105 protein-coding genes and 2 pseudogenes (2 of these 107 running past the window's edge) are annotated in these 112071 nt (G+C 69.0%); 60 read left to right on the forward strand and 47 right to left on the reverse strand.

The features are described 5' to 3' along the window. Positions 1-79, reverse strand: partial view of a hypothetical protein gene (locus FHP25_RS00800; protein WP_147844974.1) — the beginning only. Its footprint begins 191 nt before the window's first position; only the first 79 of its 270 coding nucleotides appear in the window; the start codon lies at positions 77-79; its stop codon lies beyond the left edge, outside the window. A 186-nt stretch (positions 80-265) separates the two neighbouring features. After that, positions 266-535, reverse strand: a complete 270-nt coding sequence (locus FHP25_RS00805) for a hypothetical protein (protein WP_147844975.1) — start codon at positions 533-535, stop codon at positions 266-268. A 179-nt stretch (positions 536-714) separates the two neighbouring features. Here FHP25_RS00805 and FHP25_RS00810 point away from each other — a divergent pair, with 179 nt between their 5' ends. The 3 genes from FHP25_RS00810 to FHP25_RS00820 all read left to right on the forward strand — a co-directional run bounded on the left by FHP25_RS00810 (position 715) and on the right by FHP25_RS00820 (position 3219). Further along, positions 715-1749, forward strand: coding sequence for a cyclase family protein (locus FHP25_RS00810; protein WP_147844976.1), 1035 nt, complete (start codon positions 715-717; stop codon positions 1747-1749). A gap of 162 nt (positions 1750-1911) precedes the next feature. Beyond that, positions 1912-2247: a hypothetical protein gene (locus tag FHP25_RS00815; protein ID WP_147844977.1), complete on the forward strand. Its 336-nt coding sequence runs from the start codon at positions 1912-1914 to the stop codon at positions 2245-2247. 75 nt (positions 2248-2322) lie between these two features. Further along, entirely contained in the window at positions 2323-3219 is an 897-nt protein-coding gene (locus FHP25_RS00820; protein WP_218578111.1) for a TerC family protein, read from the forward strand. Positions 3220-4093: 874 nt separating this feature from the next. Here the strand turns inward: FHP25_RS00820 and FHP25_RS00825 are convergent. Both FHP25_RS00825 and FHP25_RS00830 read right to left on the reverse strand, forming a co-directional pair. After that, positions 4094-4543, reverse strand: a complete 450-nt coding sequence (locus FHP25_RS00825; RefSeq protein ID WP_147844978.1) for a DNA polymerase III subunit chi — start codon at positions 4541-4543, stop codon at positions 4094-4096. Beyond that, entirely contained in the window at positions 4540-6033 is a 1494-nt protein-coding gene (locus FHP25_RS00830) for a leucyl aminopeptidase (protein WP_147844979.1), read from the reverse strand. Before FHP25_RS00830 ends, FHP25_RS00825 begins: the two co-directional genes overlap by 4 nt. A gap of 216 nt (positions 6034-6249) precedes the next feature. On the opposite strand from FHP25_RS00830, the gene FHP25_RS00835 reads away from it, so the two are divergent. The 4 genes from FHP25_RS00835 to FHP25_RS00850 all read left to right on the forward strand — a co-directional run bounded on the left by FHP25_RS00835 (position 6250) and on the right by FHP25_RS00850 (position 10464). Then, positions 6250-7515 (forward strand): peptidylprolyl isomerase, encoded by a 1266-nt coding sequence (locus tag FHP25_RS00835; protein ID WP_147844980.1) that lies wholly within the window; start codon positions 6250-6252, stop codon positions 7513-7515. Then, positions 7512-8600, forward strand: a complete 1089-nt coding sequence (gene pdxA, locus FHP25_RS00840; RefSeq protein ID WP_147844981.1) for a 4-hydroxythreonine-4-phosphate dehydrogenase PdxA — start codon at positions 7512-7514, stop codon at positions 8598-8600. The genes FHP25_RS00835 and pdxA overlap by 4 nt, the downstream gene beginning before the upstream one ends. A 69-nt stretch (positions 8601-8669) precedes the next feature. After that, on the forward strand, positions 8670-9527 hold the full coding sequence (gene rsmA / locus FHP25_RS00845) for a 16S rRNA (adenine(1518)-N(6)/adenine(1519)-N(6))-dimethyltransferase RsmA (protein WP_147844982.1): 858 nt from the start codon (positions 8670-8672) through the stop codon (positions 9525-9527). 121 nt (positions 9528-9648) lie between these two features. Then, entirely contained in the window at positions 9649-10464 is an 816-nt protein-coding gene (locus FHP25_RS00850; RefSeq protein ID WP_147844983.1) for a lysophospholipid acyltransferase family protein, read from the forward strand. A 103-nt stretch (positions 10465-10567) separates the two neighbouring features. Here FHP25_RS00850 and leuD read toward each other — a convergent pair whose 3' ends face one another. The 3 genes from leuD to FHP25_RS00865 form a co-directional block, all read right to left on the reverse strand. Then, on the reverse strand, positions 10568-11179 hold the full coding sequence (leuD, locus tag FHP25_RS00855; RefSeq protein WP_147844984.1) for a 3-isopropylmalate dehydratase small subunit: 612 nt from the start codon (positions 11177-11179) through the stop codon (positions 10568-10570). A 1-nt stretch (position 11180) separates the two neighbouring features. Further along, positions 11181-12587: a 3-isopropylmalate dehydratase large subunit gene (gene leuC / locus FHP25_RS00860; RefSeq protein WP_147844985.1), complete on the reverse strand. Its 1407-nt coding sequence runs from the start codon at positions 12585-12587 to the stop codon at positions 11181-11183. A gap of 127 nt (positions 12588-12714) precedes the next feature. Beyond that, positions 12715-13617 carry an isocitrate lyase/PEP mutase family protein gene (locus FHP25_RS00865; RefSeq protein ID WP_147844986.1) on the reverse strand — a complete coding sequence of 301 codons (903 nt, stop codon included), beginning with the start codon at positions 13615-13617 and terminating at the stop codon, positions 12715-12717. Positions 13618-13711: 94 nt separating this feature from the next. Between FHP25_RS00865 and FHP25_RS00870 the strand changes: the two genes are divergently transcribed. From FHP25_RS00870 to FHP25_RS00895, 6 genes are all read left to right on the forward strand, one after another. Then, positions 13712-14707 (forward strand): ABC transporter substrate-binding protein, encoded by a 996-nt coding sequence (locus FHP25_RS00870; protein ID WP_178133190.1) that lies wholly within the window; start codon positions 13712-13714, stop codon positions 14705-14707. Positions 14708-14721: 14 nt separating this feature from the next. Beyond that, on the forward strand, positions 14722-15567 hold the full coding sequence (locus FHP25_RS00875; RefSeq protein ID WP_231712165.1) for an ABC transporter ATP-binding protein: 846 nt from the start codon (positions 14722-14724) through the stop codon (positions 15565-15567). A gap of 181 nt (positions 15568-15748) precedes the next feature. Continuing rightward, on the forward strand, positions 15749-16501 hold the full coding sequence (locus FHP25_RS00880) for an ABC transporter permease (protein WP_147844989.1): 753 nt from the start codon (positions 15749-15751) through the stop codon (positions 16499-16501). A 10-nt stretch (positions 16502-16511) separates the two neighbouring features. Then, positions 16512-17255, forward strand: a complete 744-nt coding sequence (locus tag FHP25_RS00885; RefSeq protein WP_147844990.1) for an ABC transporter permease — start codon at positions 16512-16514, stop codon at positions 17253-17255. After that, entirely contained in the window at positions 17242-18045 is an 804-nt protein-coding gene (locus FHP25_RS00890; RefSeq protein ID WP_147844991.1) for a GntR family transcriptional regulator, read from the forward strand. The genes FHP25_RS00885 and FHP25_RS00890 overlap by 14 nt, the downstream gene beginning before the upstream one ends. 230 nt (positions 18046-18275) lie before the next feature. Further along, the gene (locus tag FHP25_RS00895; protein ID WP_331461646.1) at positions 18276-19475 is read left to right on the forward strand and encodes a cyclopropane-fatty-acyl-phospholipid synthase family protein; all 1200 of its coding nucleotides are present in this window, start codon (positions 18276-18278) and stop codon (positions 19473-19475) included. Between the two features lie 94 nt (positions 19476-19569). Here FHP25_RS00895 and FHP25_RS00900 read toward each other — a convergent pair whose 3' ends face one another. Next, the gene (locus tag FHP25_RS00900) at positions 19570-20343 is read right to left on the reverse strand and encodes a methyltransferase domain-containing protein (protein ID WP_147844993.1); all 774 of its coding nucleotides are present in this window, start codon (positions 20341-20343) and stop codon (positions 19570-19572) included. A 147-nt stretch (positions 20344-20490) separates the two neighbouring features. Here FHP25_RS00900 and FHP25_RS00905 point away from each other — a divergent pair, with 147 nt between their 5' ends. Beyond that, positions 20491-23037, forward strand: a complete 2547-nt coding sequence (locus FHP25_RS00905) for a PepSY domain-containing protein (RefSeq protein WP_147844994.1) — start codon at positions 20491-20493, stop codon at positions 23035-23037. A 12-nt stretch (positions 23038-23049) separates the two neighbouring features. Here FHP25_RS00905 and FHP25_RS00910 read toward each other — a convergent pair whose 3' ends face one another. Together FHP25_RS00910 and FHP25_RS00915 are read right to left on the reverse strand one after the other, a co-directional pair. Beyond that, complete coding sequence (locus FHP25_RS00910) at positions 23050-24087, reverse strand: zinc-dependent alcohol dehydrogenase (protein WP_147844995.1); 1038 nt, start codon at positions 24085-24087, stop codon at positions 23050-23052. Position 24088: 1 nt separating this feature from the next. Beyond that, positions 24089-24895: an acyl-CoA thioesterase domain-containing protein gene (locus FHP25_RS00915; protein WP_218578112.1), complete on the reverse strand. Its 807-nt coding sequence runs from the start codon at positions 24893-24895 to the stop codon at positions 24089-24091. A gap of 111 nt (positions 24896-25006) precedes the next feature. Between FHP25_RS00915 and FHP25_RS00920 the strand changes: the two genes are divergently transcribed. Next, entirely contained in the window at positions 25007-25945 is a 939-nt protein-coding gene (locus FHP25_RS00920) for a LysR substrate-binding domain-containing protein (RefSeq protein ID WP_147844996.1), read from the forward strand. A 32-nt stretch (positions 25946-25977) separates the two neighbouring features. Here FHP25_RS00920 and FHP25_RS00925 read toward each other — a convergent pair whose 3' ends face one another. Continuing rightward, the gene (locus tag FHP25_RS00925) at positions 25978-27195 is read right to left on the reverse strand and encodes an MFS transporter (protein WP_218578113.1); all 1218 of its coding nucleotides are present in this window, start codon (positions 27193-27195) and stop codon (positions 25978-25980) included. A gap of 80 nt (positions 27196-27275) precedes the next feature. Here FHP25_RS00925 and FHP25_RS00930 point away from each other — a divergent pair, with 80 nt between their 5' ends. Further along, on the forward strand, positions 27276-28166 hold the full coding sequence (locus FHP25_RS00930) for a LysR substrate-binding domain-containing protein (protein ID WP_147844997.1): 891 nt from the start codon (positions 27276-27278) through the stop codon (positions 28164-28166). Here FHP25_RS00930 and FHP25_RS00935 read toward each other — a convergent pair. The 3 genes from FHP25_RS00935 to FHP25_RS00945 form a co-directional block, all read right to left on the reverse strand. Next, entirely contained in the window at positions 28163-28384 is a 222-nt protein-coding gene (locus FHP25_RS00935; RefSeq protein WP_147844998.1) for a hypothetical protein, read from the reverse strand. The genes FHP25_RS00930 and FHP25_RS00935 overlap by 4 nt on opposite strands. An 86-nt stretch (positions 28385-28470) precedes the next feature. Beyond that, positions 28471-28665, reverse strand: coding sequence for a hypothetical protein (locus tag FHP25_RS00940; RefSeq protein ID WP_147844999.1), 195 nt, complete (start codon positions 28663-28665; stop codon positions 28471-28473). A gap of 63 nt (positions 28666-28728) precedes the next feature. Next, positions 28729-28968 (reverse strand): hypothetical protein, encoded by a 240-nt coding sequence (locus FHP25_RS00945; protein WP_147845000.1) that lies wholly within the window; start codon positions 28966-28968, stop codon positions 28729-28731. A gap of 740 nt (positions 28969-29708) precedes the next feature. On the opposite strand from FHP25_RS00945, the gene FHP25_RS00950 reads away from it, so the two are divergent. Together FHP25_RS00950 and FHP25_RS00955 are read left to right on the forward strand one after the other, a co-directional pair. Then, positions 29709-29945 (forward strand): hypothetical protein, encoded by a 237-nt coding sequence (locus FHP25_RS00950; RefSeq protein WP_147845001.1) that lies wholly within the window; start codon positions 29709-29711, stop codon positions 29943-29945. Positions 29946-30233: 288 nt separating this feature from the next. After that, positions 30234-31754 (forward strand): replicative DNA helicase, encoded by a 1521-nt coding sequence (locus FHP25_RS00955; RefSeq protein ID WP_147845002.1) that lies wholly within the window; start codon positions 30234-30236, stop codon positions 31752-31754. Positions 31755-31901: 147 nt separating this feature from the next. Here FHP25_RS00955 and tsaA read toward each other — a convergent pair whose 3' ends face one another. After that, positions 31902-32378, reverse strand: coding sequence for a tRNA (N6-threonylcarbamoyladenosine(37)-N6)-methyltransferase TrmO (gene tsaA, locus FHP25_RS00960; RefSeq protein WP_147845003.1), 477 nt, complete (start codon positions 32376-32378; stop codon positions 31902-31904). Positions 32379-32543: 165 nt separating this feature from the next. Between tsaA and FHP25_RS00965 the strand changes: the two genes are divergently transcribed. After that, the gene (locus FHP25_RS00965) at positions 32544-32924 is read left to right on the forward strand and encodes an SPW repeat domain-containing protein (RefSeq protein ID WP_147845004.1); all 381 of its coding nucleotides are present in this window, start codon (positions 32544-32546) and stop codon (positions 32922-32924) included. A 94-nt stretch (positions 32925-33018) separates the two neighbouring features. On the opposite strand, the gene FHP25_RS00970 is transcribed toward FHP25_RS00965, so the two are convergent. After that, positions 33019-33594, reverse strand: a complete 576-nt coding sequence (locus tag FHP25_RS00970) for an NADPH-dependent FMN reductase (RefSeq protein WP_147845005.1) — start codon at positions 33592-33594, stop codon at positions 33019-33021. A 766-nt stretch (positions 33595-34360) separates the two neighbouring features. On the opposite strand from FHP25_RS00970, the gene alr reads away from it, so the two are divergent. The 7 genes from alr (at position 34361) to FHP25_RS01005 (ending at position 41686) form a co-directional block, all read left to right on the forward strand. Next, a complete protein-coding gene (gene alr, locus FHP25_RS00975) occupies positions 34361-35488 on the forward strand; it encodes an alanine racemase (RefSeq protein WP_147845006.1) in 1128 nt (375 codons plus the stop codon). Further along, on the forward strand, positions 35485-36264 hold the full coding sequence (locus FHP25_RS00980) for an MlaE family ABC transporter permease (RefSeq protein ID WP_231712166.1): 780 nt from the start codon (positions 35485-35487) through the stop codon (positions 36262-36264). Before alr ends, FHP25_RS00980 begins: the two co-directional genes overlap by 4 nt. A gap of 15 nt (positions 36265-36279) precedes the next feature. Beyond that, positions 36280-37059 (forward strand): ABC transporter ATP-binding protein, encoded by a 780-nt coding sequence (locus tag FHP25_RS00985; protein ID WP_147845007.1) that lies wholly within the window; start codon positions 36280-36282, stop codon positions 37057-37059. A gap of 158 nt (positions 37060-37217) precedes the next feature. Then, on the forward strand, positions 37218-38690 hold the full coding sequence (gene radA / locus FHP25_RS00990; protein WP_147845008.1) for a DNA repair protein RadA: 1473 nt from the start codon (positions 37218-37220) through the stop codon (positions 38688-38690). A gap of 6 nt (positions 38691-38696) precedes the next feature. After that, on the forward strand, positions 38697-39317 hold the full coding sequence (locus FHP25_RS00995; protein WP_147845009.1) for a CvpA family protein: 621 nt from the start codon (positions 38697-38699) through the stop codon (positions 39315-39317). Between the two features lie 121 nt (positions 39318-39438). Next, entirely contained in the window at positions 39439-40917 is a 1479-nt protein-coding gene (gene purF, locus FHP25_RS01000) for an amidophosphoribosyltransferase (RefSeq protein ID WP_231712167.1), read from the forward strand. 4 nt (positions 40918-40921) lie between these two features. Next, positions 40922-41686, forward strand: coding sequence for an SDR family NAD(P)-dependent oxidoreductase (locus tag FHP25_RS01005; protein WP_147845010.1), 765 nt, complete (start codon positions 40922-40924; stop codon positions 41684-41686). Positions 41687-41832: 146 nt separating this feature from the next. On the opposite strand, the gene der is transcribed toward FHP25_RS01005, so the two are convergent. The 3 genes from der to FHP25_RS01020 all read right to left on the reverse strand — a co-directional run bounded on the left by der (position 41833) and on the right by FHP25_RS01020 (position 45474). After that, positions 41833-43263 carry a ribosome biogenesis GTPase Der gene (gene der / locus FHP25_RS01010; protein WP_147845011.1) on the reverse strand — a complete coding sequence of 477 codons (1431 nt, stop codon included), beginning with the start codon at positions 43261-43263 and terminating at the stop codon, positions 41833-41835. A 192-nt stretch (positions 43264-43455) separates the two neighbouring features. Then, entirely contained in the window at positions 43456-44787 is a 1332-nt protein-coding gene (locus tag FHP25_RS01015) for an outer membrane protein assembly factor BamB family protein (RefSeq protein WP_147845012.1), read from the reverse strand. A 30-nt stretch (positions 44788-44817) separates the two neighbouring features. Continuing rightward, the gene (locus tag FHP25_RS01020; protein ID WP_147845013.1) at positions 44818-45474 is read right to left on the reverse strand and encodes a tetratricopeptide repeat protein; all 657 of its coding nucleotides are present in this window, start codon (positions 45472-45474) and stop codon (positions 44818-44820) included. A gap of 33 nt (positions 45475-45507) precedes the next feature. Between FHP25_RS01020 and FHP25_RS01025 the strand changes: the two genes are divergently transcribed. The 9 genes from FHP25_RS01025 (at position 45508) to FHP25_RS01060 (ending at position 54189) form a co-directional block, all read left to right on the forward strand. Further along, positions 45508-45978 carry a DUF2794 domain-containing protein gene (locus FHP25_RS01025; RefSeq protein ID WP_218578114.1) on the forward strand — a complete coding sequence of 157 codons (471 nt, stop codon included), beginning with the start codon at positions 45508-45510 and terminating at the stop codon, positions 45976-45978. Positions 45979-46072: 94 nt separating this feature from the next. Next, a complete protein-coding gene (locus FHP25_RS01030) occupies positions 46073-46693 on the forward strand; it encodes a TetR/AcrR family transcriptional regulator (protein WP_178133191.1) in 621 nt (206 codons plus the stop codon). Further along, complete coding sequence (locus FHP25_RS01035) at positions 46690-47811, forward strand: efflux RND transporter periplasmic adaptor subunit (protein WP_178133192.1); 1122 nt, start codon at positions 46690-46692, stop codon at positions 47809-47811. Before FHP25_RS01030 ends, FHP25_RS01035 begins: the two co-directional genes overlap by 4 nt. Before the next feature lie 60 nt (positions 47812-47871). Then, positions 47872-51000, forward strand: coding sequence for an efflux RND transporter permease subunit (locus FHP25_RS01040; RefSeq protein WP_147845016.1), 3129 nt, complete (start codon positions 47872-47874; stop codon positions 50998-51000). Between the two features lie 115 nt (positions 51001-51115). Next, the gene (gene rpmG, locus FHP25_RS01045) at positions 51116-51283 is read left to right on the forward strand and encodes a 50S ribosomal protein L33 (RefSeq protein WP_147845017.1); all 168 of its coding nucleotides are present in this window, start codon (positions 51116-51118) and stop codon (positions 51281-51283) included. 190 nt (positions 51284-51473) lie between these two features. Further along, positions 51474-51617 carry a hypothetical protein gene (locus tag FHP25_RS40590; RefSeq protein WP_178133193.1) on the forward strand — a complete coding sequence of 48 codons (144 nt, stop codon included), beginning with the start codon at positions 51474-51476 and terminating at the stop codon, positions 51615-51617. A 161-nt stretch (positions 51618-51778) separates the two neighbouring features. Next, positions 51779-52609, forward strand: a complete 831-nt coding sequence (locus tag FHP25_RS01050; protein WP_147845018.1) for a CmcJ/NvfI family oxidoreductase — start codon at positions 51779-51781, stop codon at positions 52607-52609. 221 nt (positions 52610-52830) lie between these two features. Beyond that, the gene (locus FHP25_RS01055) at positions 52831-53172 is read left to right on the forward strand and encodes a hypothetical protein (protein WP_147845019.1); all 342 of its coding nucleotides are present in this window, start codon (positions 52831-52833) and stop codon (positions 53170-53172) included. 108 nt (positions 53173-53280) lie between these two features. Then, complete coding sequence (locus FHP25_RS01060; RefSeq protein WP_147845020.1) at positions 53281-54189, forward strand: ROK family protein; 909 nt, start codon at positions 53281-53283, stop codon at positions 54187-54189. A 136-nt stretch (positions 54190-54325) separates the two neighbouring features. Here the strand turns inward: FHP25_RS01060 and FHP25_RS01065 are convergent, their stop codons facing one another. Both FHP25_RS01065 and FHP25_RS01070 read right to left on the reverse strand, forming a co-directional pair. Beyond that, on the reverse strand, positions 54326-55147 hold the full coding sequence (locus tag FHP25_RS01065) for an EipB family protein (protein ID WP_178133194.1): 822 nt from the start codon (positions 55145-55147) through the stop codon (positions 54326-54328). After that, positions 55147-55917, reverse strand: coding sequence for an EipB family protein (locus FHP25_RS01070; protein ID WP_147845022.1), 771 nt, complete (start codon positions 55915-55917; stop codon positions 55147-55149). The genes FHP25_RS01065 and FHP25_RS01070 overlap by 1 nt, the downstream gene beginning before the upstream one ends. Before the next feature lie 153 nt (positions 55918-56070). On the opposite strand from FHP25_RS01070, the gene FHP25_RS01075 reads away from it, so the two are divergent. Then, a complete protein-coding gene (locus FHP25_RS01075; protein ID WP_147845023.1) occupies positions 56071-57042 on the forward strand; it encodes a 2-hydroxyacid dehydrogenase in 972 nt (323 codons plus the stop codon). A gap of 41 nt (positions 57043-57083) precedes the next feature. Here the strand turns inward: FHP25_RS01075 and FHP25_RS01080 are convergent, their stop codons facing one another. The 4 genes from FHP25_RS01080 to FHP25_RS01095 all read right to left on the reverse strand — a co-directional run bounded on the left by FHP25_RS01080 (position 57084) and on the right by FHP25_RS01095 (position 62436). After that, a complete protein-coding gene (locus tag FHP25_RS01080; RefSeq protein WP_178133195.1) occupies positions 57084-57635 on the reverse strand; it encodes a hypothetical protein in 552 nt (183 codons plus the stop codon). A 100-nt stretch (positions 57636-57735) separates the two neighbouring features. Next, complete coding sequence (aspS, locus tag FHP25_RS01085) at positions 57736-59541, reverse strand: aspartate--tRNA ligase (protein WP_147845025.1); 1806 nt, start codon at positions 59539-59541, stop codon at positions 57736-57738. A 244-nt stretch (positions 59542-59785) separates the two neighbouring features. Continuing rightward, positions 59786-61963 carry a xanthine dehydrogenase family protein molybdopterin-binding subunit gene (locus FHP25_RS01090; protein WP_147845026.1) on the reverse strand — a complete coding sequence of 726 codons (2178 nt, stop codon included), beginning with the start codon at positions 61961-61963 and terminating at the stop codon, positions 59786-59788. Positions 61964-61974: 11 nt separating this feature from the next. After that, positions 61975-62436, reverse strand: a complete 462-nt coding sequence (locus tag FHP25_RS01095) for a (2Fe-2S)-binding protein (RefSeq protein ID WP_147845027.1) — start codon at positions 62434-62436, stop codon at positions 61975-61977. A gap of 200 nt (positions 62437-62636) precedes the next feature. Here FHP25_RS01095 and rnd point away from each other — a divergent pair, with 200 nt between their 5' ends. After that, complete coding sequence (gene rnd / locus FHP25_RS01100; protein WP_147845028.1) at positions 62637-63788, forward strand: ribonuclease D; 1152 nt, start codon at positions 62637-62639, stop codon at positions 63786-63788. A gap of 142 nt (positions 63789-63930) precedes the next feature. Here rnd and FHP25_RS01105 read toward each other — a convergent pair whose 3' ends face one another. Together FHP25_RS01105 and FHP25_RS01110 are read right to left on the reverse strand one after the other, a co-directional pair. Continuing rightward, positions 63931-65388: a Ppx/GppA family phosphatase gene (locus FHP25_RS01105; RefSeq protein WP_147845029.1), complete on the reverse strand. Its 1458-nt coding sequence runs from the start codon at positions 65386-65388 to the stop codon at positions 63931-63933. Positions 65389-65553: 165 nt separating this feature from the next. Further along, a complete protein-coding gene (locus FHP25_RS01110; RefSeq protein ID WP_147845030.1) occupies positions 65554-66645 on the reverse strand; it encodes a citrate synthase/methylcitrate synthase in 1092 nt (363 codons plus the stop codon). A gap of 89 nt (positions 66646-66734) precedes the next feature. Between FHP25_RS01110 and FHP25_RS01115 the strand changes: the two genes are divergently transcribed. Continuing rightward, positions 66735-67994, forward strand: a complete 1260-nt coding sequence (locus tag FHP25_RS01115) for a citrate synthase family protein (protein WP_147845031.1) — start codon at positions 66735-66737, stop codon at positions 67992-67994. 27 nt (positions 67995-68021) lie between these two features. On the opposite strand, the gene FHP25_RS01120 is transcribed toward FHP25_RS01115, so the two are convergent. Beyond that, entirely contained in the window at positions 68022-70265 is a 2244-nt protein-coding gene (locus tag FHP25_RS01120; RefSeq protein ID WP_147845032.1) for an RNA degradosome polyphosphate kinase, read from the reverse strand. A gap of 144 nt (positions 70266-70409) precedes the next feature. Between FHP25_RS01120 and FHP25_RS01125 the strand changes: the two genes are divergently transcribed. Continuing rightward, positions 70410-70937, forward strand: a complete 528-nt coding sequence (locus tag FHP25_RS01125) for a SixA phosphatase family protein (RefSeq protein ID WP_147845033.1) — start codon at positions 70410-70412, stop codon at positions 70935-70937. Further along, positions 70934-71680: an SDR family NAD(P)-dependent oxidoreductase gene (locus FHP25_RS01130; protein ID WP_147845034.1), complete on the forward strand. Its 747-nt coding sequence runs from the start codon at positions 70934-70936 to the stop codon at positions 71678-71680. The genes FHP25_RS01125 and FHP25_RS01130 overlap by 4 nt, the downstream gene beginning before the upstream one ends. A 23-nt stretch (positions 71681-71703) precedes the next feature. Here the strand turns inward: FHP25_RS01130 and FHP25_RS01135 are convergent, their stop codons facing one another. From FHP25_RS01135 to FHP25_RS01150, 4 genes are read right to left on the reverse strand one after another with little or no spacing between them, the layout of a single operon-like run. Beyond that, positions 71704-72309 carry a CDP-alcohol phosphatidyltransferase family protein gene (locus tag FHP25_RS01135; RefSeq protein WP_147845035.1) on the reverse strand — a complete coding sequence of 202 codons (606 nt, stop codon included), beginning with the start codon at positions 72307-72309 and terminating at the stop codon, positions 71704-71706. Positions 72310-72355: 46 nt separating this feature from the next. Next, on the reverse strand, positions 72356-73261 hold the full coding sequence (gene pssA / locus FHP25_RS01140; protein WP_147845036.1) for a CDP-diacylglycerol--serine O-phosphatidyltransferase: 906 nt from the start codon (positions 73259-73261) through the stop codon (positions 72356-72358). 16 nt (positions 73262-73277) lie between these two features. After that, positions 73278-73967, reverse strand: a complete 690-nt coding sequence (locus FHP25_RS01145) for a phosphatidylserine decarboxylase (RefSeq protein ID WP_147845037.1) — start codon at positions 73965-73967, stop codon at positions 73278-73280. 53 nt (positions 73968-74020) lie between these two features. Then, complete coding sequence (locus FHP25_RS01150; RefSeq protein ID WP_147845038.1) at positions 74021-75712, reverse strand: LysM peptidoglycan-binding domain-containing protein; 1692 nt, start codon at positions 75710-75712, stop codon at positions 74021-74023. A 149-nt stretch (positions 75713-75861) separates the two neighbouring features. On the opposite strand from FHP25_RS01150, the gene FHP25_RS01155 reads away from it, so the two are divergent. From FHP25_RS01155 to FHP25_RS01165, 3 genes are all read left to right on the forward strand, one after another. After that, a complete protein-coding gene (locus FHP25_RS01155; protein ID WP_147845039.1) occupies positions 75862-76461 on the forward strand; it encodes an LOG family protein in 600 nt (199 codons plus the stop codon). 196 nt (positions 76462-76657) lie between these two features. After that, a complete protein-coding gene (locus FHP25_RS01160; RefSeq protein ID WP_147845040.1) occupies positions 76658-77875 on the forward strand; it encodes an NADP-dependent isocitrate dehydrogenase in 1218 nt (405 codons plus the stop codon). 271 nt (positions 77876-78146) lie between these two features. Further along, positions 78147-79664 (forward strand): pyruvate kinase, encoded by a 1518-nt coding sequence (locus FHP25_RS01165; protein ID WP_178133196.1) that lies wholly within the window; start codon positions 78147-78149, stop codon positions 79662-79664. 35 nt (positions 79665-79699) lie between these two features. Here FHP25_RS01165 and queC read toward each other — a convergent pair whose 3' ends face one another. Both queC and FHP25_RS01175 read right to left on the reverse strand, forming a co-directional pair. Next, entirely contained in the window at positions 79700-80407 is a 708-nt protein-coding gene (queC, locus tag FHP25_RS01170) for a 7-cyano-7-deazaguanine synthase QueC (RefSeq protein ID WP_147845041.1), read from the reverse strand. Positions 80408-80611: 204 nt separating this feature from the next. Continuing rightward, the gene (locus FHP25_RS01175; protein ID WP_178133197.1) at positions 80612-81775 is read right to left on the reverse strand and encodes a YncE family protein; all 1164 of its coding nucleotides are present in this window, start codon (positions 81773-81775) and stop codon (positions 80612-80614) included. A 256-nt stretch (positions 81776-82031) separates the two neighbouring features. Here FHP25_RS01175 and FHP25_RS01180 point away from each other — a divergent pair, with 256 nt between their 5' ends. The 6 genes from FHP25_RS01180 to FHP25_RS01205 are packed head-to-tail and all read left to right on the forward strand — an operon-like array spanning position 82032 to position 89185. Continuing rightward, positions 82032-83639: an ABC transporter substrate-binding protein gene (locus FHP25_RS01180; RefSeq protein ID WP_147845043.1), complete on the forward strand. Its 1608-nt coding sequence runs from the start codon at positions 82032-82034 to the stop codon at positions 83637-83639. Between the two features lie 34 nt (positions 83640-83673). Beyond that, entirely contained in the window at positions 83674-85269 is a 1596-nt protein-coding gene (locus tag FHP25_RS01185; protein WP_147845044.1) for an ABC transporter substrate-binding protein, read from the forward strand. A 31-nt stretch (positions 85270-85300) separates the two neighbouring features. Continuing rightward, positions 85301-86248, forward strand: a complete 948-nt coding sequence (locus FHP25_RS01190) for an ABC transporter permease (protein ID WP_147845045.1) — start codon at positions 85301-85303, stop codon at positions 86246-86248. 2 nt (positions 86249-86250) lie between these two features. Next, positions 86251-87165: an ABC transporter permease gene (locus tag FHP25_RS01195; RefSeq protein ID WP_147845046.1), complete on the forward strand. Its 915-nt coding sequence runs from the start codon at positions 86251-86253 to the stop codon at positions 87163-87165. Positions 87166-87171: 6 nt separating this feature from the next. Continuing rightward, positions 87172-88215 carry an ABC transporter ATP-binding protein gene (locus FHP25_RS01200; protein ID WP_147845047.1) on the forward strand — a complete coding sequence of 348 codons (1044 nt, stop codon included), beginning with the start codon at positions 87172-87174 and terminating at the stop codon, positions 88213-88215. Further along, positions 88208-89185 (forward strand): ABC transporter ATP-binding protein, encoded by a 978-nt coding sequence (locus tag FHP25_RS01205; RefSeq protein ID WP_147845048.1) that lies wholly within the window; start codon positions 88208-88210, stop codon positions 89183-89185. The genes FHP25_RS01200 and FHP25_RS01205 overlap by 8 nt, the downstream gene beginning before the upstream one ends. Positions 89186-89188: 3 nt before the next feature. On the opposite strand, the gene FHP25_RS01210 is transcribed toward FHP25_RS01205, so the two are convergent. Beyond that, positions 89189-89578, reverse strand: coding sequence for a type VI secretion system tube protein Hcp (locus FHP25_RS01210; RefSeq protein ID WP_147845049.1), 390 nt, complete (start codon positions 89576-89578; stop codon positions 89189-89191). 168 nt (positions 89579-89746) lie between these two features. Here FHP25_RS01210 and FHP25_RS01215 point away from each other — a divergent pair, with 168 nt between their 5' ends. The 4 genes and pseudogenes from FHP25_RS01215 to FHP25_RS41255 all read left to right on the forward strand — a co-directional run bounded on the left by FHP25_RS01215 (position 89747) and on the right by FHP25_RS41255 (position 92785). Beyond that, on the forward strand, positions 89747-90658 hold the full coding sequence (locus tag FHP25_RS01215; RefSeq protein WP_147845050.1) for a LysR family transcriptional regulator: 912 nt from the start codon (positions 89747-89749) through the stop codon (positions 90656-90658). Between the two features lie 87 nt (positions 90659-90745). Next, positions 90746-92176: an amidase gene (locus tag FHP25_RS01220; RefSeq protein WP_147845051.1), complete on the forward strand. Its 1431-nt coding sequence runs from the start codon at positions 90746-90748 to the stop codon at positions 92174-92176. A 37-nt stretch (positions 92177-92213) separates the two neighbouring features. After that, positions 92214-92630 (forward strand): annotated as a pseudogene (locus FHP25_RS42550) (amidohydrolase family protein); the annotation flags it as partial. Then, positions 92582-92785: a hypothetical protein gene (locus tag FHP25_RS41255; protein ID WP_218578130.1), complete on the forward strand. Its 204-nt coding sequence runs from the start codon at positions 92582-92584 to the stop codon at positions 92783-92785. The pseudogene FHP25_RS42550 and the gene FHP25_RS41255, both read left to right, overlap by 49 nt. Positions 92786-92799: 14 nt before the next feature. Here the strand turns inward: FHP25_RS41255 and FHP25_RS01230 are convergent, their stop codons facing one another. Further along, on the reverse strand, positions 92800-93714 hold the full coding sequence (locus tag FHP25_RS01230; RefSeq protein ID WP_178133198.1) for a hypothetical protein: 915 nt from the start codon (positions 93712-93714) through the stop codon (positions 92800-92802). Between the two features lie 111 nt (positions 93715-93825). On the opposite strand from FHP25_RS01230, the gene FHP25_RS01235 reads away from it, so the two are divergent. Beyond that, complete coding sequence (locus FHP25_RS01235; RefSeq protein ID WP_147845164.1) at positions 93826-94098, forward strand: DUF3303 domain-containing protein; 273 nt, start codon at positions 93826-93828, stop codon at positions 94096-94098. Here FHP25_RS01235 and FHP25_RS01240 read toward each other — a convergent pair whose 3' ends face one another. From FHP25_RS01240 to alaS, 4 genes are read right to left on the reverse strand one after another with little or no spacing between them, the layout of a single operon-like run. Then, entirely contained in the window at positions 94099-94398 is a 300-nt protein-coding gene (locus FHP25_RS01240) for a hypothetical protein (RefSeq protein ID WP_147845053.1), read from the reverse strand. A 15-nt stretch (positions 94399-94413) separates the two neighbouring features. After that, on the reverse strand, positions 94414-94614 hold the full coding sequence (locus FHP25_RS01245; RefSeq protein ID WP_147845054.1) for a hypothetical protein: 201 nt from the start codon (positions 94612-94614) through the stop codon (positions 94414-94416). Positions 94615-94671: 57 nt separating this feature from the next. Beyond that, positions 94672-95010: a hypothetical protein gene (locus FHP25_RS01250; protein WP_147845055.1), complete on the reverse strand. Its 339-nt coding sequence runs from the start codon at positions 95008-95010 to the stop codon at positions 94672-94674. Continuing rightward, entirely contained in the window at positions 95010-97670 is a 2661-nt protein-coding gene (alaS, locus tag FHP25_RS01255; RefSeq protein ID WP_147845056.1) for an alanine--tRNA ligase, read from the reverse strand. Before alaS ends, FHP25_RS01250 begins: the two co-directional genes overlap by 1 nt. Positions 97671-97904: 234 nt before the next feature. On the opposite strand from alaS, the gene FHP25_RS01260 reads away from it, so the two are divergent. The 5 genes from FHP25_RS01260 (at position 97905) to FHP25_RS01280 (ending at position 104347) form a co-directional block, all read left to right on the forward strand. Continuing rightward, positions 97905-98672 (forward strand): YkgJ family cysteine cluster protein, encoded by a 768-nt coding sequence (locus tag FHP25_RS01260; protein WP_147845057.1) that lies wholly within the window; start codon positions 97905-97907, stop codon positions 98670-98672. Next, complete coding sequence (locus tag FHP25_RS01265) at positions 98669-101014, forward strand: YkgJ family cysteine cluster protein (protein WP_178133199.1); 2346 nt, start codon at positions 98669-98671, stop codon at positions 101012-101014. The genes FHP25_RS01260 and FHP25_RS01265 overlap by 4 nt, the downstream gene beginning before the upstream one ends. 467 nt (positions 101015-101481) lie before the next feature. Then, entirely contained in the window at positions 101482-102696 is a 1215-nt protein-coding gene (locus tag FHP25_RS01270) for an acetylornithine transaminase (protein ID WP_147845059.1), read from the forward strand. A 66-nt stretch (positions 102697-102762) separates the two neighbouring features. Further along, a complete protein-coding gene (locus FHP25_RS01275) occupies positions 102763-103524 on the forward strand; it encodes a YkgJ family cysteine cluster protein (RefSeq protein WP_147845060.1) in 762 nt (253 codons plus the stop codon). Positions 103525-103729: 205 nt separating this feature from the next. Beyond that, on the forward strand, positions 103730-104347 hold the full coding sequence (locus FHP25_RS01280) for an alpha/beta fold hydrolase (RefSeq protein WP_147845061.1): 618 nt from the start codon (positions 103730-103732) through the stop codon (positions 104345-104347). Positions 104348-104941: 594 nt separating this feature from the next. Here the strand turns inward: FHP25_RS01280 and recA are convergent. From recA to FHP25_RS01300, 4 genes are all read right to left on the reverse strand, one after another. Beyond that, positions 104942-106015: a recombinase RecA gene (gene recA / locus FHP25_RS01285; RefSeq protein ID WP_147845062.1), complete on the reverse strand. Its 1074-nt coding sequence runs from the start codon at positions 106013-106015 to the stop codon at positions 104942-104944. A gap of 312 nt (positions 106016-106327) precedes the next feature. Further along, complete coding sequence (locus FHP25_RS01290; protein WP_147845063.1) at positions 106328-107008, reverse strand: cupin domain-containing protein; 681 nt, start codon at positions 107006-107008, stop codon at positions 106328-106330. Further along, the gene (locus FHP25_RS01295; RefSeq protein WP_147845064.1) at positions 106995-108035 is read right to left on the reverse strand and encodes an alcohol dehydrogenase; all 1041 of its coding nucleotides are present in this window, start codon (positions 108033-108035) and stop codon (positions 106995-106997) included. Before FHP25_RS01295 ends, FHP25_RS01290 begins: the two co-directional genes overlap by 14 nt. A 16-nt stretch (positions 108036-108051) precedes the next feature. Then, on the reverse strand, positions 108052-109170 hold the full coding sequence (locus tag FHP25_RS01300) for a flavin monoamine oxidase family protein (RefSeq protein ID WP_147845165.1): 1119 nt from the start codon (positions 109168-109170) through the stop codon (positions 108052-108054). 437 nt (positions 109171-109607) lie between these two features. Between FHP25_RS01300 and FHP25_RS01305 the strand changes: the two are divergent. Then, a pseudogene (locus FHP25_RS01305) lies at positions 109608-109793 on the forward strand (ISAzo13-like element transposase-related protein); the annotation flags it as partial. Between the two features lie 316 nt (positions 109794-110109). Here the strand turns inward: FHP25_RS01305 and ggt are convergent. The 3 genes in view from ggt to FHP25_RS01320 are tightly spaced (at most 47 nt apart) and all read right to left on the reverse strand, a layout consistent with a single transcriptional unit that may run on beyond the window. Continuing rightward, entirely contained in the window at positions 110110-111771 is a 1662-nt protein-coding gene (gene ggt / locus FHP25_RS01310) for a gamma-glutamyltransferase (protein ID WP_147845066.1), read from the reverse strand. 47 nt (positions 111772-111818) lie between these two features. Next, entirely contained in the window at positions 111819-112019 is a 201-nt protein-coding gene (locus FHP25_RS01315; protein ID WP_147845067.1) for a hypothetical protein, read from the reverse strand. 14 nt (positions 112020-112033) lie between these two features. Then, a protein-coding gene (locus tag FHP25_RS01320; protein WP_147845068.1) for an L-lactate permease crosses the window boundary here: on the reverse strand, positions 112034-112071 show its 3' portion. The gene runs 1594 nt beyond the window's last position; 38 of the gene's 1632 nt are visible here — the last part of the coding sequence; its start codon lies off the right edge, out of view; the stop codon is at positions 112034-112036.

Genomic DNA, 112071 nt, shown 5'->3' on the forward strand with positions numbered 1-112071 from the left:
CCTCGGCGGGCGTCTGCGCAATGGCCGGCATGCCGACCATCAACACCATGGCGGCAAGAACGATCGTGGCTGGCTTCATGGGTGGTGCTCTGGGATCCTCGGGTCCCTGCTCATATAGGCGCGCCGGCCGGGATGACAACTTGCGCGTGCGGCACGAACATGGTCGCAAGCTGTCATCCCGAGCGCAGCGAGGGATCTCCTGCGAGCGACGCGCGGTGCTCGATTCGCGGGAGATCCCTCGCTGCGCTCGGGATGACGGCGCGCCCTACGCCGGCGGCACGTTGAAGCCGGTCTTGCGGATCGCCTCTTCCAGCAGGCCGACGCCGCGCACGAAATCACCCTTGCGGCATGCGTCGTATCCCAGCTCGCGCTCGATGCGCCCGACCGGCATGCGGCCTTCGCTGACGCGGCTGCCGCCGTAGCGGTCGAAATAGGCGGCGAGCTGATCGCAGCGTTTCATGTCCTGCGCCTGGGCGATCGCCGGACCGAACGCGATCGCCGCCGCCAGCACCGCCCAAGCCCGATCGCGCGCCATGTCTTCCTCCGGTGCCCCCAACGGCCATGTCCGCCTTAATGGGCGCGGCGCCGCATATCCAATCGCTTTCCTTCAACTCTGCGTCACGCGCTGCGCGGCCCTCGTCGCGCGCAAAGCGCTGGACCTTGCGCGCAGCGTCCGACCATCATGATGCCGCAACCTGCGACGGAGGGAATGGGATGAAGCGCTGGACACGGCGGCCGGAAGGTTCGACCTGGGGCGATTGGGGCGAGGACGATCAGCTGGGGCGGCTCAACCTGCTGACACCGCAGAAGATCCTGCAAGGCATCGCCGAGGTGAAGGAAGGGCGCACCTTCTGCCTGAGCCTGCCGCTGGACCTGCCCGGCGGCAACGTGCTCAACCCGCGCCGCCTGCCGCCGGTGCTGTCCCCGACCGGGGATCCGAACGGCTGGCGCTTCAACTTCCTCACCGGCAAGCTCGACCCGCGCCATCTCGACGTCGTGTCCGACGACCGCGTGATGCTGACGCTGCAGTACTCGACGCAGTGGGACACTCTGGCGCATGTCGGCAGCCTGTTCGACGTCGACGGCAGCGGCACGCCGGTGCCGGTCTACTACAACGGCTATCGCGCCGGCACCGACATCGTCGGCCCGCAGCCCGATGCCGGCGCCGATGGCTGCGGCCATCTCTGCTATGCCCACAAGCTCGGCGTCGAGAACATGGCCGAGAAGCCGATCCAGGGCCGCGCCGTGCTGGTCGACCTCGAGAAGCATCTCGGCCGCGGCCACACCTTCGTCGACTACGACCAGCTCATGCGCATCATGGCGGCCGACGATGTCGTCGTCGAACCGGGCGACATGCTGCTGTTGCATACCGGCTTCGCCACCATGCTGGTCGAGATGGGCGGCAAGCCCGACCCGCAGAAAGTGCATGCGATGTGCGCCGTCCTCGACGGCCGCGACCAGCGCCTGCTGCAATGGATCACCGACAGCCAGATCGCGTCGCTGATCGCCGACAACTACGGCGTCGAGGCGGTGCCGGCCCGGGATGCCGGCACCGGCGAGCAGCCGATGCTGCCGATCCACCACCACTGCCTGTTCAAGCTCGGCATCAATCTGGGCGAGATGTGGTATTTGCACGAGCTGGCACTTTGGCTGCGCGCCAACAAGCGCTCGCGCTTCCTGCTGACGGCGCCGCCGCTGCGCCTGCCGGGCGCGGTCGGCTCCCCCGCCAACGCCATCGCCACGGTGTGAGCGTTCTTTTGGACCGCGGGCGTCTGCGCCCGCATTCGCTCGTAGCGGAGCGAAGAGCGAAGGACAGCCGGCGCTGACGCGCCGATGCACGCGTGGACGCGCGGTCCGAAAGGGCGAAATACCCTTGCAAGGCAGCGCGACACCCCTCATCTTGGGCTTGTCATGCTGCTAGCGCACCACGCTTTGGCCCGTAACAAGGCCGCCCACCGGGCTTCGCCCAGCGGGCAGCTGTTCGTCGCCTGCGTGGTGGTGCTGATGCTGGTGAGCATCTTCAGCGAGACCTGGGAGATCGCCTCGCTCGAGGCCGACGTGCTGGCCAGCGACATCGCGCTCGAGTTCCTGGGCTCGCTCGGCCTGCGGCACTGGAACCTGATCGAGCTGATCCTGGCCGGTGGCGTGCTGGCGCTGGCGCTCTCGACCCTGGCCACCATCGGCGTGCTGATCGTCAAGGCCATGACCCCGGCCGACCGCCGCCGCGCCGACAAGGTGCCCATCTAGCTCCTGCGAACCGTTCCGTCTGCTGCGCCGCCGCTGCAACGCGCGCGGCCCGTCTCGTTCGCAAGGGGCTATCCCATGGAAATGGATATTCTGTCCGGCACATTCCTGTCGGCTCTGCTCGTCATCGTCCTCATCGACCTGGTCCTCGCCGGCGACAACGCGCTGGTGATCGGGCTCGTCGCCCGCCACCTGCCCAAGGACAGGCAGCGCAAGGTGATCTTCTGGGGCACCTTCGCCGCCATCGCGGTGCGGGCCGCCATGGCCATCGGCGTCGTCTGGCTGCTGAAGATCCCGGGCTTCCTCGTCATCGGCGGCCTGGCGCTGGTGTGGATCGCACGCAAGCTGCTCGATCCGCAGGAAGGCGGTGGCGGCCACGACGTCGCGGCTGCCCAGACCATGGCCGGCGCCATCCGCACGGTGGTGATCGCCGACGCCGTGATGGGTATCGACAACGTGCTGGCGATCGGTGGCGCGGCGCATGGCAGCATGCTGCTGATCGTGCTTGGCCTGCTGATCAGCGTGCCGATCATCGTCTGGGGCAGCCAGCTGGTGATCAAGCTGGTCGAGCGCTGGCCGGCCGTCGTGCTGCTGGGCGGCGCCGTGCTGGCGTGGACCGCCTACGGCATGATCGCGCAGGAGAAGCTGCTGCAGCCTTGGTTCGCCGCGCACGGCACCGCCAAGCCGATCCTGGCGACGCTGATCTTCGCCGTGGCGCTGGCGCCCTGGTACGCCACCCATCTGCGGCCCAAGCACCGGCCGCTGACCGTGCTGCTGCCCGGCCTGCTGCTGTGGCTGCTGGCCTTCGAGGTGGCCGAGGAAGTCTGGCATTTCGAGGTCGACTACCTCGAGGCCAGCAGCCTGCGCGACTACGCCATCCAGGCGCTGCGCTGGTTCGGCTGGCTGCCGCTGGCCCTGGCCTACCTGGCATGGCGCGGACGCGGGACCGCGGCCACCGCGGCTGCGCAGCGCTGATCTCCTCACCTCTCCCGCAGGCGGGAGAGGTCGACGGGCGCGCAAGCGGCCGGCAGGTGAGGGCCTCAGCACGAGGCGCCTCGTCCTGGGCCCCTCACCTTCCCATCGCTGCGCGATGGGCCCCTTCCTCTCCCGCCAAGCGGGAGAGGAGCAAGGGTCTTCACCTCTCCCGCGGGCGGGAGAGGTCGACGGGCGCGCAAGCGGCCGGCGGGTGAGGGCCTCAGCACGGGGCGCCTCGTCCTGGGCCCCTCACCTTCCCATCGCTGCGCGATGGGCCCCTTCCTCTCCCGCCAAGCGGGAGAGGAGCAGGGTCTTTACCTCTCCCGCGGGCGGGAGAGGTCGACGGGCGCGCAAGCGGCCGGCGGGTGAGGGCTTCAGCACGAGGCGCCTCGTCCTGGGACCCTCACCTTCCCATCGCGTAGCGATGGGCCCCTTCCTCTCCCGCCAAGCGGGAGAGGAGCAGGGTCTTCACCTCTCCCGCAGGCGGGAGAGGTCGACGGGCGCGCAAGCGGCCGGCGGGTGAGGGCTTCAGCACGAGGCGCCTCGTCCTGGGACCCTCACCTTCCCATCGCTGCGCGATGGCCCCCTTCCCCTCCCGCCAAGCGGGAGAGGAGCAAGGGTCTTCACCTCTCCCGCGGGCGGGAGAGGTCGACGGGCGCGCAAGCGGCCGGCGGGTGAGGGCCTCAGCACGAGGCGCCTCGTCCTGGGCCCCTCACCTTCCCATCGCGTAGCGATGGGCCCCTTCCTCTCCCGCCAAGCGGGAGAGGAGATCATGCGTTCGTCTGGTCGGGCCGCGGCACTCCAGCGCCGCTCATGATCTTGAGCCAGCGCTGCGCGCCGGGGCGCCGCTGGAGCGGCGCGGCCCGACCCAAGATCATGCCTTCTTCTCCCAGCCGCCGCGCTCGCCCTGCTGCCAGTATTCGATGGCATGGCCGGCGGCCTTGTAGGCGGTCCAGCGTGCGCGCGCGTCGGCGACGGCCGCCTCGTCGCGGCCGTCGAAGATCTCCGACACGCGCTCGTAGTCGGCGACGCGCTCGCTCCGCGCACCGTCGGCGACGAACAGGTAGCTCGAGGCGTTGGGGTTCTCGTCCACATGCGTCAGCCAGATCGGATGGCGCGCGGCGTGGCCGTCGCGGGCGCTGCCATGCGGCAGGAAGCTGCCCGGATCGTAGGTCCACAGATGCGCGTTCAACGCCTCGACGCGCTCGGCCGAGCCCAGCAGCACCACGGCCCGCTTGCCGCGCTCCAGGGTCAGGTCGAGCATGCGCGGCAGCACGTCCTCGAGGCTGCCGCGCATGAGATGATAGAAGCGGACCTCGCTCACCGCTCGTAGTGATCGGCCACGAACTGGTCGATCAGCCGCACGCCGTAGGCGGTGGCACCCTTGGGCGTGGTGGCGTCGCCCTTGCTGCTCCAGGCCATGCCGGCGATGTCGATATGCGCCCACGGCCGGTTGCCCTGCACGAAGCGCTTGAGGAACTGGGCCGCGGCGATCGAGCTGCCCTCGCGGCCGGCGCTGTTCACCATGTCGGCGACATCCGACTTGATGCTCTGGTCGTAGCCGTCGCCCAGCGGCATGCGCCACAGCTTCTCGCCGACCTTGGCGCCGGCATCGCGCAGCTGCGTCGCCAGCCGCGTGTCGTTGCTGAACAGCCCGGCGCGCTCATGGCCCAGGGCCACGACAATGGCGCCGGTCAGGGTCGAGAACTCGACCATCAGGCGGGGATCGAACTTCTGCTGCGCGTACCACATCACGTCGCACAGCACGAGGCGGCCCTCGGCATCGGTGTTGGTGATCTCGATGGTCTGGCCCGACATCGAGGTCACGATGTCGCCGGGACGCTGCGCGTTGCCGTCAGGCATGTTCTCGACCAGCCCGACCAGGCCGACGGCGTTGACGCGCGCCTTGCGTGCCGCCAGCAGACGCATGATGCCGATGACGGCGCCGGAGCCGGCCATGTCCCACTTCATGTCGCCCATGCCGGCGGCCGGCTTGAGCGAGATGCCGCCAGTGTCGAAGCACACGCCCTTGCCGATGAACGACAGCGGCTTCTCGCCGCGGCGCCCGCCGTCCCAGCGCATCACCACCATCTGCGATTCGCGCCGGCTGCCCTGGCCGACACCCAGCAGCGCGTTCATGCCCTGGCGGCGCATCTGCGCCTCGCCCAGCACCTCGACCTTCAGGCCGAGCTTGGCCAGCTCTTTGGCGCGCTTGGCCAGGCTTTCGGGATGGATGACGTTGGGGGGCTCGCTCACCAGGTCGCGGGTCATGAACACCGCGTCGGCGACCGGCTCCAGCGCGGCGTAAAGCTTGCGCGCCGCCGCCGCGCCCGGCACGTGGAAGGTCACCGAGGCCACGGTCGGCTTTTGTTCCGGTTTCTCCTTGGTGCGGTACTTGTCGAAGCGGTAGGACCGCAGCTGCATGCCCAGCGCCACCCGCGCCGCCAGCTCGGCCGCCGGCAGCGGGCTGCCCGTGGGCGCATCGACCAGGACCGACAGCGCCTTCTGGCCGGCGCCGTTGGCATCCGCCAGCAGGACGCCGCCGATGCCTTCGGCGCTGCGGCGGGTGATCTCCTTGGCCGCGCCCAGGCCGGCGACGACGAGGCGGTCCGCGCTCAGGCCGTTGGGCGCCATCACCGCCAGGATCTGCCCCTTCTTGCCGGTGAAGCGGCTGGCGGCCATGGCCCGCTTGAGCGCGCCCTGCGTCGCCTTGTCCAGCGCCGCGCCGTACCCCAGCAAGGTCCGTTCCGGGGTTGCGAAGACCGCAACGCAGCCGGCCGGCGTCTTGGCGGGTTCGGCGAACACAATCCTCATGACATTCCTCGCCTCAGAAACCTCTCGAAACCGAGCCACCTTGGCATGCGCATTTGTTGAAGAAAAGTGGCCGGCGGCGGCGAGTATCGCGATTTGGCCATGATTTCCAGATATTTGCGCCAATGCGCGGGCGACCGCTATAATGAATAATCCTTTACCTGTCCCATCCTGAAACAAGACCGGAACCAGATCGTGCGTCGATTCTCCCTGCCCCGCATGCTCGCCGTTATCCTTGCCGTCGCCGGCGCCACGTCCGCCGTCGTGCCGCCGGCAGCGGCGCAGGGCAATTGCGTCGCCGCCATGGTCAACGACCTGCCAATCACCGCCTTCGAGCTCAGCCAGCGGGTGCGCTTCACGCTGATGGTGAGCCGTGTCGCCGACAATGCCGACAACCGCGACAAGATGGGGCGCCAGGTGCTGCGCCAGATGATCGACGAGCGCCTGCAGCTGGGTGACGCCAGGCGCAACGGCGTCACCGTGAGCGACGAGGAGATAAACGAGCGCATCCAGCGGCTGGAGCAGGACAACAACATGCCGGCCGGCGGCGTGAAGGCATCACTGAGCCAGGCCGGCATTCCGCTCACCGTGCTGACCGACACGTTCCGCGCCCAGATCGCCTGGAGCAAGCTGGTGCTGCGCAAGCTGCGCGCCGGCATCGTCGTCAGCGAGGCCGAGGTCGAGGAGGCCATGCGCCAGCTGCGCGCCAATGTCGGCAAGTCCGAAAGCCGCGTGGCCGAGATCTTCCTGCCGGTCGACCGGGCCGACCAGTCCGACGAGGTGCTGCGCACGGCCAAGCGTATCGTCGAGCAGCTGCGCGGCGGCGCCTCGTTCCCGGGGCTGGTGCAGCAGTTCTCCAGCGGCGCCTCGGCCGCGGCCGGCGGCGACCTCGGCTGGGTGCTGCCGGGCACCCTCGACCCGTCGCTCGATGCCGCCATCGCCCGCATGTCGGTGAACCAGGTCTCGGAGCCGATCCGCACCCAGGCCGGCTGGCACGTGCTGAAGCTGCTGGGACAACGCGGCTTCGGGCGCCCGGGCAACACCAACGAGGCCCGGCTCAACATGATCCAGCTGCTGCTGCCGCTGCCGCCCAATTCCTCGCCGGACGAGGTCGAGCGCCAGAAAGGCATCGCGCAGGGCATCATCAGCCAGTCCAAGTCGTGCGCCGACCTGCGGCGCGCCTGTGCTCGCGCCAAGGGCTGCACGACCGGCGACTCCGACGGCGTCGCCGCCAGCTCCCTGCCGCAGGCGATCGGCGAGGCCGCCCGCAATGCCCCGATCGGCCAGGGCCTGGGCCCGTTCTACGCCGGCAACGTCATGCAGGTGGTGGCGGTGTGCTCGCGCGACGGCGACGGCAGCCTGCCGGCCCGCGAGAGTGTCGAGCGCGGCCTGCAGATGAGCAAGCTGGAGGCGGCATCGCGGCGCTACATGCGCGACATCCGCCGCACGGCCATCATCAACATCCGCAGCAACTGCCGCATATGAGCACCGCGGCGACCCTTGCGCCGGTCGCCGTCACCATGGGCGAGCCGGCCGGCATCGGCGGCGAGCTGACGCTCAAGGCCTGGCTGGCGCGGCGCGGCGCCCGTGACGCGTTCTTCGCCATCGATGATCCCGACCGGCTGCGGCGCCTGGCGCGCCGCCTGGCGCTGGACGTGCCGGTGGCCGAGATCGACGCGCCCGCCGCGGCCGCCGCAGCCTTCGGCAATGCCCTGCCGGTGCTGCCGCAGAAGCTGGCGACGCCGGAACGCCCCGGCCAGCTCGATGTGCGCAACGCCCCGGCCGTCATCGCCAGCATCGAGCGCGCCGCGCGCTTCGCCGGCGACGGCAGCGCCGGCGCCATCGTCACCAACCCGATCCAGAAGAAGACGCTGCAGGAAGCCGGCTTCCCACATCCGGGCCACACCGAGTTCCTGGCGGCGCTGGGCGGCACGGCCGGCCGGCCGGCCGAGGTGGTGATGATGCTCGCCTGCCCCGGGCTGCGCGTCGTGCCGGTGACGATCCATGTCGCGCTGCGCCGGGCGCTGGACCTGCTGAGCACGGACCTGATCGTGCGCGCCGGCCGCATCGCGGCCGATGCGCTGCGGCGCGATGTCGGCCTCGCGTCGCCGCGGCTGGCCGTCGCCGGCCTCAACCCGCATGCCGGCGAAGGCGGCACCATGGGCGAGGAGGACGCGCGCATCGTGGCGCCGGCGGTGGCGGCGCTGCGCGCCGCCGGCATCGACGCCACCGGGCCGCTGCCACCGGACACGATGTTCCATGAAGCGGCGCGGGCCCGCTACGACCTGGCGCTGTGCATGTACCACGACCAGGCCTTGATTCCGCTGAAGACCATCGATTTCGCCGGCGGCGTCAACGTCACGCTCGGCCTGCCCTTCATCCGCACGTCGCCCGACCACGGCACGGCGCTGGACATCGCCGGCACCGGCACCGCCGACCCGGCGAGCTTCCTGGCGGCGCTGGACATGGCAGCCGACATGGCCCGCCGGCGTGCCAGTTCATCCCTCCCCCATGCACAGCATGGGGGAGGTGGCCGAAGGCCGGAGGGGGAGCCGACGTGGTCTTCGTAACCAAGACCACGTCGGCTCCCCTCCGCCCCTTCGGGGCACCTCCCCAGCAAAGCTGGGGAGGAATGTTTCATGCCGTCCGCTGACCCCCTCCCGCCGCTGCGCGAGGTGATCGCGCGTCATGGACTGGCGGCGCGCAAGTCGCTGGGCCAGCATTTCCTGCTCGATCTCAATCTCACCGACCGCATCGCGCGCGCCGCCGGCGACCTGTCGGACGGCACCACCATCGAGGTCGGGCCTGGTCCCGGCGGCCTCACGCGATCGCTGATCCGCCAGGGCGCCGCGCGCCTGGTGTGCATCGAGCGCGATGCGCGCGCCGTGGCCGCGATCGGCGAGCTGGCGGCCGCCTTCCCCGGCCGCATCGAGGTGATCGCGGCCGACGCGCTCACCATCGACATGGCGGCGCTCGGCCCGGCGCCACGCCGCATCGTCGCCAACCTGCCCTACAACATCTCGACCGCGCTGCTGACGCGCTGGCTGCATGCCGCGCCGGCGCTCGAATCGATGACCCTGATGTTCCAGAAGGAGGTCGTCGACCGCCTGATCGCGCCGCCGCGCACCAAGGACTACGGCCGGCTGTCGGTGCTGACCCAGGTCGTGTGCGCCGTCACGCGGCTGTTCGACATCGCGCCGAGCGCGTTCGTGCCACCGCCGCGGGTCGTGTCGACCGTGGCGCGCCTGGTGCCGCATGCGCCGGCAGCCGCCCCTGCTGTGGACCTTCACGCGCTGGAAGCCGTGACGGCGGCCGCCTTCGGCCAGCGCCGCAAGATGCTGCGCACCAGCCTGCGCGCCGCCTTCCTCGCCCCCGAAGCCGCGCTCACAGCCTGCGGCATCCCGCCAACGGCCCGGGCGGAAGACCTCGAGCCGTCGCAATTCGTTGCGCTGGCGAGCCACAAGAGGCTGCAATCAAACGTTCTTCCTGAAAAATGACGATACCGTCATTTTCATCTTGAGTTATGAGTAATCACTCATTAACTGAAGGCATGTAGGCTCGACGCGGCAAGCGGTCCCCCGCACAGTGCGTCCGGGCATCTCCAGCCGAAGGACCGCCATGGCCCGCCTCCGCTCACTGGCCTTCAACCTGTTCTACTGGACCAGCACGGCGCTGGTGGTTCTGGGGGCGCTGCTGGTCGTGCCGATCCCCTCGCCGCGGCCGCTGCGCTGGCTGCTGCACAACTGGGCGCGGCTCACGGTGTGGGCGATGCGGGCGATCGGCGGCATGAGCGTCGAGGTGCGCGGCCGCGAGCATATGCCCGTGGAGGGGCCGGCGCTGATCGCCAGCAAGCACCAGAGCGAGTGCGACGGCACGGTCATGGCGTCGCTGATCCCGGGCATCGCCTTCGTGGCCATGAAGGAGCTGTTCTCCTGGCCCCTGATCGGCACCATCCTCTACCGCCTCGACATGATCCGTGTCGACACCTGCGGCGGCGAGCGCGAGCGGCGCAATCTCGCGGCCTTCGCGCGCCGCGCCGTCGAGGCCAGGCGCGTGCTCACGATCTACCCCGAGGGGCATCTCATGCCGATCGGCGAGAAGGAGCGCTATCGCACCGGCATCTACTACATGTCACGCGATCTTGCGCTGCCGGTGACGCCGGTCGCCACCTGCGTCGGCAGGCTGTGGGAACGATGGCAGTTCTGGAAGACGCCGGGCAAGGCCGCCGTCGAGTTCCTGCCGCCGATCCCGCCGTCGGACGACAAGGACGCCTTCATGCGCACGCTGGAGGATCGCATCGAGGAGGCCACCGCACGCTTGGTGGCCGAGTTCAGCGGCCAGCCCTGCAGCCTCGCCCGCTACGCGCCGCGCTCCGAGCCCAACACCGACCGCACCGCCGCCCTGGCGCCCAGCGCCGCCGACCCGGCGGGGTGATCAGTCCCTCCCCCACGTAGTCCGTCATCCCGAGCGCCCCTTCGACAGGCTCAGGAGATCCCTGTCGAAGGGGCGCTCGGGATGACGGACTACGTGGGGAGGATCACGAATAGATCCATGGCCGAAGCGCGCGGTCGCGGGCCTGGAAGGCGGCGATCTCGGGCTCGCGCTGCAGCGTGACGCCGATCTCGTCGAGGCCCTCGAGCAGCGCCTCGCGGCGTCCGGGGTCGACCTCGAAGCCGATGGCGCGATTGGCGAGCCGCAGCTGCTGGCGCTCGAGATCGACGGTCAGCGGCTGGGCCTGCGGATCCTGGCGCACGGTGTCGGCCAGCGACTCGATCGTGGCGGCGTCCAGCACGATCGGCAGCACGCCGTTCTGGAAGCAGTTGTTGAAGAAGATATCGCCGAAGCTGGGCGCGATCACGCAGCGTATGCCGACGCACATCAGCGCCCAGACCGCGCCCTCGCGCGAGCTGCCGCAGCCGAAATTGCGGCCCGCCAGCAGGATGCGCGCGCCCTTGCTCGCCGGGTCGTTGAGGAAGAAGGCCGGATCGTCGCTGCCGTCCTCGCGGTAGCGCAGCGCCTCGAAGCAGTACGGCGCCAGCTCCTTGCGGCCCAGCGTGATCAGCCGCTCGATGCGCACGATGATGTCGGTGTCGATGTTCTGGCGCAGCAGGACGGCCGCCGGCGCCGTGAGCGTGGTGAACTTTTCCATGTCAGGCCCCCAGCTTGCGCACGTCGGCGATGGCGCCGGTGACGGCGGCCGCGACCGCCATCGCCGGGCTGGCGAGATGGGTGCGCGCCAGCGGCCCCTGGCGGCCCACGAAATTGCGGTTGGAGGTCGAGACCGACCGCGCCTTGGGCGGCACCTGCTCGCCGTTGGCGGCGACGCACATCGAGCAGCCGGGCTGGCGCCATTCGAAGCCGGCATCGCGGAACACCGTGTGCAGCCCTTCCCGCTCGGCCTCGCGGCGCACGATCTCCGATCCTGGCACCACCCAGGCGTTCACGCCGGCCGCGACCTTGCGCCCCCTGGCGACGGCGGCGGCGGCGCGCAGGTCCGACAGGCGCGAGTTGGTGCACGAGCCGATGAACACCCAGTCGACCTTGGTGCCCTCGATCGCCTCGCCCGGCTGCAGGCCCATGTAGTCCAGCGCCGCCGCCATCGCCTTGCGGCGGTCGGGATCGGCGGCCTTGTCGGGGTCGGGGATCCGGTCGCCGATCGCGATCACGTCCTGCGGGCTGGTGCCCCAGGTGATCTGCGGCGCCACCGCGGCGACATCGATCTCGTGCTCGACGTCGAAGGTCGCGTCGGCATCGCCGGGCAGGGTGCGCCAGAAGGCGACGGCGCGGTCCCACTGCGCATCGCGCGGCGCGAACGGCCGGCCCTGCAGATAGGCGTAGGTCGTGTCGTCGGGCGCGATCAGCCCCATCTTGGCGCCCAGCTCGATCGACAGGTTGCAGATGGTGAGGCGGCCCTCCAGCGGCAGCGCCCGGATCGCCGAGCCGGCATATTCCACCGCGAAGCCGGTGCCGGCGGCGGCGCCGATGCAGCCGATCAGGAACAGGATCAGGTCCTTGGGCGTGACGCCGGGCTGCGGCGCGCCCTCGAAGCGCACGCGCATGCGCCTGGGCTTGCGCTGCACCAGGGTCTGCGTCGCCAGCACGTGCGTGAGCTCCGAGGAGCCGATGCCGAACGCCAGCGCCCCCAGGCCGCCATGCGTGCAGGTGTGGGAGTCGCCGCACACGATCGTCGCGCCCGGCAGGCTGATGCCCATCTCCGGCCCCACGACATGCACGATGCCCTGGCCTTCCTGGCCGAGGTCGAACAGCCGGATGCCGGTGCGCGCCGCCTGCTGGCGCAGCTCGCGCAGGAACTTGCCGCCGATGGGATTGGTGTCCTCGGTGCGGTCGGGCGCGCTCGACACGGCATGATCGGGCGTGGCGAACACCAGCTCGGGGTTGCGCACGCGGTAGCCCTTGGCCTCGATATCGGCCAGCCCGCGCGGCCCGCCGAGGTCATGCATGATGTGCCGATCGATATGCAGCAGCGCCGTGCCGTTGCCCAGGTCGGCCACGACATGCTGCGCCCAGATCTTGTCGAACAGCGTTTGCCCGCCCATCGCTTCCTCGTTCAATGTCGTCGCGCCGGGAGCGCGCCACTCCAGTGGCGCCCCGGCGCGCAGCGCCGGATCGTGGGTTGGCCCTTCGGGCCAATGCGCCACTGGAGTGGCGCGCTCCCGGCAGTCCCTACTCCGCCGCCTTCGCGGCCGGCAGCTGCCACTGCTTCTCGAACGACCAGATGTCGGGGAAGCCCATCAGCTCGTGCAGGTTCTGGCCCGACACCCTGGTCTCGTACAGCGGCACCTCGATGCCGATGCTGGAGCCGGCCTCCTTGAGGTGCAGGAAGGTCCGCCGCGCCGCCTCGGCCACCGCGCCCAGCGCCAGGCCGGGATAGATCGCGATCGAGAAGCCCATGGCCTTCAGCTTGTCGGCCGGCACGACCGGCGTGCGGCCGAACTGCACCATGTTGGCCAGCAGCGGCTTGTCGATCGCCTTGCCGATGCGCGCCAGCTCGTCCTCGCTTTCCGGCGACTCCACGAAGATCACGTCGGCGCCGGCGGCGGCATAGGCCTCGGCGCGACGCAGCGCCTCGTCCAGGCCCAGCGTGGTGCGCGCATCGGTGCGGGCGATGATCAGCGTGTCGTCGCTGTCGCGGCTGTCGATCGCGACCTTGATCTTCAGCACCATCTCCTCGGCCGCGATCACGCGCCGGCCGGGCGTGTGGCCGCATTTCTTGGGCATCTCCTGATCCTCGATCTGGATGCCCTGGGCGCCGGCGCGCTCGTAGCCGCGCACGGTGTGGCGCACGTTCACCAGGCCGCCATAGCCGGTGTCGGCATCGGCGATCAGCGGCGTGCTGGTGCCCTCGCAGATCGTGCGCACGCGGCCGACCATGTCGGTGTAGGTCGCGAGCCCGGCATCGGGCAGGCCCAGATGCGAGGCCGTGACGCCGTAGCCGGTCATGTACAGGGCGGGAAAGCCCATCGCGTCGGCGATCCGCGCCGTGATCATGTCGAAGATGCCCGGCGCCAGCACGAACTGGCCTGACGACAGAGTGCTGCGCAGCGAGGCGAGTTTGGGTTTCGCCATGACAATTATCCTCGTCGACCAGCAATTGTTGTACAGGTCATCATAAGATGATAACAATATGACTTGTCAATGACGGAGATTGGGAGGAATGGGCATGTCGAAGCTCGGCCGGTTCTTGCGCGCGGCCATCCTTGCCGGCGCAGCCACGGTGCTGGCCTCGGCGCCGACGCGCGCCAGCTCGGAGATCGTGGTCACCCACTGGTCGGCGCTGCTGTACGGCGTGCCCTACGCGGTGGCCCAGGCGAAGGGCTACTTCAAGGAAGAGGGTGTCGACATAACGGGCATCCTGTCGTCCAAGGGCGGCGGCACCAGCGTGCGCAACCTGATGGCGGGCGAGACGCTCTACGCCGAGGTGGCGCTGCCGGCGGCCCTGGCGGCGATCAAGGAAGGCTTCCCGATCAGGATCGTCAACGCCGGCACCGACGGCTCGAGCGGCATCTACATCACGCGCGAGGGCGAGAAGATCGACAAGCCCGAGGACCTCAAGGGCAAGCGCTTCGCCTACAGCCGGCCCAAGTCGGTCTCGGAGAGCGGCGTGCTGGCGGCGCTGACCTCGCATGGGCTGAAGGCGTCGGACGCCAAGCTGATCGCGGCCGGCGACATCGGCGCCGGCATCACGGCGCTGGAGCACAACAAGGTCGACATCGCCATCATCCCCGAGCCGATCTTCTCGACCAAGATGAAGGACGGCGCCAAGTACAAGCCCCTGCCCTGGCTGGGCAGGGACGTGCCGCGCTACACGCAGACCGTGGGCGTCGCCACCATCGAGACCATCGAGAAGCGCGGCAAGGAGCTTGCGGCCCTGATCAAGGCGCGCCGCCGCGGCGTCGAGTTCCTCTACGCCAACCCGCAGGAGACGGCGCAGATACTGGCCAAGGCCTACAACATGCCGCTCGATATCGCGACCAAGGCCATGACCAACATCAGGGCCCAGACCCCGAACTGGTGGAACCCGGGGCGCCTCGACTACGAGGGCATGAGCAACATGGCCGAAGCCCTGGCTTCGGTCGGCGCGCTCGAGCTGCCGATCGACTGGAAGAAGGCCGTCGATGACCGCTTCGTGCCTCCCGACCTCAAGGCGATGCGGTAGCGGAGCCGATGGCGATGAGCAGCGATGGCGCCAGCGTGCATGCCGCGCTGGTCGGCGTGACGCGGGTCTACCCGGCGCGCGCCGGCCAGCCGCCGGTGCACGCGCTCGGACCGCTCGACCTGGAGCTGCAGCGCGGCGAGTTCTTCAGCGTCGTGGGCCCGTCCGGCTGCGGCAAGTCCACGCTGGTGGACGTGCTGGGCGGCCTCGCGCCGCCGTCGCAGGGCGAGGCCCTCTTCGAAGGCAAGGTCCTGGGCAGCACGGTGCCCGACGGCGTCGGCGTGGTGTTCCAGGAGGACGCCTCCTTCCCCTGGCTCACCGTATGGGAGAACGTCGCGTTCGGCCTGCGCCGGCGCGGCACCGACGCCGCCGAGATCCGCCGCCGCGTCGACTATGCGCTGGGCTTCATGGGCCTGCAGGGCTTCGCCAAGGCCTACCCGGCCCAGCTGTCCGGCGGCATGCGCCAGCGCGTGTGCATCGCGCGCACGCTGGTGATGCAGCCGCGGCTGATCCTGCTCGACGAGCCGTTCGGCGCGCTCGACCAGCAGACGCGGCTGCTGATGGGCGACGAGCTGCTGCGGCTGTGGCGCGAGACCGGCGCCACCGTGGTGCTGATCACGCATGCGCTGGACGAGGCCAACCTGCTGTCGGACCGCATCGGCGTCCTGAGCGCGCGGCCCGGCTGCTTCATCGCCATCGTCGAGACCGGCTGGAGCCGCGACCGCGACTCGACCCTGGCCGAGGATCCGCGCTTCGGCGCCGTGACCGCGCGGCTATGGGCCTATCTGCGCCCCGAATCGCTGCGCGCCCTCGGCCAGCAGGCGCCGGCGGTGCCAGACACCTTGCGGAGCGCCGCGGAATGAGGCGCATGGCCTTATCGCATAGGGCGCCCTACCCGTCGTCCCGACCAAGGCCCGAAGGGCCGCGTGGAGGGACCTTACCTCCACAACAACAGCCTATGTCATGGAGAGAAGGTCCCTCGACTGCGCCGCACTGCGTGCGGCTCCGCTCGGGACGACGGAGAACGTCGCAGGAAGGCGCGCCATGAGCGCCGCCGGCTGGATCCGCCTGCTGGTGGTGGCGCTGATGGTGGGCGGCCTCGAGATCGCCTGCCGCGCCGGCGCCCTGCCGGCCACGGCCATCATCGCGCCCAGCGAGATGGTGCGGGCGATGATCGAGGTGCTGGCCTCGGGCGAGATCGCGACCGACATCCAGCTGACCTTCACCGCCGTGGCCATCGCCGCGGCGCTGGCGATCAGCGGCGGCTTCGTGCTGGGCTTCCTGATCCATCTCTCGCCGCGTGTCCGGGCGGCGCTCGACCCGCTGCTGGCCGCCTACTACGCCATCCCGCATGTGGCCTTCTATCCGCTGCTGATCGTGGTCTTCGGCCTGGGCATCGGACCGCTGATCGTGCTCGCCACCGCCTTCGGCATCGTGGCCATGATCATCGCCACGCTCACCGGGCTGGACCGCGTGCCGCGCGTGCTGACGCGCACCGCGCGCGTGCATCGCCTCTCGCCGCTGCAGGAGATGACGCTGGTGCGCCTGCCGGCGGCGATGCCGCACCTGCTGTCGGGCCTGAAGCTGGCCCTGTCCTACGCCTTCATCGGCGTCATCGCCGGCGAGTTCATCCTGTCGACCGCCGGCGTCGGCCACGCCATCGCCTACGCCTACGACAATTTCGACAACCGCCGCATGTACGGGCTGATCGTGTTCGTGATCGGCTTCATGGTGGTGGTCAACATGCTGGTGCTGGTCTGGGAGCGGCGCATGGCGCAGCGGCGCGGCGCGCGATGAGGAGCCAGCGATGAGCCTTGCAGCAAGATGGCGCGACAGCGCCCTGGTCGTGGCCGCGATCCTGGCCCTCTGGCAGGCGATCAACCTGGTAGGCGGCGACAACCTGATGACGTCGCCGCTGGCGACCGTGCAGCATGCCGCCGACATGGTGGGCCAGGCCCGCTTCTGGCCGCATCTGCGCGAGACCGTCACCGCCTATCTCGCGGCGCTGGCCATCGCGGTCTTCGGCGGCATCGGCTTCGGCGTGCTGCTGGGCGCGCATCGCCTGACCGGCGAGGTGGCCGAACCGATCTTCGTGGCGCTGTACTCGATCCCCAAGGTGACGCTCTATCCCGTGATCCTGCTGGCGTTCGGCCTCGGCATCCAGGCCAAGATCGCGTTCGGCGCGCTGCACGGCATCATCCCCATCGTCATCTTCTCGCTGAACGCGGTGCGCCAGGTGAACCGCACCTGGCTGCGCACGGCGCGCACGATGTCGCTGACCCCGATGCAGACCGTGCGCCATGTCATCATCCCCGCCACGGTCCCGGAAATCTTCTCCGGCCTGCGCGTCGGCGCGGCGCTGACCTTGCTCGGGACCATGCTGGGCGAGCTTTTCGCCTCCCAGCGCGGGCTCGGCTTCCTGCTCATGACGGCGATCGACCTGCACGACGTGAAGACGATCATGGCGATCGCGCTGCTGATCACGCTGTTCTCGGTCGCGATGAACGCGGCCATGCTGGCGCTGGACCGCCGCCTGCATGCCCGCTTCTGATGCGCCCGCAGCTCCCCTGTCCCTGGCGCGTGCCCAGGGCTCGCCGCTGCACCACCAGGTCTACCTGATCCTGCGCGACGCGCTGCGGTCGGGGCGCTACCGTCCCGGCGAGCTGATGCCGACCGAGGACGCGCTGTCGGCGCAGTTCGGCGTGTCGCGCATCACCATCCGCCATGCGCTCGACACGCTGGAGCGGGCGAACCTGATCGAGCGGCGCCAGGGCAAGGGGACTTACATCCGCCGCGAGGCGCCCTCCTCGCCCATCCACGTGCCGATCTACAGCATCGTCGAGCAGATCGCCCGCGTCGGCGCCACGACCGACGTGCGCGTGATCGAGTTCGGCTACGAGTTGCCGCCGCCTGATGTGCGCGAGGCCTTCGGCCTGGACGAGACCCGGACGCTGCAGCGGGCCGTGCGCGTGCGCCTGCAGAACGGCGAGCCCTTCGTGCATCTCACCACCTTCGTCGCCGACCGGGTGAGCGCCACCTTCGGCCGCGACGATATGGAGCGGGCGTCCCTGTTCGAGCTGATCCAGCGCGCCGGCGTGCAGCTGCATTCCGGCCACCAGACGGTCAGCGCCACCTTGGCCACGCCGCTGGTCAGCCAGCGCCTGAACGTCAAGATCGGTGCGCCGCTGCTGCGCACCATCCGCGTGCTGAACGACAAGGACGGCAATGCCGTCGAGCACCTGGAGGTGCTGGCCTCGCCGGAAGTGTTTCAATTGCGTTTCGCGCTGGAGCCCTCCGACCTGGCGGCGGTCCAGGCGCGCCGGCCGGGCCATCCTGAGTGAGCAGTCGTTGCGGTTGCACTACCTGCCGGAGCCAGAGTGCGTCTTGGTCATAGGTGCGTTGAAGGATACGGCGAAGGGCTTTACAGACTCGCCAATGCGTTCCTACATTCACACTGTGATCTATCAACTGGTACGCGTCGTCGGGTGATGCTTTCCCTGCCCTGGCGGCGATACGGGGACTGGGAATGCTGCTGGCGAAAATCTTGCGAGGCTTGCTGCGAACCGGAACGTTGACGATCGTCGACGCAACAGGCCAGCAGCATCGCATCGGGGGCATCGCGCCAGGTCCGGATGTGACGATCCGCCTGCATGACCACAAGACACCGTGGCGCCTGGCGCTGAGCCCACGGCTGGCGATCGGCGAAGCCTACATGGACGGCAGGCTGACGGTCGAAGACGGCCGGCTCACCGATTTCCTCGATCTGCTCGGCAGCAACATGGCGGCGATGGAGCGCTCATGGTGGCTGACGTGGTCGTTCCGCGTGCAGCTTGTGACGCGCTGGCTGCAGCAGCGCAATCCGATCGGCCGCGCCCAGCGCAACGTGGCGCACCACTACGACCTCAACGGCGCGCTCTACGACCTTTTCCTCGACCGCGACCGCCAATATTCCTGTGCCTACTTCACCAGCCCCGACGCCTCGCTGGAGGTGGCGCAGGCCGCCAAGAAGCGGCACATCCTCGCCAAGCTGCAGGTCGCGCCGGACCACAAGGTGCTCGACATCGGCTCGGGCTGGGGTGGGCTGGGCCTCTACATCGCGCGCGAGAGCGGTGCCGATGTCACGGGCGTGACGCTATCGAGCGAGCAGCACACCGTGTCGACGCGCCGCGCCGAGACCGAGGCGCCGGGCGCGCGCGTGCGCTTCAAGCTGCAGGACTATCGGCTGGAGACCGAGCGCTACGACCGCATCGTGTCGGTCGGCATGTTCGAGCACGTCGGCGCAGCGCACTACGATGAATATTTCACCAAGGTGCGCGAGCTGCTGGCCGATGACGGCGTCATGGTGCTGCACGCCATCGGCCGCATGGAGCCGCCGGGCGGCACCAACCCGTGGATCCGCAAGTACATCTTCCCGGGCGGCTACACGCCGGCCCTGTCGGAGGTGCTGGCGTCGATCGAGCGCGTCGGGCTGTGGGTGACCGACATCGAGATCCTGCGCCTGCACTATGCCCAGACGCTGCGGCACTGGCTCGACCGCTTCCGCCGCAACCGCGACGAGGTCAAGCGGCTGGCGGGGCTGGACGAACGCTTCTGCCGCATGTGGGAGTTCTATCTGGCGGCTTGCGAGATGAGCTTCCGGCACATGAACCAGATGGTCTTCCAGATCCAGATCGCCAAGTGCCTGAACGCCGTGCCGCTGACCCGCGACTACATGTACGAAGGCGAGCGCGCCCGCGCCCTGCCCCTGCCCCTGCCGTTGGCGGCGGAGTAGCCTTTTCTTCTTCGGACCGCGCGCGTCCACGCGCGCCTCATGAGGTCGGTGCTTCGCACCGATGCGCGCGTGAACGCGCGCGGTCCAAAAGGCCCTATCCCTGACGCCGGGCCAGGATGAACATGCGGCGGAAAGGAAAGAGCGTGCTGCCGTCGGCCTCGGGCGGATAGGCGGCGCGCACGCGGGCGCGGTAGTCGGCCTCGAAGGCGCTGCGCTCGGGCTCCTCGAGCCGGTCGAGGAACTGCTTCAGCCAGGAGCCCTTGACGAACTCGGCCACCGGGTTCTCGCCCTTCAGCACCTGCAGGTATTCAGTCTCCCAGATCTCGAGCGCGGCCGCGTGGCCCTGCAGCAGCCGCCAGTAGTCCTGCGGCGGCGCCACCGGCCGGCGGCGCAGCAACGGCTCCAATCGCGCCCGCCACGGGCCCTGCTCGATCGTCTCGGTGACGCAGATATGCGATGGCGCCGCGAAGTTGCGCGGCATCTGGACCGCGAACCAGCCGCCCGGCGCCACCGCCGACATCAGCGCCGGGAACAGCGCCTCATGGCCGTCCAGCCAGTGCAGCGCGGCATTGCTGTACAGCACGTCGACCGGCTGCGGCGGCCGCCAGGTCGCGAAGTCGGCCTGCACGAAGCTCGCCTGCGGATGATCGGCGCGCGCCTTGGCCAGCATCTGCGGCGAGGAATCGACGCCGACCAGCGCCGCCTGCGGCCAGCGCTGCAGCAGCAGCGGCGCCAGGTTGCCGGCGCCGCAGCCCAGGTCGACCACGGTGCGCGGCGCGGCCGCCGGAATGCGCGCCAGCAGGTCGAGCGCCGGCCGCAACCGCTCGCCGGCGAACTTCAGGTATTGGGTCGGATCCCAGGTGCCCATGATCGGTCCCTCTGCGTCGCCGGCGAGCCTGCCCCGGGGGCGCGCCGCCGACAAGCGTGCCATCCCGCCGCGCTGCCATCCGGGATCAGGACTATCGCGCTGCCGATGTCGATCGTATGCTATTGATATGCATTCGCAACAAATTCCATGCTGAGAAACCTCTGGTTCCAGCTGCACTGGCTGCTGGGCATCGCCGCCAGCGTGGTGCTCGCCATCGTCGGGGTCACCGGCGCGCTGCTGTCGTTCGAGGACGACATCCTGCGCGCGCTCAACCCCGGCATCATCACCGTGCCGGTTCCGGCCGCCGCCGCGCCGCTCGAGCCGGCGTCGCTGGCCGCCCGCATCCAGGCGTCCGCACCCGGTCGTCGCATCACGGCGCTCACCGTGTCGAGGGCGCCGGCCGACGCCGCGCGCGTCACCTTCGCTCCCAATGCCGGCGCCCCCGGCCGCGGCGAGACGCGCTATGTCGATCCCTACGCCGGCGCGATCCTCGATCCGCCGCGCGGGCTGGAGAGCTTCCGCTTCATCATGCGCCTGCACCGCTGGCTGGCGCTGGACGATCCCGGCAGGCACATCGTCGGGGCCGCCACGATGGCGCTGGTGGTGCTGGCGCTGAGCGGTCTGTACCTGCGCTGGCCGCGGCGGCCGCTCGACTGGCGCGCCTGGCTGCGGGTCGACTTCAAGCGCCGTGGCCGCAACCTGCTCTGGGACCTGCATGCCGTGGCCGGCACGGTGGCGGTCGTGCCGTATCTCGTCATGGGCCTGACCGGCCTCTACTGGTCGTATGACTGGTACCGCGGCGCGCTCTTCGATCTCGCGGGCATGCCGCGGCCCGGCGGCGATCGCCCGGGCGGGCCGCTCAATGCCGCGCGGCGCGGCGACGAGCGGCCGGCGCCGCTGGGCGCCGACGCCATCTGGAAGGTGTTCCGCCGCGAGGTCCCCGCCTATGGCGTTGCCACGCTGCGGTGGCCGGCCCGGCCTGGGCAGCCCTACCAGGTGGGTTATCGCCTGCCCGACGCGCCGCACGACCGCGCCAACAACACGCTAGTGCTCGACCCGGCCACCGGCGCCGTGCGCGAGCATCGCCTCTATGCCGTGCTGCCATTGGGGCAGAAGCTGCTCACCAGCATCTTCGCGCTGCACAGCGGCGGCTTCTTCGGCCTCGCCGGCGTGGTGCTCTTCATGCTGGCCAGCCTGGCGATGCCGCTGTTCGCCGTCACCGGCTGGATGCTCTATCTCGACCGCCGCGCCCGCAAACGCGCCGTGCGCGCCGCCACCCGGCCGCTGCCCGCCGAGCCGGCCGCGCCATCGCCGATCCTGATCGGCTTTGCCGGCCAAAGCGGCACGGCCGAGCGCCTGGCATGGCAAAGCGCCGCGACCCTGAGCGGCGCCGGCCTGGCCGTCGCCGTCACGCCGCTATGGCGCCTCGACCCATCGCGCCTGGGCGCCACGACACGCGCCCTGTTCATCGTCAGCACATTCGGCGACGGCCAGCCGCCGGACCGCATGCGCGGCTTCGCGCGCGGCATCATGCGGCAATCCCTGCCGATGTCCGGGATGAGCTTCGGCCTGCTGGCGCTGGGCGACAGGAGCTACCAGCGCTTCTGCGGCTTCGGCCGCGACTTCGAGAGCTGGCTGCGCCGCCAGGGCGCGCGGCCGCTGTTCGACCGGGTCGACGTCGACAACAGCGACGCCGGTGCGCTGCGCCACTGGCAGGGCCATCTCGGCCGGCTCGCCGACAGGGCCGACCTCCCGGACTGGGAGGCGCCGCGGTACCAGGACTGGCGGCTGGCCGAACGGCGCCTCGGCAACGACGGCAGCGTCGGCTGGCCCTGCTTCCATATCGAGCTGGCGCCGCCGGATCCGGGCCGGGTCGACTGGCAGGCCGGCGACATCGCCGAAATAGGGCCCGCGCATGGCGCCGCACGGGTCGCGTCATTCCTTGCCGAAGCCGGCATGGACGGCACCGTGACGGTCACCTGGGACGGCCTGACATGCACGCTGGCCGACGCCGTCGCGCGCTCCATCCTGCCGCCGGCCGCACGGCGGCAGGCCGGCACGGCGCAGGCCCTGGCGGATTGCCTGCAGCCCCTGCCCCATCGCGAGTACTCGATCGCCTCGCTGCCGCAGGACGGACGCATCCACCTGCTGGTGCGCCAGATGCACGATGCCCAGGGCCGATCGGGCATCGGCTCCGGCTGGCTGACCCGGGAGGCGCCGGTCGGGGCCGGCATCGCGGTGCGCGTGCGCCGCAACGCCGGCTTCCACGCCCCCGGCGACGACCGGCCGCTGCTGCTGATCGGCAACGGCACCGGCATCGCCGGCCTGCGCGCCCACCTCAAGGACCGGGTGCTGAAGGGCCGGCCGCGCAACTGGCTGATCTTCGGCGAGCGCAACCGGGCGCATGATTTCCACTACGCCGATGATATCGCGGCCTGGCGCGCCGCCAGCATGATCGAGCGCCTCGACCTCGCATTCTCGCGCGACCAGAAGGCGCGCATCCACGTGCAGGACCGGCTGCGCGACGCGGCCGCGGCGCTGCGCGCCTGGGTCGAGGACGGCGCCGCGATCTATGTCTGCGGCAGCCTCGAGGGCATGGCGCCGGCGGTCGATGCGACGCTGGCCGACCTGCTCGGCGCCGCGGTCCTGGAACGCATGGCCGCCGAAGGCCTGTATCGGCGCGACGTGTATTAGGCGCCGCCGCGATCACGCCGCGTCGTTCATGAACACGATCTTCACCGTGGGCTCCAGGATGGCCTCGGCCGCATCGGTGAACGGCACCGTGCGGCTGATCACCGCCTCGGGCTGCAGCGCGCCTCCGCGGACGTGGTCGATCACGGCCGGCATCACGGCACGGGCATGCATACGGCTGAGATGCAGGCTGAGCCCGATGCCGTACATGTCGCGCAGCGGCACTTCGGTCGCAGGCCGCACGTCGCCGTAGGTGCGATGGCAGATGCCGCCATGCTCGGTCGAGCGGATCGCCACCGCAAGGCCGTCAGGCGTGCCGCTGGCATCGACGGTGATCGGAAACGGCGCCCCCGGCGCGACACTGCTGTCGGCCCGCCGCTCGATGACATGGATGTCGAGCGTGCGCGCCAATGCCAGCCGCGCCGGATCGTCATCAAGATAGACGACCTCGGCGGCGCCCAGGATCCTGGCGGCCTGGGCGGCATACAGGCCGACGCCTTGCGTGCGGCCGCCGACGACCAGCACCCGCGCGCCTGGCTTCGCGGCCAGGTGCGTGGCGGCGGCGCGGAAGCCGTCCGACACGTTGTCAGCGATGCCGGCGGCGGCCGCCGGCGTGATCTCGGGCGGCCGCAGCATCAGCATGTGGTCGGCGAACGGCACGCGCACGAGGTCCGACAACGCGCCGCCATGCTCGACTCCCGACAGCGGTGCCATGCCATAGGACGATCGGAACGGCACACTGGCGCAAATACCCGTCAGGCCACGGCGGCAGGGATCGCATTCGCCGCAGCTGATCTGGAACGGCACGATGACCTGATCGCCGGGGCGGAAGCATCGCACGCCGTCACCGACATCGGTGACCACGCCGGCCATCTCGTGTCCCAGCGCGAACGGTCCCGGCCAGCCGGTGGCGCCGTTGACGATCGCGTGGTCCAGGTCGCAGCGCGTCACCGCGACGGGGCGCACCAGCGCTTCGCCCTCGCCCTGCAGCGTCGGGGCCGGCACGTCGTGCCATTGCACGTCGCCTGGCGCAACGTAGGTGAGCTGCCGCATCCTACGCCTCCACCGGCGCCGGCCGGGGCAACGGCATCAGCGCCACGGCCATGGACACGCAACCGATCTCGCCCTCGACGTCCATCAGGGTGCCGCTGCCCATGCCCAGGCCGCGTGACGGCACCCACCGCGCCTGCGGCCGCACGCCGATCCAGTCGCCGCGCGGCGGTCGGAAAAGATGCACCGTGAGGTTGGGGTTGGGGTCGGCAAGGACGTTCGACAGCGGCCGCGCGATGCCATGGGCCCAGTCGGCCGGCCCCAGCACCCGCGCCAGCGGCCCGGCGCCGTCGACCACTTCGGCGGTCAGGCGGAACCAGGCGACGCCGTCACCCTGACGCACCTCCATCGCATCCATGAACCAGGGGCCGCCATGCGGCGGCGCCGTCCGGCGCAGCGGCCAACGCGCCGGATCGACGGCGACCGGCCCGGCGCCGTCGAACACCGGCCCGTCGAACGCCAGTACATCGATCGCCGGCACGTCGATCGCCCGCTCGCGCGCCAGCGTCACGCGCACGGTGACGCATGGATCGGCCTCGCCGTCGGGCCACAGCGTGTTGTCGACCACCGCGACGCGGCCGCCGGCACGCACGATGGTGAGCCGCGTGCGCAGCCGTGCCCTGGGCGCCGGCCGGAAGAACCAGGCGGCGGCGCTCACCGCGCTGCCCCAGCCCTGCTGCCCCGCCTGCGCCTCGATTTCGGCCGTCAGCAATCCCGCCACGGCACCGCCCTGCAGGCCGGCGAACGGACCGCTGGCCAGCGGCGACGGCATGTAGGTCCCGCTTTGCGGGTCGCGCTCGAATACGCCCAACGAAGCCTCCTCGTGTCCCCCGACCGCCGCTGCGAGCGATGAGCCAGCTTGATCGATCAGGCAATCTGGCCAAATCTGGATGGCGCAGCAAAAGGCCGATCCTCACTCAAGATGAAATCTGCTCATCTCTCGTCCGACCACCTGTCGGCGGCGCATGCGATCCCGCCATTGTCGGCGTTGCTGGCCTTCGAACGGGCCGCGACGCATCTCAGCTTCCGGCGCGCCGCGCAGGAGCTGGCAATCACGCCCTCGGCCGTAAGCCACCAGATCCGCGGCCTGGAGGAACGTTTCGGTGTGCGCCTGTTCGCGCGCGCCGGACGGTCGGTGCGGCTGACGCCGGACGGCGAGCGCTACCTGCGTGCCGCGGCCGCTGGCCTGTCGCTGCTCGACGAAGCCGGCCGCGACCTGCACCGGCGCGGCCGCGGCGGCCCGCGCGAGCTGCGGGTGAGCTCGCTGCCGTTCTTCACCAGCGCCGTGCTGATCCCGGCGCTGGCCACGTTCGCGCGCCGCCATCCCGACCTGACCCTGCACATCGAGGCGACCCATCAATATGCCGACTTCGACAGCGCCGGCGTCGACGTCGCCATCCGCTACGGCCGCGAGCGTGCGGCGGGCCTGCGTCTGGAGCCGCTGGCCAACGTCTACAGCCAGCCGGTATGCGCGCCCCGCCTGGCGCGGGCCGGCCTCAAGACGCCGGCCGACCTGTCGCGCCACGTGCTGATCCATGTCGCGCAGCAGCCACAGAGCTGGCCGGCATGGCTGAAGGAAATGAACCTGCCGTCGCTCGAGCCGCGCGGCCATCTGTGGTTCGACGCCGTCCCCGCCGCGCTGGACGCCGCCGAGCAGGGCCTCGGCGTCGCGCTGGCCATGCATCCGCTGATCCGTGGCCGCAGCGGGTTCGGCACCCGGCTGGTGATGCCGTTCGAGGGCCGCGGACAGCGCACCAGCACGCTCTACTTCGTCTGCCGCCCCGAGCAGGCCGCGGACCGCCGCATCAGCGCCTTCCGCCGCTGGCTGATCGAGGCCGTGCGTCAGGCCAGCGGCGGCTAGGGCCGGGCGGCACAGATGCGGCTCGGCGACCTTCAGCCGGCCGCGCCCGCCTGCAGCGCGCAGGGCCGCGCCTGCTCGCGCAAACCGGCATGGCAGAGCGCGGCCGTGAGGCTCAGCCCAATGGCCACCAGCCAGACCGGCATGAAGCTGCCGGTGCGGTCAAAGACAAAGCCGCCGGTCCAGGCGCCGGCGAAGGCGCCGAGCTGGTGGCCCACCATCGCCAGGCCGAAGAGCAGCCCCATGTCGCGACGGCCCCACAGATCGGCGACCAGCCCCGACGTCAGCGGCACCGTGGCGGTCCACAACAACCCGAACAAGGCGGCGAAGACCAGCGCCGAGGCGCTGGACAACGGCAGCGCCAGAAAGCCCGCCATCGCCGCGCCGCGCGCCAGGTACAGCACGGCCAGCAGCCGGGTCTTGCGGCAGCGGCCCCCCGCCGCCCCGGCCAGGTACGTCCCCGGGATGTTGAAGGCCCCGATGCAGGCCAGCACGCCGGCGGCCAGGGCGGTGGACAAGGCGCCGTCGGTCAGCATCGTGGGCAGGTAGGTGGCGACGAACGCCAGCTGGAAGCCGCAGCTCGCGAACCCCAGGTTCAGCAGCCAGTAGTCCCGGTCGGCCAGCGCCACCGCGACGGCGCCGCGGCCGGTGCCGGTATCGGCGGCTTGCGGCTCCCGTGCCTCATCCAGCCCCAGCGCCAGCAGCGCCATCATCGCCACCAGCCCCACCAGGATCAGCATGGCGCTGCGCCAGCCGACAAGGTCCAGCAGGATGCTCGTCGCCGGCACCATCACGAACATGCCGACCGAGCCGGCCGCCGATCCCACGCCCAGCCAACGGCTGCGCTGCGCCGGCGGCGTCAGGCGGCCGATGACGGCGAGGATCACGGCGAAGGTCGTGCCGCTCTGGCCCAGTCCTGCCAGCACGCCCAGCCCGATCACGAACAGCACGCTGTCCGGCGCCACGGCGGCCAGGCCCAGCCCCAGCGCGTAGCAGACGCCGGCCCCGACCACGACCCAGCGCGCCCCCAGGCGATCGGCCAGGAGGCCCGCGACCGGCTGCGTCAACCCCCAAACCAAATTTTGAAGACCGACTGCTAATCCAAAGATTTCACGTGAAAAATTGAGATCGTCAGTAACGGGCCGCAGGAACAGCCCGGAGACCTGCCGCACGCCCATGGAAAGGGTGATGACCAGCGAACCGCAGATCAGGGCGGTCATCCAGGACGGCGGTGTCGGGCGAGCGGCAGGCATGTCGGGATGGTCGTCCAGCCCGATACTTCAAGCAAATGAATAGATTTGAATAGATACTTCAAATCGATTTATACTTGACCATGAGCGAGCGCTTCAACCTCGACCTCCTGCGCCTGCTGGTCGCCGTGGCCGATGGCGGCAATTTCAGCCGGGCGGCGTCCGGCCTGGGGCGCACCCAGTCGGCGGTCAGCATGCAGGCGCGGCGCCTCGAGGAGATCGCCGGCCGGATGCTGTTCGTGCGCGCGGCACGGCGTGTGCGCCTGACGCCGGCGGGCGAGAGCCTGGCGCGCTATGCCCGGCGCATCCTGGCGCTGGAGAGCGAGGCGCGTGCCGGGCTGGCCCGGAACGAGCCGCCGGGTATCGTGCGCCTGGGCACCCCGGACGACTATGTCCATTTCCTGCCTGCCCTGCTGCGGCGCTTCGCCGAGCGCCATCCCCGGGTCGCGGTGGAGCTGACCTGCGCCGAGAGCGCCGGGCTGTTTCCGGCGCTGGCGGACAACGCGATCGACCTCGCGATCGTGACGCGCGGGCCCGGCCAGGACGCCGACGTGCTGCGCCGCGAGCCATTGGTGTGGATCGCCTCGCCATCAGCGTGGCCCGAGCAGAACGACCCTTTGCCGCTGGCGCTGTACCAGCCCGGCTGCGTCGGCCGTGACCATGCGCTGCGCGCCCTTACCCGCAGCGACCGCGCGATCCGCCTGGCCTACGAAAGCCCGAGCATGGCCGGCCTGCTGGCCGCCGCGCGGGCCGGGCTGGCGGTGGCCGTCCTGGCCCGCACGAGCGTGCCGCCCGACCTGCGGATCATATCAGATGCCGGCCTGCCCGCCTTGCCGGCCCTCGAGGTCAGCCTGGCGCGCAACCGCGCGGCAGCATCGCCCCCAATCGACGCGCTGGCCGCCCTGATCGTCGAGGAGATCGGCGAGCCGCTGGCGATTTCCGCAGCTGAACTGATGCAGCGTGTGGTGTCCTAGCGGCCTGTCGATCGCGTGATCGACTTGATCGCACCCCGCGGGCGGCCTGAAAGCTCTGCGATCTTACGGTCCTGCGCTTCGATGATCGCCTTTGCCACTGCGTGGCCGTTCGGTCCGGCCACCTCCGAGCTGGCGACCTTCCGGTTCGAGCTGCGCGAGCCGTCCTCGTAGACGACATCGAATGCCGTGAACTCGCTGTTGATCTTCTGACGGGCCATCAAAATTTCCAGAGGCTCTGACCGCCCGTGGCGGACTTCGGTGCAACTGAACAATCATACCATGCCGGCGCGCGTCGCGCGCTGCCTCAGTCCTTGCCAGGCTCACCGCGCCGCTCGGCGGGAGCATGAGCCTTGCCGTCGGGCTCCGGCGTGGCGGCCGCCGCGGCAGCCTTGCGCTCGTCGGACCGCTCCTGCCGTTGCCTCAGCTTTTCTTCACGCTTGGCTTCGCGGGCGCGGGCGCGATCGGCGCGCTGAAGGCCGTAGTTGGGCTTGAAGGCCATCGAGCACCTTCGACGTTGATGAGGGCCGCACTCGGCAGCGGATGGACGCTACATGCGGCGGCTTTACTCCCGCCGCCGCGGGACATCGGCATCTTGGACCGCCGGCGTCGATTCGGCCGCTTCCTTGGCCAAGCGAAGCGCACGTAGCCGAGCGGTCCTGGCAGCATCCGCGTCACGCAGCCGTGCAGTTTCCCGTTGGCGCTCTTCGGCCAGCTCCTTCAATAGCGCGTCTTTCCTCTGTGCGCTCGAGCGGACCAGGCCACGATGACGGCGCTCCGCCTCTCGCTCCTCGGTCGTGGTCATGACAGCACTCCTCATGGGTATGTGGGCAGGCACGGCATCAGAAAGACGCCCGCGACGCGAGAGCCGACGCTGTCGCCGGGTTTGTAGCACCCCTTTCAGGCTCACGGAACGCACATAAATCGGCATGCGCAACATTTGCATCCGATGGTGCCGAGGCCCCTTGGCCTGCCTCCTTCTGGCGACCGTATATTCAAGCCGAGGCAGGCGCTTCGACGGCGATTTATTTCGTTTGTGCGCTTCATCTGAAACGCGTACCAGTACCGTGGCTGCTTCCAATATGAAAAAAGCGAGCACTTAACCTTAGGTGTATTGGGAGAGTCAGCCCGAAGATGCGGTGAAGATCGGGTTCACCGCTACGGCCGGTGCCGGCCCCAGCACGGCCCCTTTGTGGTCGCGGAGCGAGATCGAGGAGCTCGTCACTTGGGCGAGCCACGATGCCCTTTCGCTCGCAGCGCTGCCTCATGCGTGAGACGGACGGGCGTGGAACGCTTCAGGACAGCGACGTGACGGGTGGCCGAGCCTGCCAGAACAAGAACGACCCGGATGGACAGACACAGATGCGACTTCCTCTCGGCATTAGCCCGATCCGCCCAGCCTGTGACCGCTGTGGCGCGAGCACGATGTTTGCGGGACGACAACCTCATCCCACACGAGGGCTGCCATGGGAGCTCCAGCTCTTCGTATGCACGAAATGCTCGGCCGTGACGTCACGGCAACCGGGTTCCGAAACGGCAGCAGGCATGCCGCAGGTATCGAGCCCGGCACCTTCATGGGTCAGCGAATACGGCACCCACACGGCAGTGCTGGGCGGCCGGACCTATCGGATCGTCGCCTATCCGCAGGGCTCTCCGCTGGCCGGCAAGTATGGCTGCTATCGCGGCGGGAAATACACAGGGCTGACCCGCGACCTTGCCGCTGCCAAGACATGGTGCAGCGACCTGGCACGACAGTCGCGGGATAGCAGCTCGCTGCCCTGATGGGCAGGCAGCGGCAGCGAATTATGACCAGGGTGCCATTCGCCTCGTCCAGCGGCGGTCCGGGCGTCGGTCGATACGGGCGCTGGTGAGGCCTCACGATCCGGCTCCTGTGGCATGCGACCTTGCGCGGGACCAAAGGATGAGGCGAGCGGCGCTTCGCGTCGATTTACTCACAGGTAATCGCGCCCCCGGGTCGCGCATCCCCGATAAACACAGCCCGCTGCGCATTGGACGACACAGGCCCCTCTTACGCATTGCGCGCCGCGCGGCGGCGGCTAGGTTGCGCGCATGGATTCCGTGTACCCCTCCGGCCAGCCCGCCCCGGACAATGATCCGCACCTGCGCGAGCCGCCGCACAACTTCCAGGTCGAGCAGGCGCTGCTGGGCGCGATCCTGGTCAACAACCTGGCCTACAACCGCATCTCGGACTTCCTGAAGCCGGAGCATTTCGCCGACCCGCTGCATGGGCGCATCTTCGACACCGCCGCGCGCATGATCGAGCGCAACCAGGTCGTCGACTACAAGACGCTGCGCACCTTCTTCGAGACCGACGAGACCCTGGTCGCGGCCGGCCGCCAGAACTACCTCGCCGACCTCGCCGCCGCCGCCATCAGCATCATCGACGCCGGCGACTATGGCCGGCAGATCCATGACCTGTTCCTGCGCCGCCAGCTGATCGATGTCGGCGAGACGATGGTCAACGACGCCTTCGCGCGCGACATCGAGACGCCGGCGACGATGCAGATCGAGATGACCGAGAAGAAGCTCTACGAGCTCGCCTCGGCCGGCCAGATCGAAGGCGGCTTCCGTCCGTTCAAGATGGCGATCACCGAGGCGGTGGAGCAGGCCGAGAGCGCCTACAAGCGCGTCAGCGGCCTCACCGGCGTGGCCACCGGCCTGCATGCGCTCGACCACCTGATGGGCGGCCTGCACCGAAGCGACCTGATCATCCTCGCCGGACGACCCAGCATGGGCAAGACCGCGTTGGCTACGAACATGGCATTCCACGCCGCGCGCAGCTACCGTGAGGAGTTCGACGAGAGCCAGCAGGCCAAGGTGGCCGACGGCGCGGTGGTCGGCTTCTTCTCGCTGGAAATGTCGGCCGAGCAGCTCGCCACCCGCATCCTGGCCGAGCGCGCCGAGGTGTCGTCGGAGAAGATCCGCCGCGGCGAGATGAACGCGCGCGACTTCGACCAGGTGCTGGCCTGCAGCCGCGAGCTCGAGATGATGCCGCTGTTCATCGACGACACGCCGGGCCTCACGGTGCAGGCGCTGCGCACGCGGGCGCGGCGGCTGAAGCGCCAGCATGGGCTCGGCCTGCTGGTGATCGACTACCTGCAGCTGCTGCAGGGCGCCTCGCGCGGCCGCGAGGCCAACCGGGTGCAGGAGATCTCCGAGATCACGCGCGGGCTGAAGATGCTGGCCAAGGAGCTGGACGTGCCGGTGATCGCCCTGTCGCAGCTCAGCCGCGCCGTCGAGCAGCGCGAGGACAAGCGGCCGCAGCTGGCCGACCTGCGCGAATCAGGCTCGATCGAGCAGGACGCCGACGTCGTGATGTTCGTCTATCGCGAGGAGTACTACCTGACGCGGGCCGAGCCGGCGCGCCGCCCCGACGAAAGCGACGAGCGCTTCAACGAGCGCCACGACCAGTGGAAGCAGCGCTGCGAGCAGGCCTACGGCAAGGCCGAGGCGATCGTCGCCAAGCAGCGCCACGGTCCCACCGGCATCGTGCGCCTGCGCTTCGAGGGCGCCATCACCAAGTTCGACAACCTGCCCGCCGACGACAGCTACGTCCAGGACCAGTATTGAGTCTTCCTTCTCCCGCAAGCGGGAGAAGGTGGCCGTCGCGCAGCGGCGGTCGGATGAGGGCTTCACGCACCACACCTCGTCCGCAGGCCCTCACCCTCCCACGCTTCGCGTGGGCCCCTCCCTCTCCCGTAAAACGGGAGAGGGATTTCACCGCGTCCGGTGCCTGTTCAGCCAGCCCATGTCGGCCTCGGGCACGCTGTCGGTGCTGGGCAGATAGGGCTTGATGTCCAATAGCGGCGTGCCGTCGACGCAGTCGAGGTAACGCACCTTGAGCGTGTCGGGCGCGGCGAAGCCGTCGAAGGCGACGACCGCCATCCCGATCGGGTTGGGCCGCCGCGGCGCGCGCGTGGCGAACACGCCGCGCGACGTGCCGTCGAACGGCGGCGTGAAGGTGAGCTCGGCGGCACGCACCTCATGCAGCGCATAGAGCAGGATCAGGTGCGAGAAGGTCTCGAGGCTGGCGAGGCCGGGCAGGTAGGCGCCGAACACCGTGACGTGGCAGACCGGCGCCGGCTCGATCTGGCGACCGTTGCGCGGGCAGTCGGCCACGGTCCTGAACGGTGTCGCGATGCGGCCGATCGGCCGCAGCACCGGGAGGGGATCGGGAGTGATCGGGTCGTTCATGGCGCAACCTTACCTGACCGGCATCTTGCCGGCCGGCTGAATCGTACCCATGTCCTGACGGTCGGGTGTACGAACGACCGCCATGGGGTTCGTACCGGCGATATCGACGCAGACGGACTCCGGGGCGGGCGGCGCATGCCTTGACGCTCGTCCAAGGAGGGGTCCATGGTCACCATGCGAATGTTGGGTACGCATAGGGCGTGGGAAGACTGGGCCATGGTGGCGTTCGGCGCGCTCATCGTGGTGTCGCCCTGGTTGATGCCGGGCGAGACCGGCCACGTCCAGAGCGTGGTCCTGAATGCGGTCATCGTCGGCCTGATCGTGTGCGCCCTGGCGGCGCTGGAGATGCTGGCGCTGGAGCGCTGGGAGGAAGCGACCGGCTTTGTCTGCGGCATCTGGATGATCGCCTCACCCTTTGTGTTCGACTATGCCGATGCCGGCATGCTGCGCTACTGGCATTTCGCGCTGGGCGCCCTGGTGGCGATCTTCGCCGCCATGGAGTTCTGGCAGGACACGACCCGCGCCGAGACCGCGGCGAAGTCGTAGGCGCGGTCTTTAGGACCGCGCGTGTCCACACACGCATCGGCGCGGCAGCGCCGGACCACGAGCGCGCGTGGACGCGCGCGGTCCTAAAAAGCGATCACCCCGCCGCGGCGGCGGCGCGGTGGCGATGGATTTCGCGCACCAGGGCGGCGCCCAGGTCGGTGATCAGCTTCACCGCCATCTCGTCCTTCAGCGTGCCGTCGGGCCCGAACTTGGTGTGCGCAGCGCCGATCATCACCTCGGGCTTGTTGATCGGCCGGCCGTCGAGGAACACCATGATCTGACGAATGTGGTATTGCGCCCGCGCCGTGCCCAGCATGCCCATGGACGCGCCCAGCAGCGCCAGCGGCTTGGCCGCGAAGGGCTGCGGCGTGGTGCGCGACAGCCAGTCGATGGCGTTCTTCAGCACGCCGGAGGTCGAGTAGTTATACTCCGGCGTGGCGATCACCACGGCATCGGCGGCCAGGATCGTGTCGCGCGCCTGGGCCACGGCCGCCGGCACACCGGCCTCCATGATCTCCTGGTTGTAGAGCGGGAAGGCGCCGATCTCGACCGGTGCCACCGTCACCCCCTGCGGCAGGTTCTGCGTGAAGACGGCGAGCGCCATGCGGTTGAACGACGCCTTGCGCAGGCTGCCGCAGAGGCCGGCAACAGTGATCGGACCTTGGCTCATCAGGGTCTCCCTCCGGATAACTGGCCGGCGCACCCTGCCCAGGGCGCCGCGCACTTTCAACCGCGACAAGGCCGGCCCGGCGTATCGGGCACAGCAGCAGGAAAATTATTGATCTTCTGTAGAGAATAATATATAGATATCGTTGGTGCTCGCGTTCCCGTCGCCGGGGATCATGGGTGTGTCGTGGGTCCCGTCGCCAGGCAGGGTATTCGCATATGCCCCTACCGCCATCCCGAGCGTAGCGAGGGATCTCCCGCGAATGGCGCACCGTGCGCCTTGCCGCAGGAGATCCCTCTCCTGAGCCTGTCGAAGGGGGCGCTCGAGATGACAGCGAGGTCATATGCGAATGCCCTGCGTCGCCAGGGGGCAAGACCGCCGCCGGGTCGGTATCTCGGGCGCTGTCGTCTGCTCCACGCCACGGAGCCCGCCGCCGGACACACAGGACGGGCGTTTGCGCTGGCTGCAGCCACCAGGCAGCATCGTTTTCCACCGTTATCGGGTCGGACAGATGACAGCCACCATGATTGCGCCGTGCCCCGAGAGTCACGCACCGAATGACCCGGGAGGTTTCCGGTAATTTCCGGTAGTTTTCGAGGATCGTCCAAGCCTCTGCAAACATTGGCGAATCGCGTTTCCGGTATATCCGGCGCCGTAAATTTTCACCCGGCGGCCAGGATCGACCGGGATGACCGAGACCAAGGATGACAGCGCTACCTTCGCACCACATCGTATTGATGCACCAAACCTTTTGCCCCATACACGGCCGATGCCGCCCTTTCCTCCTGCCCATCTCGCGGACGCGGTCCTGACCGTCGACCTCGACGCCGTCGCCGCCAACTGGCGCTACCTGCGCGACCTCGGCCGCGTCGCCGGGCGCCCGGTGGACTGCGCCGCCGTGCTCAAGGCCGATGGCTACGGCCTGGGCGCGCAGCCGATCGCGCAGCGCCTGTTCGCCGAAGGCTGCCGGCACTTCTTCGTCGCCCATGCCGACGAGGGCGTCGCCCTGCGCGAGGCCGTGCCGGAAGCCTGGATCTGCGTGCTCAACGGCCTGCCGCCGGGCGCCGACGCCGATTTCGTGGCGCTGGGGCTGGTGCCGGCGCTGAACGACCTGGGCCAGGTCTCGGCCTGGCGCTCGGCGGCGCAGCGTTACGCCCAGCCGCTGGACGCCGTGGTGCATCTCGACACCGGCATGAACCGGCTGGGGCTCGCCGCCGAGGAAGCGGCGCTGCTGGTCAACGACCGCATGCGGCTGCGCGGCCTGCGCCTGGCGCTGCTGATGAGCCACCTGGTGTCGGCCGAGAAGCCGGCCGATCCGATCAACCGCCAGCAGCTCGAGCGCTTCCGCACCTTCGTCTCGCGCATGCCGGGCGCCCCGGCATCGCTGGCCAACTCGTCGGGCGTGTTCCTGGGCGCCGACTTCCACTTCGACCTGATGCGGCCCGGCGCGGCGCTCTACGGCATCAACCCGACGCCGGGCGCCGCCAATCCCATGCGCCAGGCCGCAACGCTGTCGGCCCGGATCCTGCAGGTCCGGCAAATTGATGCCATGAGCGGGGTTGGCTATAACCACGACTGGCGTTCGGCGCGGCCCAGCCGGATCGCGGTGGTCGCGGCGGGCTATGCCGACGGCTACATGCGTGTCCTGGGAAACCGTGGCGAGGTCGTCATCGACAACCATCTGGCACGAGTCGTCGGCCGCGTATCCATGGACCTCCTCACCGTTGACGTCACCGATCTGCCGGAGGCTTCCGTCCGCCCCGGCGCCTTCGCCGAGCTGATCGGCCCCCACCAGACCCCCGACCAGATCGCCGAGAAGGCGCATACCAACGGCTACGAGGTCCTGACCTCGCTGGGCAACCGCTACCATCGGGCCTATGTCGGGGCCGCGCCGTGACCCTGGCGCCCCTGACGCTGCTGGGCCGCATGACGCTGGCGTTCATGACGCTGGTGGGCTCGGTCACGATGTTCGCCACCCAGGCCGTCGTGCAGGGCTTCCGGCCGCCCTACTACCGCCAGCAGATCGTGCGGCAGATGCTGGAGATCGGCTACTACTCGCTGCCGGTGGTGGGACTGACCGCGATCTTCACCGGCATGGTGCTGGCGCTGCAGAGCTACACCGGCTTCGCACGCTTCTCGGCCGAGGCCGCCATCCCGCAGGTGGTGGTGGTATCCCTGACCCGTGAGCTGGGACCGGTGCTGGCCGGCCTGATGGTTGCCGGCCGCGTCGGCGCCGCCATGGCGGCGGAGATCGGCACCATGCGGGTCACCGAGCAGATCGATGCCCTGACCACCCTGTCGACCGACCCGTTCCGCTACCTCGTGGCGCCGCGGCTGATCGCCGCCGTCCTCACCCTGCCGCTGCTGGTGCTGGTGGCCGACCTCATCGGCGTGCTGGGCGGCTACCTCGTGGCGGTCTACAAGCTCGACTTCAACGACCTCACATACCTGAAGAACACCATTGACTACCTGCAGTTCGACGACGTGTTCTCGGGCGTGGTGAAGGCGGCCGTGTTCGGCTTCCTGATCGCGCTGATGGGCTGCTACCAGGGCTACAACTCCAAGGGTGGCGCCCAGGGCGTCGGCGCCGCCACGACGGCGGCCGTGGTCTCGGCCTCGATCCTGATCCTCACCTTCAACTACTTCCTCACGGAAGCGTTCTTCGCGCGCTAGGCCTCATCGAGCACCATGAACGCTGCCCTGACCAAGATCAGCCTGAAAGGCGTGCGCAAGTCTTTCGGGCCCAAGAAAGTGCTCGACGGCATCGACGTCGAGGTCGACGCCGGCCAGTCGCTGGTCATCATCGGCGGCTCGGGCTCGGGCAAGTCGGTGCTGCTGAAATGCATCCTGGGCCTGCTGCGTCCGGAGGCCGGATCGGTGCGGATCGACGGCGAGGAGACGGTCGGCATCAACGGCACCGACCGCGCCCGCGTGATGAAGAAGTTCGGCATGCTGTTCCAGGGCGGCGCGCTGTTCGATTCGCTGCGGGTCTGGCAGAACGTCGCCTTCGGGCCGATCCAGGCCGATGGCGTGCCGGCGCCCAAGGCCAAGGAGATCGCGCTCGCCAAGCTCGGCGCCGTGGGCCTGCCGCCCGAGGTCGGCGAGCTGTACCCCGCCGAGCTGTCGGGCGGCATGCAGAAGCGCGTGTCGCTGGCGCGCGCGATCGCACGCGAGCCGGAGATCATCTTCTTCGACGAGCCGACCACCGGGCTCGACCCGATCATGGCCGACGTCATCAACGACCTGATCGTGAAGTGCGTGCGCGACCTGGGCGCCACCGCGATCTCGATCACCCACGACATGGCCAGCGCCCGCAAGATCAGCGACCGCGTCGCCATGATCTATGAAGGCAAGCTGATCTGGCAGGGCGCGACGGCCGAGATCGACCAGTCGAACGACCCCTATGTCGACCAGTTCATCCACGGCCGCGCCGAGGGCCCGATCAAGATGCAGGTGCGCAAGCTGTGAGGACGGTTCGGATCCAATCTTCCTCCCCACGCAGTGGGGAGGTGCCCCGAAGGGGCGGAGGGGCCCCCCTCGTGGTCTCCGTACCAAGGACCACGTCGGCTCCCCATCCGGCCTTCGGCCACCTTCCCCACTTGCGTGGGGAAGGGAAGAACTGAGCCATGGCCCGGCCGCAGCGCATGTTCGTCTGCCAGTCCTGCGGCGCGGTGTACGCCAAGTGGGCCGGCAAGTGCGAGGCGTGCGGCGGCTGGAATTGCATCGTCGAGGAGAGCGCCGGCACCGCCGCCGCCGGTGCGCCGCCGGGCCGGCTGGCCGGCAAGGGACGGCGCATCGAGTTCGCGGCGCTCTCCGGCACCACCGAGCAGCCACCGCGGCTGGTCACGTCCATCGCCGAGTTCGACCGCGTCTGCGGCAGCGGCCTGGTGCCGGGCTCGGCGCTGCTGATCGGCGGCGACCCCGGCATCGGCAAGTCGACATTGCTGCTGCAGGTCGCAGCGGCGCTGGCGCGCAGCGGCGTGGGCTGCGCCTATATCTCGGGCGAGGAGGCGCTCGACCAGGTGCGGCTGCGCGCCAGGCGGCTGGGCCTGGAGCAGACCGCCGTGCAGCTCGCCGCCGCCACCTCCATCCGCGACATCGTGGCAACGCTGGAAGCGCGCGACGGGCCGGCGGTGGCGGTGATCGATTCGATCCAGACCATGTGGCTGGACAGCGTCGACAGCGTGCCCGGCACGGTGACGCAGGTGCGCGCCAGCGCCCAGGCGCTGATCGAGCTGGCCAAGCGGCGCGGCGTCACGGTGCTGCTGGTGGGACACGTCACCAAGGAAGGCGCTATCGCCGGGCCGCGCGTGCTGGAGCACATGGTCGACACGGTGCTCTATTTCGAGGGCGAGCGCGGGCACCAGTTCCGCATCCTGCGGGCGGTGAAGAACCGCTTCGGGCCCACCGACGAGATCGGCGTGTTCGAGATGTCCGACCGCGGGCTGACCGACGTCGCCAACCCCTCGGCCCTGTTCCTGGCCGAACGGCGCGGCGCGGTATCGGGCGCCTGCGTCTTCGCCGGCGTCGAAGGCACGCGGCCCCTGCTGGTCGAGATCCAGGCCCTGGTCGCGCCCTCCTCCTTCGCGACGCCGCGCCATGCCGTGGTCGGCTGGGACTCGGGCCGGCTGGCGATGGTGATCGCGGTGCTCGAGGCGCGCTGCGGCGTTGCGGTGGGGCCCAACGACGTCTACCTGAATGTCGCCGGCGGCCTGCGGATCGCCGAGCCGGCGGCCGACCTGGCTGTCGCCGCGGCGCTGCTCTCGTCGCTGGCCGACACGCCGGTGCCGTCCGATATGGTCGTGTTCGGCGAGATCGGCCTGGGCGGCGAGGTGCGGGCCGTGAGCCAGCGCGAGGCGCGGCTGAAGGAAGCCGCCAAGCTTGGTTTTCGCACCGCCCTCGCACCGTCGATCGTGGCCGGCGCCGGCCAGCCGGCACCGCGGCCGGTCGGCGGCATCAATGTTGACGAGATCGGGCATCTGTCCGACCTTGTGGCCCGGTTGCGGCCGCCGGGGCGTGCGCTTGGGCGGACGCCTGACATGGATGAGCGGCGCCGCCCCTTCTCCCCCGGCGGTCGCCGGCCGGGACCATCCGATTGAGGAATCATGGAAGCGCTCGGCCTCACCCCGCTCGATTTCGTCGCGCTCGCCGTCCTGGTCTTCACGGCCATCATGGGGCTGTCCAGCGGGCTGGTGCATTCGCTGCTGTTCATCGGCGCGTGGCTGGGCGCCGGCGTCACCGCCTGGCACCTGCGGCCGGTGCTGCAGCCGGAGCTCGAGAAGTTCGTGTCGTCGGAGCAGGTCGCCTATTTCGCCACCTTGCTGGGCATCTTCATCATCGCGCTGATGATCTTCAGCATGCTGGCCAGCGCCCTGGGCAAGATGGTGCAGTCCAGTCCCTTCCGCATCCCCGACAAGATCCTCGGGCTGGGCTTCGGCGCCGTGTGCGGCGCGATGCTGCTGTCGACCGCCTACCTGCTCTACACCTACATCGCCAAGCCCAGCGACCCGCCGCCGGCCATCATCAGCAACGCCCGGGCCTATCCGATGGTGAAGGCCGGCGCCGACATGATCGAGCCCTACCTGCCCGAAAGCTTCAAGACACGCGCCCGGGCAGCCGGAAGATCGTCGCCGCCGCCATCCGATCCAGCCGGCGGCGGCTCGCCGCCAGCCCCCGCCGCGCCGCCCCCGTCACCGCCGTCCGAGCAGCCGGCGCCCAAGCAATAGCCCGGCCGGGGCCGTCATCCGGAGGCTAGCGGGCCAACTGCGGGTGCGACGCCAAATGTGGTGGCGTCCGGCCGAGATCGGAGTATAAGAGCCGCGCTTCCGGCAGGACCGGCGGCGACGTATGAGGCGGAGCAAGATGGTGACGCCGTTTCCCGGCACGAACCCCCTCGACGACGACCACCTGCACGAAGAGTGCGCGCTTTTCGGCATCTACGGCACCAGCGACGCTGCCGCCCATACGGCGCTCGGCCTGCACGCCCTGCAGCATCGCGGCCAGGAGGCGTCGGGTATCGTCTCGTTCGACGGCGAGACCTTCCACAGCCACCGTGACCTGGGCCTGGTCGGCGACATCTTCGGCGACGCCAACGTCATCCAGAAGCTGAAGGGCCACGTCGCCGTCGGCCACAACCGCTACGCCACCACCGGCGACACGGTGCTGCGCAACGTGCAGCCGATCTACGCCGATTTCGAGTTCGGCGGGCTGGCGGTGGCGCACAACGGCAACATCACCAACGCGCATATCCTGCGCCGCGAGCTGGTCAGGCGCGGCTGCCTGTTCCAGTCGACCATGGACACCGAGGTCATCAACCACCTGATCTCGCGCTCGACCTATCACACGGTCGTCGACCGCGTGATCGATGCGCTGCAGCAGGTGAAGGGCGCCTACTCGCTGGTCATGCTCACGGCCGACGGGCTGATGGGCGTGCGCGATCCCTACGGCGTGCGGCCGCTGGTGCTGGGCCGCCTCGACGAGGCCTGGATCCTGGCGTCGGAGACCGTGGCGCTCGACATCCTCGGCGCCACCTTCATCCGCGAGGTCGAGCCCGGCGAGCTGGTGCTGATCGGCGAGCATGGCCTGAAGTCGATCAAGCCGTTCAACAAGGCGCCGCGCCGGCTGTGCATCTTCGAGCACATCTATTTCGCGCGCCCCGACTCGATCATGGATGGGCTGGGCATCTACGAGGTGCGCAAGCGCATCGGCGTGGAGCTGGCCAAGGAGAGCCACGTGCCGGCCGACGTCATCGTGCCGGTGCCCGATTCGGGCGTACCGGCGGCGATGGGCTATGCCAAGGAATCGGGCCTGCCTTTCGAGCTCGGCATCATCCGCAACCACTATGTCGGCCGCACCTTCATCGAGCCGGCCGACCATATCCGCCATCTCGGCGTGAAGCTGAAGCACAACGCCAACCGTGCCACCCTGCAGGGCAAGCGCGTCATCCTGGTCGACGACTCGATCGTGCGCGGCACCACGTCGGTGAAGATCGTGGCCATGGTGCGCGCCGCCGGCGCGCGCGAGGTCCATATGCGCATCGCCGCGCCGCCGACCACGCATTCCTGCTACTACGGCGTCGACACGCCCGAGCGCGACAAGCTGCTGGCGGCGCGCATGAACGTGGCCGACATGGCGCGCTTCATCGGCGTCGATTCGCTGGCCTTCGTGACCATGGACGGGCTCTACCGCGCCGTCGGTGAGCCCGGGCGCGACGCCATCGACCCGAGGTTCTGCGACGCCTGCTTCACCGGCGACTATCCGATCTCGCTCGATGACCTCGACGATCCGGAGCACCGCCAGCTCTCGCTGCTGCGCGAATCGGCCTGACCTCATGACCAACCCGTCTCCACCAGCGGCCAGCGGCCGGCTGGCCGGCAGGATTGCCCTCGTCACCGGCGCATCGCGCGGCATCGGCGAAGCGGTGGCGCGCCGCTTCGCGGCCGAAGGCGCGCACGTGATCGCCGTGGCGCGCACCATCGGCGGCCTCGAGGCGCTCGACGACGCGATCCAGGCAGCCGGCGGCACGGCGACGCTGGTGCCGCTCGACCTCGTCGAGTTCGATGCCATCGACCGCATGGGCCTGGCGCTGTTCGAGCGCTTCGGCAAGCTCGACATCCTGGTCGGCAATGCCGGCCTGCTGGGCACCCTGTCGCCGGTCGGCCACATCGAGCCCAAGGTCTTCGAGCGCGTGCTGGCGGTGAACGTGACCGCGAACTGGCGCCTGCTGCGCTCGCTCGATCCGCTGCTGCGCCGCTCGGACGCGGGACGCGCGATCTTCGTCACATCAGGCATCACGCGGCGCACGGCACCCTATTGGGGCGCCTACGCGCCCACCAAGGCAGCGCTGGAGACGCTGGTGCGCATCTACGCCGCCGAGGTGGCGCACACCGCGGTGAAGGCCAACCTGATCAATCCCGGCCCGACCCGCACGCGCATGCGCGCCGATGCCTATCCGGGCGAGAATCCCGCCACCCTGCCGACGCCCGACACGATCGCCGCCGCCTTCGTGCCGCTGGCTGAGCCGTCCTGCACCTTGCACGGCGCCTGGGTCGCGGCGGACGAGTGGCTGGCCGGCCAGGGCGCTGTCCTGCAATAGCGCTGGCAGCAGCGCCGTTCAGGCCGGCGCGCGGCGATCGGACTTGCGCAGCAACGAGAGCGCCGGCGTGAGGCCGTCGAACAGCGGCAGGCGGCTGGGCGCCACGGTGCTGGACGACCGGCAGAGGAGCGGATGCCTTGACGCTTTCAATCCTCGGCGCCGGCGTAGGGGTTCTTCGGCTTGCGCATCACGACACGGATGGGCACGCCGGGGAGGTCGAAATCGTCGCGCAGGCCGTTGACCAGATAGCGCGTGTAGCTCTCGGGCAGCGCCGCCGGCTTGCTCACGAACAGCGCGAAGGTCGGCGGCCGGGTCTTGACCTGGGCGCCGTAGCGGATGCGGATGCGGCGGCCGTCGACCAGCGGCGGCGGGTTGCGCTCGACCATCGCCGCGAGCCAGCGGTTGAACGCCGCCGTCGGGATGCGGCGGTTCCACAGCGCATGGATCTTCATCACCGCCGGCATCAGCTTGTCGACGCCGCGGCCGGATTGCGCCGACAGGCCGACGATCGGCACGCCCTTGACCTGCGCCAGCGACGCCTGCAGGCGGTCGCGCAGCTTGCGCCAGGAAGCGGCCTGGGCCTTGGCATCGCCGCGCGACAGCGCGTCGATCTTGTTGACGGCGATGACCAGCGCGCGGCCTTCGTCGACCACCATGCGCGCGATGGCGAGGTCCTGCTTCTCCAGCATCTGGCCGGCGTCGATGGCCAGCACCACGACCTCGGCGAAGCGCACCGCCTCCAGCGTGTCGCGCGCCGACAGCGTCTCGAGCCGCTCGAAGACGTTGGCGCGCCGCCGCAAGCCGGCGGTGTCGATCAGCCGGATGCGACGACCATCGAAACGCCAGTCGACCGCGATCGCATCGCGCGTGATGCCTGCCTCCGGCCCTGTCAGCACGCGGTCCTCGCCCAGCAGCCGGTTGAGCAAGGTCGACTTGCCGACATTGGGCCGGCCGACGATCGCGAGCTGCAGCGGCCGGTCGGGCGGCTCCTCGGGGCCGCCCTCCCAGTCGGCATCCTCGCCCTCGGGCACCTCGACCGGCGCCGCGTGCGGATCCGGCTCATCGGCATCGCCGGCCGCGGCAACGCCGATGATCAAAGGCGCCAGCGCATCGCGCAGGTCGGCCAGGCCCAGGCCGTGCTCGGCCGACAGCGGCACCGGCTCGCCCAGCCCGAGGCCGAACGCCTCGGCGACACCGGCCACGCCGTCGCGGCCCTCGCACTTGTTGGCCACCGTCACGGTCTTGCGCGCATGCGCGCGCAGCCATTGCGCAAAGCTCTTGTCCAGCGGCGTGACGCCGGCGCGCGCGTCGATCAGGAACAGCACGGCGTCGGCGTCCTTGACGGCCTGCTCGGTCTGGCGCCGCATGCGCGCCTCGAGCGCAGCGCCCTTGGCCTCCTCCCAGCCAGCGGTATCGACCACAGTGAACTCGAGGTCGGCCAGCCGGCCGGCGCCCTCGCGACGGTCGCGCGTCGTGCCGGGATCATCGGCGACGATCGCCGACCGCCGGCCGACCAGCCGGTTGAACAGGGTCGATTTGCCGACATTGGGCCGGCCTACCAGGGCGAGCTTGCGCATATCTAGTACCGGCTATCGATGAAAGGTGAGTCGCTGCCGTCATCCCGAGCACAGCGAGGGATCTCCCGCGAATGGCGCACCGTGCGTCCCGCGCAGGAGATCCCTCGCTGCGCTCGGGATGACGGATGTATCAGCGACCGGTGATTCCAGGCACTCGAATCTCTTCTCCTCGCCTGCGCGGGGAGAAGCGAATTAACGCAATGCGATCAGCCGGCCGTGGTCGGTGAGCACGTAGACAGTGCGATCGGCGACCACCGGGGCGATCATGATCGGGCTGTGCAGGTCGATCTTGCCCAGCGCCCGGCCATCATAGGGCGAGAGCGACAGCAGCTCGCCGGTCGAGCTGCCGAGCAGCAGCCGGTCGCCGGCCAGAACCGGCCCCGCCCACAGGACCGGCTCGCGCTTCTTCTCGTCCTTGAAGGCGGTCAGCGGCGTGACCCAGGCCACCTTGCCGTCGTTGCGGTTGAGGCAGATGACCTCGGCGCTGCCGCTCACGACGAAGACCTGCGAGCCCGCCACCCACGGCGTCTGCGCGCCGGAGACCTGCTTCTCCCAGATCCGCGCGCCGGTGCGCAGATCGATGGCCGCGATCTGCCCGGCGCTGCCCATCGCGATCGCCCGGTCGCGGTCGATCACCGGCCGGCCGCGGATGTCGACCATCGCCGCCACCGGGCCGCTGGCGCCGCGGCGCTGGCCGATCAGCGACTCGTTCCAGACCTGCTTGCCGGTGTCGATGCGCAGCGCCACCAGCTCGCCGGAGCTGAACGGCGCCACCACGAGATCGCCCGATGCCGACGGGCTGGTGCCGGCCATGAACGCCGCCGTCTCCGACAGGGCCGCATAGTCCCACTGCTCGGAGCCGTCGCCGGCCGCCAGCGCATGCAGGCGGCTGTCGATGGTGATGGCCAGCACGCGATCCTGGAACACCGTCGGCGCGCCGCGCACCGGCGCCGAGACCGGCGCCCGCCAGACCTCCTCGCCCGTGTTGGGATCGAGCGAGAAGACATAGGCGAAGCCCGTGGTCACGAACAGGCGGCCGGAATAATACGCCAGGCCGCCGCCGAACTCGTCGTTGTCGCGGGTCTTGTCGTTGGTCAGCGTCTTGCGCCACAGCAGCTTGCCGGTCGCCGCCTCGAAGGCCGACACCGTGCTCTCGGCGTCCTTCACGAACACCTTGCCATCGGCGATGACTGGCGGCGCCAGCAGCTGCCGTTCGGAGCCGGAGCCGACGCCGACATCGGCCGACCAGGCGACCTGCGGGTTCTCGCCCAGCTCCAGGTGGTGCATCGCGAAATTGGCGAAGCCACCGGACTGCGGCCAGGAATCGTTGACCACCGGGCGCGGCAGACGCACGTCGGCGACACCGTCGGGCTTGACCTCGGTCTGCTGCCCCAGGACGCTGGTGCGCGTGCCCGGCAGCGGCGGGCCCTTGGAGTCACCGAAGATATCGCAACCGCCCAACGCCACGGCACCCGCCGCGAGCAGCGGCACGACGGCCATACGAAGGCTTGCTGGTTGTTTCATGGCCGTCCACCTGTCCCCATGAACCGTTTGTCAGTTCTTCTTCTCGCCGCCATCGCCACCGAGGATGGCAACCATCTCGCGCGCGCGCTCGCGCAGCCCCGGCGGGGTGTTGGCATCGTCGCGCAGCTCCGTGTACAGGCCGCGCGCCGCGGCGGTGTCGTTGCGCTTCATCGCCACCGCGGCCATCATCTCCAGCGCCGACGCCCGCCACGGACGCCCCTGCGCCGTCAGCGGCTGCAGCCGCGCCTGCAGCTCGTCGGGGCTGGCGGTGTTGAACGCCTGCATGACGCTCAGCAGGACGGACAGATCCTTCAGATCGGGCGAGTCGACCGTCTGGCCGGCGGCGGCGAAGGCGCTGGCCGCCGCGGCGTGATCGCCCGCCTCGGCCTTGAGCTGCGCGATCTTCAGGCGCGCCAGCGACGCATAGGGCTCGACGCCCGTGGTCAGCTTCTCGAGGGCGGTGATGCTCGCCGTCCTGTCCTTGCCGGCGTTCTGCACGGCTTCGGTGAACACCAGACCGGCGTGGCCCCGCTCCTTGGTCTTGTACCAGCTCCAGCCGTTCCAGCCGGCAATCGCCAGCACGACGATGACGGCGGCGCCGACCGCCTTGCCGCCATGCCGTAGCCACCATTCCTTTGCCCTGTCCTGACGCAGGGCTTCATCGACTTCCTGGAATATGTCGGCCACGCGCTATGTCCGGCTGTCTTGAGGGGAATTTTCTTGCGCGGCGTTTCTATCGCGGCGAACGGCGTTTGGCAAATTTCGCGCCGCCGCCAGGACGGCTTTACCGCACCTGCAGATTCTGCAACAGTTTCAAGAGATTTGGACGTCAGTGAGGCGATCGGCGGCAGCGCGATGACGATGCTCTATCAACTGGCCGAGGCGCGGGCGCGCCGCAAGGTGGTCACCTTCGACCGCCGTGAGCTGATGGACCTGCTGAACCTCTACAGCCGCCGCGTGGCGAGCGGCGAATGGCGCGACTACGCGATCGACTTCAAGCCCGGCATCGCGCTGTTCTCGATCTTCCGCCACAGCTGCGAGCAGCCGCTGTTTGCCATCGCCAAGGTGGCGGGGCATCAGCGCCACGATCGTTACCAGGTCTTCACCGGGCCACGCCGGCTGTCGCAGGGCGAAACCCTGGCTGACGCGCTGCGGGTGTTCGACCGCAAGCCCCGCCTGCTGCAGACATAGATTTCGGCCACCTCCCCCCTGGCGCGGCGCGGGGAAAGCGACTATATCCCGCGCCATGAGTACTGACCGGTCAGTCACAGACCACGCGGACGCCGTGGTGGCGCTGGCTGGCCGCAGCCGGCGGCCCGAGGATCGCGAGCGCGATATCGTGCGCGCGGCGCTGGCGCTGTTCGTCGAGCGCGGTTTCGCCGCCACCAAGCTCGACGACGTCGCGCGCGCCGCCAGCGTCAGCAAGGGCCTGCCCTACCTCTACTTCCGCAGCAAGGAAGAGCTGTTCAAGGCCGTGATCGGCGAGGCCATCCTGGGCCCCTTCCATTCCGGCGAGGATCTGGTCGCGACCTTCGAGGGGACCACCGAAGCGCTGCTGCGCGAGATCGTTGCCCGGACCCGCGACTTCACGGACACGCCCGCCGGCGGGGTCGTGAAGCTGATCATGGCTGAGGCCGGCAACTTCCCCGATGTCGCCCGCTACTTCATCGACGAGGTCGACCGTCACGGCCTCAAGGTGTTCATCGACGTGTTGCAGCGCGGCATCGCGCGCGGCGAGATCCGGCCGCTGGACGACATCGAGAGCGTGGCCGTCATGCTGCGCATGCCGCTGGGCATGTATTCGATCTGGAAATGGTCGCTGGCCCCGCACACCGAACCGGCACCGGCACCCGACTCGTTCTTCGACGCGTATATCGACATCTTTCTCAGAGGTCTGAGGCCATGAGGCTCCGTCGTCTGCTGGTTGCCGGCGTCGCCCTGGTCCTTGCGGTCGGCGGTGTCGGCATTCTGATCGGCGCCGAACGCCGGCCGGCGCCCCCGACACCGACCGCCCCGAAACCGGCCGAGCGGCCGCTCGAGCTGCTCGACATCGAGGTCCACACGATCGCGCCGCGCACGCTGAAGGAGAAAGTGCGCTTCACCGGCTCGACGCAGCCGGTCGACCAGACCGTGGTGAAGTCGCGGGTGGCCGCACGCCTGGCTGAGGTCCTGGTGCGCGAGGGCGATCGCGTCACGCAGGGCCAGGTGCTGGCCCGGTTCGAGATCACCGAGCTGCAGGCGCGCCTCAACGAGAAGGTGTCCAGCCTCGAGGCGGCCCGCGCCGAGTCGCGCTGGGCCGAGAAGGACCACGCCGACAAGGCGGCGCTCTACGAGCAGCGTGCCGGCTCACGGGCCGCGTTCGAGCAGGCGCGCTCGGTCGCCGAGGCCAAGAAATCGATGGTGGCCGTCGCCGAGGCGCAGGTCGCAGTGGCGAAGGAGAACCTCAACAACGCCGCCGTGGTGGCGCCGTTCGCCGGCATCATCGGCGAACGATTCGCCAATCAGGGTGAGTCGATCCCCGTCGACGGCAAGCTCCTGAGCCTGCTCGACACCAGCCGGGTCGAGGTCGCCGCCCAGGTGCCGGCCGCCGACGTGGTGCCGCTGCGCGTCGGCCAGCCGGCGCTGGTCGTGGTCGAGGGTTTCGGCGAGCGCCTGTTCGCGGCCAAGGTCACGCGCATCAGCCCGACCACGCAGCCGGGCTCGCGCTCGGTTCCGGTCTTCGTCGAGATCGGCGAACGCGATGAGGCGATGCGCGGCGGCCTGTTCGGCACCGGCGAGGTCACCGTGGCCGAGGCCCGCGGCGTGATCGCCATCCCGGCCGGCGGCGCGCGGCATGACGACAGCGGCGACCACGTGCTGGCGATCCGCGACCAACGCCTGGTGCGCGTGCCGATCACCCAGGGCCGGCGCTGGTCGCGTGGCGATTTCATCGAGGTGAGCGGCATCGGCGCCGGTGAGCGCATCATCAGCGCGCCCCTGCCCGGCCTCAAGGCCGGCCAGGCGGTCACGGTGGCACCGCCGTGATGTGGACAGGAAGCGGATCGATGACGTCCCTCTCTTCGGGGCAAGCTCAAGGCTAGCGCCATGACCCTGACCCGCGTCGCCGTCGACAACCCGGTGTTCGCCACCATGATGATGGTGGCGTTCATCGTGCTGGGCACTTTTTCCTACCGCCAGCTCGGCGTCGACCAGTACCCCAATGTCGACTTCCCGGTGGTGGTGGTCAGCACGATGTACCCCGGGGCCTCGCCCGAGACGGTCGAGACCGAGATCTCGCGCAAGATCGAGGAGCAGGTCAATTCGATCGCCGGCCTGAAGAATCTGACCTCGCGCTCCTACGAGGGCCAGTCGGTGGTGATCGCCGAGTTCGAGCTGTCGGTGCCCTCGCCGCAGGCGCTGCAGGACGTGCGCGAGAAGGTGCAGCAGGTCCGCGCCACGTTCCGCGACGAGGTCAAGGAACCGCTGATCCAGCGCTTCAATCCCGACGATATCCCGATCATCTCGGTCGCCATCCGGTCCGACGTACGCTCGCCGCGCGACCTGACGACGATCGCCGACCGCATCGTCGTCAAGCGGCTGGAGACGGTGCGCGGCGTCGGCAAGGTCACCATCGTCGGCGGCGTCAAGCGCCAGATCAACGTCCAGCTCAACCCCGAACGCCTGCAGGCGTTGCGCATCGGCCTCAACGAGGTGCTGGACGCGATCCGCAGCGAGAACCAGAACTTCCCGGCCGGCAACGTCACCCGGCGCAACGACGACAAGGTGATCGAGATCGACGGCCGCGTCGTCGATCCCAAGCGCTTCGCCGACCTGATCGTGGCGCGCCGAGGCAATGCCCCGGTCGAGCTCGGCCAGGTCGCCGAGATCGTCGATGGCGAGCAGGAGCTGGACAGCGTGGCGCTGCTGAACGGCACGCCGGCGATCGCCATCGACGTCGTGAAGTCGCAAGGCACCAACACCATCGAGATCGCCGACGGCGTGCGCCGCACCGTGGCCGAGCTGATGAAGGGCGGCGTGCCGTCCGACGTGCGCCTGGACATCGTGCGCGACACGTCGCGCGGCATCCGCAACTCGGTCGACAACGTGCAACGCACCCTGATCGAGGGCGGCCTGCTGACCATCGCCATCGTCTTCCTGTTCCTGCACTCCTGGCGCAGCACCATCATCACCGGGCTGGCCCTGCCGGTGTCGGTGCTGGGCGCCTTCATCGTGCTGGCGCTGTTCGGCTTCACGCTGAACATCATGACCCTGATGGCGCTCAGCCTGGTCATCGGCATCCTGATCGACGACGCCATCGTCGTGCGCGAGAACATCACGCGCCACCTGGCGATGGGCAAGACGCACCGCCAGGCGGCGCTGGATGGCACCAACGAGATCGGCCTGGCCGTGCTGGCCACCACCTTCACCATCGTCGCGGTGTTCCTGCCGGTCGCCTTCATGGGCGGCATCATCGGCCGGTTCTTCTTCCAGTTCGGCGTCATGGTCGCGGCCGCGGTGCTGATCTCGCTGTTCGTCTCCTTCACGCTCGATCCCATGCTGTCCAGCGTCTGGTACGACCCCCAGGCCCATGGCGGCGGCGGGCGTTTCGCGCGCCTGCTGGAAGCGGCGCAGCAGAAGCTCGCCGGCGGCTACCGGCGCCTGCTGGGCTGGGCGCTGGCCTGGCGCAAGACGACCCTGACCGTGGCGTTGGCCGCCTTCTTCGGCAGCTTCGGCCTGGTGCCGCTGATCGGTGTGGAATTCGTGCCGGAAGCCGACCTGGGCGAGCAGGTTATCTCGATCGAGACGCCGACCGGCTCGTCGCTGGAGTACACCTCCGCCAAGCTGCGCCAGGTCGAGGCGGCGGTGCGGGAATTCCCCGAGATCGCCTACACCTACGGCTCGGTGAACACCGGCTACGTGCTGGGCAAGAACCAGGCCAGCCTCTACCTGCGCTACAAGGAAGTATCGCAGCGCAAGCGCGCGCCGGCCGACCTGGCGCAGCCGATCCGCGACCGGCTGTCGGCGATCCCGGGCATCATCTATTCCGTGACCGCCGCCAGCGGGCCCGGCGGCGTGCAGAAGCTGATCCAGCTGTCGCTGCAGGGCCCCGACATGATGACGCTGGACCGCCTGTCGCGGCAGGTCATGGACCTGATGGCGGCGATCCCCGGCACGGTCGACATCGACCGCAACCTCAAGGCGGCGCGCCCGATCCTGAGCGTCAAGGTCAAGCGTGACGTGGCGTCCGACCTCGGCGTCGGCTCGGCGCTGGTCGCCGCCACCCTGCGGCCGCTGTTCGCCGGCGACGAGACCAGCCTGTGGAAGGCGCCCGACGGCGAGAACTACACCGTCATGGTGCGCCTGCCCCTGGCCGACCGCGCCGGCCGCGAGGACCTGGACCGAATCTGGCTGGCGACCACCGCCGACGCCAACGGCGCGCCGCGCATGGTGCAGCTCAGCCAGATCGCCTCGATCACCACGTCGGTGGGGGCCTCGCAGATCAACCGCCGCGACCTGCAACGCGAGGTCCAGATCACCGCCAACGTCGCCGGGCGCGCCAGCGGCGAGGTCAGCCGCGACCTGCAGCTGGCCGTCGCCAGGATGGAGCTGCCGCCGGGCTACCGCTTCGTGTTCACCGGATCGACCCGCGACATGCAGGAAAGCGCCGCCTATGCCGGTCAGGCGCTGCTGATGGCCGTGATCCTGATCTACCTGATCCTGGCCTCGCAGTTCGGCAGCTTCCTGCAGCCGATGGCGATCATGCTGTCGCTGCCGCTGTCGCTGATCGGGGTATTCCTGGGCCTGCTGATCGCCGGCACGACGCTGAACCTGTTCAGCGCCATCGGCTTCATCATGCTGATGGGCCTGGTGACCAAGAACGCGATCCTGCTGGTCGACTTCGCCAACCAGGCGCGCGCCCGCGGCGCCGCGATCCAGGAGGCCCTGCTCGAGGCCGGCACCATCCGCCTGCGGCCGATCCTGATGACGACGCTGGCTATGATCTTCGGCATGGTGCCCCTGGCGCTGGGACTGGGCGAAGGCGGCAAGCAGCGCGCGCCGATGGCCCATGCGGTGATCGGCGGGCTGATCAGCTCGACCTTGCTCACCCTGGTGGTGGTGCCGGTGGCGCTGATCTACATCGATCGCCTCGCCGCCTGGGGCAAGCGGCGCTTCAGCCGCTCGGCCGATGCCGAGGCAGACGCCGGCCGCACGCGCACCGAGCCGGCGGAGTAGCAGCCGGGTGCGTCGCTGCGGAATGCGCACGGCGCTTGACAAGCGGTCGCACCTGACTATTTTCGCCAAACTTTGATGAATTCGCCCCGCCGGGGCCCAGGAACGGACCTGCACCATGGCCAAGCCGACCTCGATCCTCGTGAAGATGGTGTCCACCGCCGACACCGGCTTCTTCTATGTCGCGAAGAAGAACCCGCGCACCAAGACCGAGAAGATGGAGCTGAAGAAGTACGACCCGCGCGCGCGCAAGCACGTGCTGTTCAAGGAATCGAAGATCAAGTAGCCGTCGCGGCTGCTTCAGGCATTGCAGGCCGCCTTCGGGCGGCCTTTTTGCTTTTGCCGACCGCGCACGCGCAACGCGCCGCCGCAGACGTCATTCGCCGCCGGCATCCAAGCGACGTTCCGCCGCGTGGGTAGGCCCGGCGTTGCAGTGTACAAGGACTGCAGTGACGTTTGGCGTGAGTGGACATGCCGTGTCCTTGCACAAGATCTTCAGTGATCGCGAGCAGCGATCGTCGTCACAGAGCCGCACGCCGATGGGTCTGCTGTTCCATGTCGTCGCCGGCGCTGTGCTGGTCGTGGTGATGGTGTCCGTCGCCGTCTACTTCATTTTCTGACCGCCGCCGCCCGTCCCTGCAGCACAAGTTTTGAACATGACGCCACGAGAAATGGTTTTTTGACGGCGCCATCCGTCGCAACCATTTTCCGTCACAGCCGCGACGCGGACACAGGCCACCGAGCAACGGTGCCGACATCCGCCCGGTGACGGAGAGTGACCATGGACAGCACGACCCAGATCAGCCTGTCTGAGATCGGCCAGATCAACGCGCCGCTGAACTACCTCGTCTGGACCGGCGAGCGGCCGGTCAGCTACCAGTACGAACCGCCGCCGGGCGTGCCCGCCCGCAGCGGCCAGTACAGCCTCTATACCGTCCCGGTGCGCGATGGCCGCGTGCTGGCCGACAGCCTGTCGCTGGACCAGCAGGGCTTTGCGCTGCGCACGCACACCAGCGCGGTCAGCGACTTCACGGACGATCGCGTCATTCGCGCCGCGTACTACCCCGAGGTCGAGCAGCTGGTGAAGGACGTCACCGGCGCTGCGCGCGTGGTGATGTTCGACCACAACGTGCGCCTGGGCGCCGCTGACCGGCCGACCGGCATCCGCGAGCCGGTGAAGCGGGTGCACAACGACTACACGGACAAATCAGGCCCGCAGCGCGTGCGCGACCTGATGGGCGACGAGGCCGAGGCGCTGCTGCGCCGCCGCTACGTGTTCATCAATGTCTGGAGGCCGATCCGCGAGCCGGTGCTGTCCTCGCCGCTGGCGGTCTGCGACGCACAGAGCATGGACCCCGCCGACCTTGTCCCCAGCGATCTGAGATACCGCGACCGCACCGGCGAGACCTATGCCGTCGCCTACAACCCGCGCCACCGCTGGTTCTATTTCCCGCGCATGCGGCGCAACGAGGTGCTGCTCCTGAAGTGCTTCGACTCGGCGACCGATGGACGCGCCCGCCTGACGGCGCATACCGCCTTCGACGACCCGACGATCCCCGCGGATGCGCCGCCGCGCGAAAGCATCGAGGCGCGCACCATCGCGTTCTTCTGAGGGGTCGGCACCGGGCAGCCGGCGCGACCGACATCGCGTGAAGGGCCTGGCGACGCGCAGGCCCTTTTGCTGCCGTGTGTGCCGACCACCGAATTAACACAGCCCGCCTTAGTCTTTCCTTAATGGTGACTCCGCACTGACCATATCGGTCATCAGGTTCAGGTCAGCGGACGACGGGGTGAGCGACAGCGCTTTCCTTATCCGCTGAAGCGAGGAGACCCATGACCCGCAAGCTTATTGCCGCCCTCATCGCCGCCGCCATCGGCATGGGCATCAGCGCCCAGGCATCGGCCGGCGACTGGAACCACCGGCACGGCTGGCATGACCGCCGTCACGATGGCCGAGGCGACTGGCGCGACAAGCGCCACCACGGCTGGGACCAGGGCCAGCACAGGGGTTGGCGGGATCGCAATCATGACGGCCGCGTCGACTGGCGCGACCATGGCCGCTGGCGTGACCGCCACCATGACCGCCGTGTCGACTGGCGCGACCGGCGCTGGCATGACCGCAACCACGACGGCCGCGTCGACTGGCGCGACAAGCGCGATTGGCGTTGGTGGTAAAGTTGCACGCGTGAACGGGAGCGCCACGTCCGTGGCGCTCCCGCCGCAGCCCAGGCACGCCGCACAAACGGGTTGCGCGACGACAGCGATGCAGGCCTGATCCAGGCCATGCGCATCGGAATAGATCTCGGCGGCACCAAGATCGAAGGCATTGTGCTCAGCGACGACGGCAGCGAGGTTGCGCGCCGGCGCATCGCCACGCCGCCCGGCACCTACGACGACATCCTGCTTGGTATCCGTGATCTGGTCGCCGGACTGGAGCATGCGGCCGGCGCGTCCTGCACCGTGGGCGTCGGCACGCCGGGCGCCATCTCGCCGGCCACCGGCCTGATCAAGAACGCCAACTCCACCCGCCTGATCGGCCACCAGCTGGACAAGGATCTGGAGCGGCTGCTGCAACGGCCGGTCCGCCTCGCCAACGACGCCAACTGCTTTGCCGTGTCGGAGGCGACGGACGGCGCGGCAGCCGGGGCCGGCATCGTGTTCGGCGTGATCATCGGCACCGGAGTCGGCGGCGGGCTGGTGCTGGACGGCCGGCCGGTGACCGGCGCGCACGCCATAGCGGGCGAATGGGGACACAATCCCCTGCCCCTGGCCTATGACGACGAACGGCCTGGCCCGGCCTGCTATTGCGGCCGGCACGGCTGCATCGAGACTTGGCTGTCCGGCCCGGCGCTGTCGCGCCAGCACGAGGCCCTCACCGGACGCCGGCTCGACGCCCGCGCCATTGCCCTCGCCGCCGATGCCGGCACGGACACGGCCTGCGCCGCGCTGATCGAGCGCTATTGTCATCGTCTGGCGCGCGGCCTGGCGACAGTCATCAACCTGCTCGACCCTGACGCGATCGTGCTGGGCGGCGGCCTGTCGGGAATCGCGGCCCTCTATCGCCGCGTGCCGGCCCTGTGGACCCGCTTCATCTTCAGCGAGCCGGCCCATGTCCGCACCCGCCTCGTGCCGCCACGGCACGGCGACAGCAGCGGCGTGCGCGGCGCAGCGTGGCTATGGCCGAAGGCCTGATCGCTGTTGCAGCAGCCGCGCCCGCTATCCCGAGCGTCATCCCGAGCGAAGCGAGGGATCTCCCGCGAACGGCGCACCGTGCGTCCGTCGCAGGAGATCCCTCGCTTCGCTCGGGATGACGCTAACTATACCGTCGTCAGCAATCCGGCTTGGGCAGGGCCTCGATGCGGATCAGGCGGTATTCCAGGCGCAGCTCGCCCATCTCCTGGGTGCCCCAGACCTCGACGCCGTTGTCGAGCGTGACGCTGCTAAGCTCGTGCCGCGGCTCGCCGGTGGACTTGGCTTCCTCGTCATAGAACGAGGCCCGGAAATAGAAGCGCTCGCGCCCATCGACCAGGCTGCGATCGCCTTGCGGCGGCGGCAGCTCGATCACCCGCCGAGGTGGCTTGCCCAGCAGCACTGATACCGCCTGTGGCTGCTCGGGCTTGTCGCCGAGGAAGAACGGAGCTTCGAAGCCGGTCTCGCCGTCCTTGGCCGCCTTGACCGTGCGGCGCATGATGGACAGCGGAAACAGCGTGCCTGCCGGCAATGTCACGACCCGCCCAGGTGGCTGGCTGAAGCGAGCCTGCGCATCGCCGCGCTCCGGGGAAGCGACCTCGCCGCGCACCTCGGGCTCTGTCTTGCCGTCGACCGCGCTGCGATGGGTGAAACGGTAGCGCTTGCCGTCGGTCGACTCCCAGCCGGTCGATGTCTGGTCGACCTCGGTGGACCCGCCCGATCCTTTCGCCTCGAACCGCAGGCGCTGCTCGAACTTCATGCCGCCGCCGCACTCGTTCTGGAGGCGGAACACGTAGGTGCCGCGCACCTCCGGCGGCGACACGCCCGCGGGGGCGCGGCCGGTGGTGATCTCGTAGACCGCCAGATGCGGCACCATATCCTGGGCGCTGGCCGGGGCAGCAGCCCCGATCAGGCACGCCGCAGCGACCGCAGGCGCCGTCAGGCGCGAATGGCGGCGCATCAGCATTTCGGCTTAGGCAGCGCCTCGAGGCGCTGCAGCTTGGCATCGAGCGCGAAGTCGCCATAGTCCAGCACCATCGAGCGCGCGATTCCGTTGCCCAGCAGGTCCATCGACACCTCGTACTCCGGCTGACCGGCCTGGTCGTCGGCCGGGAAGAAAGCCAGCCTCACCATCCATGCCGGCTGATTGCGCATCAGCCCGACATCCCCCTTGGGCGCCGCGCCCGGCGGCGGCCGTTGTGCCTTGCCGATCACGGCGTTGACCTTGAAGGCGCCATCGAGCCGAGCGCCATCGAAGACATTGTAGGCAACGACCTTCTCGCCCAGCTTGGCGTGCTCGATGAGCTGCGACAAATGCGCCATGGGAAACACCGTGCCGGCCGGCAGGTCGAAGCTGCGCGGCTCGGGCAAGGTGAAGTTGGCACGGCCGGCGCCCGGGCCGACCTCGGCCTGACCGCGCAGCTCCTCCTCGACCTCGCCGTTCTGCGTGTTGCGCACGCTGAACTGCATGCTGGAGCCGTCCTTGGTCTCGAAGCTGGTGAACGCGGAGTCGGTGACGAACTCCTCCGTGTCCGGACGCAGGAAGGTCAGCCGGATGCGCTGCTTGGTTTCCCAGGCATCGCAGACATCAACCGATTCCATCACCATCAGCCCGCGTACGTCGATTACGCCCATGGCGCGCCGGCCCGGATTGAGGCGCATCTCGTAGGTCGCGCGATGCGACACGAGATCCGCCGCCGCCGCTGCATCCGCGAAGGCAAGCAAAAGCACCCCCGCGGCTGCGAAATCGCGAAGGGAACGACAATTTGTAGAGAGAATCGACAATCCTTACGCCGCATGTTGAGGTGGGCGCCTTCCCTGCTAAGGTAGACATTGGCCACCAAAAGTCGAGTCGTAACGCATCGCGGACCCCACAGGAGCGCTATGTCAGATCGTAAGCCGCGAGTCCTCGCCACGCGCCTTTTTCCACCCGCCGTCCAGGCGCGTCTGCAAGCCAACTTCGATGCCGTGCTCAATCCGGATGACGTCGTCTATGATGCCGATCGGCTGGCCCAGGCGATCGCCGGCTGCGAGGGCTTGATGTGTGCCGCCGGCGACCCTGTCAACGCAGCCGCCATCGCCAGGTTCCCCGACTCGCTGCGCATCATCGCCACGTTCTCGGTGGGCTACGAGCATGTCGACGTCGCTGCCGCCACCAAGCGCGGCATCGTCGTCACCAACACGCCCGACGTGCTGACCGACGCCACGGCCGACGTCGCGCTGCTCTGCCTGCTCGGCGCCGCGCGGCGCGCGCAGGAAGGCATCGACATGCTGCGCGGCCGTCGCTGGATCGGCTGGGCGCCGACCCAGCTCATGGGCACCCACGTCACCGGCAAGCGCCTGGGCATCCTGGGCATGGGCCGCATCGGCCAAGCGGTCGCCGACCGCGCCCGTGCCTTCGGTATGACGATCCACTACAGCAACCGCAAGCGCCTGTCGCCCGAGGAGGAGAAAGGCGCGATCTTCCACGCCGATCCCGAGGCGATGCTGCCGCATTGCGACTTCCTGTCGCTCAACTGCCCGCTGACGGCCGAGACGCGCAAATGGCTGAACCAGGCGCGCATCGCCCGGCTGCCCGATGGCGCCGTCGTCGTAAACACGGCGCGCGGCCCGGTGGTCGACGACGACGCCCTGATCGCGGCCGTGCGCAGCGGCAAGCTGGCCTCCGTCGGCCTCGATGTCTTCGACGGCGAGCCCAAGCTGCATCCCGGCTATCTCGATCTGCCCAACGCCTTCCTGCTGCCCCACATGGGCTCGGCGACGCTCGAGACCCGCAACGCCATGGGCTTCCGCGCCCTCGACAATCTCGAGGCCTTGTTGCTGCGCGGCGAGACGCCGCCGCATCGCGTGGCGTAGACAGCCGCTCGTCCGGGCGATGGTTGCAGATCGCTGCGCGGTCAGGGCCGGCGGCGTGCCGCGGAGGCTGAGCCGCCGGGCTTGACGGTCCGGCCAGCCGCCTTGCGTGCTTTCGGCCGCGGGCCGGCCGACGCAGCGGTACTCGCCGCCGCCGGCTGCGAGGCGACGGCAGCCGGCGGTGTGCTGGCGGCAGCGGCGGGCACGTCAGCAAGGGTCGCCACGGGCGGCGTGCCTTTCAGCGCGTCGCCGGCGTCTTCTCCGGTCAGCATGCGGCCGCCCTGGTGCGATGCGGTATAGACCGTGACCATGCCGCCCTCGCCGACCTCGCGGAACGGCGCGTCACGGTCGACGCGGTAGGGGTTCTCCTCGCCCGGCTTGTAGTCGACGCACATCGTGCGGCCTTCAGCGACGCGCCACATGGCGCAGTCCTGCCCGGTGCTCAGCGACATCAGGTGGTCGCTGCCGGTCTTGTCGGTGGTCAGCAGCAGCATGCCGTCGGCCGCGTAGCTTGCGGCCGAGACGGCGATCGGAATGCCGCACCCGCCCGCCAGCAGGGGGATCGCTCCCAGGACAAGGACCGTGAGAAGGCGCACGGTCATCTCTCCGTAGTTCTCTCAGAACATGAAGATATGCCGTTATTATCCTGATAGTAAATACTATTTTATGCGATCTTCAGATTCTGATTGAGCCAGCCTATTCCGCCTTCTTGGCCGGCAGCTGCACCCGTATGTGGATGTCGCGCAGGCGCTCGGGTGGCACCTCGGTCGGCGCGTTCATCATCAGGTCCATGGCCTGCTGGTTCATCGGGAAGGTGATGACCTCGCGGATGTTGGGCTCATCGGCCAGCAGCATGACGATGCGGTCGACGCCCGGCGCGGCGCCGCCATGCGGCGGCGCGCCGTAGCGGAAGGCGTTGAGCATGCCGCCGAAGCGCAGCTCGACCTCCTCCCGGCTATAGCCGGCGATGCCAAAGGCCTTGAACATGATCTCGGGCTTGTGGTTGCGGATCGCGCCCGAGCACAGCTCGATGCCGTTGCAGACGATGTCGTACTGCCACGCCTTGATGGTGAGCGGATCCTCCTTCTCCAGGGCCTCCATCCCACCCTGCGGCATCGAGAACGGATTGTGGCTGAAGTCGATCTTGTTGCCGTTCTTCTCGTCGAGCTCGAACATCGGGAAGTCGACGATCCAGCAGAAGCGGAAGGCGCCCTTCTCGATCAGGTCCATCTCCTGGCCAACCCGGGTGCGCACCTGGCCGGCGAACTTCCATGCCGCGTCCTTCTTGTCGGCGACGAAGAACACCGCATCGCCGTCCTGGGCGCCGGTCAGCGCCCTGAGCTTATCCAGCCGCGGCGCGTCGACGAACTTGGCGATCGGCCCCTTGCCGCCGCCAGCCTCGAGCACGATGTAGCCCAGCCCCGGCTTGCCCTCGCCCTGGGCCCAGGAGTTGAGCTTGTCGAAGAAGCTGCGCGGCTGCGCCGACGCGTTGGGCGCCCGGATGGCGCGCACCACGCCGCCGGCCGCGACGATCGAGGCGAACACCTTGAAGGTCGAGCCGGCGAACACCTCGCTGACATCGCTGACCAGCAGCGGGTTGCGCAGATCCGGCTTGTCGCTGCCGTACTTCAGCAGCGCCTCCTCGTAGGGGATGCGCGGGAACGGCATCGCCGAGACGGTCCAGGGCTGCTCCTTGCTGAAGCCGGCGAACTCCTCGAACACGCCGTGCAGCACCGGCTCGATGGCCGCGAACACGTCGTCCTGGGTGACGTAGCTCATCTCGAAATCGAGCTGGTAGAACTCGCCCGGGGCGCGGTCGGCGCGCGCGTCCTCGTCGCGGAAGCAGGGCGCGATCTGGAAGTAGCGGTCGAAGCCCGACACCATCAGCAGCTGCTTGAACATCTGCGGCGCCTGCGGCAGGGCGTAGAACTTGCCGGGATGCAGGCGGCTGGGCACCAGGTAGGAGCGCGCGCCCTCGGGGCTGTCGGCGGTCAGGATCGGGGTCTGGAACTCGGTGAAGCCCTGCTCGATCATGCGCCGGCGCAGGCTGGCGATGACCTGGCTGCGCAGCATGATATTGCGATGCAGCTTGTCCTTGCGCAGGTCGAGGAAGCGGTACTTCAGCCGCAATTCCTCGGGCGTGGTGTCGTTCTCGACGTAGACCGGGATCGGCAGCGGCTCGGCCGCGGACTGCACCTCGATCTCGGCGGCGTGGACCTCGATCTCGCCCGTGGGCAGCCGGGGATTGATGGTCGACGGCTCGCGCTTGACCACCTTGCCCGTGACGGTGATCACGCTTTCGCTGCGCAAGCCTTCAGCCTGCTTGAAGGACGGCGCCGAGACGTCGAACACGATCTGCGTCACGCCGTAATGGTCGCGCAGGTCGACGAACAGCAGGCCGCCATGATCGCGCTTGCGCTGCACCCAGCCCGAGACGCGCACGGTCTGGCCGACATGCTCGGCGCGGAGCTGGCCGCAGGTGTGGGTGCGGTAGGCGTGCATGAACATCGTCCCTGTGAGCCCGGGACGATGTGCGGGCGCGACGCGCGCTGGCCTCACCCCCGGCCGTGAAATCGGAAGCGGGAAAAGGCACAGATTCGCAGGCGAAGTCAACTTCCCTTCCCCGCTTGCGGGGAAGGTGCCCGAAGGGCGGATGGGGAGCCGACGGAGTGCTCCTTGTTGAGACACCACGTCGGGTCCCCTCCGGCCCTTCGGGCCACCTCCCCACTTCGTGGGGAGGACCTGACTACGACACCTGCACGCCCTGGCTCACCAGCGGCAGGGTGCGGATGCGCTTGCCGGTCGCGGCGAAGATGGCGTTCGCCACCGCCGGCCCGATCGGCGGCACGCCAGGCTCGCCGACACCGGTCGGCGGCTGGGTCGAGGGCAGGATGTGGACCTCGACACGCGGCATCTGCTCGATGCGCAGCGGGGTATAGTCGTGGAAGTTCGACTGCTCGACGGCGCCACCCTTCAAGGTGATGGCCTCGGCGAAGATCGAGGACAGGCCGAAGCCGATGCCACCCTCCATCTGGGCCCTCACCACATCTGGATTGACGGCGATGCCGCAATCGACGGCGCACACCACGCGATCGACCGTCACCTTGCCCTTGTCGTCGACCGTCACCTCGGCGACCTGTGCCACGTAGGAGTGGAACGACTCGTGCACGGCGATGCCCCTGCCCTTGCCCTTGGCCAGCGGCTTGCCCCAGCCGGCCTTCTCGGCCGCGAGGTTCAGCACGGCGAGGTGACGCGGGTGCCTGGCCAGCAGGCCACGGCGCAGCGCGACCGGGTCCTTGTTGGCGGCATGCGCCAGCTCGTCCATGAAGACCTCGGTCGAATAGGCGGTGTGTGTGCTGCCGACCGAGCGCCACCATAGCACCGGCACGCCCACCTGGGTGGTGTGCAGGTCGACATGCAGGTTGGGGATGCCGTAGGGCAAGGTCGATGCGCCCTCGACCGAGGTGGCGTCGACGCCGTTCTTCACCAGGCCGCCCTCGAACGGCGTGCCCGCGACGATCGACTGGCCGACGATGCGGTGCTGCCAGCCGACGATATTGCCCTGGGCGTCCAGCCCGGCACGCAGCCGATGGAAATACATCGGCCGGTAGCGACCGCCGCGGATGTCGTCCTCGCGGGTCCAGACCAGCCGGATCGGCTTGCCCGCCGCCTTGGCGATGGTCACGCCCTCGACGATGTAGTCGGAGGCGGCATTGGCCCGCCGGCCGAAGCTGCCGCCGGCGAACAGCGTGTTGATCACCACGCGGTCGGGCGGCAGGCCCGCCGCCTTGGCGGCGTTGATCTGGTCGATGGTCTGGAACTGGTCACCGGCCCAGATCTCGCACGAGTCGGCCGACAGCCGCACGACGCAGGTCAGGGGCTCCATGGGCGCATGCGCCAGGTAGGGGAACTCGAAGTCGGCCTCGATCGTCCTGGCCGAGCGCATGATCGCGGCCGCGGCGTCGCCGGCCGTCTTGGCGACTGTGCCCGGCTTGGCTGCGAGCTCCCTATAGGAGGCCATGAGCGCGGCGCTGTCGCGCTTTTCGGCGGCGCTGTCATCCCATGTCACCGCCAGCGCCTCGCGGCCCTTGATCGCCGCCCAGGTGTTGGCTGCCACGACCGCCACGCCGGCCGGTACCTGCACCACGTCGACGACACCGGGGACTTGCCTGGCCTTGGCGGCGTCGAACGATGCGACCTTGGCGCCGAACAACGGCGGCCGCTGCACGACGGCCACCAGCGCGTCGGGGATGCGCTGGTCGATGGCGAACACGGCAGTGCCGGTGCTTTTCGCCTGCATGTCCAGCCGCGGCGTCTGCTTGCCGATCAGGCGGAAGATCGTGGGGTCCTTCAGCGGCGGGTCGGTCGGCGGCACCTCCTTGGCCGCCAGCTCGACAAGCTCGCCGAACGTGGCGTGCTTGCCCGATCGCAGGCTCACGACGCTGCGCTCGACCTTGACCTGGCCGACCGGCACGTTCCAGCTCTTGGCCGCTGCGGCAACCAGCATGGCGCGGGCCGCAGCGCCTGCCTTGCGCAGCTGCATCCACGAATTATGGATCGACGAGCTGCCGCCGGTGCCCTGCACCGTGCCGCCCCAGTCGATGTTGCCGTAGACCTTGCCGTCGGCCGGTGCGGCCACGACCTTCACGCTGGCCCAGTCGGCGTCGAGCTCCTCGGCCAGGACCGTCGCCAGGCCGGTATGGGCGCCCTGCCCCATCTCCAGGTGCTTGGCGAACACAGTCACCGAGTTGTCCTTGCCGATGCGCACGAAAGCGTTCGGCGCCAGCGCGCCGTCGGCCGTCAGCATCTGTGCCTTGGCCGGGCGCCAGTGGAAGGCGACGACCAGCGCGGCGCCGCCGGCGGCGGCACCGGCCAGGAAGCCGCGGCGGCTGGCGGTGGAAGAAGTATCGATGCGACCCAGCATGTGATCCTCCCTCAGCCCTGCAGGCTCTTGGCCGCCGTGTGGATGGCGGCACGGATCCGCTGGTAGGTCGCGCATCGACAGATATTGCCGTTCATCGCCGCATTGATATCGGCGTCGTTCGGCTTGGCATTCTGCGTCAGCAACGCCGTGGCCGACATGATCTGGCCGGACTGGCAGTAGCCGCATTGCGGCACCTCCAGCCGCACCCAGGCCGCCTGCACAGCCTGCGCGGCCTTGCCCTGGAGTCCTTCGATGGTGGTGACCTTCTGGCCCGACACCGCCGAGACAGGCGTGATGCAGGAGCGGATCGGCTGGCCGTCGACATGCACCGTGCAGGCCCCGCACTGCGCCATGCCACAGCCGAACTTGGTGCCCGTCAGGCCGACGACACCGCGGATTGCCCATAAGAGAGGCATGTCGTCAGGCACATCCAGCGACAGGTCCTTGCCATTCAGTGAAAGGGAAACGGCCATGACTCCTCCAGAACCCGGGTGATCGGTGCGTGCACGTTCGCTTCTGCGGTGGTGGCCGCGTGCAGCGCTGGACGTCAGATGGGAAGCGGCGGCGTGCCTGCCAACGCAGGCTCACGGCCCGGTGAAGACGCGCGGTGTCTGCGCGGTTGTGCGCGAACCCTTTCCTCGACCCCGGGCAACGGGCTATACAGCCTTGCAGTATGCAATTGATCACCACCACTGACGCCCTTGCGGCGTTCTGCGATCGCCTGGGCGAGGCCGACTACGTCACCGTCGACACCGAGTTCATGCGCGAGCGGACCTATTGGCCGCAGCTCTGCCTCGTGCAGCTGGGCGGCCCGGACGAGGCTGCCGCCATCGATGCGCTGGCGCCGGAAATCGATCTCGCACCGCTGTATGCGGTGCTCGACAATCCCAGCGTGCTCAAGGTCTTCCATGCCGCACGGCAGGATCTGGAGATCTTCTTCAACAAGACCGGCCGCCTGCCCAATCCGCTGTTCGACACCCAGGTCGCCGCCATGGTCTGCGGCTTCGGCGACCAGGTGGCCTACGACACCCTTGCCGCGCGCATGGCCAAGGCGCGCATCGACAAGTCGAGCCGCTTCACCGACTGGAGCCGCCGGCCGCTGAGCGAGAAGCAGCTGCACTACGCGCTGGCCGACGTGACCCATCTGCGCGTGGTCTACGAAAAGCTGCGCGACCGCCTCGAGAAGACCCATCGCAGCGCCTGGATTGCCGAGGAGATGGCGATCCTGCGCGACCCCGCCACCTTCCAGGTCCAGCCCGAGCAGGCCTGGCGCCGGCTGAAGCCGCGCAATCCCTCGCCGCGGGCGATGGTGGTGCTGCGCGAGCTGGCAGCCTGGCGCGAGCGCGAGGCGCAGCGCGTGGACGTGCCGCGCCAGCGCATCCTGCGCGACGAGCAGATCCTGGAGATAGCCGCGCACCTGCCGAAATCGGTCGCCGACCTCGGCCACACGCGCGGCCTGGGCAAAGGCTTCGTGGAGGGCAAGCAGGGCCAAGCGGTGCTCGAGGTCATCGCGCGCGCGCTCGAGATTCCCGAGTCCGAGCTGCCGGCGCGCGAGCGGCCGGCCGAGGCGCTGCAGGTGCCGGGCGCGGTCGTCGATCTGCTGAAGGTGCTGCTGCGGCTGCGCTGCGATGCCACCGGCGTGGCCACCCGCCTGGTCGCGTCGTCGGACGATCTCGACCGCCTGGCGGCCGGCAAGCGCGACGTCGACTGCCTGCACGGCTGGCGTGCCGAGACGTTCGGCAACGATGCGCTGCGGTTGATCGCGGGCGAGCTGGCGCTGGCCCTGAAGGGCGACAGGATCGAGCTGATCGACGTCGTGGCTTGATTGCTTCTTCCCTTCCCCGCTTGCGGGGAAGGTGGCCGAAGGCCGGATGGGGAGCCGACGTGGTTCTTGTAACCGAGACCACGTCATCTCCCCTCCGCCCCTTCGGGGCACCTCCCCACTGGCGTGGGGAGGATTGAGGAAGCTACACGAACACCACGTCGTGGCGCACGTCGAAGGCGGCGGCGACCGCCGCCAGGCGACGACCGGTGACGTCGCCGAGCAGGTTGCGCAGCGCCGTGGGCACCACCAGCTCGACCAGCTTGTCGGAACGGCGCAGCGCGATCTGCGTCAGCAGCCCGGGCGCGCCGCCCGAGAGGTTGTAGGCCAGGCGCAGCGCGGTTCCCAGGCGCCGCGCAAAGCGCTGGTCGTCGAGCCCGGTCACTGTCGTGGCCGTCGCCACGGCGCGGTCCTTGATATTGCTGTCGTAGCGCCACGCCATGGTCAGCGCCAGGGTGGCGCGCTCGCGATGGTCCATGCCCGGCGCCGGCAGCTGCAGCACCCGTTCGTAGGCCATCACCGCGCGATAGTCGGGATGGTCGTCCCAGCCGATGTCGCTGAGATGGCATGCCGCCAAGCGCAGGATGCGCTCGCTGGTGCTCTCGCCGGCGAAGATCGGCGTCAGCCAGTCGAAGATCTCGACCGGGGACAGGGTGAAGCGGCGCCAATGCGCCCCTTCGTCCTCCGCGAAGGCGATCAGCGGATGGCGCGCCTTCTCGGCCTCCGGCAGCTGCGAGTAGTAGAAGCCCTCGCGCAGGCCGAAGGCCGAGAACGCCACCTGCCGCGGCTTCAGCGCGCCGATCACGCGCTCCAGCGCCAGGGCCGCCAGCGGCAGGCTCTCCAGCCGCCGTTTCGAGACGCCGGTCATCTTCTCCAGCGACTTCAGGCTCTGCCCGGCGATGATCTGGGCCAGCTCGCGCACCGCCTCGGCCGGCGCCGTGTACTGGTGGATGATGTGCAGCGGATAGTCGGTCTTCTCCATGTACAGACGCGCGAAGGCGCGCCAGGCGCCGCCCACCGGATAGAATGTGCGGCCGCGGCACTGATCGAGCCAGCTCACGCCCGCGATCGCCTGCTCGACCGCACGCCGCGGGTCGCGGCCGGCGGTCAGCAGCCGCAACGGGCCGATGGGCAAGGTGGTCGATGGGCCCAGCCGGTCGCCGTTGAGGCTCACAAGCTCCAGGCTGCCACCGCCGAGGTCTCCCATCACCCCGTCGACGGCCGGAATGCCGCACATGACACCGAGGCCCGAGAGGCGCGCCTCCTCCTCGCCACTGATGATCCGGGTGGTGATGCCGGTGATCGCCCCGATCCGGCGCACGAAGTCGGCGCCGTCGCTGGCATCGCGCACGGCCGCCGTGGCCAGCAGGTCCAGCCGCGACACCTCCATGTTGCGTGCCAGCGCCGCGAAGCGCTCGATGTTGGCCAGCGCCATCTCCACGCCGGGCGCGTGCAGGCGCCCGGTCACGTCGAGCTCGCGCGCCAGTCCGCACAGCACCTTTTCATTGAAGACGGGCAGCGGCGAGCGGTTGGCTCGCTCGTAGACGACCAGACGAATCGAGTTTGACCCGATGTCGATGATGGCGACGCGCCCGCTCTGCATGGCGGGCGTTGAATACCCGAAAAACCCCGCCGATGGCAGCGGGAAAAACCGCCGCAGGCTCTTCCCTTCCCCGCTTGCGCGGAAGGTAGCCGAGTACGGCTCTCCTCCGGCCCTTCGGGCCGCCTCCCCAACTTTCGTTGGGGAGGAAATATTGTCACATCATTGTCATGCAGCCTGTTTCGGCACCGGGCCGACATAGCGCGACAGCGGCCGGATGATGCGCCCGCCCCGCTCCTGCTCGAAGACATGCGCGCACCAGCCGACGGCGCGCCCGACCCCGAACAGCGGCGTGAACGCCGCCCGCGGGATGCCGACGGCCTCCAGCGCCAGAGCCGTGTAGAACTCGACGTTGGTATCCAGCCGCCGGCCCGGCTTCAGGCGCCGCAGCGTCGCCAGGGCCTGGCGCTCGACCTCGGCCGCGAAAGCCAGCCGGCCGGAGGACGGCCCCAGGTCGCGCACCACCTGCTTGAGCACATCGGCGCGCGGATCGCGCACCTTGTAGATGCGGTGCCCGAAGCCCATCAGGCGGCTGCCATCGACCACGGCCTGCTCCAGCCACGGCCCGATATTGTCGATGGTGCCGATCTCGTCGAGCATATCCAGCACCGGCCCCGGCGCGCCGCCGTGCAGCGGCCCCTTCAACGCGCACAGGCCGCCGATCACCGCCGAGACCAGGCCGGCGCGCGTCGAGGCGATCACCCGCGCGGTGAAGGTCGAGGCGTTGAAGCCGTGATCGGCGACGGTCGCGAGATAGACGTCGAGCGCGCGCGCATGGGCCTGCGGCGCCGGCGCGCCGCGCAGCATGCGCAGCAGGTCGGCGGCGGTGCCCAGCGCCGGATCGGGCGCCACCGGCGCGTCACCCGCGCCATGGCGCAGCAGAGCCGCCAGGAATACCGGCAAGGCGCCGCAGACCCTGACATGCGCCGGTAGCCGATCCTCGTCCGGCAGCAGCGCCAGCCCGACCCGCAGCGCCTCGATCGGCGTCAGCCTGCCGGCGACCGACAGCAGCCCCGGCACCAGGGCGAATGCCGCCTGCCGCGCCGCTCCCAGGTCCCGGCGCACCGCCGCGACGTCGCCGCCATCGGCGGTGAACCCGTCCCACAGCAGGGCGGCCACGTCCTCCAGGCCGCCATGGCGGACAAGATCCTCGATCATCGCGCCGCGCACGATCAGCGTGCCGGCCTCGCCGTCGACATGGCTGAGCACGGTCTCACCCGCCATCACGCCATCGAGACCATCATTGTGTCCGATCTTCATCGCGCCCTCCTCGGTTGCCGCATGCAGATCGAGACATGATATTGGTCAATATACTTGTCAATTTTGAATAGATTGATCAATATATTGATATGCTAGATCAAGCTTCACTGACGGCGGCCGAAGCTGCTTCCGCGTTGGGCATCAATCGCCAGACGCTGTACGCCTATGTCAGCCGCGGCCTCATCCGTTCCGAGGAGGGTGCCGGCCGGGGCCGCCGCTACCGCGCCGAGGACATCCGGCAGCTGGCCGAGCGCAAGGCGCGCGGCCGCGGCGCCGAGGCGGTGGCCGGCCAGGCGCTGCATTTCGGCACGCCGGTGCTCGACTCCAGCCTCACGCTGATCGAGGCCGACCGACTACTCTATCGCGGCCAGGACGCCTGCCGGCTGGCCGAGCATGCCAGCCTGGAGCACGTGGCGCGGCTGCTGTGGGACGTGCCTGCCGATCCCTTCGCCGCCGCCGAGAGCCTGCCGGTGATCGGCTCGGCACTGCGCGCCATCTGGCCCGGCGCCGCGTCCTTCCCGCCGATCGACCGGTGCCTGGCGATGCTGCCGGTGGCGGCGGCCAGCGACACACGCGCCTTCGCCCGCGATCCCGCCGCCACGGCCGCGACCGGGGCCCGGCTGGTGCGGCTGCTGGCCGGCGCCATATCGGGCCGGCCCTCCACCGCGGCCCCGGTCCACCGGCAGCTCGCCGAGGCCTGGGGGCTGGACGAGCACGGCGCCGATCTGGCGCGCGCCGCCTTGGTGCTGAGCGCCGACCATGAGCTCAACGCCTCGACCTTTGCCGTGCGCATCGCGGCGTCGACCGGCGTCACGCCCTGGGGCGCGGTGATCGCGGGCCTGGCGGTGCTGCAGGGCCCCTATCACGGCGGCATGACACGCCGCGTCAGCGAGCTGTTCAGCAGCCTGCACGATGCCCCCGACCTCGACGCGGCGCTGGTCGAGCGCGTGCAAAGCGGCGCACGGGTGGCCGGCTTCGGCCACCGCCTCTACCCCGCGGGCGACCTGCGGGCGCGTTTCCTGCTGCAGCGCCTCTATCACCGCGTCGGCGATCGCGCCGAGACCCGGCTGGTGCGGCGCATGGTCGAGGCCGGTGCCCGCGTGCTGGGCGAGCCGCCCACGATCGACGTGGCGCTGGTGGCGATCGAGCGTGCATGCGCCCTGCCCAAGGGCGCCGCGCTGGCCCTCTTCCTGCTGGGCCGTTCGGTAGGCTGGATCGCGCATCTGCTGGAGCAGCGCGCCAGCACCGACATCATCCGCCCGCGCGCCCGCTACGTCGGAAAGCTGCCGGATGCCCAAATGGGAGCGCCGGCATCCTTGCCGGCACCGGCGCGAAGCGCCGGATCATGAGCCGGCAAGGATGCCGGCGCTCCCACTTCAAGCCTCGTCGAGGACGAGGCGCGGCACCGCGCCTGATGCAGCCTTGAGCGCGCTGCCGCGGCCGGAGAGCGACGGGTTGGTCATGAAATAGGTATGGGCGCTGAAGGCGTCGGCCGGCGCGACGCGGCGGGTGTAGCGCCCGTCAGAGGCCAGATCCCAGGACTGCGCCTCGTCCTTCAGGTTGGCGACCATGATCTGCTCGAGGATCTGCTGGTGCACGGTCGCGTTCTCGATCGGGATCAGGACCTCGACCCGGCGGTCGAGGTTGCGCGGCATCCAGTCGGCCGACGAGATGAAAACGCTGGCATGCCGCGACGGCAGCCGATAGCCGTTGCCGAAGCACACGATGCGGCAATGCTCCAGGAAGCGCCCGATGATGCTCTTGACGCGGATGTTGTCACTCAGGCCGGAGACGCCCGGCCGCAGGCAGCAGATGCCGCGCACCACGAGGTCGATCTGCACGCCGGCCTGCGAGGCGCGATAGAGCGCGTCGATGATCCCGGGATCGACCAGCGAGTTCATCTTGGCCCACAGCGCCGCCGGCTTGCCGGCCCGGGCCAGGTCGATCTCGCGCTCGATCAGGCGCACCAGCTTGTCGCGCAGCATCACCGGCGAGACCGCGATCTTCTCCATCCGCTCGGGCTGGGCATAGCCGGTCATGAAGTTGAACAGCCGCGCCGCGTCGCGGCCCATCGCCGGATCGCAGGTGAAGAACGACACATCGGTGTAGATGCGTGCCGTCACGGGGTGATAGTTGCCGGTGCCGAAATGCACGTAGGTGCGCGTGCCGCCGCCTTCGCGGCGCACCACCATCGAGACCTTGGCGTGGGTCTTCAGGTCGATGAAGCCGTAGACCACCTGCACGCCGGCGCGCTCCATGTCCTGGGCCCAGCGGATGTTGGCCTCCTCGTCGAAGCGGGCTTTCAGCTCGACCAGGGCGGTGACCGTCTTGCCGGCCTCGGCCGCCTCGATCAGCGCCTTGACGATCGGCGAGTCCTTGCTGGTGCGGTACAGCGTCTGCTTGATGGCGATCACGGCCGGATCGCGCGTCGCCTGGCGCAGGAACTGCACCACCACGTCGAAGCTTTCGTACGGATGGTGCACGACGATGTCCTTGGCGCGGATCGCGGCGAAGGAATCGCCACCGAAGTCGCGGATGCGCTCGGGGAAACGCGGCTCGTAGGGCCGGAACTTGAGGTCGGGCCGGTCATCGACGATCAGCGCCGACACGTCGCCGATGTTGAGGATGCGGTCGAGCTCGAACACGTCGACGGCGCCGCCGGTGAGCTCGAGCTGGTCGAACAGGAAGGCGCGCAGCGCCTCCGGCATGTCCGAGTTGACCGAGATCGACACCACCTCGCCGCGTCGCCGGCGCTTGAGCGCCGACTGGTAGATCTGCACCAGATCCTCGGCCTCCTCGGCGATCTCCACCTCGCTGTCGCGGATGACGCGGAAGCGGCCGCGATGGACCACGGCATGGCCCGGAAACAGGCGGTCGAGGAAAAGCTGGATCAGCTCCTCCAGCGGCAGGAAGCGGATCGAGGGTCCGGGCAGGCGCACGAAGCGGTCGATCTGCGGCGGCAGCGGCAGCAGCGCCATCAGGATGCGCTTGCCCTGCACCCGGCGCAGCTGGAGGATCTCGCAGAAGCCGAGGTTCTGGATGAACGGGAACGGATGCGCCGGGTCGACGGCCAGCGGCGTCAGCACCGGAAAGACGTGCTCGGTAAAATAGTCGCTGAGCCAGGCGCGCTCGCTCTCGGTGATCTCGCTGTCGTCGAGCACGGCGATATCGTGCCGACGCAGTTCCTGGCGCAGCGCATCCCAGACGTTCTGCTGCGTGTGCATCAATTCGGTGGCGGCCGCACGGATCGCGGCGAGTTGCCCGGCTGGCGTCAGCCCATCATCCGATAACAGGTTGGCGCGGGTCGGCAGCATGTCGCGCAGACCCGCGACGCGCACCATGTAGAACTCGTCGAGGTTGTTGGCCGAGATCGACAGGAAGCGCACACGCTCCAGCAGCGGATGCCGCGGGTTGCTGGCCTCCTCCAGCACGCGTGTGTTGAACGCCAGCCATGACAGCTCGCGATTGATGAAGCGGGCCGGTGTGTCGGCGATGGGCGGCGCAGCTGGGACCACCGCGATGGCGCTGTCCTTTGAAACCACCTCGACCGCCTGTGACACTGGCGCGTTCACCCTGACCTCGCTTTCACCGCTGTGACCGCGGCGCTTCCGACCGGGCATAGTAGCCCCTCCGGGATGGCAAAGTCATGACACCACGATTACAGGTCTTGGAATCTGCCCTGACGTGCAGGAATGCAGCCATGACAGTTCGCCGGCGCCGAAGCTGCTGTATGCTGCACCCAACAGAGAGGCCAGATCCGAACGATGAAAGAATTGGTGCTGATGCGGCATGCCAAGGCCGTCCCCCACACCGTGGCGCAAGGCGATCACGGCCGGCCGTTGAACGGGCGTGGCCACCGGGCCGCTTCCCTTGTCGCGCTCGAGCTGCGCCGGCGCGGCCTGCGCCCGGACCTGATCCTGTGCTCGCCGGCGCGCCGCACGCGCGAGACCCTGGACCACGTGCTGGATGCGTATCCGTCGCCGCCGCCCACGCGGCTGGAGCCCGAGCTCTACCTGGCCGAGGCCGAGCGCCTTGTCGATCGCTTCCGCCAGCTCGAGGCGGATGTCGGCTCGGCGCTGTTGATCGGCCACAACGAGGGGCTGGCCGAGGCCGCGATCCTGCTGGCCACGGCCGGCGAGCCGACGGCGCTGGCCTCGATGCGCGCCAAGTTCCCGACCGGTGCGGTGGCGTGGCTGCGCCTGCCCGTCGACGACTGGGCAGAGATCGGCGGCCGCAGCCGCGGCGAGCTCGTTGCCTTCATCCGGCCCCGCGATCTCGGGACCGAGGTGTGACACCATTCCGCTCGATCGTGATCACCGGTGCGTCCAGCGGCATCGGTGCGGCGCTGGCGCGCGACTATGCCGGCCAGGACACGCGCCTGGCGCTGGTCGGCCGTGACGGCTCGCGTCTGGACGCCGTCGCCGATGCCTGCCGCGCCCGCGGCGCCGAGGTCGAGGCCGCGACCATCGACATCACCGAGCGCCAGCAGCTCCAAGCCTGGCTGCTGGCGCAGGACGCCGCCCGCCCCATCGATCTCGTGGTCGCCAATGCCGGCGTGGCGCTGGAGAAAGGCCGTGACATCGGCGATGGCGAGGCGATGCGGCGCACTTTCGCCGTCAATGTCGACGGCACGCTCAACACCATCCTGCCGCTGCTGCCGGCGATGCGATCGCGCCGCCGCGGCCAGGTCGGCATCGTGAGCTCGCTGGCAGGCTTTATCGGCTTGCCGCGCGCCGCCGGCTACAACGCCAGCAAGGCCGCCGGCCGCGTGCTGGCCGAAAGCCTGCGCATCCAGCTCAAGGCCGACGGCGTCGGCGTCAGCGCCATCTGCCCTGGCTTCGTCGAAAGCCGCATCACGGGCGACAATGACTTCCCCATGCCGTTCCTGATGACCGCCGAGCGCGCATCGGCGATCATCCGCCGAGGGCTGGGACGCAACCATGCGCGCATTGCCTTTCCATGGCCGACGAAGGCCGCCGTGTGGCTGGCCATGGTGCTGCCGGGCGGCCTGACGTCGCGCCTGCTCGGCGGATAGCCCCACAGGCACCGCCGCACGACTCAGGCTCTGAAGGCGTCGGCCGCCGCCAGCAGGCGTGCCAGCGTGGTCCACAGACACAGGGCGGCGAAGACCCCGGCCAGCCAGGGAAACGCATCAGGCCACAGGCACATGGCGATGTAGAACAGCACGGTCTCCGTGCCCTCGACGATGCCGGTGCTGTAGTAGATCGTCTTGCGGCCATGCGTCGTGGTCGCCTCGCCGCGCTTGGCGGCAACGGCAGCCCAGGCCAGGAAGGACGTGCTGGTGCCCATGAAGCCGGTGAGCAGCAGCGCCGCCCAGACTGCGTTCTGCGGATCAGCAAGGCCAAACCCCAGGACCGTGACGGCGTAGAACACCATGTCGGCGACGATGTCGAAGTAGCCACCGAAATCGGTGAGCGCGGTCCGCCGCGCCACGGCACCGTCGAGGCCATCAAGCAGGCGGTTGGCCAGGATCACAACCAGCGCCGCGTCATAGTCCTGCGCTGCCAGCAGCGGCGGGACGAGCAGGCCGACCACCAGGCCCAGGCCGGTCAGCATGTTGGCGCCCACGCGCCGCTGCGCCAGCCAGGCGCCCGCCCGGTCGAGCGGCGGATCGATGAGACGGCGGACGAACGGGTCCAGCATCACGCGCTTCTCCCCAACGCTGCGGGGAGGACGATATCACCGCACCCTATAGCCGCGAGCGGTCGCCACCCTCGCCGCCGCCCGGAGGCCGCAGCGCCACGATGCCCGCGCCGCCGGGCCGCGGCGGCTCGGCCGGCGCCGGGTGCCCAGCCCCGGCGGACGACGCCTGCGCGGCGCGCTCGGTGGCCTCCAGCCGACGGTAGGCACGCCAGCTCAGTGGCAGGGTCGCAAGATACAGCAGCATGATGCACGGCAGCGTCACCCAGGGCGACGTCGCCAGCAGGCCGACCACCAGCGAGATGCCCAGGAAGATCGGCAGCACCAGGTGCGGCGGGATCCGGCCCTTCTTGAACGAATAGGTCGGCAGCTGGCTCACCATCAGCGCCGCGACGCCGATCAGGAAGGCGCCGCCGGTGACCGGGTGACGCAGCCAGCCCCAGGCGATATCGGGGCTGAGGCTGAGCATCAGCGGCACCAGCACCAGGAGCGCACCTACCGGCGCCGGCACGCCGGTGAAGAACGCGGCCGCCCAGACCGGCGGCGGCACGTCGGCGGCGAGGCCGACGTTGAAACGCGCCAGCCGCATGGCGCTGCAGATCGGGAACATCAAGGTCACGACCCAGCCCAGGCTGCCCGCCGCTTCCATGCTCGACAGGTAGACCAGCAGCGCCGGCGCCACGCCGAAGGCGCAGAAATCTGACAGCGAATCGAGCTCGGCGCCAAAGCGGCTGGTGACGTTGAGCCGGCGTGCGACGCGGCCGTCGAGGGCATCGAAGATCGCCGCGACGATCACCGCCAGGACGGCCGACCGGTAGTCGCCGGTGAGGCCGTAGCGGATCGCCGTCAGGCCCGAGCACAGCGCGATCGTGGTCAGCGCATTGGGCAGCAGGCGGTTGACCGACAAGCCGCGCAAAGCGCCGGGACGCGGCGCCGGAGGTGGTATGCCGGCCATGACAGGCCTCCCTGCCTCAGAGCTCGACCGCGGGCCGCGGCGCCGCATCGGCCGTCGCGGCATCGGCAATCACGGTCTCCCCGCCGATCATCCGCTGGCCCGGATACACCAGGGGCTGCACGCCATCGGGGAGATAGAGATCCGTGCGGCTGCCGAAGCGGATGAGGCCATAACGCTCGCCGGCCCGCACGCGTTGCCCAGGCCTGAGCTGGCAGACGATCCGGCGCGCCACCAGCCCGGCGATCTGCACCACCGCGGCCATCCGGCCATCGGGCAGGCGCAGGCTGACTGCCATCCGCTCGTTCTCGTCGCTGGCCTTGTCGTCGGCGGCGCTCAGGAACTTGCCGGGGTGATAGGCCACGACCTCGACCGCTGAATCGACCGGAATGCGGTTGATGTGGACGTCGAAGACGCTCAGGAAGGTGCTGACCCGCATCAGCGGCGCCGAGCCCAGGCCGAGCTCGGGCGGCGGCACAGCCGGACCCACCTCACGCACCAGCCCATCGGCCGGCGCGACGAACAATCCTTCGCGCTGCGGCGTGAGTCGCGGTGGATCACGAAAAAAGTAGACGCACCAAAGACTTAGAAGAAACAGCGGCCAGAACAGCGGGCCGATGAACAGCGCCGCCACCAGCGTCGCACCGGCAAAAATGCCGATGAATCGCCAGCCCTCACGATGGATGGGAATCAGGAAGTCAGCCAGCATCCCGGCGCCCTACAAGCTCATATTCAAATTCAAGATCACCTTCCAACACTTTATCAATCAAGGGATTTTGGGATGACGAACGTTTGACCAGGATAAATCAGGTTAGGATCGCGGATCTGGTTCTTGTTGGCTTCGTAGATCACGGTATAGCGCTGCCCGTCGCCGTAGCGGGCGCGGGCGATGTTCCACAGATTGTCACCCCGCACGATGGTGACAACCCCCGGCCGCGCCAATGTCATGCGCTCGAACGGCACCTCCAGGCGCGACGTGACACCCCCGCCCGCGCCGAGCTGGTCGATCCGCACCGTGCGTTTGCCCAGCGCGATTGCGTCGGCCGGCTGCAGGGTCCATCGCCCGTCGACTCCGGCGGTCGCGTCACCGGCCACGCGGTTGTCCACATAAACCCGCACGGTCGTGCCCGCGGGGGCCTGCCCGGTGACGGTCAGCTGCCCCTGCTCGTCATAGTCGACGGCGCCCAGCACCAGTTTGCCCGAGCGCGCCAGCGCATCGGGCCCGCCGGGCGCCTGGATCACCGTGCTCGGCCCGCCGGCCGCCGGCGTCGACACCACCAGCGGCAGCGACGCGGATGGGGCCGCACCGGCCTGCGGTGACGTTCCGGCCGCCGCGGGCGCCGTCAGCGCGCCGGACCGGACCGGGACATCCACAGTGATCGTACGGTCGGACCGTGCGATCTCCCGCCCGTCGCGGTGCTGCACCAGCCGCAGATCATGCGCTCCTGGCGCCAGCGGCGGGTCGATCACCACCACCCACTCGCCGCGTGCGTCGGCGTCCACCGCCGCCAGCACCCGCTCGCCGTCGAGCACGGTCACGCGCGCGCCCGGCGCGGCGCGGCCGGCGATCACGCCGCGCCCGTCAGGCGCGATGCGCGCGATGTCGAAGGTCGGGGCGATAGTCCCCGGCGCCATCGGCGGTACCGGGGCGGGCGTGGACGTCGTCGGCAATGCGGCCGGCGGCGCCGGCCGGGCCGCATCGGCTGACCGTGTCGCATCGGCGGGTGCCGGCGCAGCGGCCGGCGGCGGCGCCCCGGCGATTTGCGGTGCCGGGCTGCCGGCGGCAACCGGCGGCACGGCGGGGGCAGCAGCAGGGCCGGCCGGCCTCGCGCCCGTCGCCGGTGCGGACGGCGACGGTGCAGACGGCGCAGCCGCTGCCGGCGCCGCCCCCGGGGGCGCCCCGGCCGCTGCCGGCGGCGGACGGGTGGCATCGGCGACCTGCCCGCCTGCCGGCGTGCTGGCGTCGCGCTGCCAGGGCGTGATGCCGATCCAGTAGCTCGCGAAGATGCCGACCAGCAGGATCACACCCACGCCCGGCAGCCAGCGCGACAGGCGGAAGCTGGGACGCACGGCATTGCTTGCTGCGGCGGGCGCAACCCGGGTGGGCGCGCCCGACGGCGTGGTCACGCTGGCGACGGCCTCGGCCGAGGCCGCGGCCGAGCCCGGCACCACCCAGATGTCCTCATCGTCCGTTGGCGGCCGGGCATCGGGCGTGCTGGGCCGCTTGATCGTGACCCGCCGCGTCGTCGCCATGACGCTGTCGGCGACCGGCGCGCTGCGCAGCCGCTCGGCCGGCGGCTCGCGCGGCGACACCGGCGCCGGGTCGGCCTCGGGCGCGGCCGTATCAGGCGCCGGCGCGAATTTCTTCGCCAGCGCGGCCACGGCCGAGCGAATCGCCTCCTCGTCGGGAACGTCGGGCGGCGTTCCCGGGGGTGGGGTTGATTCGCGACTCATCGGCTCGTCCGTTGTACCTTTACGCACGCAGCACTTCGTGGGAACAGCATCATGCCACCGCGCGCCGGGCGCCGGAACCGCTTTCGGCGGCCGGCATCAGCGCTGGCGCTGTGGACGAACACCCCTCCATGCCGGCAGAAAGCCCCGTCATGACCAACGCTGCCCTCCCTGCCCTTCATGCTGTCTGCGTCTTTTGCGGCTCCAGCCCCGGATCCGACCCGCGCTATGCCCGCGAGGCGCGGCGGTTCGGACGCTTGCTGGCGGAGCACAAGGTGGGACTGGTTTATGGCGGCGGTGCGGTCGGCCTGATGGGCGCCGTGGCCGACGGCACATTGTCCACCGGCGGCCGTGTCGTGGGCATCATCCCGCGCTTCCTGCTGCGCGCCGAGGTCGGGCACGAGCACCTGAGCGAGCGTATCGTCGTCGAGACCATGCATGAGCGCAAGATGGCCATGTTCGAGCGGGCCGACGCCTTCGTCGTGCTGCCCGGCGGCATCGGCACGCTGGAGGAGCTGTTCGAGATCCTGTCCTGGCGCACGCTGTCCCTGCACGCCAAGCCGATGGTGGTGGTCGAGGCCGACGGCTACTGGGACCCGCTCAAGGCCCTGATCGAGCGCTGCGTGGCGACGCGCTTCGCACGGCCCGAGCTGCACGACCATATCCGCTTCGTGCCCACGGTCGACGCGGTGCTGCCCACCCTGACCGCCATGCCGACCGACCGGACTCCGTCCAAGATCGAGAAGACGTGAACGCATAAGGCCGGGCCGCGGCGCTCCAGCGCCGCTCATGATCCGGCGCCAGGCGCCGGTGTGGCACTCCAGCGCCGCGGCCCGACCGTTTGCCTCGCCTTGCCCGTCCCTGCCCCGTCCGCTAGAACCCGCGCGCCGGCGGGGCGTCGTGGGGCCACGCCGAGTCCTCCCTACTTCCACGGCAAAAGGTTGTTCCATGGCCAAGATCAAGGTGAAGAACCCGGTCGTCGAGATGGACGGCGACGAGATGACCCGCATCATCTGGCAGTTCATCAAGGACAAGCTGATCCTGCCGTACCTCGACATCGACCTGAAGTACTACGATCTCGGCATCGAAGCGCGGGATCGCACCAACGACCAGATCACGATCGATTCGGCCAAGGCGACGCAGCAGCACGGCGTGGCTGTGAAGTGCGCCACCATCACCCCCGACGAGGCGCGGGTGAAGGAGTTCAACCTCAAGGAGATGTGGAAGTCGCCCAACGGCACGATCCGCAACATCGTGGGCGGCACGATCTTCCGCGAGCCGATCGTGTGCAGGAACGTGCCGCGGCTGGTGCCGGGCTGGACCAAGCCGATCGTCATCGGCCGCCACGCCTTCGGCGACCAGTACCGCGCCACCGACTTCGTGGTGCCCGGCAAGGGCAAGCTGACCATCAAGTTCGAGGGCGAGGACGGCAAGACGATCGAGCACAACGTGTTCGACTTCCCCGGCGGCGGCGTCGCCATGGCGATGTACAACATCGACGACTCGATCATCGGCTTCGCGCGCAGCTCGTTCAACTACGGTCTGATCCGCGGCTGGCCGGTCTACCTGTCGACCAAGAACACGATCCTCAAGCGCTACGACGGCCGCTTCAAGGACCTGTTCCAGAAGGTGTTCGACGAGGAATTCGCCGCCAGGTTCAAGGAGAAGAAGCTCACCTACGAGCACCGGCTGATCGACGACATGGTGGCCTCGGCGCTGAAGTGGGAAGGCGCCTTCATCTGGGCGTGCAAGAACTACGACGGCGACGTGCAGAGCGACACCGTGGCCCAGGGCTTCGGCTCGCTGGGCATGATGACCTCGGTGCTGATGACGCCGGACGGCAAGACGGTCGAAGCCGAGGCGGCGCATGGCACGGTCACGCGCCACTACCGCGAGCACCAGAAGGGCAAGGCGACCTCGACCAACCCGATCGCCTCGATCTTCGCCTGGACCCAGGGCCTGAAGTACCGCGGCATGTTCGACGACACGCCGGATCTCGTGAAGTTCGCCGATACCCTGGAGAAGGTCTGCGTCGATGCCGTCGAGAGCGGCAAGATGACCAAGGACCTGGCGCTGCTGATCGGCCCCAACGAGCCGTGGCAGACGACGCAGCAGTTCCTCGACACGCTCGACGGCATGCTCAAGGAGCGCATGGCGACGTGGTGAGCCGCTAGCTTCCCGGTTACGCAGGATGAAGGGCCGGGCATGATCCCGGCCCTTTTTCTTTGCCGGGAGCCATCGCCAGCCCACCTTCTCGTCGACCCTCGCGCGAGGCTCAGGATGCAGCAATGGACAGGAGCACGGCCAGTGACGACGACGTTTCTTCCGGACGCAGTGCCGTTCACGGCGCTGTCATCGGCATGGCGGCAAGATGCATCTGCGGTGCACCGCGCGTTCCGATTGATCCGCCAGCTCTTCTATCGGGTATACTTGCGCCATGTCAGACAACACCGATGCGGTTGAGGTCATGAGCGAGCCCGGCGCCTTGCTCGACGAGCTCGTTGCGCTGCGCGAAGCGGTCGCCATGGAGGCCGCGGCGGCACTTGCCGACTGGCAACCCGGGATCACGCGCGCGGCCTTCACCCCCAGCGCCGCCAATCTCGCGGCGTATCTCGCGCTGCGCCGCCACGATCTCGGAGCGCTGCAGGACGAGCTGAGCTTCTGGGGCTTGTCCTCCCTGGGCCGGAGCGAAGGCCACGTCCTTGAGAGTCTCGACGCGGTCATCGCCGCCGTCGCCGCCATTGCCGGACAGCCCCTGCCGGCGGGTATTTCACGGCCTGATCGCCGTGCCTGGCAGCACGGGGAGATCATCCTGCGAGAGAACAAGCGCCTGCTGTTCGGCGCGGATCCTCACGGGCCCAAGACGCGCGTCATGGTCACCCTGCCGACCGAGGCAGCGACCGATCCCGGCCTGGTGCCGGCGCTGATCGCCGCTGGCACCGACTGCTTCCGAATCAACTGCGCGCACGACGATCCAACGATCTGGTCCGCGATGATCAGGCACGTGCGCGCCGCCGCCGAAAGCAGCCGCCATTGCCCGGTGCTCATGGACATCGCTGGCCCCAAGATCCGCATCGACGCGCTCTTTGATGAGCACATGCCGCGGCTCGCCGTCGATGACCGGTTCGCCCTGACCGGCGGCAACCCGCCCCCGGCGGATATCGGCATTCCCTCCGTTGCCTGTCAGGCTCCGGGTGTCGTCGGGGCGCTCGTCACCGGGGCGCAGGTGTGGTTCGACGACGGCAAGCTCGGCGCCGTGGTCGAACGCTGCGCACCGTGGGGCGCCGTGCTGCGCATCACGATCGCCCGTGACAAGGGCGTGCGGCTCAAGCGCAAGAAGGGGCTCAACTTTCCCGACACCGATGTCATGCTGCCGGCATTGACCCCAAAGGATCTCGCCGATCTCGATTTCGTGGCGAGCAACGCCGACATGGTCGGCTTTTCGTTCGTGCAGACGGCCGAGGACGTCCACTGGCTTCAGCGCGAGCTGGCGGCGCGCCGCGGCGCGGCCGCACCGCTGCCGGTGGTGCTGAAGATCGAAACCCGACGCGCGGTGGAAAACCTGCCACGGCTGATCGTCGCGGCGGCCGGCCGCCAGCCGCTCGCGGTGATGATCGCGCGCGGTGATCTCGCGCTGCACCTTGGGTTCAAGCGGCTGTCAGAAGTCCAGGAAGAGATCCTGTGGCTGTGCGAGGCGGCGCACGTGCCGGCGATCTGGGCGACGCAGGTGCTGGAGCAGCTGGTCCGCAAGGGCCTGCCGACACGCGCTGAGACGACCGATGCGGCCATGGGCCAGCGCGCCGAGTGCGTCATGCTCAACAAGGGGCCGCATCTTGTGGAAGGCGTAAGCTTTCTCGACGATGTGCTGCGCCGCATGGATCGCCACCAGCGCAAGAAGTCGGCCCGCCTCGCACCACTGCGGGCCTGGACAGCCATGCGTCCGGCGAGGCGCTGACCGGCACAGCCCTGGGATGGCGGCGTGTCCCAGAGCTACCTCGAGCCGGCGGACTGTCGGTAGCGCGCCCAGCCCTGCGCCCGCAGCGCGCACGCCGGACAGGTGCCACAGCCATAGCCCCAGGCATGCCGCGTGGCGCGGTCACCAAGGTAGCAGGTGTGGGTCTCGGCCACGACGAGATCCACCAGCGCCGTGCCGCCCAGCGCCTCGGCAAGCTGCCAGGTGGCGGCCTTGTCGAGCCACATCAGCGGCGTGTCGATCACCAGCCGGCGGTCGAGGCCCAGGGTCAGCGCGACCTGCAACGCCTTCAGCGTGTCGTCGCGGCAGTCAGGATAGCCCGAATAGTCGGTCTCGCACATGCCGCCGACCAGGCGCCTGAGGTCGCGGCGATAGGCGACGGCAGCGGCATAGGTAAAGAACAGGATGTTGCGGCCCGGCACAAAGGTGTTGGGCAGGCCGTTCTGCTCGAAGGCAATGGCGGCGTTGCTGGTCAGCGCCGTATCGCCGATGGCTGCCAGGGTGCGCAGGTCCAGGACGTGGTCCGCGCCCAGCCGCGACGCCCAGCGCGGAAAGCCGCGACGCAGGGCGAACCGCACCGCCTCGCGGCATGCCATCTCGATGGCATGCCGCTGGCCATAGTCGAAACCGACGGTCTCGACATGGTCGTAGCGATCGAGCGCCCAGGCGAGGCAGACAGTCGAGTCCTGGCCGCCCGAGAACAGCACGAGGGCACGGTCGGTCATGATGGTCCTCCTTGGCGATGACGCACCGTCGCTGACCCTGTACCCGGAATCACTGGTTGGTGACACACCTGTCATCCCGAGCGCAGCGAGGGATCTCCTGCGGCAGAGCGCACAGTGCGCCATTCGCAGGAGATCCCTCGCTGCGCTCGGGATGACAATGCCTGCGATCGACCATCGGTCAATCCCGCGTCCGCGCCCTTCTCCTCACAGGCCGCCGGCAGTCCGGATGGCGGCGCCGCCGCCACCAAGCTTGATCGGCTTGCCGGTGTCGACCAGCTTGGCGCCGTCCCAGCGGAAGACCATGGCGTTCTCCTCGACCATGTTCTGCACCACGATGGTCCTGCCGTCGCGCGAGAAGGCGATGCCCTGCGACCAGCGGCCGATCGGCGCTTCGGCGGCCTTGGTCAGGCGCATGCCGTCGACCCTGTAGACCACCAGGCGTCCGGTGGTGTGGAAGAACGGCGAGTCCTTGGGCCGGCCCGTGCCGTTGTGCAGGACGACGCCGCACCACTTGCCGTCCGGCGACAGCATCATGCCTTCCGGCGTCTCATAGCCGAGATCGACCCAGCCGACGGCGCGCGCCGGGTTCTTCGACAGGTCGATGACGGTCAAGGTGTCGACGTCGCCGGTGCCGCGGCCGACATTGGCGACCAGCGCCATCTTGCCGCCGGGATGCACCACCACCGGATAGGGCCGTGTGCCGACCGAGATCTCGCGCTTGGTGTCCTCGAGCTTCTCGCCGTCGATCTTCAGCACCTTCACCGTGTTGTCGCCGTACATCGACACCAGGGCGGTCTTGCCGTCGGGCGTGACCGCGACATGGCTGGGCGACGACGTGTCCTTGCCGATCGTGAGCTTCGTGAGCTCACGCGCCTCCTGGCCATTCAAGGCATACATCGACACGCTGCCTTCGTTGCGGTTGGCGACCAGCAGGAGCTTGCCGTCGGGCGTGATCGACATGCCGGACGGCGCCTTGCCGGCCTGGATCTGCCCGACCACCTTGGGCGGACTGGCCTTCAGGTCGATGATCGCGATCTTGTCGTCCGCCTCCTGCTTGGTGGGATCCTTGGCGTCGATCTTCATTGCCGAGGCGACATAGGCGACCGATCCGTCGCGCGCGACCGCCACCGACAGCGGCGGACCGACGACGCTGCCCGGCACGTCGATCTCGGCCAGCACCTTGGGCGGTGTGACACCCAGGTCGATCACCGTCGCCGTGTCCGGCTTGGGGCCGGCGACCACCTTGGGAACGCCATTGTCCAGCACCATCTTGCGGTCATTGGACGAGACCGCGATCTGGGCTGAGGCCTGAACGGACAGACACGCGAGCGACACAACGAACGCGACAGCGCCGGCGGACTTCGACATCGCTTCCTCCCATGGCCTTGAACGCAGGTCATGCCCGCGCCGGCTGCGAGCATAAACCTGCGTGCGTGCACCGCTCCAGAGGGGCTGACCGCGCCGCGCTCGAAAGCGGCGAGCAATCTCGCGCCCTGCTGGCCCGCGAAAGAAAAGCCCAAGCCTCTTGCACGGCCGGCCCGATCCTGTGCTAGCGTTCGCTCCAACAAACAACAGGACGGCACGGCGGCATCGGCCGCGGGTGACGTAGGAACGGAGGAAACCCATGCGCACCGCCTTGGCGGCCGTTGCGGCTGCCTTTCTGTCGGCTGTCGCCGGCCTGGCAGGTCCGGCCCTGGCTCAGAAGCACGGCGGCACGTTGCGTATCTACCATCGCGACATGCCCGCCAGCGCCTCGATCCACGAGGAAGCCACGGTCTCCACCAACATGCCGTTCATGGCGGTGTTCAACAACCTGGTGTTCTTCGACCCCGACGTGAAGATCAACAGCCCCGAGAAGCTCGTGGGCGAGCTGGCGACAAGCTGGGCGTGGAACGCCGACAATACCCGGCTCACCTTCCAGCTGCGCCAGGGCGTGAAGTGGCATGACGGCAAGCCGTTCACCAGCAAGGACGTGGTCTGCACCTGGAGCACCCTGTCCGGCCTCACCGCTCCCGAGAAGGGCGGCGACATGCGCAAGAACCCGCGCAAAGTGTGGTATCAGAACCTCAAGGAGATCACGACGAAAGGTGACTACGAAGTCACCTTCGTGCTGGGGCGTCCGCAACCATCATTCATCGCGATGCTCGCTGCCGGCTACTCGCCGGTCTATCCCTGCCACGTGCCGGCACGCGAGATGCGCACCAAGCCGATCGGCACCGGTCCCTTCAAGTTCGTCGAGATGCGGCGCAACGAATCGATCAGGCTCGTGCGCAATCCCGACTACTGGAAGCCGGGCCGGCCCTATCTCGATGCCATCGACTGGAAGATCATCGACAACCGCTCGACGCGCGTGCTGGCCTTCATCGCCGGCGAGTTCGACCTCACCTTCGATTCGGACATCACCTTCCCGCTGCTGAAGGACGTGCGTTCGCAGGCGCCCAAGGCCGTCTGCGAGGCGCGGCCCACCAACGTCAGCAACAACCTGATCGTCAACCGCGACGCGGCGCCCTTCAACAATCCCAAGATCCGGCTGGCGATGGCCATGGCGCTGGACCGCAAGACCTTCGTCGACATCCTGAGCCAGGGCAACGACAAGATCGGCGCCGCCATGCTGCCGGGGCCCGAGGGCGTCTGGGCGATGCCGGCCGACATGCTGGCGACGCTGCCCGGCTACGGGCCTGACACCGAAAAGAACCAGGCGGCGGCGCGCAAGATCATGGAGGAGCTGGGCTACAGCGACGCAAACCCGCTGAAGGTCAAGGTGGCGACCCGCAATATCGCCGTCTATCGCGACCCGGCCGTCCTGCTGATCGACCAGCTGAAGAAGATCCATATCGCGGGCGAGCTCGATGCGGTCGACACGGCGGTCTGGTTCTCCAAGATCGCGCGCAAGGACTACCAGGTCGGCCTCAACCTCACCGGCCTGGGCGTCGATGACCCCGACGTGAACTTCTACGAGAACTACAGCTGCGGCTCGGAGCGCAACTACACCGGCTACTGCAACAAGGAGGTCGATGCGCTGATCGACGCCCAGTCGCGCGAGGCCGATCGGGAGAAGCGCAAGAAGATGGTGTGGGAGGTGGAGCGCAAGCTGGTGGAGGACGTGGCGCGGCCGATCATCTCGCACAACGTCGCCAACACCTGCTGGCAGCCCCATCTCAAGGGTCTCGTGCTGCAATCCAACAGCATCTACAACGGCTGGCGCTTCGAGGGCGTCTGGCTCGACAAGTGAAGCGTGCGTGCGCGTACCAGTAGCGGAGGAAAACATGTCGTCTCGACTGGCATCGATCGGCGCCATGCTCACCGCCGTGGCGCTCGCCGCCGCCGCGCCGGCGCTGGCCCAGAAGTCCGGCGGCGTGCTGCACGTCACCCATCGCGACAACCCGCCGAGCGCCTCCATCCACGAGGAGGCCACGATCTCGACGGTCATGCCGTTCATGTCGCTCTACAACAACCTTGTCGTGTTCGATCCCAAGACCAAGCAGAACAGCCTCGATGCCATCGTTCCCGAGCTCGCGACCGCGTGGAAATGGAGCGAGGACGGCACGCAGCTCACCTTCACCCTGCGCGACGGCGTGAAATGGCACGATGGCAAGCCGTTCACCAGCGCCGACGTCAAGTGCACCTGGGACCGCATCATCGGCGCGACCGAGGCGCGGTTCCGCAAGAACCCGCGCAAGCCCTGGTACTTCAACCTCAAGGAGGTGACCACCAACGGCGACCGCGAGGTCACGTTCCGGCTTGGCCGGCCGCAGCCGTCGCTGCTCGCGATGCTGGCTGGCGCCTTCTCGCCGGTCTATCCCTGCCACGTGCCGGCGGCGCAGATGCGCACCAAGCCGATCGGCACCGGTCCGTTCAAGTTCGTCGAGTTCAAGCAGAACGAGTCGATGAAGGTGGTGCGCAATCCCGACTACTGGAAGCCGGGCCGGCCCTATCTCGATGCCATCGAGTTCACCATCATCGCCAACCGCTCGACGGCCCTGCTGGCCTTCATCGCCGGCAAGTTCGACCTCACCTTCACCGGTGAGGTCACGACGCCGCTCTTGAAGGACATCAAGTCGCAGGCACCGCAGGCCGTCTGTGAGATGCAGCCGACCAACACCCAGGCGAACCTGCTGGTCAATCGCGACAAGCCGCCGTTCGACGACGCGCGCGTGCGCCGCGCCATGGGCCTGGCGATCGACCGCAAGGCGTTCGTCGATATCGTGGCCGAGGGCAACGGCGACATCGGCGGCGCCATGCTGCCGCCACCGCAAGGCATCTGGGGCATGCCGCCCGACGTCCTGGCCACGGTCGCGGGCTATGCGCCCGACGTCGAGAAGAGCCGCGAGGAAGGCCGCAAGATCATGGCGGCGCTGGGCTACGGCCCGGACAAACCGCTGAAGATCAAGGTCTCGACCCGCAATATCGCCGCCTATCGCGACCCGGCCGTGATCCTGATCGACCACCTCAAGCAGGTCTATATCGAGGGCGAGCTGGAGCCGCTGGACACGCCCGTGTGGTACGCCCGCATGGCGCGCAAGGATTACTCGGTCGGCATGAACGTCCAGGGTATCGGCATCGATGATCCCGATGTCGTCTTCTACGAGACCTTCAGCTGCGGCTCCGAGCGCAACTACACGAACTATTGCAATCCCGAGCTGGAGAAGCTGTTCGACCAGCAATCGGTCATGACGGACCAGGCCAAGCGCCGGGCGCTGGTGTGGGAGATCGACAAGCGTCTGCAGGAGGACGGCGCGCGCCCGGTGATCTTCCATGGCCGCGCCGCCACCTGCTGGCAGCCGGCCGTCAAGGGCATCAACCTCGCGGTGAACACCATCTACAACCACTGGCGCTTCGAGGACGTCTGGCTGGACAAGTAGAGGCTGCGACCGCGCGAAACGGAGTCGGGGCATGGGCGCCTATCTCGTCAGACGGCTGGCACTGATGGTCCTGACGCTGTTCGGGATGTCGGTCGTGATCTTCGTCCTGCTGCGGATCGTGCCCGGCAACATCGCCGACATCCTGTTCGACTCGGCCGGCATGGTCGACCCGGCCGAGAAGGCCAGGATCGTCGCCGAGCTGGGCCTCGACCAGCCCATCGCCGCTCAGTACCTGAAATGGATCGGCGGCCTCTTCCAGGGTGACCTCGGCTACTCCTACCTGTCCGAGAAGCCCACGATCGAGGAGATCGCGCCACGCATCCCGATCACGGCCAAGCTGGCGCTGCTGGCGCTGATCTTCTCGACCGTGATCGGTGTGCCGCTGGGTGTCATCAGCGCCGTGCGGCAGAACAGCGGCCTGGACTACGTCATCCGCGTGCTCAGCCTGAGCGGCCTCTCTCTGCCCTCGTTCTGGCTGGGGCTGCTGATCCTCATGGCCGCGGTGCGCTATTTCGGCGACATCCCGATCTACACGCGCACGCCCGCCAGCCTGTGGGACGAGCTGCTGCTGTACAGCCTGCCAGCCGCCGCCGTCGGCTTCCGCAGCTCGGCGCTGGTGATGCGCCTGACGCGATCCTCGATGCTGGAGGTCCTGCGCCAGGACTACATCCGCACCGCCCGCTCCAAGGGCGCGTCCGCCGCCGCGGTCAACTTCAATCACGGCCTGCGCAACGCGGTCCTGCCGGTGATCACCATCATCGGTATCGAGGCGGCCTTTCTGCTGGGCGGCCTGATCGTCACCGAGACGGTGTTCAACATCCCCGGCGTGGCGCGCTTCCTGGTCGAGGCGATCCGCTGGCGCGACTACCCGATCGTACAGAACCTCGTGATGTTCATCGCGCTGGTGGTGGTCGTGGTGAACCTCATCGTCGACCTGCTCTACAGCGCGCTCGACCCGCGCATCCGGTACGCGGATTGACCATGACCGACTCGCGCATCGACTTCACCGCCGCCGACCACGCCGCCGAGCTGGCCAGGGCGGGAGCCCATGTCACCGGCTGGCGCGGCGCCACCCTGCTGCTGATCCGGCGCTATCCGCTGGGCGCCATCGGCGCCGTCATCTTCACCCTGTTCGTCTTCGCGGCGGTGTTCGCCGACGTCGTGGCGCCGATGGACCCGCTCTCGACCAACTCGAGAGCGTCCCTGGCGGCGCCCAGCGCCACCTACCTGCTGGGCGCCGATTTCATGGGGCGCGACGTCTTCAGCCGCCTGGTCTACGGCGCCCGCATCTCGCTGGCGGTCGGCCTGGGCGCGACCGCGCTCGGCTGCCTGTTCGGCATCCTGGTCGGCCTGCTGTCGGGCTATCTCGGCGGCTGGATCGACCTCGTGGTGCAGCGCGTCATCGACATCATGCAGTCGCTGCCGCTGCTGGTGATGGCGCTGGTGATGGCCGCCTCGCTGGGGCCGTCGTTGCGCAACACCATCATCGCGATCGCCATACCGCTGGTGCCCAACGTCGCGCGCGTCATCCGCTCCAACACGCTGTCGCTGCGCGAGATGCCGTTCGTCGAGGCGGCCCGCGCGGTCGGCATGGGCGAGCTGCGCATCGCCCTGCGGCACGTGCTGCCCAACACGCTGGCGCCGATCATCGTGCTGGCCACGGCCCAGCTCGGCTCGACCATCCTGACCGAGGCGTCGTTGTCGTTCCTCGGCCTGGGGGTGCCCGAGCCGCATCCGTCCTGGGGCCGCATGCTGTCCGAATCAGCCGCGGAATACGTGCGCACGGCGCCGTGGCTGGTGATCTTCCCGGGCGTGGCCATCAGCCTCATCGTGTTCGGCACCAACCTGCTGGGCGATGCGGTGCGCGACATCCTCGATCCACGCCAGCGGAGTTGAGCACGCATGGTCGTACAGTCCGCGTCCGCTTCCGCCGCCCTGGACGACGGCGTCGTCCTCGACGTGCGGGGCCTGAAGACCTACTTCTACACCCGCCAGGGCCTCTTGAAGGCGGTCGACGACGTCTCGTTCGCGGTGCGCAAGGGAGAGACGCTGGCCATCGTGGGTGAATCGGGCTGCGGCAAGAGCATCACGGCGCTGTCCCTGATCCGGCTCGTGCCGACGCCGCCGGGCCGCATCGTGGGCGGCGCCGTCAGCCTTGCCGGCACCGACCTGCTGCGGCTCGACGAGAAGGCGATGCGCGGCGTGCGCGGCAACGACATCTCGATGATCTTCCAGGAGCCGATGACGTCGCTCAACCCGGTCATGACCATCGGGCGGCAGATCGGCGAGGCCCTGATCCTGCACCAGGGCCTGACGCGTGCCGCGGCGCTGGCACGCGCGGTCGAGATGCTGCAGCTGGTGCGCATCCCGGAGCCCGAGCAGCGCGCCCGCGACTACCCGCACCAGCTCTCCGGCGGCATGCGCCAGCGCGCCATGATCGCGATGGCGCTGGCGTGCAATCCCAAGGTCCTGATCGCGGACGAGCCGACGACGGCGCTCGATGTCACCATCCAGGCCCAGATCCTCGATCTGATCGTCGACCTGCAGCGCCAGCTCGGCACCGCCGTGATCCTCATCACCCACGACCTCGGCGTGGTGGCCGAGACCGCGCAGCGCGTGATCGTCATGTATGCCGGCCGCAAGGTCGAGGAGGCGCCGGCGTCCGAGCTCTTCGCGCGGCCGCTGCACCCCTACACGTCGGGCCTGATGGCCTCGATCCCGCGCCTCGACCTGATCCGTGGCCATGTCGAGGCCGGCCGGCTGCAGGAGATCCCCGGCATGGTGCCGGCGCTCACCGACCTGCCGACCGGCTGCGCCTTCGCACCCCGCTGTCAGTTCGCGGTCGACCGCTGCCACGCCGACTATCCGCCCTACGAGGAGAAGCGGCCCGGCCGCTGGGCGGCCTGCTGGCGCTCGGATGAGCTCTACGGAGCGGCCCATGCCTGAAGCCGCCGCCAAGCCGGTGCTGGAGGTAAGCGGGCTGAAGAAGCATTTCCCGGTGCGCAAGGGCTTGCTGCGCCGCACGGTCGGCCATGTCTTCGCGGTCGACGGCGTCAGCTTCTCGATCGGCGAAGGAGAAACCCTGGGCCTGGTCGGCGAGAGCGGCTGCGGCAAGACCACGGTCGGCCGCGCCGTGCTGCGCCTGGTCGAGCCGACCGACGGCAGCATCCGGCTCGACGGCGCCGACATCACGGGCCTGCGCAAGGCCGAGCTGCGGCCGCATCGCCGCAAGATGCAGATCATCTTCCAGGACCCGTTCTCGTCGCTCAACCCGCGCATGTCGGCCGGCGACATCGTGGCTGAGCCACTGGGGGTGCACCGCGTGGCGCGCGGCAAGGCGCTGCGCGACGAGGTCGCCGCCCTGTTCGAGCGCGTCGGCCTGCGGCGGGCGCAGATGGATGCCTACCCGCACCAGTTCTCCGGCGGCCAGCGCCAGCGCATCGGCATCGCCCGGGCGCTGGCGCTGAACCCGAAGCTGATCATCGGCGACGAGCCGGTGTCGGCGCTGGACGTGTCGATCCAGGCGCAGGTGATCAACCTGCTGATGGACCTGCAGCGCGAGCGGCGCCTGTCCTACCTCTTCATCTCGCACAATCTGGCGGTGGTCGAGCATATCAGCCACCGCATCGCGGTGATGTATCTGGGCCGCATCGTCGAGCACACCGACAAGAAGACCCTGTTCACCAATCCGCTGCATCCCTACACCGAGGCGCTGCTGTCGGCGGTGCCGGTGCCCGACCCGGCCATCAAGCGCAAGAAGCTGGTCGTCCAGGGCGACGTGCCCAGCCCGGTGCGGCCGCCGCCCGGCTGCCACTTCCACACCCGCTGCCCCTACGCCGTCGATCGCTGCCGCATCGATTCGCCGGCGCTGCGCGAGGTGGTGCCGGGCCATCACGTGGCCTGCCATCTGCGCTAGGGTTCAACGGCTTGCGGTCCCCTTGGCGGCGGCGAATTCGACCTCCTCAGTCCGGTCGGACTTGAGCCGGACTGCGACCAGCACGTCCTCGATCAGCGCCCGAATGGTGATCTTGGGATGGATGAGGTGAATCTGGATCGATTTGATGTGGCGCCCCTGGGCAGCAGAGTGGAGCAAGGACGGCGTGTGCAGACCGGACGTGCATGTCAGGTAGACCGTGCCGTCGGTGAAGTCAGGGAAGAATTTGCCGCTGATCCTACCGCCCCTAAGGCTGTCGCCGCCGGGCCACGTGATGGAGCTGGCCGCAATCCATCCGACATAGGCCGCCGGCTTGACCACGCTGCCCTTGACGTCGTCGACCTTCACATAGATTTCCCCTGAGAAACTGGTCATCGTCCCGCCTCGTTGTGTGTGGACGCTCACACCCACCAACGCTTCCGGGCTGCGAAAATTTCATCCGACGATCGCCGGGCGAGGCTGACCGGCCGCGCAGTCGTTGCGCCATCGAAGGGCATGAGGCACATTTTTTCTGCTGATCGTTGCGATAAGGATTTCTTTGAGATGCGCAGTCTGAACCTCGACCAGCTGCGGACGCTCATCGAAGTAATCGAGCAAGGCAGCTTCTCGGCCGCGGCGCGCCAGCTCAACCTGACGCAGCCGGCGGTCAGCCTGCAGATCCGCGAGCTGGAGCAGCGCTTCGGCGTGTCGCTGATCGAGCGCATGGGCAAGACGGTGCATGCGACCACGCCAGGCCGCGAGCTGGTCGAGCATGCCCATCGGATCTTCCGAGAGTGCGATTTCGCCGCCTCGGCCATGCGCCGCTACCGCGACGGCTGGGTCGGCAGGGTGCATGTCGGCACCACCAACACGGCGCTGACCTACCAGCTGCCGCCGATCCTGCGGCGGCTGCGCCAGGAGCATCCCGGCATCGAGCTGCTGGTCACCAACATGCCAACCCGCGACACGCTGGAGAACATCATCCAGAACCGGATGGATCTCGGGCTGGTGACCCTGCCGGTCGACGACACGCATCTTCGGATCACGCCGCTGCGCCTGGAGATGCTGATGGCGATCCTGCCGGCCAGCACGCCCGACATCCCCGACGTGGTCACGCCCGAGTACGCCGCCCAGCATTCGCTGGTCCTCGAGCACGGCCGGGGCGCCGTGCACGCCCTGGTGATGCGGTGGCTGGCCAAGCAGCTGCCGCTGCCGCGCACGCCCATGCTGATGGGCACGATCGAGGCCATGAAGAAGGTGGTCGAGCTCGACCTCGGCATATCGATCGTGCCGGACGTCGCCGTCGCCGACCCCATCCCCGGCGTGGTCGTGCGGCCGCTCGATCCGCCCACCGCCTGCACGCTGGCGCTGATCGAGCACCGCAGCAAGCCCAACGAGCCGGCGCTGGAGATCGTGCGCAACGCGCTGCTCGAGCTCAAGGCCATCTCCGACGACGCGCCGGCGCCGGCGGCGTAGCGCCGCGCATCGCGACGGTCGCGAGCCCGGCGGGGGCAGGATAAGCTCGCCCCCAACCGATCCGAACCACGAGAGGAAACTTCCAGGATGACCACTTCCGAACTCTGGCAATGGGACGCCGTCGACCTCGCGGCAGCGATCCGCAGCCGCAAGGTCTCGAGCCTCGATGCGACCGTGGCGGTGATCGAGCGCATGCATGCGGTCAACCCCAAGGTCAACGCCGTCGTGCGCGACCTGTCGGACGAGGCGCTGGCGGCAGCGCGCGCCGCCGACGAGGCCGTGCGCCGCGGCGAGCGCCTGGGGCCGCTGCACGGCGTGCCCGTCACCATCAAGGAGAATGTCGACCAGCTGGGCCTGCCCACCATCAACGGCGTCGTCGCCTACAAGGACCTGACCGCCACCGAGGACAGCCCGCCGGTGGCCAACTGGAAGAAGGCCGGGGCGGTGATCGTGGGCCGCACCAACACACCGGCCTTCTCGCTGCGCTGGCACACCGACAACGACGTGCACGGCCCGACGCTCAACCCGTGGAGCCGGTCGCGCACGTCGGGCGGCTCCTCGGGCGGCGCCAGCGCCGCCCTGGCCGTCGGCATCGCGCCGCTGGCGCATGGCAACGACTACGGCGGCTCGATCCGCTACCCGGCCTATACCTGCGGCCTGGCCGGCATCCGCCCCACCATGGGCCGGGTCCCGGCCTTCAACCGCACGGCATCGGTCGAGCGCTCGCCGACCAACCAGCTGATGGCCGTGAACGGCCCGCTGGCGCGCAAGGTGCGCGACGTGCGCGTCGGCCTGGCGGCGATGTCGGGCCGCGATGCGCGCGATCCGATCTGGGTGCCCGCCCCCCTGGAGGGCGCGCCGCCGGCGGCGCCGGTGCGCGTCGCGCTGTGCGTGCAGCCCAAGGGCCAGTACACCCATCCGGCGGTCGCCGAGGCGGTGCGCAAGGCCGGCAAGGCCCTGGCCGACAACGGCTACGCCGTCGAGGAGGTCGAGCCGCCGGCATTCGAGGCGGCGTGCCAGGTGTGGCGCAAGCTGGTGTTCACCGAGACCCGGCACCTCACCTATGAGAGCATCGAGAAGCTGGGCGACGCGCAGGCGCGAAAGAGCGCCGGGCTGTGGCTGGAGCTGCAGCCCGACCTGTCGCTCAAGGAATACATGCAGGCGCTGGCCGAGGTGCTGACGCACCGTCGCGCCTGGGCCGCCTTCATGGAGACCTACGCGCTGATCATCGGCCCCAACTCGGGCGACCTGCCCTTCGAGGTCGGCTTCGACTGCAAGGACGTGCAGACCTTCCGCCACGTGCTCGACGCCCAGGCGCTGATGACCCTGGTCAACATGCTTGGGCTGCCGTCGGTGGCGGTGCCGGTCGGCACCACCGCCGTGCCCGACGCACCGCAAGGCCTGCCGCTGGGGGTCCAGATCATCGCCCAGCGCTTCCGCGAGGACCTGGCGCTCGACGCCGCCGAGATCGTCGAGGCGGTGCACGGGATCACGACGCCGATCGACCCGGTGTGGTAGGCTATCACGACCGAAGTCCCTCTTTGACGCGCACTTCCACATCATCGACCCGCGCTTTCCGCTGGCGGTCAACGAGGGCTACCTGCCGCCGGCCTATACGGTCGACGACTACTGGGCCGCGGCAGGCCCGCTGGGCGTCTCCGGCGGCGTCATCGTCTCGGCCTCGTTCCATGCCTACGACCAGGGCTACCTGCTCGATGCGCTGGCGCGTTTCGGTCCCTGCTATGTCGGCGTCACGCAGCTTCCCGAGACGGTCGACGATCAGACCATCCGCTACCTCGACCGAGCCGGGATGCGTGCTGTGCGCTTCATTTTCTACCGCGGCGTCACCACCCGTCGCTGCTCGAGCTGGTCTGGCGCGGCCACAAGGTCAAGGCCAGCGGCTTCGGCCGGGTCTCGCTCACCGTGCGCGCCACCCTCCAGGCGATCGCCGATGCCGACCAGACGGCACTGATGTTCGGCACCGACCTGCCCTCGACCCGCGCCAACCGTCCCTTCTACCCCAGCGACATCGACCTGATCGCCAGCACGCTGGGCCCGGCGCGCGCCGAGCGTGCCCTGTTCCACAACGCCATCGCCTGCTACCGCCCGGCACAGGCGCCGGTCTAGCCACGGACCATGGGTCAATCCGACTGGATCAGCTTGTCCGTCATCTTGATCATTCCGAAATATTCGATCGCGAGCGCCGGGTCGATGGGCGCGTATTTTTCGAAGCCATTGACCTTGTCGGCTTCGTAGTCGTTGCTGCCCTGCTTCGCCGTCTTGTATTTGCGAATGCGCTGCGCGGCGTACGGGATCCAGAGCTTGGGATCGGTGATCCACGGCGCGGTCGTCGGCGTGTCCTTGAACCAGAAGACGAGGCCGTCGTCGACCTTCTCCCTGAACCAATGCCAGTTGCGGAAGATGAAGCGCAGCTCAGAGGTCGTGATCGGCACGCCGGTCTGCAGGCCCATGTTGATCGGCATCTCCGTCTTGCCGACGACGTCCGCCATCGTGATGCCGTCGATGATGTAGTGGATCGTGCCGCCCCGGTACTCCATGACATACTCGATGCCGAACTTGCAGGCGCGGCGTATCGCCAGATACAGCGCCGCGTCCAGCGCGGTTTGCTTGGTCAGCGCATCCTTCAGCATGGCGACAAACGCGTCGTAGTCGCCAGGGACCCTGTTGTCGTTCTTCGGCATTCGGGAGATCGACTTGTCGTCCCGCACCGAGATCGGTGAATAGCGGCTCTTCAGCAGTTCATCGATGTAGATGCCGGTGCCTGGCACACTCGTGACATTGGCGAGGATCTTACGGGCGAGCGTCTGGCTCGTAATGAACTTCGCCTCGACCATGGTGATCGGCTGGTTGTAGTAGTTGATCAACGCCTTCTTCGCCAGGTCTTCGAGCTGAAGCAGCATGCCGACGGTCACGACACCGCCGCTTGCCTGGACTTCCTGCTTCTTGTGGGCGATCCATTTGTCCAGGTACTTGTCGCGCCAATCGGACACGCCGTAGAGCACATCGTACTTTGGTCTGAATCGCGTATGAAACATTTTTGAAATCCTGCAGACCATCGATATGCTTCCAACCATACGCCGCTTGTGGCTGAACGCAAAGCGAGCATTTCTCGACGCAACGCGTCTCTACCATAGATGGAAGGCCAGATGCTGTTCATGGTGATCGAGACCTTCCGCAATCAGGACGGCAAGGCGGTCTACCGCCGCCTCCGCGACAAGGGCCGCATGGTGCCGGAGGGCGTGACGTTCGTGAGCAGCTGGGTGTCGGCCGATCTCGGCCGCTGCTTCCAGGTCATGGAATGCGACGACGTCGCCCTGCTGCAGCGCTGGGTGACAGCGTGGTCCGACCTCGTCGCGTTCGAGATCGTGCCGGTGACGGCCGGCAAGGACACCGCAGCGGCGCTCGCGGGAGAACTCTGATCAGGCCGGCGGCAACGGCAGGCCGTGGGGCAGGACGAACAGCAGGATCACCGCCAGCACCATGGCCGTCGTGACGATGGCGGTGATGTAGGACACCGCGTCGCGGCGGCGCTCATGCGCGCGCCGCGCCCGATCGGCCCCATCACCGCCTTCCTGCGCCAGCTCGGCGGCATGGCGCAGCGCCAGCCCGCCGCTGGCGGCGATCAGCCGCGCCTCCTCGGCCGCAACGTCGATGAGGCGGGACGGCGGCAGGCGCGGCTTGATGCGGCGCCACTTGAGCCTGCGCAAGCGGCCGGCCATGGCACACCCCGCCGCTCAGCGCCGCCGCCGCGGCGGCGCCTGCTCGGCAGGGTCGTCGCGGGTGCGCTCTTCCGCCACGGGCCCGCCCGTGTTGGGCCGGTTCTCGGTCGCGTCCTCGCGACGGCGCGGCGCCGCCGGCGGCTTTCCGGGCTTGCCCGGTCCGGAGGGCGGCGGCGGCTGGGGCAGACCCGACGGATCGTTCTGCTCGCGTGTCATGCCCCAGGAACGGCCTGGGCACGGCAAAGGTTGCCGGCCGCCCGCCGGCGGTCAGGGTCAGTACGTGATCCGGTACCGATTGGGCGTGCTGTAGCCGCGGGCCTTCATGCAGCTGTCCATCAGCGTGGCGCTGCGGTTGCGGTCGTCGCGCGCCGCCATCTGATCGGGCAGCTGGGTCCGGCCCAGCCGCTGGTCGGTGCCGCCCAGCGTCGCCTCGCGGTCGGCGACGATGCCGCGCTCCTTGGCCAGCGGCCCCTCGATCTGGGACCGGCACAGCGCCTCGTCCTTGTGGCGCTGATCGTCGGAGATCCCGTCGCGGCTGTAGTCCGGCTTCGAGCAGGCGACCAGCGCCAGCGCCGCCACGATAGCGAAGCGCCCTTTCCAACCACGCACCATCAGTTCACCCCGCGGGCTGCGATAGCCTGTTCGATCGCCGTCAGCGCGGCGTCGGCCTGGGCGGCGTCGGGCCCGCCGCCCTGCGCCATGTCGGGCCGGCCGCCACCGCCCTTGCCGCCCAGCGTGGCGACCGCGGCACGCACCAGGTCGACCGCGCTCAGCCGCCCGGCCAGGTCCGCGGTGACGCCGACCACGGCCGAAGCCTTGCCGTCCTCGACCCCGATCAGGGCCACGACGCCCGAGCCGACCTGCTTCTTGAAGTCGTCGGCCATGCCCTTGAGGTCCTTGCCCGGCACGCCGTCCAGCCGCCGCGCGATCAGCTTGATGCCGGCGATCTCGCGCGGGCCGGCCTCGGCCCGCGCCGCGCCGCCGCCGGCCAGGGCCAGCGCGCGGCGCGCCTCGGCGATCTCGCGCTCCAGCTTGCGCTGGCCGTCGACCAGCGCCGTGATGCGGGCGGGCACGTCGTCCGGCCGCACGCGCAGCGCCGCCGCCGCCTCGGCGAGCTTGTCGCCCTGCTCGCGCACATAGGCTTCGGCCGCGGCGCCGGCCACCGCCTCGATGCGGCGCACGCCGGCCGCGACCGCGCCTTCCGACACGATCTTGAACAGGCCGATATCGCCGGTGCGCCGCGCATGGGTGCCGCCGCAGAGCTCGACGGAATACTCATCGCCGTCGCTGCCGCCGCCCATGCTGAGCACCCGCACCTCGTCGCCATACTTCTCGCCGAACAGCGCCATGGCGCCCGCCTTCACCGCCTCATCGGGCGTCATCAGCCGGGTCTCGACCGGCCCGTTCAGGCGGACATGGGCGTTGACCTCGTCCTCGACGTGGCGCAGCTCGTCGGGCGTCACCGCCTTGGGATGGCTGATGTCGAAGCGCAGCCGGTCAGGCGCCACCAGCGAGCCCTTCTGCGTGACGTGATCGCCCAGCCGGTTGCGCAGCGCCTTGTGCAGCAGGTGCGTCGCCGAATGGTGGGCGCGCAGCGCGGTGCGGCGCGCGACGTCGATGCTGAGCGTGACGTCGTCGCCGACCTTGATCTCACCCGACTCGACGACGCCGACATGGGCATGCACGTCGCCCAGCTTCTTCAGCGTGTCGCTCACCTGGAAGGCGCCCGACGCGGCCGTGATGCGGCCCGTGTCGCCCATCTGGCCGCCCGACTCGCCGTAGAACGGCGTCTGGTTGACGATGACCTGGCCCTTCTGGCCCGCCTTCAGCACCGGCACCTCGTGGCCGTCCGCCAGCAGCGCCAGCACCTTGCCCTCGGCGCTGTCGGCGTCGTAGCCGAGGAACTCGGTGGCCCCGACCTTCTCGTGCAGGTCGAACCAGATGGCCTCGTTGGCGGCCTCGCCCGAGCCCGCCCAGGCGGCGCGGGCCTTGGCCTTCTGCTCGGCCATGGCGCGGTCGAAGCCCCCAAGGTCGACGCCGATCCGGCGCGCCCGCAGCACGTCCTGCGTCAGGTCGAGCGGGAAGCCGTAGGTGTCGTAGAGCTTGAAGGCGACGTCGCCTTTCAGCGTGCCGCCCGCGCCCAGCTCCGCGGTCTCCTCCTCCAGGAGCCGCAGGCCGGTGCCGAGCGTGGCGCGGAATCGGGTCTCCTCCAGCTTCAGCGTCTCGGTGATCAGCGGCTGGGCCCGCATCAGCTCGGGGAAGGCGTCGCCCATCTGGTGCACCAGCTCCGGCACCAGCCTGTAGATCAGCGGCTCCCTGGCCCCCAGCATATGGGCGTGCCGCATGGCGCGGCGCATGATCCGGCGCAGCACGTAGCCGCGGCCCTCGTTGGACGGCAGCACGCCGTCGGCGATCAGGAACGAGCTGGCGCGCAGATGGTCGGCGATCACCCGGTGCGAGGGCGCCTGCGGCCCGTCGGGGGCGACGCCGGTGGCATGCGCGGAGGCCTCGATCAGGGCCCGCATCAGGTCGATGTCGTAGTTGTTGTGCTTGCCCTGCAGCACCGCCGCGAGGCGCTCCAGGCCCATGCCGGTGTCGATGGAAGGCCGCGGCAGGTCCAGGCGTTGATCCTTCGTGACCTGCTCGAACTGCATGAACACCAGGTTCCAGATCTCGATGAAGCGATCGCCGTCGGCATCGGCCGAGCCCGGCGGGCCGCCGGGGATGTCCTCGCCGTGATCGTAGAAGATCTCCGAGCACGGGCCGCACGGGCCGGTGTCGCCCATCGCCCAGAAATTGTCCGAGGTCGGGATGCGGATGATCCTGGAGTCGGGCAGGCCGGCGATCTTCTTCCAGTAGCCGGCCGCGTCGTCGTCGGTATGGAAGACGGTGACCAGCAGGCGCTCCCTGGGAATCCCGTACTCGCGGGTGATCAGGTTCCAGGCCAGCTCGATGGCGCGTTCCTTGAAGTAGTCGCCGAACGAGAAATTGCCCAGCATCTCGAAGAAGGTGTGGTGCCGCGCGGTGTAGCCGACATTCTCCAGGTCGTTGTGCTTGCCGCCGGCGCGCACGCATTTCTGCGACGTGGCCGCCGTGCTGTAGGGGCGCTTCTCCAGGCCGGTGAAGACGTTCTTGAACTGGACCATGCCGGCGTTGGTGAACATCAACGTCGGGTCGTTGCGCGGCACGAGCGGGCTCGACGGCACCACCTTGTGCTGGTTGTCGCCGAAGAACTCCAGAAACGTCCGCCGGATATCGCTCGTTGTCGCCATTGCCTTGTCTATCTGCGCCAGAGGCCGGCAGGCGCGAACCTCCGCGCGACCGATCCTATTGGAAAGTCAGGGTTCTTACCGCGCCGGCCCATCCGGTGTCCACATGGTGCCGGCCGGCCGCGCCTGCCAGGGCCCTGCATCCGATCCTTGTCAGCCGGGATGCGAAGGATCAAGCTTGCAGGGTGACGTCGGCGTTGCGTTGCGCCAGGGTAGAGAGCAAGGGAGACGCCCGACATGAGCGCACAACCATCGCCGCCAGGGGACGATGCACCCGGCATCATGGTCAGCGTCCCGGCCGAGCCGGTGCCGGCCCGCGCCGTCCTGCCGGCCCTGTACGAGCTCGTCGAGGCCCATACGCGCAACGCGCTCGCCACCGTGGCGGCCGAAGGCCGGACCATCTCGTGCAAGGCCGGCTGCGGCGCCTGCTGCCGGTATTTCGTTCCGGTCTCCGGCGTCGAGGCATATGCCCTGGCCGACCTGGTCGAGCGCATGCCCGAGCCGCGCCGCACGACGATCAAGAAGCGCTTCGCCGACGCCGAGGCCCGCCTGGCCGAGTGGCGGCCGTTCGACGAGCAGATCCGCGGCGAGCCGCTGCCCGACGACGAGCACAAGCGCATGGTGACGGAGTATTTCCACCTCGGCATCCCCTGCCCGTTCCTCGAGGCGGAAAGCTGCTCCATCCACCCCGACCGCCCGCTGGTGTGCCGCGAATACTTCGTGACGTCGCCGGCCGAGCATTGCGCCAGCCATGATGCCCGCCACCAGGTCAAGGGCGTGCGGCGCAAGTTCGTCGCCCATGCCCTGTGGTACCTGACCTCGGAGGAGCCGACGCCGAAGGCGACCGTGATGCCGCTGACCCTGGCCCTGCACTGGGTCAAGCACCGGGCCGGCGAGGAGCAGCGGCGCAAGGGCCTCGAATGGCTGCGCCGCTTCTCCCTGATCCTGGAGAACCTGGCGCGGAACCACCGGCTCAATGCAACACCGCCCGGAGACCGTGCATGACATCGTCCGGCATGGCCCCACCTGACGCGCCGCAGGTCGCCAGCGCCAATCTGCGCCTGCGCGTGGGCAACCTGACGGTCCAGGGGCGCATCACGGTGGCCACCGGACCGGTCAAGCCACAGGCCGTGCTGCCGGCGCTGCAGAACCTGGTGAACGCCGTGGTCACGGCCTCGGAGCAGGAGCTGGCCGATACCGGCTACAGCGTCTCCTGCAAGGCAGGGTGCGGCGCCTGCTGCCGCCAGCCGGTGCCGATCTCGGTCCCCGAGGCCTACTTCATCCGCGACCTGGTCGAGGCCATGCCCGAGCCGCGGCGCGCTGCGGTCAAGGCACGCTTCGGCGCCGCCCGCGAGCGCCTGCAGGCCGCCGGCCTGCACGACGCGGCCATGCATCTGGGCCAGATGTCGGTGCCCGACCTGCAGCGCCTGGACGCCGCCTATTTCGACCTCGGCCTGGCCTGCCCCTTCCTCGAGGACGAGAGCTGCTCCATCCACGCCGACCGGCCGCTGATATGCCGCGAGTACCTGGTGACCTCGCCGGCCGAGCGCTGCGCGCGGCCGCATGCCGGCGGCATCGAGCGGGTGGCGATCCCCAAGCTGTCGCTGCTGCTGCACCCGATCGGCGCCACCGCCAAGGGCGATTCGACCATGGCCCTGTCGGTGGCCCTGGACTGGGCCGATGCCCATCCCGACACCCTGCCCCTGCACAAGGGCACCGACTGGGTGCAGTACTTCCTCAGCCGGCTCGGCGAATTGCCGGCCAGCAGCGAGCCGCCACCACCGCCCGTCAGGCCGACCGCCGACAGCGACGTCGTCGCGGGCGTGCGCCTGCCGGCCGGTGACGTCGCCGCATCGGCGATGCTGCCGGTCATCCAGGCGCTGGCCGATGAAGGCGTGCGGGCGGCGGTCGCCGAGGTCGAGGCCATCGGCGATCGCGTCTCGTGCCGCGCCGGCTGCAACGCCTGCTGCCATCATCTCGTGACGGTGAGCGTGGCGGAGGCGCATCGGCTGGCCGATGTCGTCGCCCGGCTGCCCGAGCCACGCCAGGCGGCCGCGCGCCGGCGCTTCGCCGCGGCCGGGCAGGTCATATCCGGCTGGGACCGCGTCGGCGAGCTCGACCATCTGCTGGCCACCGCCGAGAGCAAGCCCGACCTGGAGCCGGCGTTCATGGCGCTGGGCCTGGCCTGCCCGCTGCTGGAGGAGGATGGCCGCTGCGCCATCTACGAGGAGCGGCCGCTGGTGTGCCGCGAGTACCTGGTGACGTCCGATCCCAGGCATTGCGCCTTCAAGGACGACGACGACGCGCGCCATCTGCGGCGGCTGCCCGTGGCCATGGTCGCGACCGCGGCGGCGCAGCTCGAGCTGGCCGACGACGCGCCGCGGCACTACGACCGGATCGACATCTTCCGTGCGCTGGCCTGGGTCGCGGGCCATCCCGACGCGTCGCCCCGCCTGCCGGCGCGGCGCTGGCTCGAGCGCTTCGCCCTGCGCCTGGGCGAGTCGCAGGCGGCGGCCGCGGTGACGGGGCGACGCATTCCCGAGGTGCCCGCCCTGGTCCCCTTCGGCGGCCGCGGCCCCAAGCCGGCGGAAGACGACACCGGTCCCGGGTTCGACATCCCCATGCCGCCGGGCGCGGTGTCGGCCGAGGCGATGCTGCCCAGCTTCCGCGCCTACACCAATGCCCTGGTCGCCAACGCGGTCGAGCAGGTCGTCGCCGCCGGCAAATCGGTCTCGTGCCGCGCCGGCTGCGGCGCCTGCTGCAGCCAGAGCGTGCCGATCTCGACCGTCGAGGCGCGGCGCCTGGCGGCCCTGGTCGAGGCCATACCCGAGCCGCGGCGCAGCGAGATCCGCGGCCGCTTCGCCGAGACCGAGCGGCGCATCGCCGAATCCGACCTCGCCGCCGACTACGACCGCTGGGTCACGCATTCCAGCGCGCGCGACCGCCACATCCCGCACGACTACTTCAAGCTCGGCATACCCTGCCCCTTCCTCGAGGCGGGAAGCTGCTCGATCTACGAGGAGCGGCCGCTGGTCTGCCGCGAGTACCTGGTGACCACGCCGGCCGAGAACTGCTCGCGCTACGGCGACCCGACGACCAGCATCGAGCTGGTGCCCAGCGCCTTCACGCATCTGGCGCTGCGGCATCTGGAGACGCCGTCGGGCGCGCGCACCGCCGAGACCGTGCCGCTGTCGCGCGCCCTGAGCTGGGCCGCGGCGCATCCCGCGACGGACGCGCCGCTGCATCCGGCGCGGGTCTGGATGAACCGCTTCCTGCACCGGCTGGAGAACGTGAAGAACTACGGCTACGCCGTGCGCTCCCTGTCGGAGGATGGTGGGAAGAGCTGATCCGGCGCGGGCAGCGCCGATCACGGCACATCCCTTCTCCCCGCGCAGGCGCCGGGCCGTCCGGGGAAGAGCGAGATTCAGCGGCAGAGCCTTCATGGTGAGCTTGTCGAACCATGAAGGCTCTCGCACAGCCATCAGTGCGTAGCGCTTCATGGTTCGACAAGCTCACCATGAAGCGCCATTGCCGCGAAGATGCCCGACTTTATCGAGAAGGAAACGTATTGACATCGCCGCTGTGCTTCGCGAAGAGTGCGGCCGCGATGATCAGGACCATCACGATCCGACGCCGACGCAGCATGCAACCTCTCCCGGGGCTGCGTGAGCGCGCGTCGTTGCATCGAGATCCCTAGCCGAGCAACATCGTCGCCACCGCGAAAAGGCCACGGGCACCCCCCGTGGCCTTTTCGTTTTTGGCCCTGCCCATCGCTTCCGCCACCGCCACCGACACCCGCCTGAAAGGACATGCCATGAGCATTGTCGCGCACGATCCGACGCAGAGCTTGATGGACATCACCGCCCGCCCTGACGCCGTGTTCGTGCGCGGTGACGGCAGCTGGCTCACCGATCACCGCGGGCGTCGGCATCTCGACTTCGTGCAGGGCTGGGCGGTCAACACGCTGGGCCACTGCCCGCCGCAGATCGCGCACACGCTTGCCGAGCAGGCCGCCAAGCTGATCACCCCCAGCCCCGCCTTCTACAACGAGCCGTCGCTGCAGCTGGCCGGACTGCTGACGCGCCACAGCTGCTTCGACCGCGTGTTCTTCTGCAACAGCGGCGGCGAGGCCAACGAGGGCGCCATCAAGCTGGCGCGCAAATGGGGCGCGCTGCGCAAGGACGGCGCCTACGGCATCATCACCTTCGGCGACGGCTTCCACGGCCGCACGCTGGCCACCATGTCGGCCTCGGGCAAGGCCGGCTGGGACGCGCTGTTCGAGCCCAAGGTGCCGGGCTTCGCCAAGGCGCGGCTCAACGACATCGCCTCGGTCGAGGCGCTGATCGACGGCAACACCGTGGCGGTGATGCTGGAGCCGGTGCAGGGCGAGGCCGGCGTCGTGCCGGCCACCCCCGGCTTCCTGCGCGAGCTGCGGACGCTCACGCGCAAGCGCGGCCTGCTGCTGATCTTCGACGAGATCCAGACCGGCATGGGCCGCAGCGGTGCGCTGTTCGCCTACCAGCATTTCGGCGTCGAGCCCGACATCATGACCCTGGGCAAGGGCATCGGCGGCGGCGTGCCGCTGGCGGCACTGCTGGCCAAGGAGACCGTCTCGTGCTTCGCGCATGGCGACCAGGGCGGCACGTTCAACGGCAACCCGCTGATGGCCGCGGTCGGGGTCACGGTGATGCAGACGCTGCTGGCGCCCGGCTTCCTCGACCAGGTGCGCGCCACCGGCAAGCACCTGTCGCGGCGGCTGGCGGCGCTGGCCGCCGAGACCGGCATGCACGGCGAGCGCGGGCTGGGCCTGCTGCGCGCCCTGATGCTGCGCAGCAGCGACGCGCCGGCCATTGTCGAGGCGGCCCGGCAGCTGCAGCCGGTGGGCCTGCTGCTCAATGCGCCGCGGCCGCACCTGCTGCGCTTCATGCCGGCGCTCACCGTCACCACGGCCGAGATCGACCGCATGGTCGAGCTGCTGCGCGAGGCGCTGGCCGTCGTGGCGGCGGCGGCACCATCGCGCGCGGCTTGACCGCCGGCACCGAAGCGCGTTGCCTTGAGGCCGCATCGCGGCCTGGGGCCGCGCGGGGAGCCAGCCATGTCGAAAGATCGTCCCGACGCCGCAGCACCGGCATCGCCGCAGGCGCTCCTGCCGGCGCTGCGGGCGCTGGTCGCCGAGGTCGTCGGCGCAGCCGTGGCCGAGGCCGAGGCCCAGGGCCGGCAGGTCTCCTGCGCCGCCGGCTGCGGTGCCTGCTGCCGACAGCTCGTGCCGATCGCGGATGTCGAAGCACAGGCCATCGCCGATCTGGTCGAGCGCCTGCCGCCAGCCCGGCGCGCCGAGATCGAGGCCCGCTTCGCCGAGGCCGAGCGCCGGATCGCAGCCTGGCAGCCGCTCGACAGCCTGCTCGATGCCGATGTCGACGCGCCCGCCGAGGAGCAGCTGCGCGTGGCCGCCGGGTATTTCCGGCTCGGCGTCGCCTGCCCGTTCCTGGAGGACGAAAGCTGCTCCATCTACCCCGAGCGGCCGCTGCTGTGCCGCGAGTACCTCGTCACGTCGCCCGCCGCCCATTGCGCGCGGCAATACGAGCTGCGCACGGACTCCGTGCGGCTGACCCGGCCCTCGTGGTCGCTGGCGCGCCTGGCCTCGGATGAGACGCCGCCGCAGCCGACCTATGTGCCCCTGTCGCTGGCGCTCTACTGGCAGCGCGAGCGCGCCCGGCCGGTCGCGCCGCAGCCGCTGGCCGTCTGGGTGGCCCGCTTCGAGGCCGCCAGCCGCCTGGTGGCCGAAAAGCTGGCGCAGGCCGAGCCCGACGCCGTGGTGGTGACGATGCACCGCACGACCGATGGAGGGGCGCCGTGACGGCAGCGGCCAAGCAGGTGCTGTGGAGCGGACACATCCTTTCCTCCCCCACCGCAGGTGGGGGAGGTGGCCGAAGGCCGGAGGGGGAGCTGACGTGGTCTCAGTTACATGGACCACGTCGGCTCCCCTCCGCCCCTTCGGGGCACCTCCCCAGCAAAGCTGGGGAGGAAAAGATGTGTCGGGAGATGAGCGCTGGAGTCGCGGCATGACCATGCGCCTGCTCTTCCTGCCCGGCGTCAGCGGCCAGGGCAGCTTCTGGGAACCGGTCGCGGCGCGGCTGCCGGCCGGCTGGGATTGCACGCTGATCGACTGGCCCGGCATGGGGCCGGTACCGCCGGCGCCCGATATGCGATCGTTCGACGATCTCGTGGCCGCGATCGCCGGCCGGCTCGATACGCCGGCCGTGCTGGTCGCCCAGTCGATGGGCGGCGTCGTGGCGATGCGCGCCGCGCTGCAGCGGCCCGACCGCGTGCCGGCGCTGGTGCTGACGGCGACCTCGGGCGGCATCGACCTGACATCGTTCGGTGCCGCTGACTGGCGGCCCGACTATCGCGTCACCTACCCGCAGGCGCCTTCCTGGGTCTACGCGCCGGGCCCGGACCTGTCGCCGGCCCTGGCCACGCTCGACATCCCCACCCTGCTGGTCTGGGCGACGCGCGATGCCATCAGTCCGCTGGCCGTCGGCCGCCACCTGGCAAGGCTGCTGCCGCGCGCCAGCCTGCTGGAGATCGACAGCGACGACCATTGGGTGGCGCGGGCCCATGCCGAGACGGTCGCGGCGGCGATCATGCGGCATGTGGCTGATAGCGTTCTGGAAAAGTAAAGTAGAATCAATAACTTGCAGATTTCGCCCTGTTTCGGGGCGTGACGCAAACGTCGCAAAATACGGAAACTGCCCACGCCGACCCCGATGGGCCTTGCCCATGGAAATGACCAGGAACCGGGATCGGTCATGGCGCGCCTCGCCTTGGAGCGCAGTCCTCGAAAGATCGCCCTGTCATCCCGAGCGCCCCTTCGACAGGCTCAGGAGAGGGATCTCCCGCGAATGACGCACCGTGCGTCCTGCCGCAGGAGATCCCTCGCTACGCTCGGGATGACAGGTGATAGAAAAGATAACGGTGCCGGCCGAAGACGGCAGCGTGCTCCGTGTCGTGGAGCCGACGAAGCGCCCGTATGCCCCGGCGGCGGGTACGCGAACCTGATGCGTTATATTCTATTCTTTGATCAGGAACAAGACTTTTCATCCAGCGAGAACAACGACACGGGCGGCGCCGTGGGGTGCGCCGCCCGTGCGTGTCCGGAACCGACATCGTGGGGTCAGGATCGTCCCGGACCTGGCTGCCGGGCGAGATGCGCCGGCGGCCAGCCCCTCCCTGAGGCATGGCCGCCGGCAAGGGCCCCTCGCCCCTGAAGCGTGCTATTCGTCCTCGTCCCCCTCGCCGCCGGACGCATCCATCAGCGCGTTCGACAGGATGCCGGCATTGGTGCGGACGGCGGTCTCGATGGCCTGCGCCATCTCGGGATGATCGCGCAGGAACTGCTTGGCGTTCTCGCGGCCCTGGCCGATGCGCTGGCCGTCATAGGAGAACCACGAGCCCGACTTCTCGACGAGGCCGGCCTTCTGTCCCAGGTCGATCAGCTCGCCGACCTTGGAGATGCCTTCGCCGTACATGATGTCGAACTCGACCACCTTGAACGGCGGCGCCACCTTGTTCTTCACCACCTTCACGCGGGTCTGGTTGCCCACCACCTCCTCGCGATCCTTGATGGCGCCGATGCGGCGGATGTCGAGCCGCACCGAGGCGTAGAACTTCAGCGCATTGCCGCCGGTCGTGGTCTCGGGATTGCCGAACATCACGCCGATCTTCATGCGGATCTGGTTGATGAAGATCACCAGCGTGTTGGAGCGCGAGATCGAGGCCGTGAGCTTGCGCAGCGCCTGGCTCATCAGCCGCGCCTGCAGGCCGGGCAGCGAGTCGCCCATCTCGCCCTCGAGCTCGGCCTTGGGCACCAGGGCCGCCACCGAGTCGATCACCATCACGTCGATGGCGCCCGAGCGCACCAGCGTGTCGGCGATCTCCAGCGCCTGCTCGCCGGCATCGGGCTGCGAGATCAGCAGGTTGTCGACGTCGACACCCAGCTTCTTGGCGTAGCCCGGGTCCATCGCGTGCTCGGCGTCGATGAAGGCGCAGGTGCCGCCCTTCTTCTGCGCCTCGGCCACGCAATGCAGGGCCAGGGTCGTCTTGCCCGAGCTTTCCGGGCCGTAGATCTCGACGATGCGGCCCTTGGGCAGGCCGCCGATGCCGAGCGCGATGTCGAGCCCCAGCGAGCCGGTCGAGATGGCCTCGATCTCCAGAGCCTCGCGCTGCCCCAGCTTCATGATCGAGCCCTTGCCGAAGGCGCGCTCGATCTGGGCCAGCGCCGCGTCCAGCGCCTTGTTCTTGTTGTCCATGCCGTCCTTCTCAACCACCTTGAGCTGCGCCAGCGACATGCCGACCTCCTTGGTTTATCTCCGGCCCGGCGGGCCCTTGCAATGCTGATAAGTCCGTGAGGCAGCGCCAACGTACACTTTTTGTTCCACCCGGCAACGAGGAAATTAACCTCCTGATTTAATTTTAAAACTTGACACATGTTCTGGTATTGTTCGGATTTGACAGGTGCCATAGGACGCTTTCGGCCCTATCCCAGGTTTGAGGAGGCTCATGGCAGCCGCTCTTTTCCTGGGCTGCTCACGACGTTACATTTCTCGACAGGAGAGCTGCAGACATGGCGGATGCTTCTCCCGATCTCGGCGGGTCCTGACTTATCCGGGCAGTTGGCAGACATCGGCATGCAGCAGAGGGGCGTCCTTGATCCAGATGCGCGCGCCCTGCGAGCCGATATTCGCCGTTAGAGGGGTGTTGGCAGGCAGGCGGCCCCAGCTCTGCGGTTCGAGGGTTTCATGGCCAATGGTGATGCCGCCGAAGAGAACGAGAAATTCCAGCCCGCGCGGGTTGTCGACCGTGACGGTCGCACCGGCACCCCAATCCTCCAGGCGAACCGTTTCGTCGCCGTCGTCGAACAACACGGTCGCGCTGGCCGCGCCGGGTCGCGGACCGGCCTTTTCCCCTTCGCCGGGCTGGCGGACGATCTGCGCCTGATCGCCGGCGCGGAACTGCCAGAGGCGCACGAAGATGGTGCAGCCGTCCTTGGAGGCCGGAATATGCGACGTGCCTGGCGGGTTGCGGAAATAGCTGCCCGCAGGATAGGCGCCATGCTCGTCCTCGAAGACGCCATCGAGAACAACGATCTCTTCGCCGCCGCCATGGGTATGGCGCGGGAAGGCGCTGCCGGGGGCATAGCGCACGATCGATGTGGCGCGCGCGACCTCGCTGCCAATGCGGAACAGCATGCGCCGATCCACACCCGCGGCCGGACTCGCGATCCAGTCCAGCTTTGCGGCGTGGACGATGGCCGGCTGCGTCAGATCGTCATTGATGCGCATGGCGGCTTTTCTCCATGGTCAACACTATCCGGAATTGGACGTCGCCGGACTTCATTCTCTCGTAGGCTTCGGGGGCGTTCTCCAGCGGCATGGTCTCGATCATCGGACGCACGCCGGCGAGCACGCTGAAGTCCAGCGTCTTCTCGTTTTCGTATGGCGAGCCGGTGATCGAACCCACAACGCCGCGCTCGCCACCAACGAGCAAGCCTCCCGAGACGGCAAGCGGGTCCTTGCCGGCGCCGAGCAGAACCAACCGGCCGCCGGGCGCAAGACCGCTCAGGAGCGGCGAAGCGGCCGAAGCGCTTGCGATTGTGACGATGATGGCCTTGGCGCCCTCCAGCTCGTTGAGCCTTTCGGCGGCAGCCTCGCGATTGGTGTCAATATAGACGTGCGCGCCCAGCTTCAGGGCGAGCTCCGCAATGTCCTCGCCGCGTCCGACAGCTACGACCTTGAAACCCATCCTGCGGGCATACTGAACGGCCATATGGCCGAGACCGCCGATGCCGAACACGGCGACCAGGTCGCCGGCCTCGGCACCGCATTTCTTGAGCGCGTTGAACGTCGCTATGCCGGCGCACAGAATGGGAGCCGCCTCTTCCGAGTTCAGCTCGTCAGGGATCGAAACGAGCCCGGTGCCGCGCGCCAGCATCATTTCGGCGTAGCCGCCGTCGCAGGACGCGCCGACAAAAGGCTGGTTCCTGCACAGCTCGAAGCGGCCCTGGCGGCATTGGACGCATTCGTTGCAATGGCCGCCAAGCCGACCGACGCCGACGCGCTGCCCCACTTTCCAGATTGAGGGAACGGCATCGCCGAGCATGACGATGCGACCGACGACCTCGTGGCCAGGCACGCGGGGCGGCTGCAAGGATGGGTCGGCTCCCTCGATGTCACCGGCATCAGCGCCGCAGATCCCGCACGCCTCGACCGCGATCAGAACCTCGCCCCGGCCCGGTTCGCGAACGTCACGCTCGACCAGATCGAGAATGCCCGGTGTTGTCACCTGCATGGCTCGGTAGGTCCGTTTCATCGGTCGTCTCTCCCTGTCATGTCGCCATGCTTGCTCTGGTTTCGTTCAGGTGCCCGATCAGCTCACCGGCCGCGCGGTGTGCCGCCTCGACAGCGCCAGCGAGATAGCCCGGCTCCGACGTGCTGGTTTCGCTGCCTGCGAGCAGAATGTGATTGCGCCATTCCCCGTCGATCCAGGGTCGCAGGTCGGGGGCCGGATGTCCGCTCGCGATCAGATCGGCGGCTGTTGCCGTCAGGGGATCGGCAGCCCAGTCCTTGAACAGGGTCGCGGCCGGCCGGGCTGCCTCCGGCCCAAACAATGCAGCAAGCTGTCGAACGGACGCGGCGATGATCTTGTCCCGCCCTGCCGCTTTGCGTTGCTCGGCCGAAACGCCGACGAAGCCGAACAAGGCGGGTGTGCCGGAAGCAGTTGTTGCGTCATGGATTTCGACGAGCGGGCTGACCATGCTCTGCGCTGCGCCGGACAAGCCCGCTTCTCTCCAGAAGGGGCGCTCGTACAGCGCAAAGACCTTGGCGTGCGGCGCCATCCATGTGGGGGTGTTGCGCCACCGCTGCACGGTTCGCATGCCCAGCGCCGGCGTGAAAGCAATGGTCGCCTCGAGCAATCGTGGCGGCAGCGCGAGGATGACATGTGAGGCGCGAAGAGTTTGCGTCCGTCCATCCCCCCGAGCGAAGCACAGTTCCACTTCACTGCCAGCCAGCACAACCTGCGTCACCCGCGTGTTGAGGTGAATGCAGCTCTGCGGCAGACTGGAAGCGAGCGCGGCAATGAGGGTGCCGGTCCCGCCGACAATGCGCATCGATGGCGGTTCCTGGCGCATGCCGGGATAGCGCCGCGGAGCTTCGTGCGCTGTTCGCTGAAATACGATGTCGCCGTCGCTGGCTTGGGGAAAGATCGGAATCCCGAGCTCTGCCACAAGTTCCGCCAGCTCGGGCTGCGCGGCGGGCCAGAACCATGACGGCCCGAGGTCGAATCCGTCGGCGGACGGCCCGTCCGTGGCATTGACGGAGAGAATACGGCCTCCGAGCCGGTCTCGTGCCTCCAGAAGCTGGAAACCGATCCGGGCGCGATCAAGCAGGCGAGCCGCGGCCAGTCCGGCAAGGCCGCCTCCAACGATCAGAACAGAGGAACGCATCCTATTTTCTCCAGAAAGCAAGGAAAGGCCGACACAGCGGCCTTCCCCGATCCATCGGGGCGCCGGCAGCGCGCCGATCGCATCGAACACGCGAGCCGTGCGGCCTGGAGCGTGATTTGCAGGTAGGCCATGGCTGTTTGTCCTCTTCGGTGGGGCCGCAAAGGTGGGTGTCACGGATGCGGAAGAAAAACTTTGCCAGCGTATCGCGAGCCCGGATCTGGTGTTGATCGCGCTGGCTTGGGCCCATCGGATGGCCAGCTTCAATGCGATCATGAAGCCCGCCGGCGCGGCTGACAAACGGGATGTTCTTGGGCGATGAGATAGAAAATCTTCGCCGCATGCGGCTTCATGCGCGTTGGGAAGAAGGCATCTCAACATTCGCTCAAGAATTTTCCCCCGCTCGGCAGAGAAATCCAATCAGCAAACACGAGAAAAACGTCGAGCTGATCGCGGCCACCACGACCGGGGCGGGCTTGACGGTGCGTGCCAACTCGATCCCGACACCTATCCGGTCGGCATCAAAGCCTCGGACGCCGACCGGCAAGCGATCAATCTCAAAACGCCATGACTTTCATGGCGACTGGAATTACATCATCGAACCGAACCAACCAGTTTCGATGTAGTTATTCGTGGATGACGCCTAAGTGGATCGCCGTGACAACCAGGAAATCGTCGGCCCGGTTGGGTGACCCCGCCCCGGCAGCGGTTGAACTCTTACGGGGAAGGCGGCGTACTCCCTTGGTTGCCACCCCTCCCCTCGCACTGTCGGCTGCGGGGCAGGAACATTGGTTCATCCCACCGTGTCCCGGCAAATTCTGCCAAGTCTCGGCCGCCGGTCCAGGAAACACCCTGCCAGTCCAAGGAAATACTGACACATCTACAGGCGGACCGCCGACGGTGACGCCGCTGGCGCGACGCCACCGTCCGACGGCGGCGTGCTCAGAAGCCCATGGCGGCGCCGTCGCCGCGCGGGTCGGCGCCGCCTTCGAACAGGCCGGTCGCATGGTCGATGCGGATGGCCTGGGCGTGGCCCAGCGTCCCGTCCCAGCGGCCGACCATCTTCACCGGCTGTCCGCGCAAGCGCAGCTCGCGCGCGGTCTCGTCGGAGATCCGCGACTCCAGCCACAGATCGCGCGACGCCATGCCCCAGGTGCGCCCCATCAGCCAGCGCGGCGCCTCGATCGCCTGCTGCACGTCGTAGCCGAAATCGACCAGGCGGGTCAGCATGGCGGCCTGCGTCTGCGGCTGGCCTTCGCCCCCCATCGTGCCGTAGGCAAGAACCGGCTTGCCGTCCTTGAGCATCATGGCGGGGATGATGGTGTGGAAGGTGCGCTTGCCGGGCTCGAGCCGGTTCGGGTGCGTCTCGTCGAGCGAGAAGAAGGAGCCGCGGTTCTGCATGATGACGCCGGTGTCGCCGCCGACAACCGCCGCGCCGAAGTCGTGATAGATCGACTGGATGATGGAAACGACCAGCCCGTCGGCGTCGCTGGCGCAGAAATAGACCGTGTCCCCATCGGGGCCGCGGCGATCGAGCCTGGCGCCGTAGCGCAGGCCGGGCTCGATCTGGTCAGCCGCCAGCGCCTGCCCGGCATCGATCAGCCTGCGGCGGCGCGCCGCGTAGTCCTTGGACAACAGCGTCTTGAGCGGAATGTCGACGAAGTCGGGGTCCGTCAGCCACTCGTCGCGATCCGCGAAGGCAACCTTCACGGCCTCCACCATGTGGTGGTAGTAGTCCGCCGTGCCGTCACCCCAGCCGGCAACGTCGAAGCCTTCGAGCAGGTTCAGGATCTGCAGGGCCGCGAAGCCTTGCGTGCTCGGCGGCATCTGCACCACCTCGTGGCCGCGATAGGTGGTCGCGATCGGCGACACCCACCGCGCCTGATAGCGGGCGAAGTCGTCCGGCCTCAGCGGCGAGCCCACGGGACCAAGCGCATCGCAGATGCGCCGGGCGATCGGACCTTCATAGAACGCGGCCCGCGCGCCGGATGCCGCCAGCTGCTCGAACGTATCGGCGAGCCCGGCCTGCATCAGACGGGCGCCTTCCCGCTGCGGCCTGCCGCCTGGCAGATAGATGCGGGCCATGTCCGGGAATTGCCGAAGGATCGTCGCGTCCGCGGCCAGCCAGTCGGCCAGCGAGCGGCTCACGGCCATGCCGTCGCGGGCGTACATGATGGCGTCCGCAAACAGGCTCGCCCAGGGCAGCCGTCCATGACGCTCATGGGCGAGGCGCCAGCCATCGACGGCGCCGGGGGTCGTCAGGGCCGCAAGCGGGCCGCGCGCCGGAATCTGATCCGTGCAGCCACGCTCGCGGTAGTAGTCGCGCGTCGCCGCCAGTGCCGCGGGTCCGCTGGCCTCCAGGGCCTGGACACCGCCGGTCTTCGGCCCGGCAATGAGCCAGAAGCCGTCACCGCCCAGACCCGCCATGTGCGGATACACCACGCACAGTGTCGCGTTCGCGGCGATCGCGGCATCGACCGCGCTGCCGCCGCGTCGCAGCGCATCGAGGCCGGAGGCCGAGGCAAGATAATGCGGCGTGCACACCATGCCGCGGGGAGCAAGAACCGGAGGACGACCGGTCCGCGGACCGTTGGAATGACTCATCACTGACCTTCTTTCGTTGGTTGAGATGCCGCTGGCGTCGCCAGGCGTCAGGCCGGCGGTTGCCTGGGCGGGAAGAAGACCCGCTGCACGGGTGGAATGAGCCCACCCACGCACAGCGCGGCGAGCCCGATCCACCAGAGGACAGGTGGACCGCTGGTGGTTCCGATGCTGATGAGCGGCAATGCGCACACCAGCAGCACCAGCGACGTGCCTAGATACGCAAGACGGTTCTTGAGCAAGGCAATCATGTCTGTCTCTCCTGCTATGCCGCGAGCACGACCAGCAGGACGGTCGCCACGC

Origin of the sequence: Vineibacter terrae (genome assembly GCF_008039615.1) — a bacterium.
Lineage (GTDB): Bacteria > Pseudomonadota > Alphaproteobacteria > Reyranellales > Reyranellaceae > Vineibacter > Vineibacter terrae.

Coding starts and splice junctions, on each gene's coding strand:
- FHP25_RS00805 (WP_147844975.1), bottom strand. CDS start 535: ATGGCGCGCGATCGGGCTTGGGCGGTGCTGGCGGCGGCGATCGCGTTC.
- FHP25_RS00810 (WP_147844976.1), top strand. CDS start 715: ATGAAGCGCTGGACACGGCGGCCGGAAGGTTCGACCTGGGGCGATTGG.
- FHP25_RS00815 (WP_147844977.1), top strand. CDS start 1,912: ATGCTGCTAGCGCACCACGCTTTGGCCCGTAACAAGGCCGCCCACCGG.
- FHP25_RS00820 (WP_218578111.1), top strand. CDS start 2,323: ATGGAAATGGATATTCTGTCCGGCACATTCCTGTCGGCTCTGCTCGTC.
- FHP25_RS00830 (WP_147844979.1), bottom strand. CDS start 6,033: ATGAGGATTGTGTTCGCCGAACCCGCCAAGACGCCGGCCGGCTGCGTT.
- FHP25_RS00835 (WP_147844980.1), top strand. CDS start 6,250: ATGCTCGCCGTTATCCTTGCCGTCGCCGGCGCCACGTCCGCCGTCGTG.
- pdxA (WP_147844981.1), top strand. CDS start 7,512: ATGAGCACCGCGGCGACCCTTGCGCCGGTCGCCGTCACCATGGGCGAG.
- rsmA (WP_147844982.1), top strand. CDS start 8,670: ATGCCGTCCGCTGACCCCCTCCCGCCGCTGCGCGAGGTGATCGCGCGT.
- FHP25_RS00850 (WP_147844983.1), top strand. CDS start 9,649: ATGGCCCGCCTCCGCTCACTGGCCTTCAACCTGTTCTACTGGACCAGC.
- leuD (WP_147844984.1), bottom strand. CDS start 11,179: ATGGAAAAGTTCACCACGCTCACGGCGCCGGCGGCCGTCCTGCTGCGC.
- leuC (WP_147844985.1), bottom strand. CDS start 12,587: ATGGGCGGGCAAACGCTGTTCGACAAGATCTGGGCGCAGCATGTCGTG.
- FHP25_RS00865 (WP_147844986.1), bottom strand. CDS start 13,617: ATGGCGAAACCCAAACTCGCCTCGCTGCGCAGCACTCTGTCGTCAGGC.
- FHP25_RS00870 (WP_178133190.1), top strand. CDS start 13,712: ATGTCGAAGCTCGGCCGGTTCTTGCGCGCGGCCATCCTTGCCGGCGCA.
- FHP25_RS00875 (WP_231712165.1), top strand. CDS start 14,722: ATGAGCAGCGATGGCGCCAGCGTGCATGCCGCGCTGGTCGGCGTGACG.
- FHP25_RS00880 (WP_147844989.1), top strand. CDS start 15,749: ATGAGCGCCGCCGGCTGGATCCGCCTGCTGGTGGTGGCGCTGATGGTG.
- FHP25_RS00885 (WP_147844990.1), top strand. CDS start 16,512: ATGAGCCTTGCAGCAAGATGGCGCGACAGCGCCCTGGTCGTGGCCGCG.
- FHP25_RS00890 (WP_147844991.1), top strand. CDS start 17,242: ATGCCCGCTTCTGATGCGCCCGCAGCTCCCCTGTCCCTGGCGCGTGCC.
- FHP25_RS00900 (WP_147844993.1), bottom strand. CDS start 20,343: ATGGGCACCTGGGATCCGACCCAATACCTGAAGTTCGCCGGCGAGCGG.
- FHP25_RS00905 (WP_147844994.1), top strand. CDS start 20,491: ATGCTGAGAAACCTCTGGTTCCAGCTGCACTGGCTGCTGGGCATCGCC.
- FHP25_RS00910 (WP_147844995.1), bottom strand. CDS start 24,087: ATGCGGCAGCTCACCTACGTTGCGCCAGGCGACGTGCAATGGCACGAC.
- FHP25_RS00920 (WP_147844996.1), top strand. CDS start 25,007: ATGAAATCTGCTCATCTCTCGTCCGACCACCTGTCGGCGGCGCATGCG.
- FHP25_RS00925 (WP_218578113.1), bottom strand. CDS start 27,195: ATGCCTGCCGCTCGCCCGACACCGCCGTCCTGGATGACCGCCCTGATC.
- FHP25_RS00930 (WP_147844997.1), top strand. CDS start 27,276: ATGAGCGAGCGCTTCAACCTCGACCTCCTGCGCCTGCTGGTCGCCGTG.
- FHP25_RS00935 (WP_147844998.1), bottom strand. CDS start 28,384: ATGGCCCGTCAGAAGATCAACAGCGAGTTCACGGCATTCGATGTCGTC.
- FHP25_RS00940 (WP_147844999.1), bottom strand. CDS start 28,665: ATGGCCTTCAAGCCCAACTACGGCCTTCAGCGCGCCGATCGCGCCCGC.
- FHP25_RS00945 (WP_147845000.1), bottom strand. CDS start 28,968: ATGACCACGACCGAGGAGCGAGAGGCGGAGCGCCGTCATCGTGGCCTG.
- FHP25_RS00950 (WP_147845001.1), top strand. CDS start 29,709: ATGCCGCAGGTATCGAGCCCGGCACCTTCATGGGTCAGCGAATACGGC.
- FHP25_RS00955 (WP_147845002.1), top strand. CDS start 30,234: ATGGATTCCGTGTACCCCTCCGGCCAGCCCGCCCCGGACAATGATCCG.
- tsaA (WP_147845003.1), bottom strand. CDS start 32,378: ATGAACGACCCGATCACTCCCGATCCCCTCCCGGTGCTGCGGCCGATC.
- FHP25_RS00965 (WP_147845004.1), top strand. CDS start 32,544: ATGGTCACCATGCGAATGTTGGGTACGCATAGGGCGTGGGAAGACTGG.
- FHP25_RS00970 (WP_147845005.1), bottom strand. CDS start 33,594: ATGAGCCAAGGTCCGATCACTGTTGCCGGCCTCTGCGGCAGCCTGCGC.
- alr (WP_147845006.1), top strand. CDS start 34,361: ATGCCGCCCTTTCCTCCTGCCCATCTCGCGGACGCGGTCCTGACCGTC.
- FHP25_RS00985 (WP_147845007.1), top strand. CDS start 36,280: ATGAACGCTGCCCTGACCAAGATCAGCCTGAAAGGCGTGCGCAAGTCT.
- radA (WP_147845008.1), top strand. CDS start 37,218: ATGGCCCGGCCGCAGCGCATGTTCGTCTGCCAGTCCTGCGGCGCGGTG.
- FHP25_RS00995 (WP_147845009.1), top strand. CDS start 38,697: ATGGAAGCGCTCGGCCTCACCCCGCTCGATTTCGTCGCGCTCGCCGTC.
- purF (WP_231712167.1), top strand. CDS start 39,439: ATGAGGCGGAGCAAGATGGTGACGCCGTTTCCCGGCACGAACCCCCTC.
- FHP25_RS01005 (WP_147845010.1), top strand. CDS start 40,922: ATGACCAACCCGTCTCCACCAGCGGCCAGCGGCCGGCTGGCCGGCAGG.
- der (WP_147845011.1), bottom strand. CDS start 43,263: ATGCGCAAGCTCGCCCTGGTAGGCCGGCCCAATGTCGGCAAATCGACC.
- FHP25_RS01015 (WP_147845012.1), bottom strand. CDS start 44,787: ATGAAACAACCAGCAAGCCTTCGTATGGCCGTCGTGCCGCTGCTCGCG.
- FHP25_RS01035 (WP_178133192.1), top strand. CDS start 46,690: ATGAGGCTCCGTCGTCTGCTGGTTGCCGGCGTCGCCCTGGTCCTTGCG.
- FHP25_RS01040 (WP_147845016.1), top strand. CDS start 47,872: ATGACCCTGACCCGCGTCGCCGTCGACAACCCGGTGTTCGCCACCATG.
- rpmG (WP_147845017.1), top strand. CDS start 51,116: ATGGCCAAGCCGACCTCGATCCTCGTGAAGATGGTGTCCACCGCCGAC.
- FHP25_RS01050 (WP_147845018.1), top strand. CDS start 51,779: ATGGACAGCACGACCCAGATCAGCCTGTCTGAGATCGGCCAGATCAAC.
- FHP25_RS01055 (WP_147845019.1), top strand. CDS start 52,831: ATGACCCGCAAGCTTATTGCCGCCCTCATCGCCGCCGCCATCGGCATG.
- FHP25_RS01060 (WP_147845020.1), top strand. CDS start 53,281: ATGCGCATCGGAATAGATCTCGGCGGCACCAAGATCGAAGGCATTGTG.
- FHP25_RS01065 (WP_178133194.1), bottom strand. CDS start 55,147: ATGCGCCGCCATTCGCGCCTGACGGCGCCTGCGGTCGCTGCGGCGTGC.
- FHP25_RS01075 (WP_147845023.1), top strand. CDS start 56,071: ATGTCAGATCGTAAGCCGCGAGTCCTCGCCACGCGCCTTTTTCCACCC.
- aspS (WP_147845025.1), bottom strand. CDS start 59,541: ATGCACGCCTACCGCACCCACACCTGCGGCCAGCTCCGCGCCGAGCAT.
- FHP25_RS01090 (WP_147845026.1), bottom strand. CDS start 61,963: ATGCTGGGTCGCATCGATACTTCTTCCACCGCCAGCCGCCGCGGCTTC.
- FHP25_RS01095 (WP_147845027.1), bottom strand. CDS start 62,436: ATGGCCGTTTCCCTTTCACTGAATGGCAAGGACCTGTCGCTGGATGTG.
- rnd (WP_147845028.1), top strand. CDS start 62,637: ATGCAATTGATCACCACCACTGACGCCCTTGCGGCGTTCTGCGATCGC.
- FHP25_RS01105 (WP_147845029.1), bottom strand. CDS start 65,388: ATGCAGAGCGGGCGCGTCGCCATCATCGACATCGGGTCAAACTCGATT.
- FHP25_RS01110 (WP_147845030.1), bottom strand. CDS start 66,645: ATGAAGATCGGACACAATGATGGTCTCGATGGCGTGATGGCGGGTGAG.
- FHP25_RS01115 (WP_147845031.1), top strand. CDS start 66,735: ATGCTAGATCAAGCTTCACTGACGGCGGCCGAAGCTGCTTCCGCGTTG.
- FHP25_RS01120 (WP_147845032.1), bottom strand. CDS start 70,265: ATGCCCGGTCGGAAGCGCCGCGGTCACAGCGGTGAAAGCGAGGTCAGG.
- FHP25_RS01125 (WP_147845033.1), top strand. CDS start 70,410: ATGAAAGAATTGGTGCTGATGCGGCATGCCAAGGCCGTCCCCCACACC.
- FHP25_RS01135 (WP_147845035.1), bottom strand. CDS start 72,309: ATGCTGGACCCGTTCGTCCGCCGTCTCATCGATCCGCCGCTCGACCGG.
- pssA (WP_147845036.1), bottom strand. CDS start 73,261: ATGGCCGGCATACCACCTCCGGCGCCGCGTCCCGGCGCTTTGCGCGGC.
- FHP25_RS01145 (WP_147845037.1), bottom strand. CDS start 73,967: ATGCTGGCTGACTTCCTGATTCCCATCCATCGTGAGGGCTGGCGATTC.
- FHP25_RS01150 (WP_147845038.1), bottom strand. CDS start 75,712: ATGAGTCGCGAATCAACCCCACCCCCGGGAACGCCGCCCGACGTTCCC.
- FHP25_RS01155 (WP_147845039.1), top strand. CDS start 75,862: ATGACCAACGCTGCCCTCCCTGCCCTTCATGCTGTCTGCGTCTTTTGC.
- FHP25_RS01160 (WP_147845040.1), top strand. CDS start 76,658: ATGGCCAAGATCAAGGTGAAGAACCCGGTCGTCGAGATGGACGGCGAC.
- FHP25_RS01165 (WP_178133196.1), top strand. CDS start 78,147: ATGTCAGACAACACCGATGCGGTTGAGGTCATGAGCGAGCCCGGCGCC.
- queC (WP_147845041.1), bottom strand. CDS start 80,407: ATGACCGACCGTGCCCTCGTGCTGTTCTCGGGCGGCCAGGACTCGACT.
- FHP25_RS01175 (WP_178133197.1), bottom strand. CDS start 81,775: ATGTCGAAGTCCGCCGGCGCTGTCGCGTTCGTTGTGTCGCTCGCGTGT.
- FHP25_RS01180 (WP_147845043.1), top strand. CDS start 82,032: ATGCGCACCGCCTTGGCGGCCGTTGCGGCTGCCTTTCTGTCGGCTGTC.
- FHP25_RS01185 (WP_147845044.1), top strand. CDS start 83,674: ATGTCGTCTCGACTGGCATCGATCGGCGCCATGCTCACCGCCGTGGCG.
- FHP25_RS01190 (WP_147845045.1), top strand. CDS start 85,301: ATGGGCGCCTATCTCGTCAGACGGCTGGCACTGATGGTCCTGACGCTG.
- FHP25_RS01195 (WP_147845046.1), top strand. CDS start 86,251: ATGACCGACTCGCGCATCGACTTCACCGCCGCCGACCACGCCGCCGAG.
- FHP25_RS01200 (WP_147845047.1), top strand. CDS start 87,172: ATGGTCGTACAGTCCGCGTCCGCTTCCGCCGCCCTGGACGACGGCGTC.
- FHP25_RS01205 (WP_147845048.1), top strand. CDS start 88,208: ATGCCTGAAGCCGCCGCCAAGCCGGTGCTGGAGGTAAGCGGGCTGAAG.
- FHP25_RS01210 (WP_147845049.1), bottom strand. CDS start 89,578: ATGACCAGTTTCTCAGGGGAAATCTATGTGAAGGTCGACGACGTCAAG.
- FHP25_RS01215 (WP_147845050.1), top strand. CDS start 89,747: ATGCGCAGTCTGAACCTCGACCAGCTGCGGACGCTCATCGAAGTAATC.
- FHP25_RS01220 (WP_147845051.1), top strand. CDS start 90,746: ATGACCACTTCCGAACTCTGGCAATGGGACGCCGTCGACCTCGCGGCA.
- FHP25_RS01230 (WP_178133198.1), bottom strand. CDS start 93,714: ATGTTTCATACGCGATTCAGACCAAAGTACGATGTGCTCTACGGCGTG.
- FHP25_RS01235 (WP_147845164.1), top strand. CDS start 93,826: ATGCTGTTCATGGTGATCGAGACCTTCCGCAATCAGGACGGCAAGGCG.
- FHP25_RS01240 (WP_147845053.1), bottom strand. CDS start 94,398: ATGGCCGGCCGCTTGCGCAGGCTCAAGTGGCGCCGCATCAAGCCGCGC.
- FHP25_RS01245 (WP_147845054.1), bottom strand. CDS start 94,614: ATGACACGCGAGCAGAACGATCCGTCGGGTCTGCCCCAGCCGCCGCCG.
- FHP25_RS01250 (WP_147845055.1), bottom strand. CDS start 95,010: ATGGTGCGTGGTTGGAAAGGGCGCTTCGCTATCGTGGCGGCGCTGGCG.
- alaS (WP_147845056.1), bottom strand. CDS start 97,670: ATGGCGACAACGAGCGATATCCGGCGGACGTTTCTGGAGTTCTTCGGC.
- FHP25_RS01260 (WP_147845057.1), top strand. CDS start 97,905: ATGAGCGCACAACCATCGCCGCCAGGGGACGATGCACCCGGCATCATG.
- FHP25_RS01265 (WP_178133199.1), top strand. CDS start 98,669: ATGACATCGTCCGGCATGGCCCCACCTGACGCGCCGCAGGTCGCCAGC.
- FHP25_RS01270 (WP_147845059.1), top strand. CDS start 101,482: ATGAGCATTGTCGCGCACGATCCGACGCAGAGCTTGATGGACATCACC.
- FHP25_RS01275 (WP_147845060.1), top strand. CDS start 102,763: ATGTCGAAAGATCGTCCCGACGCCGCAGCACCGGCATCGCCGCAGGCG.
- FHP25_RS01280 (WP_147845061.1), top strand. CDS start 103,730: ATGACCATGCGCCTGCTCTTCCTGCCCGGCGTCAGCGGCCAGGGCAGC.
- recA (WP_147845062.1), bottom strand. CDS start 106,015: ATGTCGCTGGCGCAGCTCAAGGTGGTTGAGAAGGACGGCATGGACAAC.
- FHP25_RS01290 (WP_147845063.1), bottom strand. CDS start 107,008: ATGCGCATCAATGACGATCTGACGCAGCCGGCCATCGTCCACGCCGCA.
- FHP25_RS01295 (WP_147845064.1), bottom strand. CDS start 108,035: ATGAAACGGACCTACCGAGCCATGCAGGTGACAACACCGGGCATTCTC.
- FHP25_RS01300 (WP_147845165.1), bottom strand. CDS start 109,170: ATGCGTTCCTCTGTTCTGATCGTTGGAGGCGGCCTTGCCGGACTGGCC.
- ggt (WP_147845066.1), bottom strand. CDS start 111,771: ATGAGTCATTCCAACGGTCCGCGGACCGGTCGTCCTCCGGTTCTTGCT.
- FHP25_RS01315 (WP_147845067.1), bottom strand. CDS start 112,019: ATGATTGCCTTGCTCAAGAACCGTCTTGCGTATCTAGGCACGTCGCTG.